At 60.4% G+C, this 115,343-nt stretch carries 89 protein-coding genes (1 of these 89 running past the window's edge); 32 read left to right on the top strand and 57 right to left on the bottom strand.

Translation table 11 applies throughout. From position 1 onward, the window contains the following. Positions 1-641 precede the first annotated feature (641 nt). From BLQ12_RS19860 to BLQ12_RS19880, 5 genes are all read right to left on the bottom strand, one after another. Entirely contained in the window at positions 642-3,050 is a 2,409-nt protein-coding gene (locus BLQ12_RS19860; protein ID WP_175469960.1) for a tetratricopeptide repeat protein, read from the bottom strand. Positions 3,051-3,398: 348 nt separating this feature from the next. Next, positions 3,399-4,757 (bottom strand): sigma-54 interaction domain-containing protein, encoded by a 1,359-nt coding sequence (locus tag BLQ12_RS19865; RefSeq protein ID WP_254782089.1) that lies wholly within the window; start codon positions 4,755-4,757, stop codon positions 3,399-3,401. Between the two features lie 92 nt (positions 4,758-4,849). Next, positions 4,850-5,224, bottom strand: a complete 375-nt coding sequence (locus BLQ12_RS19870; protein ID WP_092213365.1) for a chemotaxis response regulator CheY — start codon at positions 5,222-5,224, stop codon at positions 4,850-4,852. 227 nt (positions 5,225-5,451) lie between these two features. Then, positions 5,452-5,913 carry a chemotaxis protein CheX gene (locus BLQ12_RS19875; protein WP_092213367.1) on the bottom strand — a complete coding sequence of 154 codons (462 nt, stop codon included), beginning with the start codon at positions 5,911-5,913 and terminating at the stop codon, positions 5,452-5,454. An 83-nt stretch (positions 5,914-5,996) separates the two neighbouring features. Beyond that, the gene (locus tag BLQ12_RS19880) at positions 5,997-7,532 is read right to left on the bottom strand and encodes an HD domain-containing phosphohydrolase (RefSeq protein ID WP_092213369.1); all 1,536 of its coding nucleotides are present in this window, start codon (positions 7,530-7,532) and stop codon (positions 5,997-5,999) included. A gap of 322 nt (positions 7,533-7,854) precedes the next feature. Here BLQ12_RS19880 and BLQ12_RS19885 point away from each other — a divergent pair, with 322 nt between their 5' ends. From BLQ12_RS19885 to BLQ12_RS19895, 3 genes are all read left to right on the top strand, one after another. Beyond that, positions 7,855-9,258: a DEAD/DEAH box helicase gene (locus BLQ12_RS19885; protein ID WP_217640362.1), complete on the top strand. Its 1,404-nt coding sequence runs from the start codon at positions 7,855-7,857 to the stop codon at positions 9,256-9,258. 128 nt (positions 9,259-9,386) lie between these two features. Further along, on the top strand, positions 9,387-9,866 hold the full coding sequence (locus BLQ12_RS19890) for an Lrp/AsnC family transcriptional regulator (protein ID WP_092213372.1): 480 nt from the start codon (positions 9,387-9,389) through the stop codon (positions 9,864-9,866). Continuing rightward, positions 9,857-11,116 (top strand): diaminopimelate decarboxylase, encoded by a 1,260-nt coding sequence (locus BLQ12_RS19895; protein ID WP_092213374.1) that lies wholly within the window; start codon positions 9,857-9,859, stop codon positions 11,114-11,116. Before BLQ12_RS19890 ends, BLQ12_RS19895 begins: the two co-directional genes overlap by 10 nt. A gap of 308 nt (positions 11,117-11,424) precedes the next feature. Here the strand turns inward: BLQ12_RS19895 and BLQ12_RS19900 are convergent, their stop codons facing one another. From BLQ12_RS19900 to mnmG, 7 genes are all read right to left on the bottom strand, one after another. Next, positions 11,425-13,599 (bottom strand): acetyl-CoA hydrolase/transferase C-terminal domain-containing protein, encoded by a 2,175-nt coding sequence (locus tag BLQ12_RS19900; protein ID WP_092213376.1) that lies wholly within the window; start codon positions 13,597-13,599, stop codon positions 11,425-11,427. A gap of 335 nt (positions 13,600-13,934) precedes the next feature. Beyond that, positions 13,935-16,049, bottom strand: a complete 2,115-nt coding sequence (locus BLQ12_RS19905; RefSeq protein WP_092213378.1) for a zinc-ribbon domain-containing protein — start codon at positions 16,047-16,049, stop codon at positions 13,935-13,937. Positions 16,050-16,105: 56 nt separating this feature from the next. Next, positions 16,106-16,624 carry a hypoxanthine phosphoribosyltransferase gene (gene hpt / locus BLQ12_RS19910; RefSeq protein ID WP_092213380.1) on the bottom strand — a complete coding sequence of 173 codons (519 nt, stop codon included), beginning with the start codon at positions 16,622-16,624 and terminating at the stop codon, positions 16,106-16,108. A 165-nt stretch (positions 16,625-16,789) separates the two neighbouring features. Then, positions 16,790-17,686 (bottom strand): DnaJ C-terminal domain-containing protein, encoded by an 897-nt coding sequence (locus tag BLQ12_RS19915; RefSeq protein ID WP_092213382.1) that lies wholly within the window; start codon positions 17,684-17,686, stop codon positions 16,790-16,792. 178 nt (positions 17,687-17,864) lie between these two features. Continuing rightward, on the bottom strand, positions 17,865-18,680 hold the full coding sequence (locus BLQ12_RS19920; protein ID WP_092213383.1) for an ABC transporter permease: 816 nt from the start codon (positions 18,678-18,680) through the stop codon (positions 17,865-17,867). Next, positions 18,677-19,297 carry an ABC transporter ATP-binding protein gene (locus tag BLQ12_RS19925; protein ID WP_092213385.1) on the bottom strand — a complete coding sequence of 207 codons (621 nt, stop codon included), beginning with the start codon at positions 19,295-19,297 and terminating at the stop codon, positions 18,677-18,679. The genes BLQ12_RS19920 and BLQ12_RS19925 overlap by 4 nt, the downstream gene beginning before the upstream one ends. After that, positions 19,298-21,172, bottom strand: coding sequence for a tRNA uridine-5-carboxymethylaminomethyl(34) synthesis enzyme MnmG (gene mnmG, locus BLQ12_RS19930; protein WP_092213387.1), 1,875 nt, complete (start codon positions 21,170-21,172; stop codon positions 19,298-19,300). Between the two features lie 244 nt (positions 21,173-21,416). On the opposite strand from mnmG, the gene mnmL reads away from it, so the two are divergent. Next, positions 21,417-22,361 carry a tRNA modification radical SAM protein MnmL/YtqA gene (gene mnmL / locus BLQ12_RS19935; protein WP_092213389.1) on the top strand — a complete coding sequence of 315 codons (945 nt, stop codon included), beginning with the start codon at positions 21,417-21,419 and terminating at the stop codon, positions 22,359-22,361. Positions 22,362-22,625: 264 nt separating this feature from the next. On the opposite strand, the gene BLQ12_RS19940 is transcribed toward mnmL, so the two are convergent. After that, on the bottom strand, positions 22,626-23,642 hold the full coding sequence (locus BLQ12_RS19940; RefSeq protein ID WP_092213391.1) for a glycosyltransferase family 9 protein: 1,017 nt from the start codon (positions 23,640-23,642) through the stop codon (positions 22,626-22,628). A 689-nt stretch (positions 23,643-24,331) separates the two neighbouring features. Then, the gene (locus BLQ12_RS19945) at positions 24,332-25,966 is read right to left on the bottom strand and encodes an NAD+ synthase (protein ID WP_254782090.1); all 1,635 of its coding nucleotides are present in this window, start codon (positions 25,964-25,966) and stop codon (positions 24,332-24,334) included. Positions 25,967-26,259: 293 nt separating this feature from the next. Between BLQ12_RS19945 and BLQ12_RS19950 the strand changes: the two genes are divergently transcribed. Together BLQ12_RS19950 and BLQ12_RS19955 are read left to right on the top strand one after the other, a co-directional pair. Next, positions 26,260-26,490, top strand: coding sequence for a hypothetical protein (locus BLQ12_RS19950; RefSeq protein ID WP_092213393.1), 231 nt, complete (start codon positions 26,260-26,262; stop codon positions 26,488-26,490). A 2-nt stretch (positions 26,491-26,492) separates the two neighbouring features. Next, on the top strand, positions 26,493-26,675 hold the full coding sequence (locus tag BLQ12_RS19955) for a hypothetical protein (protein WP_092213395.1): 183 nt from the start codon (positions 26,493-26,495) through the stop codon (positions 26,673-26,675). Positions 26,676-26,939: 264 nt separating this feature from the next. Here BLQ12_RS19955 and BLQ12_RS19960 read toward each other — a convergent pair whose 3' ends face one another. Then, a complete protein-coding gene (locus BLQ12_RS19960) occupies positions 26,940-27,773 on the bottom strand; it encodes a lysophospholipid acyltransferase family protein (RefSeq protein WP_092213397.1) in 834 nt (277 codons plus the stop codon). A gap of 127 nt (positions 27,774-27,900) precedes the next feature. Continuing rightward, a complete protein-coding gene (locus tag BLQ12_RS19965; protein ID WP_092213399.1) occupies positions 27,901-28,389 on the bottom strand; it encodes an AF_0619 family ribbon-helix-helix protein in 489 nt (162 codons plus the stop codon). A 305-nt stretch (positions 28,390-28,694) separates the two neighbouring features. Here BLQ12_RS19965 and BLQ12_RS19970 point away from each other — a divergent pair, with 305 nt between their 5' ends. Then, positions 28,695-29,606 carry a hypothetical protein gene (locus tag BLQ12_RS19970; RefSeq protein WP_139164049.1) on the top strand — a complete coding sequence of 304 codons (912 nt, stop codon included), beginning with the start codon at positions 28,695-28,697 and terminating at the stop codon, positions 29,604-29,606. Here BLQ12_RS19970 and BLQ12_RS19975 read toward each other — a convergent pair. Next, positions 29,603-29,983, bottom strand: coding sequence for a nucleotide pyrophosphohydrolase (locus tag BLQ12_RS19975; protein ID WP_092213403.1), 381 nt, complete (start codon positions 29,981-29,983; stop codon positions 29,603-29,605). The genes BLQ12_RS19970 and BLQ12_RS19975 overlap by 4 nt on opposite strands. Before the next feature lie 482 nt (positions 29,984-30,465). On the opposite strand from BLQ12_RS19975, the gene BLQ12_RS19980 reads away from it, so the two are divergent. The 5 genes from BLQ12_RS19980 (at position 30,466) to BLQ12_RS20000 (ending at position 37,032) form a co-directional block, all read left to right on the top strand. After that, positions 30,466-31,740, top strand: coding sequence for a peptidase U32 family protein (locus BLQ12_RS19980; RefSeq protein ID WP_092213405.1), 1,275 nt, complete (start codon positions 30,466-30,468; stop codon positions 31,738-31,740). Positions 31,741-31,945: 205 nt separating this feature from the next. Continuing rightward, positions 31,946-32,521 (top strand): response regulator, encoded by a 576-nt coding sequence (locus BLQ12_RS19985; protein ID WP_092213407.1) that lies wholly within the window; start codon positions 31,946-31,948, stop codon positions 32,519-32,521. Between the two features lie 13 nt (positions 32,522-32,534). Further along, entirely contained in the window at positions 32,535-33,200 is a 666-nt protein-coding gene (locus BLQ12_RS19990; RefSeq protein ID WP_092213409.1) for a GTP-binding protein, read from the top strand. A gap of 26 nt (positions 33,201-33,226) precedes the next feature. After that, positions 33,227-34,639, top strand: a complete 1,413-nt coding sequence (locus BLQ12_RS19995) for an ATP-binding protein (RefSeq protein ID WP_092213411.1) — start codon at positions 33,227-33,229, stop codon at positions 34,637-34,639. Continuing rightward, positions 34,636-37,032: an ATPase, T2SS/T4P/T4SS family gene (locus tag BLQ12_RS20000; RefSeq protein ID WP_092213413.1), complete on the top strand. Its 2,397-nt coding sequence runs from the start codon at positions 34,636-34,638 to the stop codon at positions 37,030-37,032. Before BLQ12_RS19995 ends, BLQ12_RS20000 begins: the two co-directional genes overlap by 4 nt. A gap of 60 nt (positions 37,033-37,092) precedes the next feature. Here BLQ12_RS20000 and BLQ12_RS20005 read toward each other — a convergent pair whose 3' ends face one another. The 6 genes from BLQ12_RS20005 to BLQ12_RS20030 form a co-directional block, all read right to left on the bottom strand. Further along, positions 37,093-38,190, bottom strand: coding sequence for a GGDEF domain-containing protein (locus tag BLQ12_RS20005; RefSeq protein ID WP_175469961.1), 1,098 nt, complete (start codon positions 38,188-38,190; stop codon positions 37,093-37,095). A gap of 194 nt (positions 38,191-38,384) precedes the next feature. Next, on the bottom strand, positions 38,385-41,447 hold the full coding sequence (locus tag BLQ12_RS20010) for an efflux RND transporter permease subunit (protein WP_217640363.1): 3,063 nt from the start codon (positions 41,445-41,447) through the stop codon (positions 38,385-38,387). Continuing rightward, positions 41,444-42,550, bottom strand: coding sequence for an efflux RND transporter periplasmic adaptor subunit (locus tag BLQ12_RS20015; RefSeq protein ID WP_092213417.1), 1,107 nt, complete (start codon positions 42,548-42,550; stop codon positions 41,444-41,446). Before BLQ12_RS20015 ends, BLQ12_RS20010 begins: the two co-directional genes overlap by 4 nt. Before the next feature lie 67 nt (positions 42,551-42,617). Continuing rightward, complete coding sequence (locus tag BLQ12_RS20020) at positions 42,618-44,954, bottom strand: TolC family protein (protein WP_092213419.1); 2,337 nt, start codon at positions 44,952-44,954, stop codon at positions 42,618-42,620. Beyond that, a complete protein-coding gene (locus BLQ12_RS20025; protein WP_175469962.1) occupies positions 44,954-45,610 on the bottom strand; it encodes a TetR/AcrR family transcriptional regulator in 657 nt (218 codons plus the stop codon). Before BLQ12_RS20025 ends, BLQ12_RS20020 begins: the two co-directional genes overlap by 1 nt. 404 nt (positions 45,611-46,014) lie before the next feature. After that, positions 46,015-46,485 (bottom strand): HAD family hydrolase, encoded by a 471-nt coding sequence (locus BLQ12_RS20030; protein WP_092213423.1) that lies wholly within the window; start codon positions 46,483-46,485, stop codon positions 46,015-46,017. A 75-nt stretch (positions 46,486-46,560) separates the two neighbouring features. On the opposite strand from BLQ12_RS20030, the gene BLQ12_RS20035 reads away from it, so the two are divergent. Both BLQ12_RS20035 and BLQ12_RS20040 read left to right on the top strand, forming a co-directional pair. Beyond that, a complete protein-coding gene (locus BLQ12_RS20035; RefSeq protein WP_092213425.1) occupies positions 46,561-47,400 on the top strand; it encodes a glycosyltransferase family 2 protein in 840 nt (279 codons plus the stop codon). Between the two features lie 153 nt (positions 47,401-47,553). After that, positions 47,554-49,305, top strand: a complete 1,752-nt coding sequence (locus tag BLQ12_RS20040) for a CocE/NonD family hydrolase (RefSeq protein WP_092213427.1) — start codon at positions 47,554-47,556, stop codon at positions 49,303-49,305. A gap of 273 nt (positions 49,306-49,578) precedes the next feature. Here BLQ12_RS20040 and BLQ12_RS20045 read toward each other — a convergent pair whose 3' ends face one another. From BLQ12_RS20045 to BLQ12_RS20070, 6 genes are all read right to left on the bottom strand, one after another. Further along, a complete protein-coding gene (locus BLQ12_RS20045) occupies positions 49,579-50,391 on the bottom strand; it encodes a 2-amino-3,7-dideoxy-D-threo-hept-6-ulosonate synthase (RefSeq protein ID WP_092213429.1) in 813 nt (270 codons plus the stop codon). 311 nt (positions 50,392-50,702) lie between these two features. Continuing rightward, positions 50,703-51,521, bottom strand: coding sequence for a J domain-containing protein (locus tag BLQ12_RS20050; protein ID WP_092213431.1), 819 nt, complete (start codon positions 51,519-51,521; stop codon positions 50,703-50,705). 22 nt (positions 51,522-51,543) lie between these two features. Next, entirely contained in the window at positions 51,544-52,308 is a 765-nt protein-coding gene (locus BLQ12_RS20055; protein WP_092213433.1) for a hypothetical protein, read from the bottom strand. 788 nt (positions 52,309-53,096) lie between these two features. After that, a complete protein-coding gene (gene uvrA, locus BLQ12_RS20060) occupies positions 53,097-56,003 on the bottom strand; it encodes an excinuclease ABC subunit UvrA (protein WP_175469963.1) in 2,907 nt (968 codons plus the stop codon). A gap of 817 nt (positions 56,004-56,820) precedes the next feature. Further along, positions 56,821-60,390 carry a homocysteine S-methyltransferase family protein gene (locus BLQ12_RS20065; protein ID WP_092213435.1) on the bottom strand — a complete coding sequence of 1,190 codons (3,570 nt, stop codon included), beginning with the start codon at positions 60,388-60,390 and terminating at the stop codon, positions 56,821-56,823. Between the two features lie 384 nt (positions 60,391-60,774). Beyond that, positions 60,775-61,692 (bottom strand): metalloregulator ArsR/SmtB family transcription factor, encoded by a 918-nt coding sequence (locus tag BLQ12_RS20070; protein ID WP_092213437.1) that lies wholly within the window; start codon positions 61,690-61,692, stop codon positions 60,775-60,777. 374 nt (positions 61,693-62,066) lie between these two features. Here BLQ12_RS20070 and BLQ12_RS20075 point away from each other — a divergent pair, with 374 nt between their 5' ends. Then, positions 62,067-62,354, top strand: a complete 288-nt coding sequence (locus tag BLQ12_RS20075) for a DUF503 domain-containing protein (protein WP_092213439.1) — start codon at positions 62,067-62,069, stop codon at positions 62,352-62,354. A 29-nt stretch (positions 62,355-62,383) separates the two neighbouring features. Here the strand turns inward: BLQ12_RS20075 and BLQ12_RS20080 are convergent, their stop codons facing one another. From BLQ12_RS20080 to BLQ12_RS20090, 3 genes are all read right to left on the bottom strand, one after another. Continuing rightward, positions 62,384-64,069: an ArnT family glycosyltransferase gene (locus BLQ12_RS20080; protein ID WP_139164051.1), complete on the bottom strand. Its 1,686-nt coding sequence runs from the start codon at positions 64,067-64,069 to the stop codon at positions 62,384-62,386. 304 nt (positions 64,070-64,373) lie between these two features. Continuing rightward, positions 64,374-64,673 carry a hypothetical protein gene (locus BLQ12_RS20085; RefSeq protein WP_092213443.1) on the bottom strand — a complete coding sequence of 100 codons (300 nt, stop codon included), beginning with the start codon at positions 64,671-64,673 and terminating at the stop codon, positions 64,374-64,376. Positions 64,674-64,693: 20 nt separating this feature from the next. After that, positions 64,694-65,839 (bottom strand): DUF362 domain-containing protein, encoded by a 1,146-nt coding sequence (locus BLQ12_RS20090; RefSeq protein WP_092213445.1) that lies wholly within the window; start codon positions 65,837-65,839, stop codon positions 64,694-64,696. A gap of 173 nt (positions 65,840-66,012) precedes the next feature. On the opposite strand from BLQ12_RS20090, the gene BLQ12_RS20095 reads away from it, so the two are divergent. Together BLQ12_RS20095 and BLQ12_RS20100 are read left to right on the top strand one after the other, a co-directional pair. Next, complete coding sequence (locus BLQ12_RS20095; RefSeq protein WP_175469964.1) at positions 66,013-66,690, top strand: YkgJ family cysteine cluster protein; 678 nt, start codon at positions 66,013-66,015, stop codon at positions 66,688-66,690. 158 nt (positions 66,691-66,848) lie between these two features. Next, complete coding sequence (locus BLQ12_RS20100) at positions 66,849-67,526, top strand: zinc ribbon domain-containing protein (protein WP_092213449.1); 678 nt, start codon at positions 66,849-66,851, stop codon at positions 67,524-67,526. A gap of 296 nt (positions 67,527-67,822) precedes the next feature. Here the strand turns inward: BLQ12_RS20100 and BLQ12_RS20105 are convergent, their stop codons facing one another. The 15 genes from BLQ12_RS20105 to BLQ12_RS20175 form a co-directional block, all read right to left on the bottom strand. Continuing rightward, a complete protein-coding gene (locus tag BLQ12_RS20105; RefSeq protein WP_092213451.1) occupies positions 67,823-68,473 on the bottom strand; it encodes a hypothetical protein in 651 nt (216 codons plus the stop codon). Positions 68,474-68,653: 180 nt separating this feature from the next. Continuing rightward, positions 68,654-69,175: a type I restriction enzyme HsdR N-terminal domain-containing protein gene (locus BLQ12_RS20110; protein ID WP_092213453.1), complete on the bottom strand. Its 522-nt coding sequence runs from the start codon at positions 69,173-69,175 to the stop codon at positions 68,654-68,656. 291 nt (positions 69,176-69,466) lie between these two features. Continuing rightward, positions 69,467-70,996 (bottom strand): 2,3-bisphosphoglycerate-independent phosphoglycerate mutase, encoded by a 1,530-nt coding sequence (gene gpmI, locus BLQ12_RS20115; RefSeq protein ID WP_092213455.1) that lies wholly within the window; start codon positions 70,994-70,996, stop codon positions 69,467-69,469. A 410-nt stretch (positions 70,997-71,406) separates the two neighbouring features. Further along, positions 71,407-71,763 carry a ribosome silencing factor gene (rsfS, locus tag BLQ12_RS20120; RefSeq protein ID WP_092213457.1) on the bottom strand — a complete coding sequence of 119 codons (357 nt, stop codon included), beginning with the start codon at positions 71,761-71,763 and terminating at the stop codon, positions 71,407-71,409. Next, positions 71,760-72,449 (bottom strand): nicotinate (nicotinamide) nucleotide adenylyltransferase, encoded by a 690-nt coding sequence (gene nadD / locus BLQ12_RS20125; protein ID WP_175469965.1) that lies wholly within the window; start codon positions 72,447-72,449, stop codon positions 71,760-71,762. Before nadD ends, rsfS begins: the two co-directional genes overlap by 4 nt. 126 nt (positions 72,450-72,575) lie before the next feature. Further along, positions 72,576-73,832 (bottom strand): glutamate-5-semialdehyde dehydrogenase, encoded by a 1,257-nt coding sequence (locus BLQ12_RS20130; RefSeq protein ID WP_092213461.1) that lies wholly within the window; start codon positions 73,830-73,832, stop codon positions 72,576-72,578. A gap of 71 nt (positions 73,833-73,903) precedes the next feature. Further along, a complete protein-coding gene (gene proB / locus BLQ12_RS20135) occupies positions 73,904-75,043 on the bottom strand; it encodes a glutamate 5-kinase (protein ID WP_092213463.1) in 1,140 nt (379 codons plus the stop codon). Between the two features lie 225 nt (positions 75,044-75,268). Further along, on the bottom strand, positions 75,269-76,276 hold the full coding sequence (obgE, locus tag BLQ12_RS20140; RefSeq protein ID WP_092213465.1) for a GTPase ObgE: 1,008 nt from the start codon (positions 76,274-76,276) through the stop codon (positions 75,269-75,271). After that, a complete protein-coding gene (gene rpmA, locus BLQ12_RS20145; RefSeq protein WP_092213467.1) occupies positions 76,273-76,527 on the bottom strand; it encodes a 50S ribosomal protein L27 in 255 nt (84 codons plus the stop codon). Before rpmA ends, obgE begins: the two co-directional genes overlap by 4 nt. A gap of 152 nt (positions 76,528-76,679) precedes the next feature. Continuing rightward, positions 76,680-76,991 (bottom strand): 50S ribosomal protein L21, encoded by a 312-nt coding sequence (rplU, locus tag BLQ12_RS20150; protein ID WP_092213468.1) that lies wholly within the window; start codon positions 76,989-76,991, stop codon positions 76,680-76,682. A 283-nt stretch (positions 76,992-77,274) separates the two neighbouring features. Then, positions 77,275-78,216, bottom strand: a complete 942-nt coding sequence (locus BLQ12_RS20155; RefSeq protein ID WP_092213470.1) for a divergent polysaccharide deacetylase family protein — start codon at positions 78,214-78,216, stop codon at positions 77,275-77,277. 262 nt (positions 78,217-78,478) lie between these two features. Beyond that, entirely contained in the window at positions 78,479-79,723 is a 1,245-nt protein-coding gene (locus tag BLQ12_RS20160) for a S41 family peptidase (protein ID WP_092213472.1), read from the bottom strand. A gap of 183 nt (positions 79,724-79,906) precedes the next feature. Then, on the bottom strand, positions 79,907-81,268 hold the full coding sequence (locus BLQ12_RS20165) for a peptidoglycan DD-metalloendopeptidase family protein (protein WP_175469966.1): 1,362 nt from the start codon (positions 81,266-81,268) through the stop codon (positions 79,907-79,909). 8 nt (positions 81,269-81,276) lie between these two features. Then, the gene (locus BLQ12_RS20170) at positions 81,277-82,158 is read right to left on the bottom strand and encodes a cell division protein FtsX (RefSeq protein ID WP_092213476.1); all 882 of its coding nucleotides are present in this window, start codon (positions 82,156-82,158) and stop codon (positions 81,277-81,279) included. After that, a complete protein-coding gene (locus BLQ12_RS20175) occupies positions 82,155-82,862 on the bottom strand; it encodes a cell division ATP-binding protein FtsE (protein WP_092213478.1) in 708 nt (235 codons plus the stop codon). Before BLQ12_RS20175 ends, BLQ12_RS20170 begins: the two co-directional genes overlap by 4 nt. 295 nt (positions 82,863-83,157) lie before the next feature. On the opposite strand from BLQ12_RS20175, the gene pyrE reads away from it, so the two are divergent. The 6 genes from pyrE (at position 83,158) to BLQ12_RS20210 (ending at position 92,121) form a co-directional block, all read left to right on the top strand. Next, entirely contained in the window at positions 83,158-83,718 is a 561-nt protein-coding gene (gene pyrE, locus BLQ12_RS20180; RefSeq protein WP_092213480.1) for an orotate phosphoribosyltransferase, read from the top strand. Positions 83,719-84,127: 409 nt separating this feature from the next. After that, positions 84,128-85,321 carry an efflux RND transporter periplasmic adaptor subunit gene (locus BLQ12_RS20190; RefSeq protein ID WP_092213484.1) on the top strand — a complete coding sequence of 398 codons (1,194 nt, stop codon included), beginning with the start codon at positions 84,128-84,130 and terminating at the stop codon, positions 85,319-85,321. Continuing rightward, on the top strand, positions 85,318-88,509 hold the full coding sequence (locus BLQ12_RS20195) for an efflux RND transporter permease subunit (protein ID WP_092213486.1): 3,192 nt from the start codon (positions 85,318-85,320) through the stop codon (positions 88,507-88,509). Before BLQ12_RS20190 ends, BLQ12_RS20195 begins: the two co-directional genes overlap by 4 nt. A 67-nt stretch (positions 88,510-88,576) precedes the next feature. Next, the gene (locus BLQ12_RS20200; RefSeq protein WP_092213488.1) at positions 88,577-89,914 is read left to right on the top strand and encodes a TolC family protein; all 1,338 of its coding nucleotides are present in this window, start codon (positions 88,577-88,579) and stop codon (positions 89,912-89,914) included. 201 nt (positions 89,915-90,115) lie between these two features. Further along, a complete protein-coding gene (locus BLQ12_RS20205) occupies positions 90,116-90,805 on the top strand; it encodes a response regulator transcription factor (protein WP_302846796.1) in 690 nt (229 codons plus the stop codon). Next, entirely contained in the window at positions 90,802-92,121 is a 1,320-nt protein-coding gene (locus BLQ12_RS20210; protein ID WP_092213490.1) for a sensor histidine kinase, read from the top strand. Before BLQ12_RS20205 ends, BLQ12_RS20210 begins: the two co-directional genes overlap by 4 nt. A 7-nt stretch (positions 92,122-92,128) precedes the next feature. Here BLQ12_RS20210 and BLQ12_RS20215 read toward each other — a convergent pair whose 3' ends face one another. After that, a complete protein-coding gene (locus tag BLQ12_RS20215) occupies positions 92,129-93,472 on the bottom strand; it encodes an MATE family efflux transporter (protein WP_175469967.1) in 1,344 nt (447 codons plus the stop codon). A 555-nt stretch (positions 93,473-94,027) separates the two neighbouring features. Here BLQ12_RS20215 and BLQ12_RS20220 point away from each other — a divergent pair. Further along, on the top strand, positions 94,028-94,834 hold the full coding sequence (locus BLQ12_RS20220) for a MerR family transcriptional regulator (protein WP_092213494.1): 807 nt from the start codon (positions 94,028-94,030) through the stop codon (positions 94,832-94,834). A gap of 16 nt (positions 94,835-94,850) precedes the next feature. Here the strand turns inward: BLQ12_RS20220 and BLQ12_RS20225 are convergent, their stop codons facing one another. After that, a complete protein-coding gene (locus BLQ12_RS20225) occupies positions 94,851-95,450 on the bottom strand; it encodes a class I SAM-dependent methyltransferase (RefSeq protein ID WP_175469968.1) in 600 nt (199 codons plus the stop codon). Between the two features lie 733 nt (positions 95,451-96,183). Here BLQ12_RS20225 and BLQ12_RS20235 point away from each other — a divergent pair. The 3 genes from BLQ12_RS20235 (at position 96,184) to BLQ12_RS20245 (ending at position 101,006) form a co-directional block, all read left to right on the top strand. Beyond that, positions 96,184-97,881, top strand: a complete 1,698-nt coding sequence (locus BLQ12_RS20235; protein WP_175469969.1) for a sigma 54-interacting transcriptional regulator — start codon at positions 96,184-96,186, stop codon at positions 97,879-97,881. 258 nt (positions 97,882-98,139) lie between these two features. Next, positions 98,140-99,486: an acetyl-CoA hydrolase/transferase family protein gene (locus BLQ12_RS20240; protein ID WP_092213502.1), complete on the top strand. Its 1,347-nt coding sequence runs from the start codon at positions 98,140-98,142 to the stop codon at positions 99,484-99,486. Between the two features lie 305 nt (positions 99,487-99,791). Next, the gene (locus BLQ12_RS20245) at positions 99,792-101,006 is read left to right on the top strand and encodes an OmpP1/FadL family transporter (RefSeq protein WP_092213504.1); all 1,215 of its coding nucleotides are present in this window, start codon (positions 99,792-99,794) and stop codon (positions 101,004-101,006) included. Between the two features lie 297 nt (positions 101,007-101,303). On the opposite strand, the gene BLQ12_RS20250 is transcribed toward BLQ12_RS20245, so the two are convergent. The 6 genes from BLQ12_RS20250 to dgoD form a co-directional block, all read right to left on the bottom strand. Next, a complete protein-coding gene (locus tag BLQ12_RS20250) occupies positions 101,304-102,620 on the bottom strand; it encodes a TRAP transporter large permease (protein WP_092213506.1) in 1,317 nt (438 codons plus the stop codon). A 3-nt stretch (positions 102,621-102,623) separates the two neighbouring features. Continuing rightward, positions 102,624-103,196, bottom strand: coding sequence for a TRAP transporter small permease subunit (locus BLQ12_RS20255; protein ID WP_092213508.1), 573 nt, complete (start codon positions 103,194-103,196; stop codon positions 102,624-102,626). Positions 103,197-103,298: 102 nt separating this feature from the next. Then, positions 103,299-104,318: a TRAP transporter substrate-binding protein gene (locus tag BLQ12_RS20260; RefSeq protein ID WP_217640364.1), complete on the bottom strand. Its 1,020-nt coding sequence runs from the start codon at positions 104,316-104,318 to the stop codon at positions 103,299-103,301. A 136-nt stretch (positions 104,319-104,454) separates the two neighbouring features. Beyond that, a complete protein-coding gene (locus BLQ12_RS20265) occupies positions 104,455-105,252 on the bottom strand; it encodes a FadR/GntR family transcriptional regulator (protein ID WP_092213510.1) in 798 nt (265 codons plus the stop codon). Positions 105,253-105,394: 142 nt separating this feature from the next. Next, the gene (locus tag BLQ12_RS20270; RefSeq protein ID WP_092213512.1) at positions 105,395-107,569 is read right to left on the bottom strand and encodes a dihydroxy-acid dehydratase domain-containing protein; all 2,175 of its coding nucleotides are present in this window, start codon (positions 107,567-107,569) and stop codon (positions 105,395-105,397) included. A gap of 10 nt (positions 107,570-107,579) precedes the next feature. Then, positions 107,580-108,728 (bottom strand): galactonate dehydratase, encoded by a 1,149-nt coding sequence (dgoD, locus tag BLQ12_RS20275; RefSeq protein ID WP_092213514.1) that lies wholly within the window; start codon positions 108,726-108,728, stop codon positions 107,580-107,582. Between the two features lie 192 nt (positions 108,729-108,920). Between dgoD and BLQ12_RS20280 the strand changes: the two genes are divergently transcribed. The 5 genes from BLQ12_RS20280 to BLQ12_RS20300 all read left to right on the top strand — a co-directional run bounded on the left by BLQ12_RS20280 (position 108,921) and on the right by BLQ12_RS20300 (position 113,295). Next, the gene (locus BLQ12_RS20280) at positions 108,921-109,823 is read left to right on the top strand and encodes a 2-dehydro-3-deoxygalactonokinase (protein ID WP_092213516.1); all 903 of its coding nucleotides are present in this window, start codon (positions 108,921-108,923) and stop codon (positions 109,821-109,823) included. Continuing rightward, positions 109,820-110,446 carry a 2-dehydro-3-deoxy-6-phosphogalactonate aldolase gene (locus BLQ12_RS20285; RefSeq protein WP_092213518.1) on the top strand — a complete coding sequence of 209 codons (627 nt, stop codon included), beginning with the start codon at positions 109,820-109,822 and terminating at the stop codon, positions 110,444-110,446. The genes BLQ12_RS20280 and BLQ12_RS20285 overlap by 4 nt, the downstream gene beginning before the upstream one ends. Positions 110,447-110,449: 3 nt before the next feature. Next, positions 110,450-111,403: a sugar kinase gene (locus BLQ12_RS20290; protein WP_092213520.1), complete on the top strand. Its 954-nt coding sequence runs from the start codon at positions 110,450-110,452 to the stop codon at positions 111,401-111,403. Positions 111,404-111,731: 328 nt separating this feature from the next. Beyond that, positions 111,732-112,382, top strand: a complete 651-nt coding sequence (locus tag BLQ12_RS27545; protein WP_175469970.1) for a bifunctional 4-hydroxy-2-oxoglutarate aldolase/2-dehydro-3-deoxy-phosphogluconate aldolase — start codon at positions 111,732-111,734, stop codon at positions 112,380-112,382. 7 nt (positions 112,383-112,389) lie between these two features. Continuing rightward, positions 112,390-113,295: a hypothetical protein gene (locus BLQ12_RS20300; protein ID WP_175469971.1), complete on the top strand. Its 906-nt coding sequence runs from the start codon at positions 112,390-112,392 to the stop codon at positions 113,293-113,295. Positions 113,296-113,619: 324 nt separating this feature from the next. Here the strand turns inward: BLQ12_RS20300 and BLQ12_RS20305 are convergent, their stop codons facing one another. Together BLQ12_RS20305 and BLQ12_RS20310 are read right to left on the bottom strand one after the other, a co-directional pair. Then, positions 113,620-114,513: a lysophospholipid acyltransferase family protein gene (locus BLQ12_RS20305; RefSeq protein ID WP_092213526.1), complete on the bottom strand. Its 894-nt coding sequence runs from the start codon at positions 114,511-114,513 to the stop codon at positions 113,620-113,622. Positions 114,514-114,892: 379 nt separating this feature from the next. Further along, positions 114,893-115,343: the 3' portion of a hypothetical protein gene (locus BLQ12_RS20310; protein WP_092213528.1), read on the bottom strand. Its footprint extends 158 nt past the window's final position; 451 of the gene's 609 nt are visible here — the last part of the coding sequence; its start codon lies off the right edge, out of view — the gene reads right to left on this strand; its stop codon occupies positions 114,893-114,895.

The following is a 115,343-nucleotide window of genomic DNA, read 5'->3' on the forward strand; positions in this document are numbered from 1 at the left end:
TGGTTTCCCGCCGCAAGGCCCGCCACATCGGGCAACTCCGGCACGCGCTCCAGGACGTGTCCCTTTGTTTCCAGGACGGGGCCCCACTCCCGGCTTCGGGAGAGCCCCTGATCAACCAATAACACCCGGCACGCTGCCATGTCCTTCCCTTCGTCTCTTCGTCTTCTCAACAATTCTGCGCCTGTGGCCCTGTAAGGCCAACCGTTTAAAACAAGTGCCTTCTATGGTTAAAGTGGGCAGGGAAAACCTGCCTCCGGCGGCCAGGGAATGATCCCCTGGACCCCAGGTTGCGAAAGCCCTCCCCCTTCGTTCCTCAGGGTGAGGGCTTCCGCGAAGGTTTCTGTTAAATTAAGCAAAACCTGTTTGTCAAACTTTTCAAAAGCTTGGCCCCCGGCAGGGCCGCCGGAGGCGTCTTTAACCTGGCTGCCTCCGGCGGCAAGGTGTGCCACCTTGAAAGCAGGTTGCGGATGCGTTTTGCCCCTCGTTCCTCGGGTCAAATCACATCCGCCTTTAATGTGAAAATTCACTCAAAAAGATTTTTTAAAACCTGTTTGTTAAACTTTTTAAAAGTTTAGCCCCCGGCAGGGCCGCCGGAGGCATAAGCTAATCCGTTGCAAAACCGGAATCTTTTGCCGGGTGGATCAGCGCTCCCCGCCAAGGCGTTTTTTAAGCTCCATGGAGCGTATCCGCTCTGTTGCCATCCCGCTCCAGAACTCATCGTCCGAGGAGGAGACGGCCCGGTAAAGCACCATGGCCTTGTCGGCCTCTCCCCCCTTGGCCAGGGCGTCGGCCCGCAAAAAACGAAGCTCTTCGCCGGAGACCTCTTCACCGGCATATTTTTCCGCCCCGGCAAAGGCGTCAACCGCACCGTGGTATCGGCCCAGCTTCATGCTCAGGTCCCCCAGGCGGCGGTAGGCCGCATAAAGGGATGCCGTCGGTACGGGATCCTGGGCTTCGAGCAGGGGGATCGCCTCTTCCAGCCAGCTTGCGGACGCCGCATGGTCTCCCAGGTCCTCCCGGCATCGGGAGAGCCAGATCCGCGCCTCGGCGTCCCCGCCCAGGGCCAGGCTCTGTTTAAACAGGGACTCGGCCTGCTCCAGCTCCCCGGCGTCGTAGAGGATGCGACCCAGGCGAAGGGCCGCTTCCCCCTGCCCCGGGGCCTTGGGATAGCGCTCCAGGTACCGGGTAAAAATGGTTTGCGCCTCTTTTTTCCGCCCCCCTTCATCCAGGGCCTGCCCCAGCTGGAAGTAGAGCCCGGCCAGGCGCTCCTCCCCCGACCACTTGAGGCGCTTCATGGAGAGCACAATGGCGCGTTCCAGCTCCTTGGCGGCGCTGCCGTAAAGGTGGGCCGTCATAAAGGCCTCCCCGGCCAGAAGGAAGATATCGGGGTTTTCCAGTTTGTGCAGGAGACGCCGCTCCTTTTCAAAATAGGCGATAAGGTCCACGTACCGGCCATCGGCCATGAGCGCCTTAAAGTGGCCCAGCACCGCCTGCTCGGCCCGGGCGTACGCCTCGGCCCGCAAGCCGCCTGCCCCGATCTCCAGGAGTTTTTTCACCATCTCCACGCTCGCCTCATACTCTCCGGCCTCACCATACAGGGCGGCCATGCGCAGCATGGAGAGGCGTGCCAGGGGATGGTCCTTGAAATCGTCGATGACCTTGGTGTACAGGGCCTCTTTCTCTTCCCGGTCCGGGAGCTGTTCCGCCAGGCGCACCAGGGCAGTGACATACCCATCCCCTTCGGTGTAGCGTTCGATGACCATGCGGAAAAAGGCCTCGGCGCGGTCCCGGCGACCGTCATCCAGCCAGCTCTCCCCCACGCTCTCAAGGGCCATGTCCGCGCCCTCGGCCTCGGGGAACAGGTTGGCAAACTGCACCAGGTAGCGGCGAGCCGTTCCCCGGTTGCCGGCCCTCAGGGCCGCCTGGCCTCCGTAGAGCAGAAGGTCCGGGTCTTTCCACACCGCCTCTTCGCTCTCTGCCATGAGGGCTTCGAAGAGGGCCTGACTCCGTGAAAAATCCCCCACATCATAGAGAATCAGGGCCATCTCCTTTCGGGCTTCTGCCGCAAAGGAGAGGGACTCGCCCAGGGCCTCCACCGTCTCCAGCATGGGCAGGGCCTCAACGGCCCGATCGGTTTTCCGGAGGAGTTTGCCCAGCCGAAAGGCGGTGCCCGGTGCCCCCGTAAACCCGGTGTGGTCTTCCAGGACCACCCGGAAGTACCCCTCGGCCATGCCGTAATCCTCAAGGGCCGCATAGGTGCCCCCCAGCATGGTAAGGGCATAGGGCAGATACGGAGAATCCGGGTAGCGGCTGATAAAATCGTTGATCCGGGCGGGGAGCGCCACCAGCCCGTCCTTGTGCATGCTGCCCTCAGCCGACCGGAAGGCGCTGAGCACCTGGAGTATCTCCAGCCCCTCGGCGCAGCCCCGGGGCATCTCCGAAAGCTTCAGGCTCTTTGTCGCCTCCTGCTCCGCCCGCCGGTAGGCACCGCTCTGCATCAGGGTCAGGATGCGGTCCATGCCGTCCCCTTCCCTGCAAAGGGTGCTCTTGACCTCCAGCAACAAGTCGTCCACGGTACCGGAAAAACCCTCCCGGGCCACCAGGTGCGTTTCTTCGGCGGGGGATCCGGCCTTGGCAGGCACGCGGCCCAGGATGCGCTCCGGGGTAAGAACATCGGCCGGACGCTTGATGCTGCGGGGTGCCTTGCTGCGAATCACCCTCTCAAGGGAGAGGGAGATCACAAGCCGCCGCCCTGTCCACCCGTGTTCCATGGCCAGGATGGGCTGCTCCGTTCGCACCAGAAGGGTGGTAACCGACGGGGTCCGCCGACGAACCTGCACCGCAATGCCCCCGGCACGGGGAAGCAGACGATCTGAAACCGTGGCGTCCTTCAGGGCGATCAGCAGCTCATGGTCATCGATCTTCACCACCTTGGCCGGCACGGGTTCTGCGAGCTCCACCACCACGCGGGTCGGGGTGAGGGAGACCGTTACCCGGGTCACCTCAACCGCCCAGGCCCGACCCCACATCAAAAGCACGAAGGCTGCCATCGCCCATGGAATCCATCTGCCCTGCCGTTTTGGGAATGCCGTCATCATCAACTCCTTACTGGTCCCTTGTGATTCCCCGCCGGCTGCACGCCTGCAGCAGGTGGCCGGCGATGAACGTTGCAACCCCTGTGCCAGCAGGCAGAGGGCTCGGCGAGCCATTCTGTAACCCGCACGAAAAACGGACCAAAACCATGGAAATAAGATCAGATTCCCCTGTGGAAGAGGCGATGGAAGGGTTGGACAGGCGCCAAGAATTTGACGGGACAGGGCAAGGGGAATCGCACGGGCAAGGCCCGGTGCCGGACAGGCATCCGAGCCGCTGAAAAAAGCATGCCGACACGGTGCGGCCTACACAGCAGAGGAGGTTGAACTCTCTTCAAGCTTCATCTTTTTGATCTTCTCCACCAGGGTGGTGCGCTTCATGTTGAGAAGCTCGGCCGCCTTGGCCTTCACCCAGTTGGATTCGTTCAGGGCTTGAAGAATCAGGGATTTCTGATGCTGCTCCACGGATTCCTGAAAATTGACCCCATGGCGGACATCGCAATACAGGGGAACCCCCTGGGCGGTGTCCCCGGCCAGCTCCGACGAAAAGTGGTCGGGCAGATCCTCTTTTTCCACGGTGTTGCCGTCCACCAGAACGGAGAACCGTTCCACCAGGTTCTCAAGCTCACGGACGTTGCCGGGCCAGTCGTAGGCCGTCATGGTTGTCATGGCCTCCGGGGAGAACTGTTTTTTCTCCATGCCGGTGCGGCGGGCCAGTTTCTCCATGAAGTGCTCGGCAAGAAGGGGGATATCGCTGCGTCGCTCCCGCAAGGGGGGCATGATAACGGGGATCACGTTGAGGCGGTAGTAGAGGTCTTCCCGGAACCGTTTCTGTTCCACGGCCAGGGCGAGGTCTTTGTTTGTGGCGGATATGATGCGGATGTCCACGTGGATGGACCGCGTGGCCCCCACCCGTTCAAAGCACTTCTCCTGGATGGCCCGAAGGAGCTTCACCTGGAGGTCAGGACTCATGTCCCCGATTTCATCAAGAAAGATGGTGCCCCCGTCGGCCAGTTCAAACCGGCCCGGACGGGCTCTGTGGGCGCCGGTAAAGGCCCCTTTTTCATGGCCGAACAACTCGCTCTCCAGGAGTTCCCCGGGGATGGCCCCGCAGTTGATGACCACCAAAGGGGCGTTGCGCCGGGGGCTGTTCCGGTGGATGGCCCGGGCGATGAGCTCTTTGCCCGTCCCGCTCTCTCCGGTAATCAGCACGGTGCTGTCCGTTGAGGCCACCTTGTTGGCGACGTTCAGAACCCGCCGGATGCCCTCGCTTTGTCCCACAAGGCCACGGCTGTCAAAAACCCCGTCGGCTCCCGCGCCCGAGGCGGCAAGGGCCATGGAGCGGCAGGCGTCCACCAGCTCATCGGCGCTGATCCCCTCGTCCAGGTGCAGGGTGTCTGCGTAATCCGGGGCCGGGCCTTTGCCCACAAGGATCAGGGGAGGCTCACCGCAGCGTTTCAGGAAACCGGAAAGGGCCGAGGCATCGCCCTCGGAAAGGTGGGAAGCCACAACAGCTCCATAGCCGGAGTCGCCGGGCACCTCGGTGGCTGCGGTCATATCCGGAGCCGACTCGATCTTGAGGTCGCAATTGGAAAGCATCCCCATAAGCAGGGAACTCTCCAGCCCCCCTGAAATGAGCACTTTGATCATCCTGGTGTCCGCCATGATTGCTACGGTCCTATCTTACTGCGTTCGGTCGTGGAATGGGTTATTACGCAAAGCCAAGGGGGGAGATAACGAGGGGACACCCCGGTTGTCTATCCAATAATTTTGCCCAGCTTGTCTGCGATGGCTTCGGCCGTAAACGGCTTCACCACATAGTTCGATACACCCGCCTGCACCGCTTCGATCACGTTCTGCTTCTGGGCTTCGGCGGTCACCATAAGAAAAGGGATATCTTTGTAAACAGGGTCGGAGCGCACCAGTTTCAGCAGATCAAGACCCGTCATCTTGGGCATGTTCCAATCCGAAATAATCAGGTCAAAGCTGCCCCGCTTCAACTCCTCCAGCGCCGTGGTCCCATCATCGGCTTCCGTGATGTTGGTGTACCCCAGTTGCTTGAGGATGTTTTTCATGATTCGGCGCATGGTGGCAAAATCATCAACAACAAGGATCTTCAAGGATGTACTCATTTCCCGATCTCCATCGATCTCTAACGCGACCCCACCGTCCCTTCAAGGGGTATCATCATGACGGTACCCAAGGGTTCTCTAATCTCATGGCCCACAGGACGGTGTCCTGTTCGAGACACAACACCCAAAGATGGCGCCTCGTCGAGGCGGTTCCAATCTATCTCACACGGGCCTGCCTCACTCTAACAGATAGCACCTGCGACACAAATCCACAACAGGCGCTTTCGTTAACATTCAAGGCAAACTTCTATCGTAAATTCCCCTCCGTCGGTTGTAAAGGGGATAGCGATCTTCGGACCGTCGGAGTAATGGGTGATGGCATGGCCCCGCCCGCTCACCACCGAAGGGATGGAGGCATGAAACACCCGGCCGTGCTCTTCCATCTCACGACGTGCCTGGCCCGAGATCATGTTGATGATCTCACCGACGGCATCGGAGACCTCATGGGAAAGCTCGGTGATCTCTTCCCCAAACATGTTGGACACCACCCGAAGGATACTCCCTTCGTCAAAGGTCACGGCAATGGTACCGTTGGTCTCACCCGTCAATCCGATGATGCCGGTGACGTCCCCCGTGGCCCGGTCGTCCCGCTTCAGGTAGGGAGCCCCCGCCCTGCAGCTGACAAAGGCCATGGTCTCCAACACATTGGAGGTGGCGTGAATAAATGGGTTGATCACATTTGCATCCATAACGCACTCACTCGTCCGTCGGGCCTTTCGGCCTGGTTCCATCGTTCCTGTCTCTGCCTGCCACCGCGTGCATCACTCTTTTTTTACCGAGCCCGCAAGTCCTCAAGCCCTCCGGTGCGCACCACGTTCAGGTAGGCATCCACCACCCTGGGGTCAAACTGCTCCCCGGCCCCGTCCCGGATGATGGCCGTCACTTTGTCCAGGGGCATCTTCCGGCGGTAGGCCCTGTCCGAGGCCATGGCATCGAAGGCATCGGCCACAGAAAGGATCCGGGCCAGAAAAGGAATGGCCACACCGCGAAGCCCTTCAGGGTATCCCTGCCCGTCAAACCGTTCATGGTGATGACGGATAATCTGCGCTTCCCGGTCCCAGAGTCCGAGCTGGCCCACAATGTCGGCTCCGATGTCGGGGTGTTCTTTGATCTTTTCAAACTCTTCGTCCGTCAGGCGCCCGGGCTTTAGGAGTATTGCATCCCGGATCCCGATCTTTCCTATGTCATGGAGCCGTCCGGCAAAATTCAGGACATCGAGTTCCTCTTTGGTACACCCCAGCTCCGAGCCCAGGAGAATGGCCACTTCCGCCACCCGGTTGGAGTGTTGGTTGGTGTAGGAATCACGGGCCTCCACGGCCTTTACAAAGGCAGAAAGCGTCGAGAAAAGGTTGTCGTAAATGTTCTCGTAAAGGGCCACATTCTCCACGTTGCCCGCTGCCTTCTGGGTCATGAAACTCAGGTGGTAGACATCTTTTTCAGAAAAATGACGGCCTTCGTCCAGGTGGCAGGTCACCAGCACCCCCAGGCTCTTGGCCCGGATCTGCAGGGGAACCAGCACCACGGAGTTCATGGGGGTCGTCAGCTCCCGAAGCCGCGAGCTGTGCGAGATAAGGGTGGGGACCCCTTCCTGGGCCACCTCGCGGATCAGAGCCTCAAGCTCTCCGCCGTACCGGGAGAGGCCGTCCAGGGCAATGCCGGCGCCGTTGGCACCCGTGGCTGCCATCTCGAAAGGCGTGTCCACGGACTCGCTCACAATAAAAAAACGGGAAGACTCCGCACCGGTGATGTCCACGGCCGATTCCGTGGCTTTCTTGAAAAGCTCTTCGCTGGAGCTGATGGCGGAAAAGTCGTCCATGATGCGGTTCATGATGTTGAGCTCTTCCACCTTGCCCACCAACTCCGCGTTCAGGGACTCAAGCCGCTCTTTGCCCTCCACCTCCTTGGCCAGGAGAAGGTTTTTCAAAAAGAGCTCCCGCTCCCGGAAGACCCGGTTGACGCAGAGCTCCATCTGTTCGAGTTTCACCGGCTTGATGAGAAAATCCACGACCCCGTTTTTCAGGGTGGAGAGGGTATTTTCAAGGGACGGAAAGCCTGTCATGACCACCACGGGGATGGAGACATCCTGCTGCCGGATGTGCTCGGCAAGCTCCAGGCCGTCCATGCCCGGCATGTTGATATCGGTAAAGCAGCAGTCCACCTGATGGGTGGACAGCACCTCCAGAGCCTGGTGGCCGTTGCCCGCCGTCAACACCTGGTACCCCTTGTGCCTGAAGTATTCCCCGGTGATGTCGAGAATGCTCTCCTCGTCATCCACAAAAAGTATCGTTTCTTTTCCGCGTTCCGTCATGTGCTGCTTACCAATGGCATGGGATCATCGACGAATGGCATGGAGAGCCGTCGTGTGGCCGTGTGACAGGGGCCGCAAAAAAGCACCGCAGAACAGCCGGCGCTCTCGTAGGTCCCCTTCCGGAGATCCAAAGCCCCAAAACGAGGCAAGGCGCCTTCATTTTTGCAGGCTTCGGTCCTTTGTGGTACATCATCATAGATCATTTTATAGGCCTTTGCAAAAACTAACCCGATTTAATGCTGCCGGACAGGGCAGGTGCACCGATGCGAGCCCCTCCCCCGTCTGCGCCGCCCAACCCCCCAGGGAGCCAGCCAAAAAAGCCGTGGAAATTCGTTTAGACAACCGGGCCACCCTCATCCAGCCCCCTAAGGAACTGGCGGAAGCCGTCAAACAGAGCCTCACCCTTCCCAACCCCGCCTGGCAGGAGAACCAGCGCCGCGGCAGGTGGAACCGCGGAGTGGAAAAAGAGCTTCTCTTTTATGAGGAAGACCAAGCATCCCTCAGCGTCCCCCGGGGGTGCATGCGCCTTCTCATCACCGCCTGCCGCCGCCTCGGCGTCCCCTTTTCCCTCACCGATGAGCGCCGGAAATGCCCCGACGTCTCCTTTGATTTTGCAGGGGCCCTGCGCCCCTTTCAGGAAGAGGCCTGCCGTGCGGTGCTGAAAAAAGAGTTCGGGGTCCTCACGGCCCCCACCGGCGCCGGAAAAACCGTCATGGCCCTCTACCTCGTGGCCCAGCGGCGCCAGCCCACCCTCATCGTGGTCCACACCAAGGACCTGGCCCGCCAGTGGATCGCCCGCATCGAGACCTTCCTCGGCATCCCCGAAAAGGAGGTGGGCCTCATCGGCGGCGGTACCTTCCGCCTCGGCGACAAAGTCACCGTGGCCATGGTCCAGTCCCTCTACAAGCGCTCGGCCGAGGTGGCCCCCACCATCGGGCATCTCATTGTGGATGAGTGCCACCGGGCCCCCAGCCGCACCTTCACCGAAGCGGTGACCCGCTTCGACGCCCACTACATGACCGGCCTCTCCGCCACCCCCTGGCGGCGGGACAAACTCTCCCGCCTCATCTTCTTCCACCTGGGGGAGTCCGCCTGGACAATCGACAAGAGCCCCCTCATCGAAGAGGGCCATCTCCTCAAGGCCGAGGTTCGCTTCCGCCTCACCCCCTTCTATTCAGATATCGACGGAACCACCCATTATCCTAAGCTCATGGCGCAACTTACCGGAGACCCCATCCGTAACGCCTTGATCGTTAAGGATATTTCAGAGGAGCTCCCCAACACCCCGGGGACCCTGCTCGTCCTCTCGGACCGGAAAGCCCACTGCGAAAACATGAAAACCCTCCTCTTCTACAACCACGGCATCGAAGCCGATCTCATCACCGGGGACCTCTCGAAATCCGCACGGGTCGAGGTGCTGGACCGCCTGGACAAAGGGGAGACCCGGGTGCTCTTTGCCACCAGCCAGCTCCTGGGGGAAGGCTTTGACGCCAGCTGCCTGGCCACCCTCTTTCTCACTTACCCCATCCGCTTTTCCGGCAGGCTGCTGCAGTACCTGGGACGGGTCCTTCGCCCCGGAGCGGGCAAGGACAAGGCCCTCATCGTGGATTACGTGGACGCAGAGATCGGCGTGCTGGAGTCGGCGGCACGGGCCCGGCTCTCGGTGTACCGGTCCAACAACATCGAGATTGCCCCGGACGATCAGGCGCCCCCCACGGCCACATAACGGGGCTTATTCCAAACAGAGCAGGTTTTACAGAATTATATTCTGCAAGATCATATTTCAACAGAATTATATTCTTGACACCTCCCTTCCGGGCGAGGTATCTTTGCGTAAACCATGGAGAGTACCCAATGACCCTTGACTGCATCAGCCTGACCATCCTGAAAATTCTTCAGGAAAAAGCCCGGATTCCCAACGTGGAAGTGGCCCGCCGTGTCAACATGGCCCCGTCGGCCGTCCTGGAACGGATCCGCAAACTGGAGAACCAGGGCTACATCAACGGATACGAGGTCATCCTCAACCCCGAAAAGTTTGCCCGAAGCCTCATCGCCTTCGTGGACATGGCCCTTGACGATCCCTCGCGCCTTGACGACGCCGGGCAGCGCCTGGCAGCCATCGACGAGGTCCAGGAGGTCCATTTTCTCTCGGGCAACACCGGGTTCCGCATCAAGGTCCGGGTGGAAGACACGGCCTCCCTCACGGAGTTCCTTGCCCACACCCTCGGCTCTCTTAAGGGGCTGCGCCCCGTGGCCACCTCCGTGGCCCTGTCTACGTACAAAGAGACCTCCCAGATCCCCCTTTCCGCTAAGGAGTGTGACCCATGCCCATGAGCCCGGACTATACCGAACGCCTCGCCCCCGTTGTGCACCGCATCGCCGGCCATTACGGGACGCCCTTTCATATCTACGATGAGAAGGGCATCCGCGACACCTGCCAGGAGCTCAAAACGCTCTTTTCCGACCTTCCCGGGTTTTGCGAGTACTTTGCCGTCAAGGCCCTGCCCAACCCCGAAATTCTCAAGATTTTCAAGGACGAGGGCTTCGGGTTCGACTGCAGCTCCACCGCCGAGCTGGAGATGGCCCGCATGATCGGGGGCCGGGGTGACGAGCTGATGTTTACCTCCAACAACACCAGCGATGAGGAGTTCCGCGTGGCAGCGGCTGACGGAGGGTGCGTCCTGAACCTTGACGACATCAACCTCATCGACAAAGTGCCGGAGATGCCGGATCTGATCTGTTTTCGCTACAACCCGGGTAACCGGCGCACAGGCAACGACATCATCGGCAACCCCATGGAGGCCAAGTACGGGGTCAGCCACGACCAGCTCGAAGAGGCCTACCGGCAGGCCATGGCCAAAGGAGCCACCCGCTTCGGCCTCCACACCATGCTCGCCTCCAATGAGCTGAATTACAGCTACATGGTGGAGACCGCCGCCATGCTCCTGGACCGCGTGCGGGCCTTACGCAAAACCCTCGGCATCACCTTTGAGTTCATCAACATCGGCGGCGGCATGGGCATCCCCTACCAGCCGGACCAGGAGGCCCTCGACATCCGCGCCATGGCCAAGGAGATCACCGCCCTGTTTGCGGACTTCCAGGCCGAAGAGGGGTACATGCCCCGCTTTTTCATGGAGAGCGGCCGCTTCATGGCCGGCCCCCACGGCGCCCTGGTGACCCAGATGATCAACAAAAAAGAGACCTACCGCACCTACGTGGGCGTGGACGCCTGCATGTCCGCCCTCATGCGGCCCGGTATCTACGGCGCCTACCACCATATCACCGTCCCGGCCAAGGCGGACGCCCCTTGCGACACCGTGGTGGACGTGGTGGGATCCCTGTGCGAAAACAACGACAAATTCGCCATTCAGCGGGCCCTGCCCGCCCTTGACGAAGGGGACCTCCTGCTCATCCACGACACCGGTGCCCACGGCCACGCCATGGGCTTCAACTACAACGGCAAGATGCGCCCCAAAGAGCTCCTCCTGGAGACAGGCGGTACGGTCCGTCAGATCCGCCGGGAAGAGACCTTCGAGGACTACACCGCCACCCTGCGCTGCGACGCCGACCCGTACATCCCATAGCCTTCCATGGCACACCTGGAAAAAGCGCCTCCGGCGGCGAGGTGTGCCACCTCGAAAGCAGGTTGCGAATGCGCTTTCCCCTTCGTTCCTCAGGGAAAATTACATTCGCCTTTGATTCTGCTCGACCTGAATCTGTTTGTTAAACCCGCAGTGATAAAATCAGGCAAAAGTTTAGCCCCCGGCAGGGCCGCCGGAGGCTTTTTTCAGGCCGTTCACCAGCAGAAAATAAAAAGGGGAGAGACCGCCAGGCGGTCCCTCCCCTTTTTTTTATTGTTGCCTCAAATGCGAAGGCGTCGCAGGTTGCGTGATCAGATCGCCTTTGTCCCCTCCAGGGCCAGCAGAACGACCTTCTGCATCATCTTCTCTTTCATGGTTTTGGGGGCATCCAGATCAAGTCGCTTCAGGTAGGGCCGGGCCGCATCGGGAATCGGCTCCATCATCTTCTTGAAGATATCGCGCCCCAGGGCCACTTTTTTATTCGCCCGGGACTTGAACCCTTTCAGGGCCTTGCCGATGATGATCTCCTCATCGGTAAAGTCGGTGCCGAAGGGGAAGGCCGGGAACAGCCCGTTGCGTCGGTGCGGAACCAGAAGCTTTTCAAGGCGCTCGGGGGTGTTGTTCCTGAACTCTTCGGGAATCACGTAGTCCGCGGGCACCTTGCCCTTGGCCTTGGCCGTATCCAGGAGCTGCTGCTGGAAGCGGGAGTCCGCAATGCAGATCAGGCGGGTCATGACCACATGGTCCTGCTGGCCGCGCAGATCGGCGATGCCGTACTCCGTCACCACGATGTCCCTCAGGTGGCGGGGAACGGTGGTGTGGTTGTACTGCCACACAATGTTTGAGGTGGCCTTGGCGCCGGAGCCCCGGGTACTTCGGACCATGGTGACGGCACGCCCGTCGGGCAGGGCATGGGCCATGGAGATGAAGTTGTACTGCCCCCCGGGACCGCTGATGATACGGTGATCGTCCAGGCCGTCTGCCACGGTGGCGCCGTTGAGCATGGCCATGAGGGCCGCGTTGATGAAACGCCCGTGCTTGCGCTGGGCAACACGCAGCTGGTAGTCGTCCCCGTAGAGCTGGTTGATAAAGGCCACGCTGCGCATGTCGATGAGCTTGAGCTGATCTTCCGGCAAGGCCTTGAGGGTCTCGTAAAAGGCTTCCGGCCCCACGAAGAACCCGGCGTAAATCACCACGGCTTTGTCAAGAGAGTCGCCGAGGCAGGCCTTGATGACCGCCTCCCGGTTGGCTGCGTCGGAAAGGTCTGCGGAGAACCGCGCCTCGCCGTCCACCAGCTCGCCGCCTTCAAGGACAACCCCTTTTTTGAAGATGCCGAAGGCCGTCAGGAAGCTGACGTCCTTTTCACGAAGCTGGGGCCGGATCACCTCTCGGTCCAGCAGGACCTCAAGCATCTCGGGGGTCACCTGCTCGGTGATGGTCCCTTCGTTGAGGAGGGTCTGAAGGTCCAGGTTCTCGTAAACCTTGCGCTTGAGGACCCCGCACTTGAAGAGCTCGATGAGGGTGTCCACGAACATCTCCGTAGAACTCATGAGGCCTTCGTCAAAGACCTCAAGGCCGCCCCACTCCTCAATGAGCTTTCCGTACTTCTCCTGAATCCCCACCTCGCTCAGGACCGCTTGGTAGGCTTCATTTTCCGTGTGGCGCATCATGATGCCCGCCACAATGGCATCCCCCAGGGAGCCGATGCCCACCTGCAGGGTACCGCCGTCCTTGACCAGGGCACTGGCGTGGAGACCGATCATCCAGTCCGTGGTGCTCACAGACTCCTTGGGCGCACGGAAAATCTTGAACTCGTAGTCGGGGTTTTCGATGATCATGTCGTAGTGGCCGGGTTCCACCACGGCCTGCCCATACATAAAGGGCATGTCGCCGTTGACCTGGCCGATGATGGCACGGGGGATGCCGTCCCCTTCACTGGCCCGGATGTACTCGGCCCCGTCAAGGTGGGTGTCCGGGTTGCATCCCATGGAGAGAAAGGTCTTTCCGTCGATCTCTTTTTTGGCCACCAGCTGGGAGATGACGTTGGCCCCTTGAATCAAGCCGTCCCGGATGGCGTGGGTGTAGTTGGAACCCAAATAGTGTTGCTGGGCATGGGGGCAGTTCATGAACTGGGCGGTTTTGTTGTAGAACTCCACCAGCTCAAAGTTTTTCGGGATCTCGTTTTTGCGAAGGTCACCGATGTAATCGAAATCGGGGAAATCGCCCCAGATACGCTCCACCAGGGGCTGCATAAAGCGCCGCTCCAGATCGTTGCCCCAGGAGGGTTTCTCCAGGGTCACGGCGGTGATGAGGGTCAGGTGCATGGAGGGGTCGGTCTTGAGCCTCCGGTAAATGGCGTTGACCAGATGATTCGGTTTGCCCACGGCAAGCGGGACAGCCATGATGATCTTTTTGCCCACCTTGGCCACCAGATCATCCACACATCGCTCTACATCCTGATAATAGACAGGTTCTCTTGTTTCCATAACTCTCTCCTGCGTCCTTACCTTCAGCCCCTCCTGATTGGGCTGTCCCCTTCAGGGCTTCCCATCCCCTCCGGCGATATGATTCCTTGATTACATAAATAGAATTGAAATTCTATAATACAACCTGAGGAGCTTGTAAATCACAATTCCCATACAAAACGAGACAAGACGCCCCAGACAGCATTGTCCTTGCTATACAATTGGACTCTGATTGTATCTTTGTTCACAAACCGGCAAACAAAAAACCCCATGCCGCGTTCTGCCTTCGGCATGGGGTTTTAGTTCTTTGAAATCTATCAGGATGCACACCGGAAGGCCGGCGGTATCCGGGTCACCTATTTGATGGCGGCACCCTCCCGAGAGGCCCGGACCTCCACGGCAAACTCGGCCAGGTCGTCCGGCAACTTTTCAAAAACCACCATAAAGGGGACCAGCTGGCCGGGGCTGACCCTGGCGTTGATGTTGTCTTTGCCCAGGGTGGTTTTGATCTTCTGGTCAATCTCCTCCATGGTCATGGCAGCCAGCTCGGCATCGGCCATGGTGTTTCCGGCAAAAAACTCTTTGGACTGCACCTCAAGGTTCTCCTTGGTGTAAAGGCGACCGGTGAGGCTGATGGAATGTCGGGTGGTCCCGTAATTGTTTCTCACCTTCCCGGTGATGACGAACAGGTCCCCCAGGGAAGGGCTGACCACGAAGCGGCCCGTCACATCCTGGGTCACAAGGTGAAGCTTTCCGTCGGGGTCCTTGTCTGCGGGCTTCACCCAGCTGCTCACAAAGGGAATCCCCATGCCGGAGAGGGACTCACGGACCTTCTCCACCGCGTTGATGGTGGGAATGGCCACCCCTGTCCGGTCCTGGATCTCGTCCCGCATGGCGTAAACGCCCACGAGAATGGCAAAGAGAAGGACAACCACCAGAAGAATGGTGAGGAAAATGCGCATGCCGCTACCCCGCCTGCCCTGGCGTGCAAAGGAACGGGAAGCCTTGGGCTTGGACGCCGCCGCAGAGGCCGGTTCCGGCTCGTCGTCATCGATCTCGGCCACGTCGGTTACCAGCGATGCCTCAGGGGCCACAGCCGCAGCTACGGGAACGACGGCAACGGCCTCCTCCACCTCCGGCGCAAGGTCCAACTCAAGCTCCAGATCGACCTCTCCGTTCACATCGGCTTCGACATCCAGGGGCTTGTCGTCTTTTTCGAGCATGGCTTCGATGTCACTGAAATCCGAATCATCCAGGGTGTCTTTTTCAAGGGGTTCAAGCTCCTGGGTTTTCTCGTCGTCCTTGAAGTCAAAATCGAGTTCCAGCTCAATGTCGTCCTCTTCAGGGGCGGCATCTCCGGCTCCGGGCTCTTCCTGCAGGAGGCCTTCAAGTTCCGAGAGATCAAGCTCTTCATCCAGGGAGCTGTCCAAAGAGGCCTGAAGGGGCTCGTCGTCCCCCAGGTCGAGGTCCAGATCGAGCTCCATGAACCCTTCGTCCGAATCGGTCCCGGAGGTGGCCCCCGGTGCATCAACGGGCTCGTCGTCCAGGGAGAGGTCCAGTTCGCCCAGCCCTGCCATGCTCAAGGCTGCGGCGTCCCCGTCGGTTGAGGCAAGGGCAGAGGGATCGCCCCCCCCCACCATCTCCACATCACGCTCCTCCCCATCCAGGGAGAGGGCCAGGTCGGAGAAGTCAAACTCCTCTTCCGGGGCGGAGGCTTCCGCTGCAGGGGCCTCACCCGGAGCATCCAGGGCGGCTTCAAGATCGGAGAAATCAAGGTCGTCGTCAAAAACAGGAGGGGCCGCCGGGCCTTCGTCATCCAGAGAGAGGCTCACATCGGCAAATCCGAGATCGTCTTCCCCGCCGGGGGATGCGGCGTCCATCCCGGCAAGGGAGTCCTCCAGGCCGGAAAAATCCAGGGACTCCTCCGCTTCCGTCTTCTCGGACGGCGCCGCAGGTGACGGGGCATCGTCCAGGGAGAGATCCAGGTCCAGATCGGAGAGGTCGAAGTCGGAGAGATCCAGGTCCTCGGGCATGCCCATGTCCGGACTCGCCTGAAGGTCCAGATCCCCAAGGCCCAGGTCATCCAGATCGATGTCGTCGATGGACCCCAGGGGGGCCTCTTCCGCCGGCGCGGGGGCCGGTTCCGGAACGGGCGGAGGCGTCTGGGCTGCCGGTGTGGCCTGGTCACCAGGCTCATCCGGGGCGCCCTCGTCCAGCCCGAACAGGCGGTCGAGTTCACGGTTGAGCTCGCTCTGCAGGTCATCGCCTTCATCAAGGTTTCGAGGGGCAGGGGCCGCGGGAGCCGGGGCCGGAGTGACGTCCCGGGGCTCCTCGACAGACGGGGCCACCGTTTCCGGAAAGGCTTTGAACACGTGTTTGCAACTTGAGCAGCGCACTTTGCTGCCCGTGGGTTTGATCAGCTTATCATCCAGAACAAACCTGGAATCACACTCCTGACACGTGATAATCATGTTCGCGTCCCCTTTTTCATCATGCGAATGCAACCCATCCTGTTGATCGGCTCTGTTTACATTTCCAAATGGTAAATTCCGGGAAGGTTCCGATAGTCTTCGGCGTAATCCAGGCCATAGCCCACCAGAAACCCTTCAAGAATTTCGTGGCACGCATAATCCACCTGAACATCCATGGCGCGACGCTCCTTCTTGTCCAGGAACGCACACACCTTGACACTGCGGGCACCTTTGTCCTTAAGGTAGTTCACGATGAACTTAAGGGTCAGCCCTGTGTCCACAATATCTTCCACCACCAGAACGTCCATCCCGGTGACATCGAGGTCCAGCTCCTTGGTGACCGTAGTCGTCCCGGACGACTCGGCGCTTTTCCCGTAACTGGAGACACCGAGAAACCCGATTTGGACCGGGACCGTTATCTCACGAGCCAGGTCAGCCATAAAAATAAAGGCCCCTTTCAAGGCTCCTACCAGGGCCAGCTTCCCGCCCTTGTAGTCATGGGAGATAACCTCCCCCACTTCGGTGATACTTCTAGCGATCTCTTCTTTCGAAAGTACTTCAATAAGTTCGGACATTCTGATTACTTTATCATTACTTTATCGCTTGCGCTACACCTGTTTACAGATCGGCGTACGCAAGAGAGTGTGTGTTCACGCGTTATGAATCGGCGGTACCCAATGATAAACATCCGTCTCATGGCCGTATCGCAAAATCAACAGGATGTCAATCATTTTAAGCCATTACAGCCCGTTTTTCGCCAGATCCTCCACTGCCGCCCGCTGACCTTCCGTCAGGGTTTTCGGGAGGGAGACACCGATTCGAACAAACAGGTCTCCCCTGGCGCCCCCCTTCATTTCAGGCAATCCCTTGCCTGGAATTCGCATCTTGGTCTTGTGCTGGGTGCCGGCGGGCACCTTGAGATTGATCTCGCTCCCTTCCAGGGTGGGCACGGTGATGGTGGTCCCCAGAAGCGCTTCGGACACCCGGATGTCGGTGTCGTAAATCACGTTCTGACCGTCGGGAACAAATCCCCCGGACCCCGCCACACGAGACCGGATATACAGGTCCCCGGCGGGTCCGCCGTACCGGCTGGGTTCCCCCTTGCCGGTGAGTCGGAGTTTCTTGCCGTCCACAAGCCCTTTGGGAATGCGCACATTGATGGTGGACGCCCCCCGGCCCACGGAGAGGGAACGGGTGGTCCCGGTGAACACCTCTTCCACGGTCAACGTGATATCCAGGGTCTGGTCCTCGCCCTTTACCTGGCGCCGGCCCTGGCACCCCTGGCCGCCGCCCCGGCCGAACCCGCCGTTTCCAAAGCCACCGTTTCCGAAACCACCGCCGCCGCCACCGCCAAAGCCGAACTCCCGAAAGATATCCCCGAGATCAAAACCCCTGAAAATATCCTCTTGGCTGTAACGCTGCTGAAACCCTGAAGCCCCGTAGGTATCGTACTCCTTACGCTTGGACGAGTCGCTGAGCACGGCATAGGCCTCGCTGATCTGCTTGAACTTGTCCTCGGCGGCCTTGTCTCCCTTGGTCTTGTCGGGATGGTACTTCATCGCCAGCTTGCGGTACGTCTTTTTGATCTCGTCATCGGAGGCGCTTCGCTCAACGCCCAGTACTTTGTAGTAGTCCATATCGTTTGATCCAATCGCAAGAGCCCGGCACGGAAAGAAACCCTCTTCTCCCCAGGCGTCGGGCCATACGTTATTACCATGTTGTCACCCCGTTTGCTCACCTACCGGAGATCCAAACGCTTTCGATACAAGGAAAATAGGGCCAATGGCCCCGCGTGTCAAGGACGGCACCATATTCTTACTGCGCGCGCCCCTTGCGGCTGCTCAGGCGGTCCAGCCGAAGCCGCTGCCGGTCGTCAAACAGGCGCCTGGCCCCCACGGAGACGGCAAGGACCGCCCCGAAGCCCGTGCCCGCACTGATGATGAACATGATGAGAATCTGGTACTTCACGGCCTCCATGGGGGGACTGCCCGCCAGGATCTGGCCGGTCATCATCCCCGGCAGGCTCACAATACCTGCCACGGCCATGGCGTTCAAGGTGGGGATCATGGCGCTCCGAATGCTCTCGCGCCGGATCTGTCCCACGGCTTCCTCCCAGGTCTGCCCGAGGAGCAGGCGCCCCTCGATAACCGCACTGTCCCGCCACGCCGTTGACGTCAGGCGCTCCATGCCGATGGAGATACCTGTCATGGTGTTGCCCAGCATCATGCCCAGCAGGGGAATGGCATACTGAGGGGCGTACCAGGGATCGATGCGGATCACCGTGGAGAGCACCAGGCAGGTGATGGAAAACGAAGAGAGGGTCATGGCCGCCGTGCCCGTGGCAAACCCCCAGGGCCCTTTAAAGGAGCGGGTCTGGCGGCTCATCACCTCCCGGCCCGCCGTGGTCACCATCACCAGGGCGATGACGGCCAGAAGCAGGGGATGGGCGTGGTCAAAAAGGGTCTTGAGCACCATCCCCACCAAAAGGAGCTGACAGGTGGTACGCACCGCAGCCACGAGGATCTGGCGGGTCAGCCCCAGGTCCATGCGAAAGGAGAGCAGGGCCAGGGCCACCACCAGCAGGGCGGCAATGGACAGATCCACCGGAGAAAGAACGATGACCGGGTTCATCGGCACACCTCCCCGTCCGCGTCCCGCAGGACCCCGTCGGCGTCAAAGGAGACCACCCGCCCGGCCACCCGGTTGAGCTGGGCCATGGCATGGCCCACCCAGATCACCGGTGCCCGGCGCTTCCGGGCATAGGCAAGGATCAGCTCCTCCACCCGGCGGGTGCTCTCTTCATCCAGATTGGCCGTGGGTTCGTCCAGGAGCAGGGCCATGGGCTCCCGATCCAGAAGGCGCAAAAGGGACAGGCGCTGGCGCTCTCCGCTGGAGAGCCTCTTCACCGGCCAGGCGAGGACCTCCTCGCGCAGCCCCAGCACCTCAGGCCGCACCGTTTCCGGCGACAAAAAGTGTTCAGCCACCCCATCGGCCCACCAGGCACTCTCGCTGGGCAGCATGCCCACCGTCCGCCGCCACTCCGAAGCGGACAGCGCATCGCGGGCCGTGGCCCCCAGGGTCACCTGGCCGTCGTGGGGCTCCATGTCCGCCACGGCCCGCAGGAGCGAGCTCTTGCCGATGCCCGAGGGCCCTGAGATACCCACACAGGTCCCTGCAGGGACCGTGAGCCGCACCGGCCCAAGACCACGGATTGCCAGGTCGTCAATGATGAGGTCGCCGCTCTCCACTCACTGCCCTCCTTGCCTCTTGAGATGAATCATCAGAACCGACAAGGCCGCCGGCGTGATGCCGTCAATGCGGGAGGCCTGCCCCAGGGAGACGGGGCGCACCTCAATCAATTTGGCCCGGAGCTCGTTGGAGAGACCGTGCACGGCATCGAACGCGAAGTTCTCCGGGATGCGGATCTTCTCCAGGTGCTTGAATTTTTCTATCTCCGCAAGCTGGCGATCGATGTACCCCTCGTACTTCACCTCGATCTCCACCTGCTTTGCCACCCGGGGTTCCACCGGAGGATCGGCCGGGGCCACAGTGTTCACCACATCGTAGCCGACCTTGGCCCGCTTGAGGATCTGGTCAAGGGGCGCGCCGGTCTTAAGGGGCGCGGAGTCGCGTTCTCCCAGATAGGCGTTGATCTCAGCAGAGGGCTTGACCACCACCCGTCGGATTCGTCCCATCTCCCGGTCGATGGCCGCCTTACGCTCACGGACCTGCCGCACGGTGTCGTCACCGACCAGGCCCAACTCATGGGCCATCTCGGTGAGGCGGAAGTCGGCGTTGTCCTCGCGCATCATCAGCCGGTATTCCGCCCGGGAGGTAAAGATACGGTAGGGTTCCAGGGTCCCGCGGGTGATGAGGTCGTCCACCATCACCCCCATGTAACCCTGGGATCGGTCCAGCACAAAGGGGGACCGCCCCATCACCTTCAGGGCCGCGTTGACCCCGGCCCAGAGCCCCTGAGCGGCTGCTTCCTCGTAGCCTGAGGTGCCGTTGATCTGCCCGGCCAGAAAAAGACCGTCGACCTTTCGGGTCTCCAGGGAGGGGCGCAGCTGCACCGGGTTCACGTAATCGTACTCGATGGCGTAGCCGGGCCGGATGATCTCCGCCTCCTCGAACCCCGGGATGGATCGCACAAAGGGAATCTGGAGATCCACGGGGAGGCTGTTGCCCAGGCCGCTCACATACATTTCCCGGGTGTCGATCCCTTCGGGCTCCAGGATCACCTGATGGGAGACCCGGTCGGGGAATTTCACGGCCTTGTCTTCAAAGGAGGGACAATACCGGGCCGACACCCCCTTGATGGTGCCGCAGTACAGGGGAGACCGGGCAAGGTTCTCCATGACCACGTTGCGGGTGGCCTCGGTGGTGTGCCCGATGAAACTCGGCAGCTGCGGCAAAGGTGCGTGGGTGGAGGAAAAGGAAAAAAAGCAGGGGGTCTCGTCAGCCCGATGCTCCTCCAGCTGAGAGTAATCAATGGTATCCCGGTGAACCCTCGGAGGGGTCCCGGTTTTCATGCGCCCCATTTCAAGACCCAGGTCTTTCATGGATGCGGCCAGGCCGTACGCGGCAAATTCTCCGGCACGCCCCGCCTTGATGGCACACTGCCCCACATGGACCAGGCCGCTTAAAAAGGTACCGGCGGCGATGACCACGGCCCCGGCCTCGTACCCGAAACCGGTCTGGTCCACCACCCCTTTGACCGCGCCCCCTTCCACCACCAGGCGCTCCACCATCCCCTGCTTGAGGTGCAGGTTTGCCTGGCCTTCAAGGACCGCCTTCATGGTGCGATGGTAAATGTTCTTGTCGTTCTGGGTACGGGTGGAGTGGACCGCGGGCCCCTTCTTGGTGTTAAGGGTCTTGAACTGAATGGCCGAGGCGTCCGACGCCTTGCCCATCTCTCCGCCCATGGCGTCCACTTCCCGCACCAGGTGCCCCTTGGCCGTTCCGCCGATGGAGGGGCTGCACGGCATGGACGCCACCTTGTCCAGGTCTATGGCCAGAATCAGGGTGGAAAGCCCCATGCGGGCTGCGGCAAGCGCCGCTTCACACCCGGCGTGGCCACCCCCCACCACAATCACATCATATTTTCGTGTCGTTAATACCATCTCTTGCCTGCTTGTTTATCTGCCATAAGGATCAAGCGACCGGGAATCCATTTTCATTTCGACCTCTCCGGCCGTTCGATGTATGATGGCCTCTGCCGGGGGATACGCCCCAACACAAAAAGCCGGTTTTCACCGACTGTGCTCACCGGCAGCTCCGGGGCCCTGCATGGCGCAGGCGCCCGAAACGCCATCACATTTTACGCTCATCCCCTTAGTATATTATCGGGTTTCAAGCAAGGTCAATATGAACGCAACACAGGCAAAACGATACACCGATCTCAACAGCCACCTCAAGGAACGCTTCGGCAAACGGGTGCAGAAACTCACCGTGGACGCGGGCTTCACCTGCCCCAACCGGGACGGACACAACGGCACCGGCGGGTGCATTTTCTGCAACGAAAAAGGGTCCGGCACCGGAGCCCACCTGCTGGGCACCTCCGTCTCCGACCAGATCCGGCAGGGACGCATCGCCCTTTTCAAACGGTACAAGTCAAAGCTCTTCCTCGTCTACTTCCAGGCCTACAGCAACACCTACGCTCCGGTGAAACGACTGAAAGCCCTTTACGACGAAGCCCTGGCCTTTGACGACGTGGTGGGCCTGGCCATCGGCACCCGCCCCGACTGCGTGGACGAAGAGAAACTGGCCCTTCTGGATGCCTACTCCAAAGAGAAGCTGGTCTGGATCGAGTACGGTCTCCAGTCCGCCCACGACACCACCCTGGCCGCCATCAACCGAGGCCATGACGTGGCCTGTTTCAAAGAGGCCGTGGCCCTCACCCGAAAAATCGCACCGGAGGTCAAAATCTGCGCCCACATCATCCTGGGACTCCCCGGGGAGACACGGGACATGATGCTGGAAGGGGCCCGGCTCCTGGCGGACCTGGGGGTCGACGGGGTAAAGATTCACCTGCTGTATGTGGTGAAAGACACCCCCCTGGACAACCTCTACCTGAACGGGGGCTATACCTGCATGGAGGAGGACGACTATGTGGAGACGGTATGCGATTTCCTGGAGCTGCTTCCCCCGGAGATGGTAATCCAGCGCCTCACCGGCGACCCCCACCGCGACGAACTCCGCGCACCCCAGTGGCCCCTCAAAAAAGGAACAACCCTGGCGCGCATCCAGGCAACCCTGGAAGCCCGCGGCACGACCCAGGGGTCGCGGTACATGAAAAAGCCACAGGAATAACGGAAAAACTATTCAACTCTTAAACATCTGCCTCCGGCGGCAAGGTGTGCCACCTTGAAAGCAGGGTGCGAATGCGCTTTCCCCCTCGTGCCTCGGGGAAAATCACATTCGCATTTCATTCAGGGTATGTTGGAGAAATCTATGCAAGGCAGCTGTTTGTCAAACGTTTCAGATGCTTGCCCCCGGCAGGGCCGCCGGAGGAATAAGCGGAATACCTCTATCGATCCTGGCGGAGGGGGGGGAGCAACGTCACAGCCTGCCCCATCACAAGACGGTTTGGATTGCACCCACAATCTGATCCGTTGACGGTATCGCGCCATTTGCAGTCATCACAATGTGATGATGGCCGTCAAGGGGGGTGTAGCGATGCGGAACCGTGGAATAGAAGATGCCGACACTGGGCGTATGGGTTGAGACGGCCACGTTCCGAACCCCTGTATCCGGAGAAACCACAAGCCTGGCCCTGGCGATGAGATCGATGAGATCGTTCAGGGGCAAACAGGGCTGGACCGACACATTCCCTTTCCCGGTAAGATCGTCCAGAAAGTCACCTTTTTCATAGTCGTTTTGACCTTCCAGATAGATATGCCGGTAGTGGGGAAGCCTTTCGGAAGCGGTTTGAAGCACCTCTTTCATTTGTTGCTGAGGCAGTATCTTTGAGCGCATGGATGCCCCGTTAAAGTAGAGAATGGACGGGGCGGGATGGGAGGGGTCGAACAATGTCAGGTGGCTCGGATACCCGAAATCAAGGGGGCGCGAAGGATTGTGCCCCAATAACTTGAGCATATCCAGCATGCATTCCAGCTCGGGCTGAAAATCGGAACGAAACACCGCCATGTTGTAAAGGGCCCCGTAAAAATAGGATTTGTAGGGAAACCCGAACTTCAATGTTGCCTTGCTCAACAGCGTCATCCAGCGGGAACGGCTTGTTCCGGCAACATCAAAAATAATATCCTGGGGAGGCAGCTGCCCGAGGTCGCGAAAACGATCCTTCAGACTCATCTGCCTCTTCTGGTCCCTGGATGCCATGATGATCGTGGCGTCGGCAAGATCGGACGGTATGCCGTATCGATAATTTGCCACACCGACCAGGGTGATCTCGGCGTTGGGGAAAAATTTTCGCGCCTCGATCAGGAAGGGCCGGACAATGACCTGGTCCCCAAGGGCGGCGTGCCGAATAACGGCAATGTGCTTTATCTTTTCTGGCGAAAACCCATGCCTTATGAATAGGCGAGCTTTTTTTGACGCATACCCACCGCGCTGAAACCATAAATGATTCATGTCGAATTACCCAATGCACGTATCAATCACAACCGTTTAACACAACAGCTTCCGATATGGATACATCACACCAAACCAACTGCGGGCGGATTTCACCCGAACACCACACAAAACATTGATAACAGCGAAAAACACAAAGCGCAAGACATTCAACAAGCAGTGCTTGAAGGGAAAAGATGGTGCTGCGTATTGTCGGACTTTATGTCACCACACCCATAAAATCCGACAATACGTGCCAGAAGGGAATTCCTGAGAAGGGAAAAGAAAGGGTCAGGAGCTGCGTACCTGACAATTTTCCGTTGCGTGCCTTAAGCACCGGTCACGGGCAGCAGGTGGGCCATTTGTCGGCGGGTGCGCCAGGGCGACACCACAAAAGCAAAACTAAGTTCGCTTCAGGATACACCCCATCGCTTTGTTGGAGATTATAGGTAGGCGCCTTGGCTTTGTATATAGAGTAATGCATTCATTTACCTAGGGGATCCCCCCAGCCTGCCTCTTTGACTGCTGAGAGGCCTGAAAATAAAGCATACCAAACGCCCCAGAAACTTGAAATTCCCAGAGCCCCACCTTTACTACCCTTTGGTCAGCATAAAATCACCCACCACCAAACAGGCCGAACCGAACCCGAGACAAAAAGGAAAATCCCCCTGTCCCGGGCAAGTCATTGGCCCACCCCTTGTCGCCCGGGATCAAATCCGCTTGGCGATGGGGTAACGCCGCCCGCTTCCGAAGGCCTTGGCCGTGACGCGAAGCCCCGGGGCCGCCTGCTGGCGTTTGTATTCGTTGATCTCCACCCGCCTCACCACATCGGCCACCACGGCCGGGTCGTACCCCATGGCCTCGATTTCCGCGGGAGCCTTCACCTCCTCCACATAGGCGTGCAAAATGGCGTCCAGGACCTCATAGGGGGGCAGCTCATCCTGATCGGACTGGTCGGGCCTGAGCTCCGCCGAGGGCACCTTGTCGATGATCCGCTGGGGAATCACCTCCCCATGGCGGTTCACGTGCCGGGAAATGTCCCACACCAGTGTTTTGGGCACATCGGAGATGACCGCCAGGCCACCGTTCATGTCCCCGTAAAGGGTACAGTACCCCACGGCCAGCTCGGACTTGTTGCCGGTGGTGAGCACCAGGGCCCCGGTCTTGTTGGAGAGGGCCATGAGCAGGGTGCCCCGCACACGGGCCTGGATGTTCTGTTCGGTGACCCCGTGTTCCTCCCGGCAAAACACATCCGAAGCCCCGAGAAACGCATCAAACATGGGGGCGATGGGCACCACCTGGTATGCCATGCCGAGATTTTCCGCCAGGGCCCGGGTGTCTTCATCGTTGTCCGAGGAGGTGTACTCCGACGGCATGAAGATGGCCGAAACGTTTTCAGCCCCTAAGGCATCGGCAGCAACGGCTGCGGTCAGGGCTGAGTCAATCCCCCCGGAGAGCCCGATGACCACCTTTTTAAAACCGCACTTGGTCACATAGTCACGGGTCCCCATGACCAGGGCTCGGTACACCTCGTCCTCCACGCAGGAGGGGGCCTCGGCAATGCGCTGGGGGCTCTTCTCCATGGGCTCGAACACCAGGAGGTCCTCCTCGAACGAGGCGGCGCGGGCCGCCAGGGTGCCGTCGTTGTGGAACCCCAGGCTCGCCCCGTCAAACAGCAGGTGGTCGTTGCCCCCCACCTGGTTGACGTAACAGACAGGCACCTTGTACCGGCGGGCCACCGATGAGATGAGCGTCTCACGGAACGCAGGCTTGCCTGCGTTGAAAGGAGACGCCGAGATGTTGATCAGGAGCTCGGCCCCCTTTTCGCAGAGGTCGGCCACGGGATCCACGCGATACTTCCGGGAGGAAAACACCTCCTTGTCGTTCCACATGTCCTCACAGATGGTAATGCCCAGGCGGACCCCGTTCCACATGACGGGAAGGGATTCACTGCCCGGCTCAAAATACCGGCGCTCATCAAACACATCGTAGGTGGGCAGCAACCGCTTCCGGACCTTGTGGAGCACCCGCCCGTCCTCAAAGAGAAGGGCCGCGTTGTACAGGTTGTTCTCGCCGGGTTCGCCGTTTCTCTCCACGTACCCGAGAAGCACGGCAATGCCCTGAACCCGTTCCATGAGACGCTCCACGGCATCCAGATTGTCCGCAATAAAAGACCGCCGCTCCAGAAGGTCGCGCGGCGGGTACCCGCTCACGGCAAGCTCCGGAAAAACCACCAGTCGGCACCCGGCCTCACGGGCCTTGGCCGCAGCCGCTTCCATCTTGCGGCAATTGCCCTCAAAATCTCCGATGATCGGATTGATCTGCCCTGCTGCTATTCTCACCATATTCATGCATCCGTGCTTGTTCCGCTTTACCAGTCACACCCCGCCGTTGCAGAGCACCTATCCAACTGAATTTCCGACACATTTTTCAAGCGCCCTCGTTCATATCCCGGATAGTATCCCACCGCGTCATCGCGGTCAAACCCTATTCATACCAAGGGCTTGTTCCATGCACACCGGGGTATCTTTCCCAGGCGGGGTGTGCTATAGTCTCCAGCCGGTAATTCTTTCATGCAAGAGGCCGTATTTTATAAAAAAAGGAGCCCCAAGGGCTCCAAAACATCGACAGAGACTTCATGCACACCACAGCCCATCGTTTAAAATCAACAGCCATGGCCGTTACCGCCGGACTCCTTCTCCTTGCCGGGGCAAGCACCCTTATTCCCTGGACACAGGCCTCCGAGGCCAATGTCATCGGCTACCGATCCCTCTGCTCTTTTGCCCCCTTCTCCACCCTCATCTGCCTCATGGGAGCCAACGTCCTGCTGACCCTTCGAAAACGACTGACCCAGGTGCCAGAGGAGTAGGTGTGCAAAAAATCATCCGACTCTGCCTCATCGGGTCCCTCCACGCCACCTGCTACCTGTGGCTGATCCCCAGGGTGATCCTCCCCCGCTTCGGCTCCACCGGCTCCAAAGTCGCCGTGGCTTGCGTGGTGACCCTCTCGCTGATCCTGGTCACCCTCATGTTCCGGAAGAAAAAACAGCCGTAGAAAAAAACAAAAACATGCCTCCGGCGGCAAGGTGAGCCACCTTGAAAGCGGGTTGCCGCAGCGCTTTACCCCTCGTTCCTCGGGGTAAATCACAGCGGCATTCAGGGTTGGCCTGTGCATTTATTTTGGGGTAACGCCTTAGCTGTTCAGCTTACCTCCGCACGTCAGTTCTTTTAATCCTGTTTATCAAACTTTTCAAAAGCTTGGACACCGGCAGGGCCACCGGAGGCTTTTTCCTTGCCCTTTGGCAACAAAACACAGGCGTTAAAACTCTTCCAGCTCCGTGCGGATCGTATTGCGCACCCGGTTGACGATGGCCCCCAGCTCGCCCCTGCCGTAGGCCGTGACATCAACAGGGTCGTGGATGACAAGGGAAACACCCCCGGGCATCAGCTCCGTGCTCCCCTTGGGAAGAATCCTGCGGGTCCCTTTGATGGTCACCGGGAGGATGGGCAGGCCCAGGTCATGGGCAAACCGAAAGGCTCCTTTCTTAAAGGGTTTGAGACTTCCGTCATCGCTTCGGGTCCCCTCGGGAAAGAAGATGACGGAGGTGCCGCCCCGGACCTTTTCCCGGGCATGGTTGAGGGTGTCAACGGCCTTTGCGCTGTCCCCCCGATCAATAAAGATATGCCCCATGCTCTTGCAGACCCAGCCGATGAGGGGCACCTTCTCCAACTCTTTTTTCATCACCCACTTGATGTCCAGGCCCAGCCAGCCATAGAGCACATAGATGTCGTAGTGGCTCAGGTGATTGGCCACCACCACATAGGAGGACCCCTCCCGTATCTTCTCCCGTCCGCTGACGTCCACCCACATGGGGGTTACAAAGCTGTTGACCCGGGCCCAGAAGGCAGCAATGGTTTTCGACGCGACATTGGGGGAGACGGTGACAGAGAGAAGCACGGCCATCGGGGCCAGCACCAGGGTGGAGAGCCCCAGAAACGGTGCCACCACAAGCCAGCGATAGGGCCAGTACACGAAGCGCCCGAAGCGACCCCACACCCGGTCCCACGCGCACTCCACATTGCCGCCCAACTCCTCTGCGTATCGCCTGAGGTAGGCTTCCACACTGTTTTTTGTCCCGTTGCCAGATGCCATCGTTTCTCTCCCGACGGGGGGACCCGCCACAGAATAATCATTGGTAATAAGGAAACGGTATGCCCATTTCCGTAATCTTAGTTTTCTAAAAGCAAAAATATATTGGGAAAGGTGGCCGGGCTCCGCCTTACACCTTGTCCTTCACCTCATTCCAGAAGCTCTCCACCCCCTCTTTCCAGCCGGAAAGGTAGGTGTCGATAAATCCCTGAAACCGTTTCTGGGCCGTGCGCCCGGTGATGGCGAAACGATCGGACTGTTTTTTCAACACCTGTGAAAAGTAGTCCCCCAGGTGCTCGTCCTTGAACGGGTTGCTTCCCGGTGTCCATCCCAGGGCGTATTGCAGCTCCCTGTAATGGGCTGTGCGGGACCACTCCAGGCCCGCCCGTTTTCCCTCTTCAATGAAGTTGGCCTCAAACTCGGCCTTCTCCCGCTTCAGCCGCTCCACCACGCTGGACATGTCCAGTTCGTCGTGAATCTTCTGCCGAAGCGCCTCTTTCTTTCGGATCATGTTGGAGATCGAGCGCTGAAAAACCTGGGAAAAGTTCATGCTCGACCGCCACTCTTTCATGCGTTCGTACAGATCGTCCGGCACGCTGATCGTCACTTTTTTTGCCATGTGTACCCCCCAAATCGTCACATTTTATCCCCGTACAACCTGCCACACCCCCTCAATACGTGTCAATAAAACAATACGTACTGCCTGTGCAACTACGTACCGGCCCGACCCTGCCGTGGAAAACTGAAAAGGTGCCCTGACAAGCCGCAGCCACGGCAGTTCCCGTAACCGCCCCCTGCCCCAGGAAAATCCCCTGTGGCCCCGGCCCCGCTTCTGTGATAATGAATGATGCAGTTGTAAAATATTGATGTTACGACGCCTCCAGGCAGGCTTTCGGGGGCCGGTATGAATGTTTTTGGAGTGATATGATGAAACAATGGGTTTTTGTAGTGGTCCTTCTCGTTCTGGCAACCGCCTGTGCTCGCCCTCCCCAGTATGTTCCCAGCAAAAAACCGGCCCGGTTCAGCTATGAATCCGGCGTGGACGGCCAAATCAGCACCCTCTCCACCCAAGTGGCCAAGCAGCTCACCCGGCGACGCATCCGTCGCGTGGCCGTCAAGGAGTTTACCCGCATCGACGGCAAGCGCAAGCAGCTGGAAAAGTACCTGGAAATGGAAGTGTCGGACAAGTTGTTCAAAACCGGCTACTTCACGGTGGTACGCAGCGAAATGCTGGACGCCACCGGCGAGGACAGCATCCTGGGCCTCGTTGAGAGCGCGGTGACCAAAAACTCCGATATCAAGGAAGAGGATGCCCGCAAGGTGGGCCGCGCCCTGAACATCGACGCCATCGTGGTGGGACACACCGTGGTGCTGGGCAGCGCGGTGAAGCTCTCCATCCAGCTCATCTCCACCAGCACGGGCAGTGTCTTCGGGTCGGCCTCGGCCATGATCGCCAAAGACCGGAATATCCGGACCCTCCTCGATGAAAAAGCCGCCGGCAAGGCGGCCTCCCTGGGGCGAAACGGAGAGTACGGCGACTTCATCAACACCGGGGAAAACCAGTACCATGAGCTGGTCCCCGACCTCTACACCCTCTACGTCAAGCAGGTCAACGACCAGATGGACCTCTTTGCCGAGACCGGCCCCACGGTGGAGGTCTTCCTTAACGACGAGTACAAGGTGCTGGGCCTCGACGAGATGGTCACCTTCACCCTGGACGAAAAGACCTATGTCCTGACCCTGCGGAAAATCTCGGGTCGAAATGCGGTCTTCAGCTTTGCCAAGCTGCGAAACGCCTCCGACGACGAGGAGGCCCAGGCCCCGCCGGAGCCTTAATCTTCAGGGGACCCGGGTGCCGAGCCGGGGTCCCCGCCTGCAAAGAGCTTGGGGTTGTTCCAGTGGCGGGTTTTGTCCCTGGCACTTTTTTTGGCCAGGTTCTTCGCAAGGGCTTCGGGCAAATCCACCCCGGTCTGGTTGGCAATGCAGACCAGCACGAACATGAGATCGGCCAGCTCGTCCCCCAGGTCCGGGGCGGGCTCCTCCCGCTTAAAGCTCTGGTCGCCGTAGACCCGTGTCATGATCCGGGCCACCTCACCGGCCTCTTCCAAAAGGATGCCCAGGTTGGTGAGCTCGGAAAAATACCGCACCCCCACCTCCTTCACCCAGAGGTCCACCATGTTCTGATACTCGCGTATGCCTGTATCGTCTTTCATGCCATGCTCCCTTTCGCGTATCTGATTTGACACAGTAAAAAAACGGGGCCTCCAGCGGGTCGCTTTTTGAAAAAAGCTCCGCAAAAACGTTCCAGTTGTATCCCCTTCTGGCGCCCAGCCCCGCTGGGGCTGGGCGCCAGAAGGGGATACCTAATCGTTTCATAGAGAACCTTCAGGTTAACAGCTACTTACAAATATGCCGGAACCATCCTCAGAACCTGTTTGTCAAACTTTTCAAAAGTTTGGCCCCCGGCAGGGCCGCCGGAGGCATAAGCGGAATAGGTACCTTAAGTTTTTGTGCAAACCATCACCTGTTTCAGGACGGCTCCTCAATACCACGGTGCGTTGCAAAGGGGGAACCCTTTTGGTAGAGTCGGCATGACCGGGCGCCGCGCCCCACGGGGGGCCCGTCCCTTTATCAACCTTATTTATATTCCAGGCATCTACGGCCCGGAACCCCGTACCCAAGGGATACACGAACCATGAGCAACCGAGTTGAACTCCTCGCACCGGCGGGAAATCCGGAAAAACTGGAGATCGCCGTTCACTACGGCGCCGATGCCGTCTACCTGGCGGGCAAGGCCTTTTCCCTCAGGAACTTTTCAGGGAACTTCACCTTAGAGGAGATGGCGGCGGGTATCCGCCACGCCCACGCCCACGGCGTCAAGGTCTACGTGGCCTGCAACGTCTATGCACGCAACGACGAGCTCGGTGCCATGCGCGAGTACCTCACCGCCCTTGCCGAGGTGAAACCCGACGCCCTCATCGTGGCCGACCCGGCCATCTTTGCCGCGGCCCGGGAGCTCGCCCCCGGCATTGATCTCCACATCAGCACCCAGGCCAACACCACCAACCAGGACACGGCCCGCTTCTGGAAATCTTTGGGCGCCAGCCGCATCAACGTGGCCCGGGAGCTGCCCCTCACCGACATCAAGGGGGTGGCGGACAACGGCGGCCTGGAGGTGGAGGCCTTCGTCCACGGGGCCATGTGCATCTCCTATTCCGGCCGCTGCCTTCTCTCCAGTTACCTCACCAACCGGGACAGCAACCGGGGCCAGTGCAGCCATCCCTGCCGGTGGAAGTACTCCGTGGTGGAGGAGATGCGCCCCGGCCACTACCACCCGGTTCAGGAAGACGAGCGGGGCTCTTACATCTTCAACTCCAAAGATCTCTGCATGATCGATCACATCCCTGCCCTCATCGGCGCAGGCATCGATTCCCTGAAAATCGAAGGGCGCATGAAGGGCATCAACTACCTCGCCTCGGTGGTGAAGACCTACCGGGAGGCCATCGACGCCTACTACGAGGACCCGACGCACTACGAGACCCGGCCCGAGTGGCTCGAAGAGCTCTCCCGCATCAACAGCCGGGAGTACTCCACCGGTTTTTACTTCGGCTACGAAGGGGACGCCGCCCCCAACTACGAGGACTCCCGACCCGGGACCATCCACCGCTTTGCCGGTAAGATCACGGCCGTGGACGGCTCCCGCGTCACCCTCCACGTGCGGAACAAAATCACCGAAGGCCAGGTGGTTGAGGTCCTCACCCGGAAAGGCCCTGCCCGCCCCGACACCATCGCCGCCTTCACAGCCCTTGACGGGCAGCCCCAGGAGCTGGCCCAGCCCAACACCCGCGTCACCGTCACCCTGAGCGGTCACTACGCCCCCAACGACCTCATCCGCATCGCCGAAGAGAGCACCTACGGCCACGCACCCGGCGCCTCCCGCCTCCCGAAAAGCGGTATCGCCCCGGAATAACAAAAACAGCCTGTTTCAGGAGAGTTGCAACCTCCTGACAGGCTGTGATACTATGAAAACATAGATCCCGGTCCCCCACACCTATCCCGGCCATCCCCTTTTTTGCTGAGTCCGCCTTTTTCGCGAAATCCGCATCAGCGCCCCTTTCCGCCTTGCCCGGGACCCCCCGCCCGACCCTACCCGTTCGCCATGACAGAGGTGACCCATGAACAACAAAGTAGTCTTTGTGGATGACGAAAAACCCATTCTGGACTCCATCACCCGTGCCTTTCGAAACGAGCCCTACAAAATATATGCCTTTGACGATCCGTCCACGGCCCTCGAAGAGATCCACGTCATCAAACCGGCCGTGGTGATCTCCGACCGCATGATGCCCGCCATGGACGGATCGGAGTTCCTGGAAAAAATCCGCATCCGCTGGCCCTCGGTGGTGCGCATCATGCTCACCGGCCACTCCGATATCGACGCCACCATCACCGTCATCAACAAGGGGCACATCTTCCGGTTCATCAACAAGCCCTGGAGCAAGGCAGAACTCAAGATGTCGGTGAAAAACGGGGTCGACCACTTCAACCTGGCCATGGAAAACAAGCAGATGTCCCAGGTCATCAAGCAGAAAAACGAGGCCCTGCTGGCCCTCAACAACGAGATGGAGGGCCGCCTGAGATCCTGCCTCTCCGACGTGGAGGAGACCGGGAAACAGTACAGGGAACTCAACCGCCGCCTTCAGGAAACCCTTACGGCCATCATCACGGATATCGAACAGGCCAAGGGCAGCTGAAAAGGGGGAACCCATGGCTGAGATCCACGACGAAGAGAAAAAAATCGTCATCAAGATCGTCTACTACGGGCCGGCCCTCTCCGGGAAGACCACCAACCTCATCCAGCTCCACGAGCTCATCCGACCGGGCCAGTGCGGAGACCTCATGAGCCTGGAGACCCGGGGCGATCGCACCCTTTTTTTCGACATGCTCCCCATCCTCGCCCGCACCGACGGGGAATACCGGGTCAAGATCAAGCTCTTTACCGTGCCGGGGCAGGTGGCCCATGACGCCACGCGCAAAGCGGTCCTCTCCCGGGCCGACGGCGTGGTGTTCGTGGCCGACTCCCAGGTGGCGCAGTCCGTCAACAATTTTCAGAGCTTTGAAAACCTGGAAAAAAACGCCGGGCGCATCGGCCTGGACTTTGAGCGCCTTCCCCTGGTGATTCAGTTCAACAAGCGGGACCTGCCCGAGATCCTCGCCACGGAGGAGGTCCTCTCCCGATGGGGGCCGGCAGGGCTTCCCGTCACCTTTTCCACCGCCCTCACCGGAGAAGGCGTACGCACCACCTTTGAGACCATTCTCTCGGCCACCTACCGGAAGCTGGATGACGCACACGGCCTCGAAGGCCGTTACCGCATCATGGAGGAGAACCTGCTCTCGATCCTTCCGCCCTGCCCCGAGTCCATGAGCCATTGACCCCAAGCCAAGGAGCCTTCCCGCCCATGGAGAGTCCCCATGAGACCATCATCCCCTTTGACCGGGAATACACCCTGAAGGACCTGCTCCCCACGGAGCTGGTCCTCGGCTGGGCCCGTGCGGCCCCCCGCCTGGGGGTGGCCCACCTCTCCGTGGTCATGGCCGACGGCACCTCCCTGGCCCCCGAGCCCTCCGAAAAAGAGGTGACCCGGGCCATCGGCGACCTCCTGGCCGCCCACCGGCCGGAGACCCGCACCCTTGGCAAGACCCATAAAGGATGGGTGATCCTCACCCCCCTGGTGCACGAACTGGAAATCCTGGGTTCCCTGGCCCTGGGCTACAACCCCGACGGCAACGCCCCCACCGAGGCCCTGGACGCCGCAGGCACCCTCCTGGGCACAGCCATCACCCAGATCCTGAAAAGCGGCTGCGGCCTGGCCATGGCCTCCCAGGTCCACGGGGAGGTGGTGGAAGAGACCTTTGCCGTGTTAAAGGAAAAAGCCACCCAGCTTGCCAAATCCGAAAAAAAATACCGGCTCCTGGCCACCAGCCTGGACCGGGAGGTCAAGCGAAAGGCCGAGGAAATCCACCAGGCCCAGGAACGCCTCATGCAACAGGAAAAAATGGCCTCCATCGGCCAGCTCGCCGCAGGGGTGGCCCACGAAATCAACAACCCCATGGGGTTCATCACCAGCAACATCAACAGCCTCGAAGAGTATGCCGGGGAACTTATCCGGTTCGTCACCCTCCAGCGCGACCTCATCGGCGGGGCCCAGCGGGCGGGCCTTCTCGCCGGGGAAAACGAAGCCCGTCTCCTGAAAGAACTCCAACACGTTGACGAAGGCGCCGACATCGACTTCATCCTCAAGGACATCCCCCCGCTGCTCAGTGAATCCATCGACGGGGCGGAGCGCATCCGCAAAATCGTTCAGGACCTCAAAGATTTTGCCCACCCCGGCGAAGAGAAACTCTCCCTGGCCGACCTCAACGCCAACCTGGACAAAAGCATCAACATCGTGGGCAGCGAGCTCAAATACAAGGCCACCCTGAAAAAAAACTACCGGGACCTGCCCCCGGTACAGTGCTACCCCCGGCAGCTTGACCAGGTCTTTGTCAACCTTCTGGTCAACGCCGCCCAGGCCATCACGGACAAGGGTACCATCACCGTCTCCACCTGCCACGACAGCACCCATGCCATCGTGGCCATTGCCGACACCGGTACCGGCATCCCAAAAGGCATGCTGAAAAAAATCTTCGACCCCTTCTACACCACCAAGCCCGTGGGCAAAGGCACCGGCCTGGGCCTGAACGTGGTCTACAACATCGTCAAACGTCACCGGGGTTCCATCAGCGTCAAAAGCGAGGAGGGCAGGGGAACCACCTTTACCCTGCGCCTCCCCCTGCACCGAGCCCCCCCCGCCGAGGAGCAGGAGCCATGAGCCGACTCGCCTCCCTCTTCCTGGGCAAAGAGCCCCCGGCCCCGGAGGAGCCAACCCAGGAGTCCCGCCCCTACGCCATCCTCTTTGTGGATGACGAAGCCGGTGTGCTGTCGGCCATGCAGCGGATCTTCCGCAAAGAGAACTACCGGATCGTCACCGCCTCCTCCGGCGAGGAGGCCCTGGAGTGCCTCAGCCGGGAGGAAATACACGTCATCATCACCGATCACCGCATGCCCGGGATCACCGGGGCGGACCTGTTGCGCCGCATCAAACGGGAGCATCCCCAGACCATCCGCATCATGCTCACCGGCCATGCCGATGTGGGGGCCATCATGGGGGCGGTGAACGAAGGGGCCGTCTACAAGTTCATCACCAAGCCCTGGAACGACGAAGACCTGCGCATCACCGTGGGCCTGGCCCTGGAACAATACGACCTCATCCGGGAGAACCGGGCCCTGAAAAAAAGCCAGGTCTCCCAGACAAAAAAAATCAACCAGATGAGCCGCTTCATCAACACCCACCGCAGCCAGGTGGGCTCCATCCTGATGAAGCAGAACCTCCTTCGGAAAAACGACCTTGAAAAGGCCCGGGAAATCCAGGCAAAAAAAAACCAGCCCATGCCCCAGGTACTCATGGAGATGGAACTGGTGGACGAGGGCACTATCCTCAACGCCATCCAGCGGGAGATGGGCATCAACCGCGTCTACCCCGCGGAGTTCAGTACCCCGGAGGCCCTGGTGGCCCTGATCCCCCGGGAGATCTGCACAACCAACCTGCTGGTCCCCCTGAAACGGACGGAAACCGGGCTCATGATCGCCATGAACGACCCCAGCGAGTACCTGAAGATCGAGGATCTCCAGTTCATCACCGGCCTGCGTGTGGAGCCGGTCATCGCCACCCGCAAGGAGATCCTGAAGAAAATCGAAGAGCTGTACGGGGATGATGAGACAAGCCTGGACGAGCTCACCGTGCTGGAGCTGGAAGACCCCACCGAATCCATTGAGATCATCCTGGACGAAGAGGACGAGGAAGCCGACCTCAAAGAGCTCCTCATCGCCAAGGACCAGCCCCCGGCCATCCGCATCGTCAACGCCATCATCTCCGATGCCCTGCGCCACGCGGCCTCGGATGTGCACATCGAGCCGAAAACCAAGTACGTCATGGTGCGCTACCGGGTGGACGGCCTGCTCCACGACAAGATCCACGTGCCCATCACCATGCACCCGGCCATCGTCTCCCGCATCAAGGTGATGGCCGAGCTGGACATCTCCGAACGACGACGCCCCCAGGACGGCCGGATTACCGTGAAGACCCCCTCGAAAATGGTGGACATCCGGCTTTCCTGCCTGCCCACCATCAACGGGGAAAAGGTGGTCTTCCGCATCCTGGACCGCAACGCCTCCATCAAAAGCGTGAAGGACTTAGGGCTCACCAACGATGAAAAGGAGATGGTCACCCGCCTCATCAACCGCCCCCAGGGATGCATCCTCACCACGGGCCCCACGGGCAGCGGCAAGACCAGCACCCTCTACTCCCTCATGCAGGAAAACGCCTCCATCACCAAAAACTACACCACCATCGAAGACCCCGTGGAGTACTTCATGTCCATGGCCGAGCAGGTCATGGTCAAGGAGAAGATCGGCCTGAACTTTCCCATCGTCCTGCGGGCCATTTTAAGGCAGGACCCCAACGTCATCATGCTGGGAGAGATCCGGGACTTTGAAACCGCCGAGGTGGCCTTCCACGCCGCCCTCACCGGCCACACCGTCCTGAGCACCCTCCACACCAACGGCAGCATCCCCACCATCACCCGCCTGCGGGACATGGGCATCCAGCCCTACGTCATCGGCGAGGCCTTGAGCGGGATCATCGCCCAGAGGCTGGTGCGCCGCATCTGCGATAACTGCAAGGAAGACGAGACCCTCACCCCGGACGTCATCGATGCCCTGGGCATCAATCCCAACGGGGGAACGTTTCCCGCCTTCCGCGGCAAGGGGTGCGACCGGTGCAACAACACCGGGTACAGAGGGCGCACGGGCCTGTTTGAAATCCTCACCGTCACCCATGAGATCAAACAGCTCATCAACACCGCGGCCTCGGAGTCCGAACTCACCCGGGCCGCCCGCTGGGCCGGCATGAAACCCCTGGTCGAAGACGGGTGGACCAAAATCAACCAGGGAATCACCACCGCCGAGGAGGTGCTTCGGGTCCTGGGCCCCCAGAACACCCTGGAGGTCAAGTGCCCCCACTGCAGCGCCAACTTACGGGAGCGCCACCGCTACTGCCCCTTCTGCTCAGGCCGGATCCTTCTCCAGTGCATCAACTGCGGCTGCTACCTGGAGCCGGACTGGAACTCCTGCCCGGACTGCGCCACCCGTGTGGCCGACGTCTAAAGGCTCGACCAAAAAGTCATGACACCCCTGCAATATCAGTCGCCTGAGCGATGATGCCCCTCACCCATTGCCTGCCCCTTCCCTTCCCAGGCGCCCCGCCGGTTCGTACTCCACCCGATTGCGCCCATTCCGCTTGGCCCGATACAGAGCATCATCCGCCCGGGTGATGGAGGCCTTGATGTCCTCGGACGGGGTGTACTTGGTCACCCCCACGGAGATGGTCACCCGAAAATCCGCCGGGAGGCCCTCGTAGGAGAGCCCTTCGGTGAGGGCCCTCACCCGTTCGGCGCACTGCATGGCCTCGCTGACCCCGGAATTCGTAAGGATAAGGATAAACTCCTCCCCCCCGTACCGCGCGATGTGGTCGATGTCCCGCAGGTTTTTCTGGATGGCCTGGGCCACGGTCCGCAACACGGTGTTGCCCGCCTCATGGCCGAAGGTGTCGTTGACCCGCTTGAAATGGTCCAGATCAAAGATGCAGATGGAAAAGGGATGGACCCCGCGGTCGCCCAAGGCCTTCTCACGCTCCAGGATCTGGAACATCTGGCGGCGGTTGAACACCTGGGTGAGGTCGTCGTGGATGGCCAGCTTCTCAATGGTGGCCATGGCCCGGGCCACCTTCTCCCTCAGGCTGGTGATGTAGCCCCCCACCAGGGAAAACCAGGGCAGCACCACCATGAGGATGAGCAGGTTCATCACCTCCAACCGGGTGTTGAACCCCGACGGGTCCTGCCGGTGGAGGAAAAAAAGCACCGCCGCGTAGCTGCCGATGGCAAAGGCGGAAAGGAAGAGGAACTGCCGCACCTTGAGCCGGAACAGCCCGTAGACAAACACCACAAGGTAGAGAAGAAGCAACCCGCCCCGGGCCTCCCCCGAATAGTAGACTCCCACCATGACCCAGAAGGTCCCCATCCCCATTTGAAACAGGGTGAGGCTCGGGTCCTTGAACCACCGGTTCAAGCCGCTCAAAAACACCGCCAGCAAGGCGATGTTGCAGAGAGTCACCAGAAAAGCGCACCGCCACAAAACGGGCCAGGGTATCTCCGAGAGCCCCATGTAGCGAACATAGGCAAACAGCCCCAACCACATGAGGTACGTGGTTGCGGCCATGGCAAACCGCTTGATCCGAAGCCCCTGATTGAATGTCGTCCCGGACATACCTGTCACCCCACTCCTTGCGTTACCGGCCAGACGCATGGGAGGCTGATGCCGCCCTCACCGTGCGCACGTATCATTGCCACGGGCCCGGTCCTCTGTGGCCCGTGCTGTTTACCCCCACCGCCCTTACTGGCGCCTTACTCACCTTGCCGCCGGAGGCATCGCTTTTGAATGTTTTATTGGTGTGCCGTCCCTTAGATGCGAACCCTGAAAAAAAGGGCATAAAGGGCCGGCACCATGCCCAGGGTGATCACCGTGGCAAAAACCAACCCGAAGATAATGGAGACCGCCATGGGCTCAAAAAGGGGACCGCCCCCCACCCAGAGCGGAATGAGCCCGCCCACGGTGGTCAGGGTGGTGAGCAAAATGGGACGAAGCCGCCGCTGGGCAGCCACCACCACCGCGTCACCGGGCTCCAGCCCGTTTTCCTCGATCTCAATACGGATGCGATCAAGCAGCACGTTGGCGTTGTTGATCACAATGCCGGAGAGGGCCACCACCCCCAGAAGCGTCATGAACCCGAAATAGGACCGCGCCACCAAAAGGCCCACGGTGACCCCGATGAGCCCCAGCGGCACGATGCACAGAAGCAGGAGCGTCCGCCGCAGGGAGTTGAACTGGAGGACCAGCAGCAGCATGATCAGCATGCCGGCAAAGGGCAGTTCGTCGGCGATGGCCTGGTTGGCCTTGGCCGACTTTTCCGCCTCCCCGGCCACCTCGTAGCGATACCCCAGGCCCCAGTCCCCGCTCTGCTCCGCCAGCCAGGCCGAGACCTTTTCGTTGATGGCCAGGGCGTTGAACCCCTCGTACAGATCGGCGTACACCTCCACGGTCCTGAGGCGGTCCCTGCGGATGATCTTGCCGTTCTGCCAGTCCGTGTCCATGCTGGCCACCTGGCTCAAGGGAACCGACTGGCCCGTGGCCAGGCTGTAAATGCGCAGCCCCTCCAGTTTTTCGATATCGTTTCGATCCTCGGCCACGGAGCGCACCACAATGGGAATGAGGTCGTCCTCCTCCCGGTACTGCCCCACCTGGACCCCGCTTAAGGTCCCCTGAAGGGAGAGGGCGATGTCCCGGCTGGTGATGCCCGCACGCCGGGCCCGCTCCTGATCCACCCGCACCACCAGCTTGCGGGTGCGGCGCCCCCAGTCGTCCCCCACCTCCCGGACACCCGGCTCCTCGCGAAGGTGCTCTTTGAGCCCGTCCACCAGCTTGAACAACGCGCCATCCTTCTTGCCGGAGATCCGCACCGCCACCGGATGGTTCACCGGTGGCCCCACGGAGAGACGGGACACCTTGGCCCGCACCTCGGGGAGCTCGGCATCGCAGAAATCCTGGAGCCGGGTCACCACCTCGGCCACGGCCTCAAAGGAGGTGGTGTTGATCAGCAGGTAGGAAAAGCTGCTCTCCGGAGGATCCGGCCGGTAGGAGAGGATAAATCGCGGGGCCCCCTCGCCGACGAAACTCCCCCAGTTCACCACCCCTTCTCCCCCCTCTTCCGCCATGAGGTTCTCCCGGATAAAGCCTTCCACCCGTTTTACCATGGCCTCGGTGTGGGCGATGTCCGACCCCGGGGGCGTCTCCACGGTGGCGGTGATGATGCGGCGATCCGAATCGGGCATGAACCGCTTGGGCACGTACCGGAACCCCACCATGGCGATGACAAAGGCAAGACACATGGCCGCCACAAACAGCCGCCGATGGCGAAGCACCCCCATGAGGGCCCGTCGGTACCGCGTGTAAAACGGTGAATTGTACGCGGACTCCTTCTCCTGCCCCTTCACGCGCAGAAACCGGACACAAAACAGGGGGATCATGGTAAGGGCCAGCACCCAGGAGCTGAGCAGGGTCAGGGTCACCACCTTGAACAGGGGCGCGGTGTACTCCCCGGTGGACGATTTGGCCATGTAAATGGGCAGGAAGGCAAAGGAGGTGGTCAAGGAGGCCGTAAGCAGGGGGCGGGCAAGCTCCCTGGCGGAAGTGACCGCCGCTTCGGCGACGCTTTGCCCCTCACGCACCTGGGTCATGATGGACTCACTCATGACAATGGCGTTGTCCACCAGGATCCCCAGGGAGATCAGAAGGGCCGTCAGGGAGACCTGGTCGATGCCGATACCGAAAAAACCCATCAGCATAAAGGCCATCAGGATGGTCACGGGGATGAGGCTGGCCACGAGCAGGCCCGTCCGCAATCCCAGGCTCACCAGCATCACCAGACAAACAATGGCGATGCTCTGCATGAGGTTGGAGAGAAAATCACTGACGCTCCGGTGCACCCGCTCGGGCTGGCGGGCCAGGAAATGGAACGCCACGCCAATGGGGTAGAGGCCTTCCAGCCGTGTTTTAAAGGCTGTCACCTCCTTGCCCAGGGCGATGATATCCCCCCCTTCGGACATGGACACCGCAAGGGCCAGGGCCGGGGCCCCGTTAAAACGCATGAGGGTCGACGGCGGGTCCTGATAGCCCCGGGTCACGGCCACCAGGTCCTTTAAGTAGACCACCTCCTTGCGGCCCGGCACCGAGATCACCGTGTCCAGGATCTCGGCCACGGCCTCAAAATTCCCCGTGGGTTCCAGGTTGATGCGCTCCTGCCCCGACTCCAGGGCTCCCCCGGGGGTAATGATATTGCGCTGGGAGAGCACCTGCTGCAGCATGAGGGGGGAGATGCCGTACCGGGCCAGGCGCGCCGAGTTGAACTCCAGGAACACCTGCTCCTCCTGGACCCCGATAATCTCCACCTTGGCAACGTTGTCGATGCGAAGCAGCTCGTCTCGCACCTCGTCGGCCACCTCCTTGAGCTCCCGGTAGGTATACCCCTCCCCGGTGAGGGCAAGGACCTGGCCGAAGACATCCCCGAAGTCGTCGTTGACAAAGGGACCGATGACCCCTTCGGGGAGCCGGGGGGTTTCCCGGTCCACCTTGCGCCGAAGCTCGTCCCAGAGGGGGCGCATGTTTTTGTAGGACTCGTCGATGTTCACATAGATGATGGAGATCCCGGGCCGGGATTCGCTCTCCACATAGTCAAGCTCAGAGATCTCCTGGATGGCCTTCTCCAGACGATCGGTGACCAGCTGCTCCACCCGCTCCGGGCTGGCCCCGGGAAAGTAGGTAGTCACCATGGCCACTCGGATGATGTACCCGGGATCCTCGTCCTGGGGCAGGCGGTGCAGGGTCACCCAGCCCCCCAGGACCACCATGAGAATCATCACCAGAGTCACCCGGTTCATGCGAATCGCCGCTTCCGTGATGTGCATCATGGGGCCTCCTGGACTTTAAGCAGCACCCGCATCCCCTCACTCAGGCGGCTCATGCCGGCCGTCACCACCCACTCGTCCCCGGTGAGCCCGGAAAAAATCTCAAGGCCCCGCCCGGTGAGGGCCCCCACGGCCACGGGAAGGCGCCGGATGGTCGCGGTTCCCTCCCCGTCGGGCTCCGCAGCATAAAGAAAGGGCCCGGACGCGTCCTGCCCCACCACATGGGACGGCACAAGGAAGCGCTCCCCCCTGCGCCCCGGGAAACGAAAGGTCACCTCCGCGGCCATGCCGGGCAGCACCTGCCTGACCTCGTCCACAAGGCGCAGGGTCACGGGGTAGGTGGCGGCAAAGCCGGTGGCCGCCGTGCCCACCTCATACACCACGGCAGGAAACGGCCTCTCCCCCATGGCGGCAAACCGCACCGCCACCCGCTGGCCCCCCCGGATGCCCGAGATCATCACCTCGGGTATGTCCACATGGACCTCCACCCGGCGCCCCGACGCAAGGATGGCAACGGGCACCCCGGCCCCGGTGTTTTCGTTCTCATCGGCCAGGACCATGGTGACGGACCCGGCCACCGGAGAGACCAGGCGGGTGTACCCCAGCTGGCGATTTGCCAGGTCCCTTTTCTTCTCGATGGAGGTCACCTGGGCCGTGGACGACTCCCAGGCCGCACGGGCCCGATCCAGGTCGCTTTTGGAGATGTTGTCGTTTTCCCAGAGCCGCCGGGCCCGCTCATAGGACAAAGAGGCGTTTCTCGCCTGGGCCCTGGCCTGGTCCAGGCCCGCTTCGGCCTCCTGGACCCGCAACCGGTAGTCACGGTCGTCCAGGGCCGCCACAAGGGCCCCCTCATCCAGGAAATCCCCCACCTTCACCGGGATCTCTTTCAGGGTACCGGGCACCTTGAAACTGAGCCTGGACTCCACCGAGGCCAGGGCATACCCGGAAAACACCCGGGAGACCTCCGGGGCCACCCGCACAACCTTCTGCACGCGCACCGGCCTCAGGTGCACCTCCTCGCCCGCCCTGCCACCGGAACAACCAACGACTCCCAGTGCCAGGAGGCTTGCTCCCAGAATCACCCCTCCCCATACCCGACCGCCCATACCCTCTCCTTATGCGACTCCATGTCTGTTGATAGGAGTGCCCGTCATGCCGGGCACTGATCTGGTCTCACCGTTCCCCCCCGGCAAGCCGCGTCACCATCTCTTCTCCGGCCCGACCGGAAAAATCCAGCCGCCCCAGGAGACGCTGGAGGCGGAGCATGGCCGCCATGTGATCGTAGACGGCGTTGTCTGAGGCAATACGTGCAGACACCGTGGTGTTCTGTGCATCCAGCAGGGTGATCACCGCCACGGCCCCTTCGGCGTAGGCATCGGTGACCAGGGCCAGGTTTTTCTCGGCGGCATCCCGGGATGCGGCGGCCAGGCCGATGGTGGCCCCGGAGGCTTGGACGGCATCCACGGCGTCGGTGATCTGCTCGGCCAGGATCGTCATAATATGACGCCGTTTCAGGGACAGGGCCATGGTTTCCCCGGCCACCTGCCGTAAATCGGCCAGCCGCTCACCGCCCGTCACAAGGGGAAAGCTCGCCTGGATGGCCACATGCCACTCCCGCTCGTCATAGGAAGGAAAAACCCGGTCGTAGCCATGGCGGTCCAGGATCTCCGTCACACCGCCCTTCAGGGCCACCTCGGGCAGATAAAAAGCACGCCTGGCCCCCTTGACCCGACGGCGGCCGGAGGCAAGGGCGTGGTCCAGCTGACGCAGCTCCGGCGAGGCATCCCAGCCCAGGTCCACCAAGGTGGCCACCAGGGCATCAAACTCCGTGGGCCGGTCCAGCATCTCCCGAAAACCGGGGTGGGAGGTCAGAAGAACAGCCTGGTCCCCCTCTCCACCCCGTGTATCAACGGTTTCGGCAACGCGCATGCCGCACAGGCGCTTAAGGGCGTTCTCCGCGAACCGAACCTGGACCCTTGCGTTGAGAAGCTCCGTGCGGTTCCTCGCCACCTCGCTCTCCCACCGGAAGAGCTCCGACGGGTTGAGGGCCCCCACCTGTTTCCGGGCACGGGCCCGCTCCAGGTTCTCCTGGGTCAACCCCAGGTTTCCCTCCCGGACAGCAGCCAGGCTGCGCGCCTTGAGCAGGGTGAGGTACGCCTGGCCTGCGGAGAGGCCTTTGTCGAGTTCCCGGGCCTCCTGCTCGGCTTCCCGGGAGAGCTGAAATGTTTTGGACGCGCTGTAACCGCTCAGGGCCTCTTCGGAGTAGATCACCTGGGTCAGGGTCAGGCTGCCCTTGATGGTCTCCTCGGACTCCGTGCCCCGGCTCTTTTCCGCACTGTTCTCATCGATGCGGATCCCGGTCACCGACGCGTCGATGCGGGGAAGCAGGTTGGCCAGTACCTTCTTGGTCTCCTGGGCCCGGGCCTCCACCAGACGGGCCTCCGAGGCCAGGCCGGGGTTGTAAAGCCGGGCGCGCTCCATGGCCTCGCCCAGGGAAAGGGTCAACGGCTCAGGTGCCACCTCCCCCACCTTCTCCGCATACCTGAACAGCTCCCAGCGGGGTGAAAAACCGATGGCCTTTGCCGTGGCCACATTGATCACCGGGGTCCCCTCCACCGCCCACTCATCCCGGGCCGAACCCAGGGATTCCTCCCGGGCCATGCTGTAAAGGGTCAGGGCCGTTCGACGGGCCAGCCGCCTCAGCTCCCCCTTGGGCACGGAACCGAAGAGAAGCCCGGCTTCCACGTCTCCCCGTCCCCCCATGGCATACGACGGACGTTTCCGGGCCATGAGCCCCTCGGCCACCTCGGCCATGGACGCCTGTGGCAACCCCGGAAACGGAGAAAAAATAACGCCCCCCACCCCTTCACCGGCGGCCTCAAGCATGGCCTCCGGCCGGGCAGGCACCGTGCGCAGGGTCCACGGTTTTCTCTGCAGGGGCGGCACGGTGTCCAGAAATGCCTCGACCTGGGGAAGGATCAACCGGGCCTGTTCATCCACCACCACCGTCACCTCCGCCACCTCAACGGCCTCGAAAAACTGGGCCAGCCCCGTGCGGATCAGGGGCCCGACCACGATGGCATCAAACCCGGGTACGTCCGCAGAAGGCCGTGCCAGAAGATGGGTGGCCAGAACCGGTTTTTTCCACTGCCTCCGCTGAGAGGCCACGCCCGAGGCCACATACCCAAGCATCACCCCCAGGGAGACCTCGCCGTCGGCTTCAAAGGCTGCAAATGCCGCCTCCATCCCCTCAGGGGTCAACGCCCCTCGCCTCACCTTTCCTTCGGGGAGCACCAGTTCCAGCTCCGGCCCGGCAAGGGTGGCCAGCTCACGCTGCACACCCGTAAGAAACGCCTCCAGGGAAGGCGCCGATCCCCCGGTCACAACCCCCACCACCCTGCGCGCCGGTGCCGCCTGGGACACGGACACACCAAGCATGACAACGGATACCAGCCCCCACACCAGCCACGGGAGTCTTCGTGCTCCCCCCGTCCACCTGCCACCGCCCATCAAAGCCTCCTTGCCACTGCTCGGTGATCCGGAGCCGGCAGCCCCAGGATCTGTGTCATGCTCTCGGCCATGTAACAGGCCGTATCCGTCAAAAACGCCTCGTCGTACCGAGGCAGGTCAAAGGCGATGAGCACCGCCTCCCGCTCCATGATGTAGTACTGAACCTGGGCCATGACGTTGACGTACCAGTACTGCACAAAGGACTCACTCAGACCCGGGACGTGCTCCAGGACAAAGGATCGCAACTTCTGGGGCTCTTCCAGCCGCATGAGGGCCCGTGAGGATTTGGGATGCAGGTCCAGGCGCGAACGGACCATGAGGATGCCGTACCACTCAGGCACTCCGGGACCGAGCAGGGCCAGAAGGCACCTGTGGATCATGTACCCCATCATATCGGCCACCTGCTGTGTCGTGGCGTACACCCCCGTGTCCAGGGTCCCGAACAGGCCCGGCAAGTCGAGTTTCTCCTCCATGATGTGACGGATGCACGCCAGGTAGAGCCCCTTCTTGTTCGTGAAATGGTAGTTCACCGACGACAGGGAGGTCCCCGCCTCTTTGACGATTTCACGGATGCCTGTTCCGTCGAGGCCCTTCCGGGCAAACAACGAACCTGCGGCGTCGATGATGGCCTGACGGGTCGACTTAAAGGGCAACATATCGGGTACCTTTTCCGGCATGATGGCATGGCCCGCGCCACAGCGCAAAAAAGGCCTCACGCTGCAGATCTTCGATTTATATTGAAAACAATGTTATAGTGGATATACGAACGTTCGTTCGAATGTCAATATATATTCACAGGCAACACACAGGGGAAAGGGGGCGGTGGCGGGGTGCGAAAAACGCTCACAGACTGCAACCGGGCACGTCACAGCCGGTCGCGGCCGTACATGGCAGGCGAGAAAAAAAACTTGCGATTCAGGTGACTATTCAGCTCCTTAAAGGCTGCCTTCTATGATTAAAGTAGGCAAAAAAAGCATGTCTCCGGCGGCCAGGGGATAATCCCCTGGACCCCAGGTTGCGAATGCACTTTAACCATAGAAAGGGTTGAGGTCCGGTCACCTCAGCTACGAAGGGTTGCTTTCAGGCGATTGGGGTGCAGCAGAAGGTCCAAGGCCGTAAAAATATCCGGACAGGTGATATCCGCCGACAACAGGGCCGGTGATGCAGCCCCTTCCGGGCCGGTGACGGCCATGCCCACACAGGCCAGGCTCAGCATGCGGCAATCGTTACGGCCATTGCCCACGGCCACCGTGGCGTCGGACCCCAGGGTCTGCACATAGGTCGCCTTCTGGTCCGCCTCCTGGCCGGGGGTCAGGACAGTGAGAAAAACGGGCCATTCGGCAAGGGCTTCTGCGGCCCTGCCGAAGGTGTCGGCGGTGACCACGTGGACCGTCAGGTGCTCGCTCAAGGACTCGATGCGCTCCCTCACCCCCACCAGGGGCACCCCGTCCAGGGCAAGGGTCCCGTTGTAATCAAGGACCAGATGAGAAATGGCAATATCGGAAAAACCCGGAATGGATTCGGTAATCATGGAAACCCCCTCGCGTCGATTTTTTTGAAAAAGAATGCTATACCAGCTCCTACCATACACCACACTGGAGGAAGAATGAACAACCCGTTGATCAGCGTGATCATCCCGACATACAACCGGACCTGGGCCCTTGGTGAGGCCGTGGACTCGGTCCTGGCCCAAACCTACCCCGCGGTGGAGCTCATCGTGGTGGACGACGGCTCCACGGATGAGACACCGGACCTGCTGGCCCGGTATGGGGATGCCCTGCGGGTCCTCACCCTTGAAAATGGCGGGGTGAGCCGGGCGCGTAACCACGGGATTTCTGCATCCAAAGGGGAATTCATCGCCTTTCTCGACTCCGATGACCGGTGGCTGCCGGGCAAACTCTCGGAACAGGCCACCTTTTTCGAATCAAACCCCGAGGCGCTGATCTGCCAGACCGAAGAGATCTGGATCCGAAACGGAAAACGGGTAAACCCCTGCAAGCATCACAAAAAACCATCCGGAGACATTTTTGAGGCCTCCCTTCACCTCTGCCTGGTAAGCCCGTCGGCGGTGATGATGAGACGCACCCTCCTTGAGGATGTGGGCCTCTTCGACGAGGCCCTTCCCGCCTGCGAGGACTACGACCTCTGGCTCAGGATCGCCTGCCGTTACCCGGTCTACACCACCCCCTCGCCCCTGGTGGTCAAACACGGAGGCCACGACGACCAGCTCTCCAAAACTCCGCTCCTGGACCGATTCCGCATCCAGTCCCTGGTGCGGTTGCTGGAAGGCGGTACCCTGTCCGAGGCCCAGGCCGGTGCAGCGCGTGCGGTGCTTCAGAAAAAAGGACGCATCTACGCCGGAGGCTGCCGAAAGCACGGACGAGACGAAGAGGCTGAGGCCATCACCCGTCTGGTTAACCAGACGATCGCCCAGAATATCCGCTAAGCACCCTTCATCCTTACCTTTTTCACTTGATTTCCCCTGCAACCTGCCCTACCATAATACCTAATTCATTCATACAAACAGCGTTCCACATCATGACCTTCATCCCCCCCTGAATGTCACGGGAAAGGTCTCCAATGTAAGGAGGATCACCCAATGATTCGATGGATAGCTGCTTTTCTCCTGGCCCTTGCTCCCATGCAAGCGGCCCATGCCATGGGCACCCTGCCCAGCGAAACCTTCAACCTAAGCCCTTCCGACTACCGCTGGACCTACCAGGAAACACTGGACATCACCAACCCCGAAGACGGGGTCACCCTCTCCTGCAACCTGTTTCTCCCGGAGCCCAAGGTGTCCGGAGAAACCTTCCCCGCCCTGGTGATGCCCAACAGCTGGCTCATGGAGGAGCACGAGTACTGGGTTCAGGCCAAAACCTTCTGTGAAAAGGGGTACATCGTCCTCTCGTACAGCGCCAGGGGCTGGGGTCAGTCCGAGGGCGTGGTGAATGTGGGAGGTCGAAAGGACACGTCCGACATCACCGCCCTCATCGACTGGCTGACGGCCAACACCCCGGTCACCGGGGTTGTGAAGGCCCCGGACGGAAGCGTCACCGACGACTCCGGCGCCAAAATCGGCATGTGCGGCATCTCCCTGGGCGGCGGGCTCTCCCTCATGGGGGCCGCCTTCGACACCCGGGTCAAGGCAGTGATGGCCATGGTGCCCTGGGGAGACCTGGTGGACTCCCTCTACCTCAACCAGAGCCCGAAACCGGTCTGGGTCAAGGCAATCCTCGTGGGCATGGGTGATATCGCGGCCAACCTGGACCCCGAACTCAGCATCATCACCGATCAGCTCTTCAACCACGAGCACGAGGCCCACTTCGACACCCTGCTTCCCTGGGCCCTGGATCGATCCCCCATCAACTTCCTGGAAAAATACAACGCAGAGGACCGGGACCTGGCCGTCTGCATCAGCACCAACCTCCAGGACTTTCTCTTCACCCCCACCCAGATGCTCCGCTTCTATTACGGCCTGAACGTTGCGGCCAAGCGCATCGACTTCAACCGGGGAATCCACGCCTCATCCGAAGGGACAGGCCTTGTGGGCATTCCCAACACCGTCTGGAACCGTTCCTACGCCTGGTTTGACGAACACTTGAAGGGGGTGGACACAGGCATCATGGACAACCCGCCCATCTCCATCGACAACAAGAGCTCCTCGCAGCGCCACTACCTGGACCACCTCTACATGAAGGACATCAACGGCGCACACCTGGAAGGCATCCAGCGGCCCCCTATGGAAAACGACATCGTGCCTGAAAAACGCTACCTCACCCACCGCCCCTGGTACAGCTACAAAGGAGGGCTCTCATCCCACGCCGGGGACGGCTCCGACTCCATCTCTTCAGGCCTCATCTCGGGCCTGACCCTGGGGATTCCCCTGCTCAGCTCCCTGTTGGAGGCCCATACCCAGGCCCTCCACATCACGGCGAGCCTGCCCCTGGCCAGTCGAAGCAAGGCCATTGTCTTTGCCACCGAACGCGTGGGCAGCACCCGCACCATGGTGGGCACCCCCACCCTCAGCCTCACCCTCACGCCCTCTGCCGAGCGGGTTCAGCTCATCGCCCACCTCTACACCGTGGACGCCCTGGGCATCGGGACCCTTATCTCCCACGCTCCCCTCACCCTCCTGGAGTCGGACCGCCTCATGCCCAGCGCGGAACCGGGGGTGGCCAAAACGTACGAATTCAACTTCATCACCACCGCCGCCGATGTCCCCAAAGGCCACCGCCTCGCCGTGGCCATCGACACCTTCGACATCTCCTACAGCCGACCCTCCGAGGAGGGCTTTGACATCACCCTCCACTACGGGGAGGGCTGCTTTCTTGAAATTCCCTGGCTGCCGTAGGCAAAAAAACGCCTCCGGCGGCAAGGTGAGCCACCTTGAAAACAAATGGCGAATGCGCTTTCCCCTTCGTTCCTCAGGGAAAATCACATTCGCCATTGATTCGAAATTTTTAAGGTCTGTTTATCAAACGTTTTAAAAGTTTGGCCCCCGGCAGGGCCGCCGGAGGCATCAACTGAATCGTAACAAAAAAAGCGCCGCTGCAATCTGTCTGCAGCGGCGCTTATCGTTTGTGTGCCTGCCTCTCCCGTCCATCCTGCCCGGGCCTTTCCCCGGCTATGCCCCTTGAAGATGATCCTCCAGAAAAGCCATGGTCTCGTCCACGCCCTTGCCCTGGTGCACCACCCCGTTCAAGGCCTTGACGAGGAGGGCGGGGTTCTCGTCCTGGAAGACGTTGCGGCCGATGGAGAGACCGGCCCCACCGGCCTGATTCGCGTCGTAGACCATCTGCACGATATCCCGGTGACTGGACATCTTGGGACCTCCAGCGATGACCACGGGGATGCAGCATCCGTCCACCACCTGGGCAAAGGTTTCGGGAGACCCGGTGTAGGGTACCTTCACCACGTCGGCTCCCAGCTCTTCGGCCAGGCGCGCCGAGTGCTTCACCACCTCCACGTCGTACTCATCCCGGATCCCGGCTCCCCGTGCGTAGACCATGGCCAGAAGCGGCATGCCCCAGCTGGCGGCCTCGGTGCTGATGCGACCGAAGGACTCCAGCATCTCCATCTCCTTTTCATCCCCCAGGTTCACGTGGATGGAGATGGCGTCGGCCCCTAAACGAATGGCGTCTTCCACGGACCCCACCAGGGTTTTGGCGTTGGGGAAGGGAGACAGCACGGTGCTTGCCGAAAGGTGAATAATCAGGCCGATGTCGCTGCCGTGGCCCCGATGGGTCCGCCTGGGGAGCCCTTTGTGCATGATCACGGCGTTGGCGCCGCCTTCGGCGACTTTGTCCACGGTTCCTTTCAGGTCCACCACGCCGTAGATGGGCCCCACGGTGACACCGTGGTCCATGGGAACGATGATGGTTTTTCCGGTGTTGCGGTTGAAGACGCGTTCCAGTCTGATGGCTTTTCCAAGAAGCATGGCTCCTCCTTCATGGGCTCAGCAGGGTTGATCTTCGGCGGCGGCTGGTGGGAATGTGGTTTTTAAAAACAAAAAAAAGGCCGCCGGCTTGTTATCGCCTGCGGCCCTTTGCTTAGTCGTTTTGGTTGGTTCAATACGATCGGCAAACACCCCAGGCGCAGGTAAAAAACCAGAAAAACCAAAAAAATGCGCGTGCGTGGGTGAGTGATCGATTCATGAACAAACGTGTTACCAGAACACCTCCCCCCTTGTCAAGCAGGCGGCATCACTTTTAATCCGCCCGTGCAGGAAAGCGACCACCGGTTCCATCGCTATTTGTCGTTTCCGAAGCGCCCCACCGATCCCACAAGGTTGACGAGTCGCTCCCAGAGGCTTTTTTTATACGTCACTTTCAGATAGAGGTTCCCGGAGCCCCCGCTCCCTTTGCCCTCTTTCCCCATACCGGTGAGACGAATCCTCTGTCCTTCCCGAACGCCGGGGGGAATCTTCACCACCAGTTTCTTTCCCCGGGCCTTGTGAAAATAGGCAAAGGGTCCGCCGGACGCTGCCAGCGATTTTTCAATGGTGATGGTGTCCATGACATCCCCACCCTTTTTGGCGCCCTTTGAAAGAAGGGAACCCAACAAGGACGCGGCCTGTCCGCCTAAAAATCCGCCACCGGCCCCCTGATCCCCCACGCTCCGGCGGTCTCCCCCGCCCGATGACCTGAAGAATGAGCCCTTCATGAAAAAGCCGGGCCGCGACACATGGAAGGATTTCCAGCCGCTGCCGTAAAACTCCTTGAAGATGGCGTCACCCCCCCGGAATCCGAAATCCTTGGCCAGTTCCTCGAAAATGGCATGGATATCCGTCCCCTTGAAGATGTCCTGATCGGTGTAGTCCTGGCGGAAACGATGGGTGGCACCTGCGCCGAAGGAGTTCTTCATGGCGTCGTAGTTGCGCCTCTTATCCGGATCGGAGAGCACGGCGTAGGCTTCGTTGACAGCCTTCATCTTTTCCGCGGCCTCGGGGTTGTTCCGGTTGCGGTCGGGATGATGAATCAACGCGAGCTTTCGGTAGGCGTCGCGGATGGTGGTCGCGTCGGCGTCCTTGGAGACGTCGAGAGTGGCGTAGTAATCGGTCTGTTCCATGAACCTGCTTATGAAAATTGTCTTATTGGGAGATACGCTCTTCCACGTCCTTGAACTCCGGAAGCAGCTTCTCTTCGATGATATCGCCTTCAATCTGCTTGAGGCTCTCGTCGGTCACCAGCACCTTGCCCTCTTCGTTGATCACCGTGTTGTTGTCCAGGATAATCAGCCCGGTCTTCTCCATCACCCGGTTGCGGTAGTTCCATCGCTGCTCCATCTGGTACTTCTGGAGCTTGAATTTCCAGAAGAGCCAGAAGAGAAGAAAAATAAGGGTCCCCGCCACAAGGGCGCCCAGGCCGATGAAAAGGTAGTAAGCGGTGCGCTCCCCCACATGGCCGATGGTGGCCAGGATCACGTCAAGCTTGTAGAGCACCACCGACCCCAGCCCGAGGATGAAGATGCCCGCCAATGCAGGGAGTTGGTGAATCACGGAGATAAAGCTCTGGAAGGTTCGCCCCAGGTTCCCTCGCCCGCGGCCCTCCTCTTCGCCGTCCGCCCCCTCTTCCGGTTCGATGTCCGGGGCGTTACCGAAGAGATAAAAATTGAAGCCGATGACCACAAGACCGATGAGGAAAACCATCACAAGAGGGGCGATAAAGGAGACGAAGAAGTATTGTTTCCAGGGGAAGGGGCCGCTTTCCGGGCCGATGGAGCCGATGAAATGGGCCACAAAGATGACGAACTCAATACCCGAAAGAAGAATAAAAAAGGTATTGAAATACTCTTTTATTTCTTCCGCATCAAAGAGTGAGGCCACCCCGATGCGGTTTCTGTTTTCTGATTCCATGTCAACAACCCCGTGGTTCTAAGCGCCAATAATGATGCGTTTGTGATATGCCGACGTGAAATAGCGCCTCGCACCACCCTACGCCTTACCTGTTACAGCCCCTCTCGACGACAGAGGGGAAATGGCTTGATCCATGAGTCTGCGAGGCCATTAATAAAGGGCTCCCCAGTCAGTCCGGGAGCGGTGTTGCCATACCCTGGGCGGGTTGCTGCGCACTCGCGATGCATGATCCATGGCGGAGCGTTTTCTGCCTTTCTGCGTCCCTCCGCCCCCAATACCAAGCCGTTCATGATACTGAAACAGCCCTGACTTGTCAATCCGCAGAGGCCCTCGGCTGCGGGGATCCCCGCCCTGTTTCAGGAGGTTAGGGGAACCGCACGGGCCCCTCATTGGGAGCCATATGGTATAAAGTATACCACGGCCTGCCCTGCAAGGCCCGGTTTTTCATCCCCACCGACGGCACCCGGTCAAAGGTGCCTCCGGCGGCCCTGCCGGGGGCTAAACTTTTAAAAAGTTTAGTAAACAGGTTTTAAAAAACAGACTCAGGTCAACCTAAATCAAAGGCGAGTGTGATTTTCCCCGGGGAACGAGAGACAAAGCTTGTGACAACGCCTGTATAGTCAAAAGCTTTGGTGGTGGGCGTAGCCACGACGAATGCCCCTGCAATTTGGCCTGAGGAACGAAGGACAAATCGCAGGGGCTATATGCTTTCGAGGTGGCTCACCTCGCCGCCGGAGGCATGTTTTTGTTTTTTCATACACGTTGATCATGGAAGGCTGTATGACGCCTCAATTGGCCAACTTCTTCAGGCCGTCCACGTGGAGCATATCGGCCAGGAAAGGCGCGGTGTAGCCTTTGCCGGAGTCGGCCACCTGTTCGGGGGTACCGGCCACCACCACGCGTCCGCCGCCTTCGCCGCCGTCGGGTCCCATGTCCACGATCCAGTCGGCGCTCTTGATCACATCGAGGTTGTGCTCGATGACCAGCACGGTGTTGCCCCCCTCGGTGAGACGCTGGAGCACCTCCAGGAGTTTTCTCACATCCTCGAAATGAAGGCCGGTGGTGGGCTCGTCCAGGATGTAGAGGGTCCGGCCGGTGCTCCGCTTGGAGAGCTCACGGGCCAGCTTGATGCGCTGGGCCTCGCCGCCGGACAGGGTGGTGGCCGCCTGTCCCAGCTTGATGTAGCCGAGCCCCACGTCCAGGAGGGTGTCGAGGATGGCCGTGATCTTCGGGTGGTGCTGGAACAGCTCCCGGGCCTGACGCACGGACAGGTCCAGGACATCGCTGATGGAGTGACCGTTGTACTTGATCTCCAGGGTCGCTTCGTTGAAGCGCTTGCCCCGGCAGCTCTCGCAGGGGACGTAAACATCGGCCAGGAAATGCATCTCCACCTTGAGAAAACCGTCCCCGCAGCAGGTCTCGCAGCGCCCGCCCTTGACGTTGAAGGAGTAGCGCCCCTTTTTGTAGCCCCGGGCCTGGGACTCGGGGAGCATGGCAAAAAGGTCCCGGATGTGGTCGAACACCTTGGTGTAGGTGGCCGGGTTGCTGCGCGGGGTGCGGCCGATGGGACGCTGGTCGATGTTGATCACCTTGTCGAGGTGCTCCAGCCCCTGGATCCCTTTGTGGCGCCCCACCTGCATGGTGCCGCCGTTGAGACGGCGGGAGAGGGCCGGGTAGAGGATCTGGTTGATGAGGGTGGATTTCCCGGCGCCGGAGACCCCGGTCACGGCCACAAAGAGCCCCAAGGGAATGGCCACGTCGTCTCCCTTGAGGTTGTTCTCCACGGCCCCTTTCACCACCACCTTCGGGTGCCCCTTCTTCTTCACGGGACGCCTCTTCTCCGGCACCTCGATGGCGCGGCGACCCGACAGGTAATCCCCGGTGAGGGAGTGGGGCTGGTCCATAAGGGAATCCGGGGTGCCTTCGGCCACCACCTGCCCGCCGAGATGGCCGGCGCCGGGGCCCATGTCCACCACCCAGTCCGCGCACTCGATGGTCTCCTGGTCGTGCTCCACCACAATGAGGCTGTTGCCGATATCCCGCAGGTGACACAGGGTCTTGAGCAACTTGACGTTGTCACGCTGGTGCAGCCCGATGGAGGGCTCGTCCAGGATGTAAAGCACCCCGGTGAGCTCGGAGCCCACCTGCGAGGCGAGGCGAATCCGCTGGGACTCCCCGCCAGAAAGGGTGGGGCCGCTGCGGTCCAGGGTGAGGTAATCAAGGCCCACGTTCACCAGGAAGCCCAGGCGGTCACCGATCTCCTTGACGAGCTCTTCAGCGATGACCCGGCGGTTGCCGGAGAGATCCAGGGCATGGATAAAGCTGTGAGCCTGGGTGATGGTCATGGCCGTGACGTCGATGATGGAGACACCGTCGATGAGGATGTTCAGGACCTCGGGCTTCAGGCGCCTGCCCTCGCAGCTCCGACACTGCTTGGAGCTCATGAAGGAGGCGTACCATTTCTTGCGGCGCTCGGACTGGCTCTGGTGGTAGCGGCGCATCATCTCATGGACCAGCCCCTCAAAGGAGGTGGTCACCTCCCCCTTCACCGATTTGGAGTTCCAGTCCACCACCAGGGTCTTCCCGTTGGAGCCGAAGAGAATGATCTCCTTCATCCAGAGATCCATTTTCTCCCAGGGGGTGTCAAAATCGATGCCCCACTGCTCCTCCATGGCCACCAGCTGGCTCATGCCCCAGCCCCCGGAGCCCAGGTCCTCCTGCTTCAGGAAGTAGTTCTTCCAGGGCACCACTGCCCCCTGGCGGATGGTAAGGGTGGGATCGGGCACAATCTTATCCTCGTCCATGACAAGGTGGGTGCCGATGCCGTTGCACTCCGGGCACATGCCCAGGGGCGAGTTAAAGGAGAAGAGGGAGGGTTCGGGCTCGGGATAGGCGATGCCGCAGCAGGAACGCGCCTCGCTCATACGGATGTCTTCACGCCCCAGCACATGGAGGATGATCTCCCCGCTGCCGCTCTTAAGGGCCGTCTCCACCGAGTCGGTGAGTCGTTTGCGGAACGCTTCGCCCTTTTTAACGGCCAGGCGGTCCACCACCACCTCGATGTTGTGTTTCTTGTTCTTGGCAAGCCCCTGAACGTCTTCCAGTTCATGGACCACCCCGTCGATACGCACCCTTCCGAAACCGTCGTTGCGGAGCTGTTCGAACAGGTCCTTGTGCTCGCCTTTGCGGTTCTCCACCAGGGGAGCCAGGATCAAGATCTTGGTGGCAGGGGGCAGCTCCAGGATCTGCTTCACCATGGACTCGGCATCGCCCCGGCCCACCTTGTTCCCGCACTTGACGCAGTGCTGCTCGCCCACCCGGGCAAAGAGCACGCGCAGGTAGTCGTAAATCTCCGTGATGGTCCCCACCGTGGAGCGCGGGTTCTTGCTTGCCGCCTTCTGTTCGATGGAGATGGTGGGAGAAAGCCCTCGGATGGTCTCGTACTTGGGTTTCTCCATCTGCCCGATGAACTGACGGGCATAGGCGGAGAGGGACTCCACGTACCGCCGCTGTCCCTCGGCATAAATCGTATCAAAGGCCAGGCTCGACTTGCCCGACCCGGACACCCCGGTCACCACCACCAGCTTCTTCTTGGGGATGGCTATGTCTATATTTTTGAGGTTGTGCTCCCGGGCACCCTTCACAAGCACCGCGTCCAGCTCCACACCCTTGGTATCCATCTTCTCGTCCATCATCTGTCACCACCTTCCAACTGTAAAACAGCAAAAAACCAGCCTCCGGCGGCGAGGTGTGCCACCTCGAAAGCGGGTTACGAATGCTCCCGGCCTTCGTTCCTCAGGCCGATCACATTCGCTGACGGGCTATGCCCGTGGCATAGGCTTAAGGATATCTGTATCCTGTCTTTTCACTGGTGTTTTCAAACCAAAAACAAAGGGGTCTCACGATGCGCAACGCATCCTGAAACCCCTACAATGTGGTACCTGAACCGGCACTTGTCAAGGCGATTAGCCTGACAAACAACCGCTACGTTTTTCGTGCATTGCCAGCCCCTTGTGCACCAGGGCCCGAGGCTCATCGTTCACACTTCCCAAAAATAATCCTGCCGAAAACCGAAATCCGGCCTGCACGAAGGGTATTCCATCACGAATCCTCCCCATAACCGCTCAGCTCTTCACGGATCACCTCACGAAGCCGAGACTCCGTCAACGGGGCATCGGCGAGGGACAGCTCTCGTCTCAAGGCCTCGTTGATAAGGCTCTGATACCCCAGGTTCAGGAATGTTCCTGGGCCTTCGTTCCTCAGGCCCCCTCACATTCCCTGACGGGCTTCGCCCGTGAATAAGAAATTTTTCCCTTATTGAAGCGGATGATGGGCACTTTTTTTAAGGGTGATCAATGCTCATGCATAAAAAATCCTTCGTCATATGACGCCACACCGCTGATCACGGGCGTAGCCCGTCAGCAAAAGCACCGTCCCTGAGGTACGAAGGGACGGTGCTTTTGCGAACCTGGGGTGCAGGGGATTTATCCCCTGCCCGCCGGAGGCATGCTTTTAAAAATACTTCACCTCCGGGTGAAAGCAGACGATGGCCGCGGTGGAGCTGGTGGGGTAGAAGCCGCCGGCGTCGGTGAGAACGGCCCCCAGGCTTTCGCCACCCAGCAGGTCGAAGATCTGGCGGTTGGCTTCGATGTTCACCCCGGGGTAGCCGGGGCTGAAGCGCTTGCCGTTGCCGTTGGAAAAACCAGCCATCTTCTTGATCCGCTCGTTGAGCAGGGCAGCGAAGTCTTCGGCCACGCGGTCGGCCACCCCCTGGAGGAGGTGGGCGGAGGCGGACTCGTTGGCTTCCTGGAAAGCGTTCACCTGGGAGGCCGAGGCCTGTCCGGCGGTGGCCATCTGGAACCCCACCACATCGGTGACGCCATCCCCCACGGGACGGAAGTAGCGAGCCAGGCTCACCTGCTTGCCGTCAACCGCCATGGGAGGCATGGGGATACGGCAGAGCTCCACGTCGTGGGCATCGGGATCATAAACAATAAGGTCGTCCCCGTCGCTGTTGCAGGGGTAGAGGGCCACGCGTCCCCTGGGAACCACCCAGCCGTTCTCACCGGCGTCCTTGATCCAGATATCAATCTCGGCGTCGGCGGCCTCGTCTGTGAGTCCCCGCTCCAGACGCTTGCTTCGGCTCCCTTCGCGCCAGTTCAGGGCCAACAGGGATTTCCGGTTGAGGGGGATGTCCTCCACCCGAGGCGAAAAGGTGATGGTGCCGTGGCAGATGGAGTCGCTGAGCCCTTCAAAGGAGATACCGAGGGCGGGAAGCTCCTCGGGGGAGGCTTTGGGCTTGCCGCCCATGGCGGCTTTCAGGGCCTCGCCGTTGGCCTCGATAAAGGCATGGCGATCGTCGGAGCAGAGGTGCTCCATGACGTTGACGCAGGTCATGGAGGAGTCGCAGTAGAAGACGTCTTTCCTCATGGTCTCCGGGTTCTCGTCCCCTGCCATGGCCACGGAGGCCGCGTGCTTCATGTTCACGGGCGCGCCCCCGATGAGGAGGGGAAGATCCAGCCCCTCTTCCTTTGCCATGGCAGCCACGGTGATCATGTGGCCGGCGGTCTGGACCAGAAGGGAGCTCATGCCGATGGCGTCGGCGTTCTCCCGCCTGGCCGTCTCAATGAAGTCTGCCAGGGGCACCTGAACACCCAGGTCGATGACCCGGTAGCCATAGTTTTCCAGGAGAGTCCGGGTCAGGTCCTTGCCGATGCTGTGGACATCCTGGAACACCGTGCCCAGCACCAGGGTGCCCTTGTAAGACACAGCGCCCCCTTCGGAGGTACCGAGGACCGCTTCGATGTAGTTCATCACCTGCTTCATAACGTCGGCTGACTTGAGCAGGTGCGGCAGGGAGACCTCTCCACGGGCAAACCGCGCCCCCAGCTCCTCCATGGCCGCCATGAGGTGGCCGGAGATGAAATCGATGGGCTCGATGGTTTTCAAGGCTTCGGAGGCCTGGAGTACCACGGCGTCCTTGTAGGCAAACTCGGCTCCCCGAACCATGAGGGTTCCGGGGCGTGCTTCGCGAACCCCATCCTTGATGCGCTCGCACACCGCTTCATCGGCGGGCAGGTCGTCGTAGTTCTTCTTCTTCACCTTCCGCAGGCCGCTCTTGGCCTCGGCCACCTCTTCCAGGTCGGCATAGGCATCCATGTCCCGCTTGAGGATAATGGCAAGGGCCAGCTCGTAATCCTTGGCGTCGATGCTCTCCACGGGCACGTAGTGGTTGGGGTTGACGATGGCCGCATCCAGGCCGAGTTTTTTGCCTTCGTCCAGGAACACCGAGGTCAGCACCATACGCATGTAGGGCTTTTTCGCCAGGCCGTTGGTGAGGTTGCTCACCCCGATGGTGGTCTTGAGGCCAGGGGCCAGGGCCTTGATCTTGGGAATGGCGTTCAAAGACTCCATGGCAAAGTTGAGCCCCTCTTCGGACTCGGAGCCGATGGGAAAGGCGTTGATATCCACAAAAAGCTGGCGGGGGGCGATGCCGTATGTGCCGCAAACATCCGTCATGGCCTTGGCGATACGCACCTTCTCATCCGCCTTCTGGGCCGGGCCGGTGTCGTCGGCGCAGAGCCCGATGTACAGGGGCGAATGAAAGGCCGTGGTCTTCAAGATAACCTCGGCCTTGCTGATGCCGCCTTCCACGCTCTCCATGGAGATGGAGTTGATCAAGGGACGTCCCGGGTAGGCCTTTACCCCTTCTGCCAGGGCCTCGGGGTCAAAGGAATCGATGCTCATGACGCCACGGAAGTCGCCTGTCATGGCCTGAATCACCTCGGGCAGAACCTTGGGGGTGGACACCACGTTGGAGTCCATGCAAACGTCAAGAACCGAGGTGCCCAGGTCTTCGATCTGCTCGCGCACCACCTCGGCCAGGGCATCCACATCCATGGGCCCCTCGCTCTCCACGGCGTCCCGCACCTTCTTGGAACCGCGCACGTTGAGCCGTTCGCCGATGCGCAGAAAGGAGCCCTCCTCGATGACCACGCTGTCCTGGGGCCCGGAAAGACGCAAAAGCCCGTCGGGCTCTCGCCTGGCCGGGGCCACACCCTTAAGGCGCTGGGAGACCGCCCGGATATGATCCGGACCGGTGCCGCAGCATCCCCCCACCATGTTCACCCCGTACTGGGTAACGAATTTTTCCAGCTGGTCGGCAAAGAGATCGGGCCCCAGCTTGTAAACCGTACGGCCGAATTCGGACTCAGGCATGCCCGCGTTGGGAAGCACGGAGATGGGAATATCCTGGGTCTCGGACAGCTTCTTGATGGTGGGTTCCATGAGGTCCGGCCCGATGGAGCAGTTGATGCCGAACATATCCACACCGCAGGCGGCCAGGGTGGTGGAGGCCGCCACGATGTCCGTGTTGAAAATCTGCATGCGTGAATACTCGTTCACCGTGACCTGTGCCATGAGGGGCAGGCGAACGCCCTTGGCATCCATGGCCTTCTTCGCCCCGCTCACGGCGGCCTTCAGCTCCAGGATGTCCTGCTGGGTCTCCAGCAGGAGGATATCCACCCCGCCGTCCACGAGGGCCGTCACCTGATGAAAAAAGTTCTCTTCAATGAGCTCCCAGGTACCCCGCTTCAGATCGGCGTCCGTGGGAGAAAGCACGTAGTTGGAGGGTCCGATGGATCCCACCACATACAAGGGGCGGCCGTCGTAATCGGCATCTGCCTTGTGGGCGTCCACCGCCCGCCGCGCAATGGCAGTCGCCGCCAGGCTCATCTCCCGGGCCATCTCATGGGAGGAGAGGGAAGCAAGGTCCACGCCCTCGGGCACGCCCCGGAAGGCCGCGGTGTCAAGGTCCTTGAAGTCATACTCCTCAAGGCGCAGGGCGCTGGCCCCGAAGGTGTTGGTCTCGATGGCATGGGCCCCTGCCCGCAGGTACTGCAGGTGGATGTCCATTAAATCGTCGGGACGGGAAAAGCTGAGCAGGTCGCTCAGCATCAGGTAAGACTCCCCCCCGAAATCCGCAGGGGTCAGGCCCAGCTGCTGGATCATGGTCCCCATGGCCCCGTCCAGAAACACCACGTTGTCCTTCACATAACTCAGAAATTCTTCGCGCTTCGTCATCTTCAATCGCACCTTCATATATAATATCGTATCAATAAAAACCGAAAAAGCCTTTGCCTCCGGCGGCCAGGGGATGATCCCCTGGACCCCAGGTTGCGAATGCTCCGAGCCCTCGTTCCTCGGGCTTGTCGCATTCGCTAACGGGCTGCGCCCGTGGAAAAATTCAGGCCTCACAGGCGGTAAAACCCCATTCAATGCGATGAGCTCCGCATCGTGTTTTCTGTAGAATGAAACGGGCGTCTCCTGCAAAGACGGTTGCTGGATTTTACCCGTCGCGCGAATGCCTCGAAGACGCCTGAATAACGAAAGTCTCCATGCATTCGCCATAGGGTTTCAAGGTGCCCCCACCTTGCCGCCGGAGGTACGTCTTTTTCCCTTCCCCACTCACTCCCACACCGCGCAGGCTTGGACGGCTCGGAAGCGTTCGCCCCGTGAGGGGGGAAGGGTCTCCAGGGAGGTGATCCGGAAACCGGCCTGTTCCATCATGGACTCAAGGTCGGTGGCGGCGAATCCCAGGTGGAGGTGACCCAGCTTGTCTGTGACCCAGGCCTCGTCGTGGGGCAGAAGCTCCATGAGGATCAGGCGCCCCCCGGCCTTGAGGAGCCGTGCGGCCACCCGGAGGCCCACCATGGGGTCGGGCAGGTGATGGAGGGTCTGGGAAAGGACAGCCACGTCGCAGCAGCTGTCCGGCATGTCGAGGGTCGTCATGTCTCCTTCCACGAATCGCACATTGGTGAGCCCCACCCGCTCGGCGTGGGCGCGGGCCGCGGAGAGGGCCGGACCGCTGATATCCACCCCCACCACCTCATCACAGGCCCGGGCCAGCTCCGCGGTAAGAATCCCGCCGCCGCACCCCAGGTCCACGGCCCGTTTCATGGAAGGCAACAGGGTCATGATCATGCGGGACCAGGCGTGCCAGGACTCTCCGGGGGCCAGGAGCCGTTCGTGAAGTCCGGGGGTGTCGCCCTCCCGTGATTCCAGCACATCAGCAAGGCGCACCAGGTCGTGGCGATTGTCCTCGGTGCTGCGAACCCGGTCCATGAGCAGGACCCAGAGGGGGCGCCCCTCTTCCGGCACCTCAGCCTCTTCCGAAAGGCGGTAGAAAGTCTTCAGCCCTTCCCGGCGCTCCCGCACCAGCCCGGCTTTCTTGAGGGTCCCCACCTGCTTGGACACCCCGGACTGGGCCAGCCCGAGGATGGTGGTCAGCTCCGTCACGTTCAAAGGGGTCTCCGAAAGGAGACGCAGCACACGAAGCCGGGTCTCATCGGCCACAATCCGCAACAGGGAAGCCATCTCTTTCATCTGTTTCCTCCGTTGTCAGTTAATATCACCGCATTCGAATACAGTGATAAAACCTTTTTTGTCAATGATTTTCGTATCTATTCAGTTTATGCCTCCGGCGGCCCTGCCGGGGGCTAAACTTTTAAAAAGTTTAACAAATAGGTTTTAAAAACAGATTCACTCAAGCCTTGGTCAAAGGCGAATGTGATTTTACCCGAGGAACGAGGGGAAAAGCGCATCCGAACCCTGCTTTCAAGGTGGCACACCTTGCCGCCGGAGGCTGCTTTTTAGACGCTGAACAGCTACGATTTTTCTTGGGGAGAGGACTTCGGATATGGTACCCAATACGCTGAAAAGAAGAAGTAAAACGCAACGCACACCCAAGGGAGGCCGCCATGGTTGTCGGCGTACTGAAACTGCGTTTTCGCCTGTTCGGGGTTGCCAGCCTCAAGGAGAAACGAAAGGTCGTCAAGGGAATTATCGGCCGCATCCAGACCCACTTTCAGGCCGCCGCCGCAGAGACGGATTTAAACGATCTCCATCAGAGCGCCGAAGTGGGCGTCACCATCGTGGGCAATGACGCCCGCCTGATCAACTCGCGGCTGGACAAGATCGTGGATGCGGTGGAAGCCTGGGGGCTGGCCGTCATCACGGAGTCGGAGATGGAGATTATTCACCTGTAAAAGGTATCGTTCAGCTTGCCTCCGGCACACTATTTCAGGGCAAACACGTACACCCCCCGGCTCTGGAACAGCAGCCGGGTCCTGGTCCTCAGAAACCTGTCAAACCCTTCAGCTTCCCCGGGCCTTCCGTCTTCCGTCAGGTGGGGCCAGGCAAGGGACATGTTCACCACCAGATGGGTGATGCCCTTTTTCTTCAAATAGCCAGCCATCTCATCGGGGGTACAAAGCGCTGTGCCCCGGTTCAAGAGCCCCCGCAAATGCCCTCCGCTGTCCGGCACATAGGGGATATCGCAATAGTACCCCCGCTTCCCCAGGTAAATGAAGTAGAGACGGTCCGTTGGGGCCAGGTTCCTGTTGATGTACCGAAAGGCATCATGCTCCACGCGATACCGGGCAACATACCCGTCCCGGTCCACCTCCCCCGACAGATAGGCCAGGGGGTTCACGTAGCGATACAGGTTGGCGGCATAGGCCGTGTTCACCCAGAGGCCGTAGACGACAAACAGGGCCAGGCAGGTCGTCCCCACCGTTCTGCCCAAAGGCTGTGCCGTCTGCCGGAGGGTGTCTGCAGAGAGCTTCAGCCCGTACACGGCCAACAGCACTAGATGGGGCACCACAGGCACCAGATAGCGCACCCTCACCGACGTCAGGCAGATGGCCAGGCCGATATAGATCCAGGTGATAAACAAGAGGCAGCCCACGTCGCTTCGCCATGCGTCCGGCATGCGACGCCAAAGGATAAGCAGGGGCACAAAAAGAAAAAGAAGGGGAGAAAAACGCCCGTCAAAAAGCCGGGAATTGCCATCCTGCCCCTGGAAAAAGAGCCTCACGGGCAGCAGGGCCAAATCCAGGGACGATTCGTCATAGATAAGCCGCCGCATCTGGAGCGGATGCATGCGGCCGTGCCCCTTTGTCTTCGGGGCGGCGGGGGCTGAAACGGCCGTGGCCGGAGCCTTCGGGGCGGGATCCGTCAAGGCCTTCGTCACCTTCTGCACCGTGCCGTTGTACAGGGGATAAATGGGATTGCCCGTCCACACGGTATTGCGGATCCCCGTGGGCCCGTAAGCCAGCAGCGCCGCCACCACAAACAGGGCGGCAAAGCCGATGGCCTTGGCATCCCGATGCCTTTCCGCGGGCACCGTCCGGCTCACCATCAGAGGCACCAGGGCCGCGAGGATCAGGAGCACCAGCAACCCGTTGTACTTCACCCCCAGGCCGAGCCCGCAGAGCACCCCGGCCCAGGCCACGCCCTTCCACCCGGGAAAACCGTTTTCACGACACCGGAAAAGGGACAGGGTCGCAGCCAGGGAGAAAAATGCCAGCCCCAGGTCCACGTACACCGTTGTGGAGAGCTTCATGATGACAGGCGTGGTCAGAAACAAAAAAGCCCCCACCAGCCCCCATATGCCCCCCAGGGCCTTGCGCAGATACCGATACAAAAGCGCCGCCGTTCCCAGGCCAAAGGCAAAATGGATAAACTTGGGCAGGATGTCGCTGCCCAGGGCCAGGCTTGCCCAATAGAGCACATCCAGGTTCATGGGGTAGTACGCCCACTCCATGGTGGGAATCTCCACCATGCCCCCGGCCCTGAGATAGAGCTTGGGTACCGCCAGATGATGCACCAGGGCATCCCGGCTCACAGGGGGCACCAGGCACAGCAGCGCGATAAACCCCACCACAACCACCAACCCCGCCCACAATCCTCTGCTCAGCACCCTACGTCTCTGCAACGGTATATCCCTTGTATTGTAAAACGTTTAAAAAACGCCTTCTCTGGTTAAAGTTCTGATGACCCACAGGGTCAAGAGGGCTCAGAAAAACCAAAAGCGATGCCTCCGGCGGCGAGGTGTGCCACCTCGAAAGCTGGTTGCGAATGCGCTTTCCCCTTCGTTCCTCAGGGAAAATCACATTCGCCATTGGTTCAGATTAAACTGAGTCTGTTTTTAAAATCTGTTTCTCAAACTTTTCAAAAGTTTGGCCCCCGGCAGGGCCGCCGGAGGCATCTTTAACCGGACTGGCTCAGTCGGTGGCGTGGGCATCCGGCCCCTCGGTTTCAAGCAACACAATCTTATACCATTTATCCCCGATCTTGACGGGCGATCGTCTCTCTATCTCTTCCACGGAGCCCCAGGAGTCGGCCTGTTTTGCCCGGTATGCCTCATGCTGGTACCCGACATAAGCCGCCCCGCCGAGCAAAACAGCCCCGGAAAAGATCACCAGGGCGATGAACTTGAGCATCTTCCGGGGCGGGTCGCAGACAACGGCCACCACCCCGCCGAAAAAGAGAATCAGTCCGACGGCGGTCAGGAACATCACCATGATCTGTCCTCCTTGGGATCCTACCCTTTGAGCTTCAGTCCTTTGGACTCCAGCTTGACCAGTTCATAGTCCCGGGAGCCCAGGCCGAGTTCTTCGGCGTGGGCCAGCTGGAGGGGCCAGTCCACGTGGGGGTGGAGGCCCTTGAACTTGTCTTCGCCGGGGGCGGTATTGGTTTTCAGGCAGGAGCCCGGGTTGGCGGGCTGTGCGTTGACGAGGTCCACGCAGGCCTGGTCGATGGCCACGGGGTCTGTGGAGGCAAGGATGCCGATGTTGGGAACGATGGGCACATCGCTGTGGCCGATGCAGTCGCACAAGGGGGAGACATCGGTGATGAAGCTGACAAAGAGGGTTTTCCCCTCTTTGCCCGCAAGGGCGGCCTTGGCGTACTCCATCATGATTTCGAGGAATGAGGGGACCGACTGGTTCCACTGGATCTGGACGGCGCCCGTGGGGCAGACGACGATGCAGTCTCCACAGCCGATGCAGGTCTCGGGGTTGATGGAGGCTTTTTTCTTTCCGTCCGTTGCCTCCAGGGCAATGGCGTCAACCGGGCAATGGGTGGTGCACATGCCGCAGCCGATGCATTTCTTACGCTTGACCTTGGGGCTGACGGTGGAGTGCTGGGCCAGCTTCCCGCGCCGGGAGGCGCAACCCATGCCGAGGTTTTTCAAGGCCCCGCCGAACCCTGAGAGCTCATGTCCTTTGAAATGGGAGAGCACCACCAGGGCGTCGGCGTGGTGAATGTCCGCCCCCACGTAGGCGGTCTCCACATGTTTCCCGTTCACCGGCACCTCTTCGTCGCTGCGGCCCCTGAGCCCGTCGGCGATGATCACGGGAGCCCCCACCACAGAGTAGGCAAACCCGTTCTCCACGGCGGTGGTGAGATGGGACGGGGTGTCGCTTCGGGTGCCTGCGTAAAGGGTGTTGGTATCGGTAAGAAAGGGGGAGGCACCGGTCTCTTTGATCTTGTCGATGATTTTCCGGACGAACACGGGGTTGATAAAGGCGGTGTTGCCCTTTTCGCCAAAGTGAATTTTCACGGCGGTGAGCTCGCGGTCGGTACAAACGGTGTCAAGGCCTGCGGTTTCGACGAGGCGGCCGATTTTCTCGGGAAGGCTTTCCTGGAAGGTGGCGCGCAGGTCGATGTGGTAGACGGTGGAAGCCATGGGTCTCCTTTTTCGTTGCATCATCGGATAAGAACCTGTTAGGTCGAGTGTGGCATAAACCATCACTATGCCACATGCCATACACCGCTTCAAGTGAGAGAACAGGATGTTTCGACAAAGGAAAAGGCCTGTCCGGCCATGGCGAAACACCCTCGCAACAGAAGGAGATTTCCATGGACGCCCGGTTGAAGACCCTTGACATCATCTATTCGGTGCACGAGACCCAGGTGCCCGAAAAAAAACTGGCCTGCGCCAAAGGCTGCGCCACGTGCTGCACGCGAAACGTCACCCTCACCACCCTGGAGGGACGGCGCCTCTTCGACTGGATCGCAACGGAAGCCCCCCACCTCATGGACCTCGTCAGGCAGGAGTCCCAAAAACCCCGACAGATTCCCACGTACACCATCAACGGCCTCACCGATCTGTGCATGGCCGGGGACGAGGTCCCCGAAGAGCCCAGCGACCCCGGCTGGGGAGCCTGTCCCCTCCTCTCCGGAGAGGGCCTCTGCCAGGCTTACGAGGCGCGCCCCTTTGCCTGCCGCAGCATGGTCTCCCAGAGCCGCTGCGAAACCGGAGGTTTTGCCGAAATGGACGAGATTACCTTAACCGTCAACAACGTGCTCATGCAGTACATCGAGCACACCGACGACAAGGGCCTCACCGGCAACCTCACCGACATTCTCCTGCTTCTGGAAAACGAAGACAACCGCACGGCCCACGAGGTGGAAACCCTCACCCCGCCGAGCGATGCCTTCGTTGCCAACCGGCCGGCCCAGGTCCTTATGGTGCCGCCCCCCCACCGCGACGTCGTGGGAAAAATGATGCAGGAGATTCAGGCAAAAAAGGGATAAAACGATCCGGCCGCGCCAAAGATGCGCCCCCCTATTGACAAACAGCCATTGGGCGTTACTATTTAGGCTGATCGTATTCATCAAAAAAAATGATGCACCTGCCGGAATCAGCAGGACAGAAAGATACCTAAGCGAATAAGCGAGAAAGGGAGAATGTGATGAACATCGAAACCCGCGAAGAAGCTCTGGAAAGGGTCCTGGCACTGGAAAAACCCAACTGCCCTCACTGCAACCAGGAAATGCAGATCTGGGAAGTTCCCCAAATCACCTGCGGGGACGGCCTTGGTTGGGGCGAGCCCTTTCTCTTTATCTGTTTTAACGACGATTGCCCGCTCTTTAAAGGGGGCTGGGAAGAGCTCCTGGAGCAGGTGGGCCAGGTCTCATCCTACCGCTGCATGAACTACCCCGGCACAGACAACTACGAGCTTCTCCCCGTGTTCAGCCACATGGGAGGCGAAGGCCAGATCATCACCGACGAGACCATGGCCCAGCAGGCCGCCCAGGAAGAGGCTATCAAGTCCGGCTTCTCCATCCTTGCGGACTGCTATGTCAACCATGACCTCGTCCAACTCCTCAAAATGACCATGGACACTTCGGAGCCCGGACGAGTCCGCCTCAAGGCGGCGGAGATGCTCGGCGACTTAGCCGACACCGAAGCCATCGACCCCCTGCGCAACACCAGATTCGGCATGGCCAAGCTCCAGGATACCGTCAACGAAGCCATCAAGAAAATCCACACGCGCTGCTTTACTCGAGAATGCCCCTTCTGCGCCGAGATCATCAAAAAGCAGGCAAAGGTCTGCAAGCACTGCAACAAAGAGGTGGCGGGCCAGTAAGTCGCCCGATCCGGCTCAAACCATACGCCATTGCATCAACAAAAAAGCCCCTCTGCACAGACGATGTGCAGAGGGGCTTTTTGTTTTATAAAAGCAGCCTCCGGCGGCAAGGTGTGCCACCTTGAAAGCAGATTGCGGATGCGCTTTCCCCTTCGTTCCTCAGGGAAAATCACATTCGCCTTTGATTCAAATTAAACTAAATCTGTTTTTAAAACCTGTTTATCAAACTTTTCAAGAGTTTGCCCCCCGGCAGGGTCGCCGAAGGCATCTTTAACCGGGTTGGCACACCCTATTCCCTATTTTCCCGGCCAGCGAAAGAGCTCCGGCATGCTGTTCTCAGGCACGGGCCCGGGCAGGATGATGGTGCCCAGCCCGTCTCCACCCCCCACCTCGGCGCCGTGGCCGGAGGCAAATCGCCGAACGGATGCGGCCAAAAGGCAGGCGTCCAGCATGTCCTTGGGCCCTGGGGCAAATTGGGAAAAATCGAGGGTGAGGCGAATGTCGGTGTTGCCGTGAAGCAACGTGTAGATGGCCGAGGGAAAGGCTTCGTGGGTGACGGCAATCTCATCAAGGGATTTAAAAAGCGAAAAACCGATTTTCATCCACTCCGGCGCCGCATCAAGGGTGGGGGTCCACTGGGGCCTGGCCAGCCCCAGGGCGCTGATCACCACCTCGCAGTGGCGCCCATACCCTTTGTCCCGATGGGTCTTGGGCCGCCATCGCCCCTTGGAGCGATCCCAGTACCAGGGGCGGGACGTGGTCAGGGGCACCCTGCAGGCGTCGATGCCCACATGAAGGGCGTGCCCTGCAAAACGGCGCTCCAGCTCATCTCGAAACGACAGAACGTCCCGGAACCATCCTGACCCCACAATGACGCCGTCCTCATCGGAGACGGCGTAGCAGCAGGGTCGCTTCACCTGCACATCGATACCCACAAAACGCGCCATGGTGTGTTCTGCCTTTCATCGTTCCAACGAGGAACAATTCATGGGATTGGCGTCAAAGACGGGGAGATACAAACCGCACAAGTTGTATTGCGCATGCCACGTCACCGGCAGGGTCGCCGGAGGCATGCTTCAAATTTTTTCTCCGAGCCCTCTGCGACTCAGGGGCTCACAAGGCGGCATTTATCTGTTGATATTCATGGAGTCGTAGGATCGAAAGACAATACGGGCACGATCCAGCTCTTTGGGGGCAAGGGGCTCTGCGGGTGCCGCCGCAATCTCTGCGGCCCGGGCAGGGGTGGGGATGGCATTTAAGCCCTCGCCCACCTGCTTGCGGGTGAGGGTATTGAAGACCAGGGCTGTGTTTCCGTCGGAGACAACGGCCAGGGGAACCGGGGCGTCAAAGGCAATGCGGGCGGCGGAGACCGCCTCTTTTTCCCTGGAACCGAGGGACCCGGCGGCACACTTGATGACCATGACGGGAGTCTCCCCCGCACGGACCACGAGGTCAAGTCTGGTTTTCCAGGGTTCTCCGGCGGCGGTGAACTCAAGCTTTTTGTCCACCTCCACGGCGTCCTTCTCGTAGCCCAGCACCTCCACAAGATACTGCTCCACCTGCTGACGGTTGAGCTCGGCCCCCACAAGGGGCACCCTGTTGCCGGTGATGAAATCTTTCATGAACTCGAGATCTGTCAGAAACGCCATGGTCCTCTCCTTCCTGTTTTAATTTGCGAAACAAGGAATTTACCCCTGACGATGGAAAGCTGCAAGAAAAAACTGTGAAGCCACAAAGGACTCAGCAGAAAACAAAAGCGATGCCTCCGGCGGCGAGGTGTGCCACCTCGAAAGCAGTTGCGAATGCGCTTTCCCCTTCGTTCCTCAGGGAAAATCACATTCGCCTCTGATTCAGATCAAACTGAATTGTTTTTAAGACCTGTTTGGCAACCTTTTTAAAAGGTTGGCCGCCGGAGGCCGCTTTTTGGATTTTTCTACACCTTACCCGATCAACGACTCGCCGGTCATGGCTTCGGGCTTGGCCAGGCCCATAAGGTCCAGGAGGGTGGGGGCGACATCGGCGAGCTTGCCGGGTTTCAGGCTGGCGCCGTTCCGGCTTCCGTCCACGAGGATCAGGGGGACGGGATTGAGGGTGTGGGCGGTGTGGGCCCCGCCGTTGCCGTCGGTCATCTGCTCGGAGTTGCCGTGGTCTGCGGTGACCAGAAGGGCTCCGCCCTTGGCCTGGAAGGCTTTGACCACGCGGCCCACGCAGGCATCCACGGTCTCCACGGCTTTCACGGCGGCCTCCATGATGCCGGTGTGCCCCACCATGTCCATGTTGGCGAAATTCACGACGATGAGCTTGTGGTCTTTTTCTTCGATTTGGCGGACCAGCTCGTCGGCCACGGCCACGGCGCTCATCTCTGGGATGAGGTCGTAGGTGGGGAACTCCCGGGGCGATGGGATGAGGCAGCGCTCTTCCAGGTCAAAGGGGCTCTCTTCCCCACCGTTGAAAAAGTAGGTGACGTGGGCATACTTTTCGGTTTCGGCGATGCGCAGCTGAGGCAGCCCGGCCTTGCTCACCACCTCGCCCAGGATGCCGTCGTGGTGCTGGGGCCCGAAGGCCATGGGTAACTGGAAACTCTCTTCATAGAGGGACATGCAGACATAGGAGGCCAGGGCAGGCTTGCTTTCCCGGACAAAGCCATCAAATCCGTCCACGGTCATGGCCCGGGTAATCTGACGGGCACGATCGGCGCGGAAGTTAAAGAAGATCACAGCATCGCCGTCCGTGATGGCGCCGCCATCGGTGGCCAGGGTCACGGGCTTGACGAACTCATCGGTCTCCCCTCTGCCGTAAGCGCCTTCCACCGCAGCTGCGGCATCGGTCTCGGTAATGCCTTCGCTTTCGGTGTAGAGGCGGTACGCGGCTTCGGTGCGTTCCCAGCGGGTATCCCGGTCCATGGCGTAAAACCGGCCGCACAGGGTGGCGATGCGAGTGTTGGGAAAATCTGCCAGAAAGGCGCCCAGGTCCTCGATATAGCCCTTCCCGCTGTCCGGCGGGGTGTCCCGGCCGTCCAGGATGGCATGGATCCGCACCGTCTCCACCCCTTTCTGGTGGGCCATGCGCACCAGGGCCTTGAGGTGGGTCAGCTGGCTGTGGACGCCGCCGTCGGAGACGAGCCCCATAAGGTGAAGGGTGTTCCCCCCTTTCTTCACGGCTTCCATGGCCGATGCCAGGGCCTCGTTTTCAAAGAAATCCCCCTCTTCAATGGCACGATCAATGCGCAGGAGGGTCTGATAGACCACGCGCCCGGCCCCGAGGTTCAGGTGCCCCACCTCGGAGTTGCCCATGATCCCCTCGGGAAGCCCCACGGCTTTGCCGGAGCACGCCAGGGTGGTGGTGGGGCAGCTCGCGGCAAGGGCGTCAAGATTCGGGGTGGTCGCCCCCTTCACGGCATTGCCCTCGGCATCGGCCCGAAGGCCCCAGCCGTCCAGTATCATCAACATACAGGGTCGTACGGTTGTCATGGTCTCTCCTTTTTTGAATCGCAACACAGCAAAGCCCGAAAAGCATGCCTCCGGCGGCGAGGTGAGCCACCTCGAAAGCTGATTGCGAATGCGCTTTGCTCCTCGTTCCTCGGAGCCAAGTGCATCCGCCTCCGGATCGGGCTTCGCCCGACTCATAAGCTGTAGATTATTCAAGCGTTGTCAGGTCATGGATATAGCAGGGTCGCCCGACCCATTTCGGATTGGGTGATAAGGTTGCCGACGCGATCCCTCACACGCCGGTGGGATGGCACCCTCAACAAATATCGGCACAGCGTGCCCGACAGCAGGACAGCGGCCCCATGACCTGTAGGCCTGTTTTCTATAACCTGTTTCCCCAAAACGCAAAAAGGGTGCCCTCAGGCACCCTTCTTAACCGGTCGTTCCATGCTCTACTCGATGCCCTCGTGGTCGATAACCACGGCATCGGCCCAGAGCCCGTCGAGGTCATAGTAATCGCGGGTCTCATCGTAGAACACGTGGACGATAACGTCCCCGTAATCGAGGAGCACCCAGGAGCCTTCGCTGAGGCCGTCCACGGTAATGGGGCTGATCTCCTCTTTTTTCAGTTCAACTTTGATGTATTCACCGATGGCGGCCGCCTGCCGGGTGGAACGGGCGCTGGCCAGGATGAAGACGTCGGTGTAGGAGGTGAGCTCGCGCACGTCCAGCACCTTGATATTTTCTGCTTTTCGACCCTTCACCGCCTTGATGATGGAGACGAGTCGGGGATCCAGCTCTTGGGTCATCTGTACAATCCTTTATCTTCAATATATCGGAGAACCTCCGGGTGGAGCAGATCCGTCGGGCGGTCTCCCTGTTCAATGCATGTCCGGACATCCGTGGATGACAAAGGCGACACGGGGGTCACCGAGAGGGGAACAATCCCGCACAGGGACGGATGCACGAAGCGTTTCCGCTCCGGGTCCCAGGAGTATCCGGAGTCGATATGGTCGGTCAGGTAGCCCTGCAGCTCCTCCACGGGCAGATCGCCGTGGGGGGTTCCGGGGCGGTTCACCACAATGATCCCGGCCATGGAGAGAATCAGCTTCTCGTCCCGCCAGGTGTGAAAATCAAAAAAAGCATCCACCCCCATGGTGAGGTAGAGTTCCGCATCGCCTGCAACCTCCTTTCTGAGGGCCCGCAGGGTGTCCACGGTAAACGACTTGCCTTCCCGCTTCAGCTCCACGTCCGAGAGCACCACGGGCAGACCTTCCATGGCCCTTTCCAGCATGGCCACCCGATGCTCGGCCGAGACGATGTTCCGGCCCTGCTTGTGGGGCGGCACCGCCGCGGGAACCACATAGAGCCGGTCGGGCACAATGAGCCTCAGGATCTCTTTCACCACATGGGCATGGGCCAGGTGAACCGGGTTGAAGGTGCCACCGAAAATAACCACCTGGCCTGTCCGGCTCTGTTCTTTTGTCTCTTCCATTCCCATCAGGTAAAGGCTCTGTATGCCTCCGGCGGGTCGCTTTTTTTGAAAAAAGCTCCGCAAAAAACGTTTCGGTACGTGTTAGGCCAGCAGACAGCGTTCAGACACGGGCGAAGCCGGGACTGTTTAGCCCCTGATCTGTCCGTCTCCGTAGACCACGAACTTCCGGCTCGTGAGCTCTTCGAGGCCCATGGGGCCGAAGGCGTGGAGCTTGGAGGTGCTGATGCCGATTTCGGTGCCGAGGCCCAGCTCGCCGCCGTCGTTGAACCGTGTGGAGGCGTTGACCATGACCGCGGAGGAATCGGCACCCTGGACAAATCGTTTGGCCGTCTCCTCGTTGGTTGTCACGATGGATTCGGTGTGGCCGGAGTTGTAGGCCGCGATATGCTCCAAAGCCTCATCCACGCTGTCCACCACCTTCACCGCCAGGGTGAGGTCGAGGTACTCGGCGGGCCAGTCCGCTTCCACGGCCTCCTCGGCCCAGGCAAGGTGCTTCCGGGTCTCGGGGCATCCTTTCAGGGTCACGCCGGCCTCTTTGAAGGCAGCCCCCACCAGGGGCAGGTACGCTTGCGCCACGTCCCGGTGTACCAGCATGGTCTCCATGGCGTTGCAGACGCCGGGCCGCTGCACCTTGGAGTTGATGCAGATGGCCTTGGCCTTCTCCAAGTCGGCCTCTTTGTCCACGTAAACGTGGCAGACCCCCTTGTAGTGCTTGAGCACGGGGATCAGGGAGTTGGCCGTGACAAAACGAATCAGGCCTTCGCCGCCCCGGGGAATCATGACGTCGATGAAATCTTCCTGTTTGAGCAGGACATTCACCGCCTCACGGTCTCGCATGGGGATGAGCTGCACCACCTCTTTGGGCAGGCCGTTCTCTTCCAGGGCATCGGCAATGCAGCCGGCAAGGACCATGTTTGAGTAGAAGGCCTCGGAGCCCCCCCGCAGGATAATGGCGTTGCCCGCCTTCAGGCAGAGCCCGGCCGCATCAATGGTGACGTTGGGGCGGGACTCGTAGATCATGCCGATGACACCCAGGGGAATTCGGACCCGGGACACCGTGATGCCGCTGGGCCGCTCCTCGGTGGAGGTGACCTCACCCACGGGATCGGGAAGGGCCACCACATCGCGCAGCCCCCCCGCCATGGAGGCGATGGTGGCGTCCGTGATGGTGAGCCGATCGATCATGGCCGGGCTAAGGCCCATTTCACGGGCCCGTTCGATATCTTTCAAGTTTTCCGCCTGGATGGCGTCTGCCCGGTTTTCGATCGTCTCTGCAATGGAGGTGAGAACACGGTTTTTGCAATCCGTGGTGGCCGCAGCCACGTCTCGGGCCGCTTTTTTCGCCTGCCTGGCCATCTCAACAATAGTCGCTTCTACGCTCATGGGTCTATCACTCCCTGATCAGATGAAAATGGGATGAAATGGGTGCTTCCGGGTGCCCGGGCAACAAACGCCTAAGGGGCCGCCACCGTGACCACCAGGTTGTCCCGATGGATCACCTCATCGTACTCCTTGGATCCCAGGCAGTCTGCGATCTGGTCGGTCTTCAATCCTTTGATGGCCCGGATGTCCTCGGCCTTGAAATTGGTAAGCCCGCGCCCCAGTTCGTTTCCCCGGGCGTCGCATACGGCCACGGCCGCGCCCACGTCAAAGGCGCCGGAGACGTCGAGGATCCCGCTGGGCAACAGGCTTTTTCCGCGTTCCACAAGGGCTTTGACCGCCCCGTCGTCCACCGTGACCTCACCGAAGGTTTGCGAGGTGAAGCCGATCCATCGTTTCCGGCTCCCAAGCTTGTCCGCACGGGGCACGAAAAAGGTCCCCTGGGCGATGCCCTCGAACAGGTCGGTCAGCACCTTGGGCCGTGAACCACAGGCGATGACCATGGGGACACCGGAGGCCATGCTTTTTTTCGCCGCCTCGATCTTGGTCCACATGCCGCCGGTCCCCATGGCACCGGGGCGCCCCTTGGCGGAGGCTTCGATGGCCGGGGTGATCTTTTCCACAACCTCAAGACGCTTGGCGTCCGGGTTGGTCCGGGGGTCGCCGTCGTACAGGCCGTCGATATCGGTGAGGTTGATGAGCAGGTCCGCGTCCAAAAGCAGGGCTATCATGGCCGACAGGTTGTCGTTGTCACCGAAACGGATCTCATCGGTCACCACGGTGTCGTTTTCATTGATAATGGGAACCACCCCCCAGGCAAGAAGGGTGTTGAGGGTGTTGCGTGCATTTAAGTAGCGCCCCCGGTGGGAAAGGTCGTTGCGCGTGAGAAGGACCTGGGCCACCTTGAGCCCGGCCTCGGCAAAGCGCAATTCGTACTCCAGGATCAACCCCGCCTGGCCCACGGCGGCGGCGGCCTGTTTCTCGGGCATGCTGGCGGGCCTTCGCCCCAGGGCCACCTTGGCCACCCCTGCGGCCACGGCTCCGGAGGAGACGAGGATCATCTCACGGCCGCCCTGGGTCAGGGCTGCCATCTGGCGGCTGATGGATGCCACCACGTTGTGATTGATCCCCCCGTTAAAGGAGAGGACCCCGCTCCCCACTTTCACAACCACCCGTCGGGCGCTGTCAAAAAGTCGTTTCTGATCTTTATCCATAGATAGCCTCGCAAAACGTCAAACAGGCCATACCGCGTGGCGATATGCCATGATTCGGGTCCTCGTGACAACACAGGGCCATGTTGCGAGGCGCTTTCGCGCGGTGACGGATCACAAACGCATCATCCACGGGGATCTCGCAAAAGAATCGGAAAAACCAAGGGTACCGGGCCGAAGGAAACGACAAAAACGGCATGAGGGGCACGGCACGCTCAGTGCCCTTGCTTACTCATCCCGTTCGGTGCCGTTGACCGCCTGGTTCAACTTCTCTTTGAGGACGTCCACCCCATGGGTTGACGCCGCCGAAATCCGCAGGACCGGCGTGTCTCCCAGTGCCTTTTCAAAGGCATCGGCTTTTTCGTCCACCCCGGTAATGTCCAGCTTGTTGAGTACCACAAGCTGTGCCTTCTCCTTGAGCGTATCGCTGAAGAGAAAAAGCTCCCGGTTGATGGCATCAAACTGGGCCAGGGGGTTTTCCGGGTCGATGGCGGAGGCATCGATGAGGTGTACCAGCATGCGCGTGCGTTCAATGTGCTTGAGAAACGTCGTTCCCAGGCCAACGCCTTCATGGGCCCCTTCGATCAGGCCGGGAATATCGGCCACGGCAAAGGGTTCACCCCACTCATGCTGAACCATACCGATGCTGGGGGTCAGGGTGGTAAAGGGGTAATCGGCCGTTTTGGGGCGGGCCGATGAGATGACTCGAATGAGGGTCGACTTTCCGGCGTTGGGGAAACCGATAATCCCAACATCCGCCAGCAGCTTCAATTCGAGGTGGATGGTCAGGGCTTCGCCAGGCTCTCCGGTCTGGGCAAAACGGGGGGCTCGGTTGCGCGACGTGGTAAACCGTTTGTTTCCGCGCCCCCCCTGACCGCCCTTGGCGATTACAAAGCGTTCACCGGGGTTCACGAAGTCACGAATGATCTCCCCGGTTTCTGCATTGCTAACCACCGTGCCGGCAGGGAGATATACAACGATATCTTTACCGTTTTTGCCGTGTCTCTTGGCACCCATACCATACCCGCCGTTTTCGGCTTTGATCAGGCGGTTGTGCCTGAACTCGTACAGGGTGCGCGTGTCGGCCGTGGCTTCAAGAACCACGTCACCGCCACCGCCGCCATCGCCGCCGTCGGGGCCTCCGAATTCGATGAACTTCTCACGTCGAAAGCTGACGCAGCCCCTTCCTCCGTTACCGGATTGAACAGTGATGGTTGCTTCGTCTATGAATTTCACGCGGCATATACACTGACTTTTTTGCGGCTGCGACCCATGCGCTCATACTTGACCACACCGTCGATGGTGGCAAAGAGGGTGAAATCCTTGCCAAGGCCGACGTTATTTCCGGGGTGGATGGAGGTGCCAACCTGGCGAACAAGAATGTTGCCGGATTTTACCTCTTCGCCACCGAACTTCTTCACACCGCGTCGCTGCGCGTTACTGTCGCGACCGTTTTTGGTACTGCCGCCAGCTTTTTTATGTGCCATTTCGAATACTCCTTAAAGCCGTGTAGGTGTCTGTATGGAGGTGATGCCGCTAAAAAGCCTAATGCCCACCACAAGGGGAGGGCACCTGTCTATCGCTCTTTTTTCTTTAAGGCATCACGTCCCACGGATGCTCCGCACGCGGAGCGACCGACTTACGCCTTGATAGTGTTGATTTTAACGGCGGTATAGGGCTGACGATGGCCCTGCATCTTGCGAAACCGCTTGCGGCGCTTGTACTTGAACACAAGAACCTTTTTGGACTTATCCTGCTCGACGATGGTACCGGTCACTTCGGCGCCTTCGAGGAGGGGTGCTCCCAGGGCAACATCGGTGCCGTCGGAGGTCATCAGGACCTGATCGAAGGTCACGTCGGATCCGACGTCTCCGGCGAGCTTCTCAACTCGCAGGATCTCGCCTTCCTGAACCTTATATTGCTTGCCGCCCGTAGCAACTACAGCATACATAGTTTATTCTCCCAATTGTGCTTTCAAACTTGAGCCTCTGGATCAAAAAAACCCAACCATTTTAAAAACCTTAAGCGATTTGTCAAGAAATATTTTGCATTTTTCACGTAAGGGTAGCCCTCACCCGTGAAAATGCCGACAAATCCAGGGTTCCATTGTGGGTCTCACATGTCGCGGGTGAAAAAAAATTGCACCCTTAGGGACCACGATCACATCATGGTCAATCTCCTACAATACCATGACAAAAAAAAATTCAACCAAAAGCTTCTGCCCCTGGCCGGGATCAGGGACGCGCCACGAGGGTGGAGGGACGCACCAGGGTCACCCGCCGGTGGATCTCGGGCATCATCTCCGCAAGGACCGTGCAGGTAACCTTATGGGGATGACCGATCCCCACGGCACTGCCGTGCTTCTCGGCAATGGCCAGCATCTTTTTCACCTGGCGCACCACGGCCTCCCGGGACTGGACGTGGTCCAGGAACACATCCCGTTCGGCAAAGGGTACCTGCATGAGACGGGCCGCCGAACGGCTCACCGTCTTGGCCGAGGTCCGGCTGTCGATGAAATAAAGGCCCTTCTTTTTCAAAAGGGTCATCACCTGGTACATCTGTGGGGACAGGGAGGTGAGCTTTGAGCCCATGTGGTTGTTCACCCCCTTGACGCCGTCATAGGCCGTCAAGTTCGCCTCCAGGGTCCGGAGCAGCTGGTCCGGGTCCATGGTGGAAAAAATCGCCCCGGGGCCGGGGTCCACCTTCGGATACTCATTGGGTTCCATGGGCTGGTGGAGCATAAGCTCCAGCCCCTTTTTCCGGGCCACCCCTGCAATGGCTTTGCCGTGGGGGCTCCCGGGAAGAATGGACAGGGTGATGTTCGGGTCCAGGGCCATGAGATCAAAGGCCGCGGGCTCACTGTACCCGATGTCGTCAATAATCAGAACCAGCTTCGGTTTGTGGGACACCGGCGGTGCCACCGGGCGTTCCTCACGCTCCGGCACCGCATGCTTTTCAAATACCTCGTACTGGGGGGGAGTGGTGGCAAGATCGGACTTCTGAACCGACGCATGCTTCTTGGTCACCACCCGGGGGGGCAGGTACCGAATCAGCAGCAGCCCTGAGACCACCACAATGCACGCCACAAGCGACACCGCAAAGGCCACCCGGCCGAATGAACTGTGGGAAGGCGCCTTTGCGCTCCCCTTTTTTTTCTTTTTCTTGCCCCCTGCCATGGCCTCCCTTTCCCGGTTACGCTCGTGATCGCCACTCGATGGTGGCCTGTTATCGGCCCAACGGCCATTTTTTATGTTGCCCCTTCGCAACCATTCAGCTTGCCTCCGGCGGAGCCTGGAAAGGCTTGCTTAAGACCTGTTTGTCAAACGTTTTAAACATTTGGCCCCCGGCAGGGCCGCCGGAGGCATTTTGAACTGAACAGCGCCCCCCTTCATACCCCAAGGCGGGGGCGAGGTCATGGAAAAAGCGCCCCCTTCCCCATCAGCCGTTGCCGAAAATGGACCGGCTGAGCAGGAGTTCCAGGGCCCGCTGGACCTGGTTGTCCCGTTTCAGGCGTTCCGGTGCCTTGAGCAGGGGCTCTTCGTCTTCGCTCTGACTGGCCTCTATATGGTTGGGCAGGTCACGCTCGGCCATGGGCTTCTCCTCCGGGGTAAAGGCCATCTCCTGGTAGGGCAGTTCCACGTCCGGGACAATGCCCTTGGCCTGAATGGAGACCCCGGACGGGGTGTAATACAGGGCCACGGTGAGTTTCAGCCCGTACCCGTCGGAAAGGGGGACGATGTTCTGCACAGAGCCCTTGCCGAAACTGGTGGTGCCCAGGATAAGCCCCCGCTTGTGATCCTTCATGGCACCGGCCACGATCTCCGAGGCGCTGGCCGACCCGCCGTTGATGAGTACCACCACGGGGAAAGTGCGCACCGGCTTGTCGGTGGTGGCCCGCCACACCTGGCGCTGCTCTTTTGCGCGGCCCTTGATGGAGACGATAACCCCGTCTTCAATGAACAGGTCCACCATGTCCACCGCCTGCTGCAGGATCCCCCCGGGGTTGTCCCGGAGATCCAGGACCAGGCCCTTGACAGGCCCCCTGGCCTCATGGGCGAGAAGGGCCGCTTCAAAATCCCGGGCCGTGCTGTCGTTGAAGGAGGTGACGGCGATGAAGGGAAAGCCCCGCTTCAGTTCGTAATGGGCAACGGACTGCAAGGGGATCTCATCCCGACGCAGGGTAACCTGCATCTCCTTGCCCCCTTTTTTCTGCAGGACGGTGAGGGTCACCATGCTCCCCCTCGGCCCCCGCATGAGATTGATGGACTCCTCCATGGTCAGGGCGGCGGTCTTCTCACCGTCCACGGCGATGATGACATCCCCGTTCCGGATCCCCGCATCCTTGGCCGGGGACCCCTCGATGGGTGAGACCACCGTCAGCTTCTCGTTTCGGATGGCCAACACCAGGCCCACCCCGGAAAAGCGCCCCCGGGTGTCCTCCTGAAGTTCGCTGTGTGCCTGGGGCGGCAAGAGGGCCGAATGGGGATCCAGGCTGTTGACCATCCCCTTGATGGCCTCCTCGATGAGCTGCTCGGAATCGGGCTCGTCCACGTAACTCCGCTCGATCTCCTCAATGACGTCGGTGAAGATGCGAAGGTTTCGGTAGGTGCCGTTTTCAGCGGCCCCGGTGGTGAGGGGCACAAGCAGGCAGGCAAGGGTCACAATCAGATACACGCGCTTCATAATCAGGGGTCTCCATGAATTATGTAAAAACCGGCCGGGGTCAAAGCGGGGGTTGACCGCAGGGGCGCAGAGCGCCGGGGGACATGCCCGTCAGCGTCTCCGCCGGCGTGGGGCGAGCCACTTCGGAAGCAGACTGCAACCGGGTCAAAGGGGTCTTTACCGGGATGCCGGAGGGGGCTCCTTCTATTTTTTAAACCAGGGGCCGGGGTTGAGAGGTTTGCCGTGGTGTCGGATTTCGAAATGGAGATCGGGATACCCGGAAAGGCTGGAGTCCCCGACGGTGGCGATCACTTCCCGCGTATCCACGCGATCGCCTTTCTTTTTGAACATCTCGTCGGTGTGGGCGTAAAGGGTGTACCAGCTCTCACCATGGTTGACGATGATGAGGTTGCCGTACCCCTGCAGCCAGTCTGCGAAGAGCACTTCCCCAGAGGTGACGGCACGCACAGGCTCCCCTCGCTGGGTCCGGATGCTGATGCCGTTTTCAAAGGTGGTGACGTTCATCCGGGGGTCTTTGTGACGCCCGAATGTTTTTATAATTTTACCGGTTACCGGGTATTTCAACAAGCCTTTATACCGAACAAAACGATTTTTCGCCGCCAGGGCTTTCCGCGTGCGGGCCAGCTCCCTCACCTTGGCCTCCAGAACCCGCTCGGCCTGTTTCATCTCGGCAATGGCCGCCAGGCTGAGCACCTCCTTTTCCCGGACCTCTTTGAGCATGGCCGCCCGCTTGCGGTACCGGGCCTCCACATCGGCCAGGACTTTCCCGTGGGCGGTGGCCGCAGCGGCAAGGGCAGAGCGCTCGGCGGCCAGCCGGGATTCAGCGGCCTCCCGCTCCCTGAGCAGGACCGTGTACCGGGTAAGCAACACGGCATCGCTGCCCATGATGCGGGCCAGGGCCTTTTTTTTCACCACCATGTCGTGGAAGGAGCCCGAGGCGGCAAAGGTGTTCATCTCCCCGATCTGGTTCAACTTGTGGTAAGCGGCCAGGCGGGCCATGAGGTGTTTTCGGCCGGTGCGGATATCGGCCTCGACCCGGGCCTTGGCCTTCAGGGCCTCCCCCACCTTGGCCTCCACGGCGGAGAGCTTCCGGTTGAGCTCCCGCTCCTTTTTCCGGGCCTGGGCCAGGGAGGCGTTGAACCGGTCCAGCTCGCGGATGACAGCCCGCTCCTCTTTGCGCACGGCCAGGAGCTTTCTCTCCTCAGTGCGCACCGCCTCCCGGATGCCCACCAGGGAGGTTTTCGCTTTTTTCTCGGAAACAGGGGCCGCTTTTGACCCTTTTTTCTTCTCGGTGCGGGGGGCCTTTTCGGTATAGAGAACGGCCAGCCGCTCGGAGACGGCGATGTAGCCACGCCCCCGGTCCACACGCACCAGGGCCCAGCTCCCGGCACGTCGCTCCACCCGGGCCACGTCCCCCCGGGACAAGGTCCAGAGCACCTCGGCCGAGGCCTTGGGGTGGCGCCGCACATTCAGGGTGTCGGCCACCACCACGGCACGGTCCGGCTCCCCGGCCAGCGCCGCCACCGGCCCCCATAGAAGACACATCCCAAGGATCAGGAGGAGGCTTCTTTCATAAATTCTCGAAGAGACAAAAAACATCCGAACCACCCCACAAAAATTCCATACAGAAACACGCCTCCCATGGAGGCCAGGGAGAGAAACGATAATTCAAAGGCGTCGGCCCCGCCCCCGGTGCCCGAAGCAAAGAGCGCGTAGGCCCCGAACAGGGCCAGAAGGGCCAGAAGGGATCCCGCGGCCCCTTCCAGCACCCCGGCCAGGTAAAGGGGAATCTTGATAAAGGCCCCCGTGGCCCCCACCAGCTGCATGATCTCAATCTCATCACGCCGGGAGTACAGGGCCAGGCGAACCGTGTTGTACACAATAAACAGGGCCACAATAAAAAAGAGTCCGGCCAGGGCAATCCCCGCCACCTCCACCATGCCCAGCAGGTGCGAGACCCGGGCCAGCCAGGAGCGACCGTACTCCACCTCGTCCACGGCCGGAAGCCTCACCATGGCCGCTGCCATGGCCTTGACCCGCTCCCACTCCGCCGCCTCGGGGGTCACCTCCACCTCGTAGGCGTCGGGCAACGGGTTCTCCCCCAGCCCCTCGAAAAGGGAACTCTGCCCCTCCATGCTCTCCATCAAATCGGTGAGGGCCTCGTCCCGGGAGATAAAGGTGACCTTCGCAACGCCCCCCATGGTCTCCAGGGAGCGCCCCGTACCCTCCACATCCGCCGAGGCAGCCCCTCCTTTAAGATAGACCATGATCCGCACCCCGTTTTTCCACGAGGAGATCACCGACTCTCCGTTCTCCACCACCAGAAGCAGGGCCCCGGCAATCAGAATGGTCAGGGCAATGGTCACCACGGTGATGCCGTGGAGAAAGGCGTGGCTTGTAAAATCCTTGAGCGTTCGCTTCATGTGGCGTTTCATGGCTGCCCCCCTTCCACGGGCTCCGGCTCCACAAGACGCCCCTCTTCCAGGCGGATGATCCGCCCCTGTTTCCGGGCCAGAAGCTCCCGGTCGTGGGTGGCCACCATCACCGTGGCCCCCTTTTCATGGTAGGCGGCCAGGAGCCCGATGATGATCTCGGCGGACTTCGGATCCAGGCTGCCCGTGGGCTCGTCGGCAAGGATCACGTCCGGCTGCCCGGCGATGGCCCGGGCCACGGCCACCCGCTGCTGCTCTCCGCCGGAGAGGCTCGTGGGCATGGCATCCATGCGCTTGTCCATGCCGGCGTGGCGCAGGATGTTTCTGGTGCGCTTGTCGATCATGTTCCGGGGCTCTCCCCGGGCCTCCAGGACCAGGGCCACGTTTTCAAAAACGTTGCGGTTGGGGATGAGCTTGAAGTCCTGGAAAATGATGCCGAAGCGGCGGCGAAGAAAGGGCACCTCCTTGGCGGTCAACCGGTTCATGTTGGTGCCGAAGGCGAGGACCTGGCCGCTGGTGGTCTTCTCTCCCAGATAGAAGAGTTTCAGGAGGGTGGACTTGCCGGCGCCCGAGGGGCCGGTCACGTAAAGCCACTCCCCTTTACGGATATCCAGGGTAATATTTGAAAGGGCCAGCTTGGCGCCGAAACGCTTGCTGACATTGAAGAGACGGATGACGGCGTCGTCCGCAGGATCTGGCTGTGTCATAGGCTCCGGTCCGGGGGAAAGTGGCGGGACCCATTGGGGAAAAATCCATTTCCGCCGAAACGATTCCCGTTGATTTTTTACCCCATTTTCTGGTAATTGGACTTGCACGAGTCAAGGAGTGCCGCAAAACGGTTTTCCTTACGAGCGAGCCTCCACTGACTATCCCAAATGGCTTCTTCCATCAGTGGAGGTTTCCTGTATCTACAGGTCGGATCTTGTCCGTGACCTTTTTACATAGCCATCACCTAGCACAAAAGCAACCGATTTTTATTGAGAACTCTTAAGGGGACCTTCCATGAAAAACGAACTCTTAGATATTGTCTGCAAAACCTCCTTCAAATTTTCCGAAGAGCCCACCTTTAAGCTGGCCTCGGGCAAAATGAGCCACTTCTACGTGAACTGCAAGCCCACCACCCTCTCCCCCCGCGGGATGTACCTCGTGGGCAACCTCGTCTTCGACGCCGTCAAAGACCTGGACATCGCCGGCATCGGCGGCCTCACCTTCGGCGCCGACCCCATCGCCGTGGCCACCTCCTTCGCCTCCGAGCTGGGCGGCAAGCCCATAAAAGCCTTTTCCATCCGCAAAGAGCTCAAGGACCACGGCATCATCAACTGGGTGGAAGGGGACATGGCCAAGGGCGAAAAAGTGGTCATCATCGATGATGTCATCACCACCGGCGGCTCCACCATAAAAGCCATTGAAAGAGCCCGGGTCCAGGGCCTCGAAGTGGTCCGCGTCATCACCCTCATCGACCGCCAGGAAGGCGGCCTCGAAAACGTCCAGGAGTACGTCGACGACGTCCGCTCCATCATCACCCGGGACGACCTCATGAAGCACCTGGGGGTTTCCCTGTAAAACAGGAGCCTCCGGCGGACAGGGGATAAATCCCCTGCACCCCAGGTTCGCAAAAGAGCCATGGAGATATACATCTCCATGGCTCTTTTTTTTTGGGGGGGGGAGTACACCCCGGAAGCCGTGGCAAAGAAGGATTCATCGCCACCGTTCACCACGGCCAGCGCCCCTAAGCCCATGCGCCATGCCCTCGCCTTCAGAGATTTCACGAAAATTTCACACCGGTTTCACATCTGTTTCACGTCCCTTCTCGTACCCTGATGCCATCACAGAAACGATTCCCAAGGCAACCATTCAGCTCACACCAGCCTTCCGGACGCCGGGCCTTAACAAGCCGGAACGTTTTTCAAAAAGCGACCCGCCGGAGGCGAACTGAACCGTTACTTTTCAATGCATTCCAAGGAACAGAAACATGCCGGACACAACAACCCATCGAACCCCCTTAACCAGGGCAGTGCTGTGCGCCCTGGTCCTACTTGTCGGGCTTCTTGCCATGAAGGCACTGGCCAGCCTTAAAAAGCCACCCGGTACGCTTGATCTGCCGGAAATCCCCCTGACTGTGGAGGTGGCCGAAGCCCGTCCCCAGGAAGTCCAGACCGTGATATCGGGCTACGGCGAGGTAACGGCCCTGAACACCGTGGCCCTGAGCCCGGAAATCTCCGGTCGGGTGGTGGCGGTTCATCCGCGCCTGGAGGAAGGGGAGGTGATCGAGGCCGGTGAGATCCTCTTCCGGCTGGACACCGAAACCCTTGCCCTTGAAAAAGCGACGGCCACCCGCCGCCTTGTAACCCTCAAGCGCAACCGGGACCTCCTGAAAAAAGAGTACGAACGAACCCGGAAGCTCTTTGACACCATGAAAACCGGCAGCCTCTCCGACGTGGAAACCGCCGAGCAGGCCTACAACACGGCAAAAGACGCGGTGGATCAGCTGGCGCACTCCCTGGCCGACACGGAACTAAGCCTTGCAAAGTCAACGGTGAGGGCCCCCTTCAGGGCCCGGATCAAATCCGTTGCCATTGAGCAGAACCAGTATGTGACAACGGGCACCCAGGTGGTGACCCTTGCCGACGACGCCGTCCTGGAGGTATCTGTCCCCGTCAAGGGAGACGAAGCGGCGATGTTTCTGGAGTTTGCCCCGGGCAAAAGCACCGCCACCTGGTTTGGCCCCCTGACCCCGAAGGCGTGCACCGTCTCCTGGAACGACGGCACGGCAACGGCCACGGGCAGCCTGGACCGGGTCGTTCGCTACGATGCCGCCTCCCGCACCGTCTATGTAGCCGTTCGCATCGACCGACAGGACCGGAAGGGCTTTCCCGTCACCGAAGGGATGTTCTGCCGGGTGGCCATCCCGGGTAAAGCTCTGGAAAACGTCATCCCCATCCCTTCCCATGCCGTGACCTATGACGGCAAGGTGCGCATCGCCCACAAGGGCCGATTGAAAACCGTGCCGGTTGAAACGGCTTACACCCGGGACGGGTTCACCTATGTGTCTGACGGGCTTGCCACTGGCACCCCCGTGATCACCAGCCGTCTTTCAAGCCCCCTTGAAAACGCCCTGCTGACCATTACCGTCCCCAAAGAGCTGGCTTCGGGAGGCACCCGATGAAACAAATCGCCGAAGCCTTTGCACGCAACACGGTGTTTGCCAACATCCTGCTGGTGATCATTTTTCTTGCCGGCCTTGGGGCCGCCTGCCTCATGATTCGAGAAGACTTTCCGTCCATGACCCTGGACACCGTCACCGTCAACCTTGCCTGGGACGGTGCGGCCCCGGAAGACACCGAGGAAGGCATCTCACGTAAAGTGGAAGATGCCATCGATGCCGTGGAGGGCATCGACACCTACACCACCACCTCCACGGAGGGCAGCTCTGCAACGGTCATCACCGTCAAATACGGCTACGACACGGAAAAAGTCTACGACCGTGTCAAAAACGAAATCGACCAGATCTCCACCTTCCCCGACGAAGCGGAGAACCCCGTGGTCAATATCCCCACCGTCACCTTCCCCGTTATGACGTTAGGCGTCACAGGCGCCATGGGTGAAAAAGCCCTCAAAGAGTGGGCCGACACCATCGAGGATGAACTCAAGCGCATGCCGGAGATCTCCCAGGTGTCCGTCAACGGCACGCGGGATTACCAGGTGACGGTGGAACTCTCCGAAGAGTCCCTGCGCAAATACGGACTCACCCTCTCGGACGTGGCCACCGTCATCGCAAACTCCAGCATGAACCTCTCAGGCGGCAAGGTGAAAACCTCGGGTGAAGAGTTCAGCGTCCGAACCGTGGGCAAGCGATACTCCGGAGAAGAACTGGCCGATATTGTCGTGGTGGCGGGCACCGGGGGAGAGAGCATCACCCTGGGCCAGCTGGCCACCGTCAAGGACGACTTCGAGCAGGACAAACTCTCCATCCGGGCAAACGGCACCCCGGTGGCCCTGGTGGTGGTGTCAAAAACCGAGCAGGAAGACGCCATCACCATTGCCGACAAGGTGATGCGCTACGTGGAAAAAAAGAACCAAACCCTTCCTCCCGGTGCCAGGCTTTCCATCTTGTCCGACAACACAACAGAGATCCGGACCAACATCGGAATCCTTCAAAAAAACGGACTCATGGGCCTGGCCCTCGTTTTTGTCGTCCTCTGGCTCTTCCTCGACACCCGCCTGGCCTTCTGGGCCGGCATGGGCATCCCCATCTCCCTGGCCGGGGGCCTGGCCATCCTCTGGCTCACCGGATACACCATCAACACCGTCTCCCTTTTCGGGCTGATCATGGTCCTTGGCATCGTGGCCGACGACGCCATTGTGGTGGGAGAAGCCGTTTATGTGCAGAGAAAAAAGGGAGCCCCTCCCCTGGCCGCGGCCGTAAACGGCCTCATGGAAGTGGGGATGCCGGTCCTTGCCGCCGTGGCCACAACCGTGCTGGCCTTCGTCCCCCTCATGCACGTCAGCGGCACCATGGGAAAAGTCATTGTCTGCCTTGCCGTGGCCGTCATCGCCTGCCTCTTGATCTCACTGGTGGAGTGCCTGATCCTCCTGCCCGCACACCTGTCCAACCTGCCGGACCCCAACAGGCAAATCAGGTCACGGTTCCGCCTGTTGCGCGCCGTCGAAGCCTTTCACGCCCGAAGCGTGGCGAGCATGGAGCGTGTGGCCGAGACCGTCTACCGCCCCGTGCTGGTCACGGTGCTCACCCACCGCTACCTGGCCGTGTGCGTGGCCGTGGCCATAGCCCTAGCCACTGTGGGCCTTTTTCGGGGCGGGATCCTCAAATACAACATGTTCCCGGAACGTGACGGCTTTGAACTGGCCGCCCAGCTGACCTTCCCCGAAGGCACCCCCTACAGGGTAACCCAAGCCGCCGTGGAGCGCATCGAAGCTGGAATCCTCTCCCTGGCGGAAAAAACCGACACCGCATCGGGCGCCCCCCTGGTGGATCACATGCTCACCGTCACCGGCCAGGCCGTGAATGACCACATGGGAGCCATGGGCAGTGCCGGCGCCAACCTGGGCGGGGTGCAGGTGGCCCTGCTCAATGCCTCGGAACGGGGCATCCACACCCGGAATCTCTGCCTGGCCTGGGAACAGGAGGTGGGGAACATCCCCGGCGTGGAAAAACTCACCTACACCTCAGGGGGCGGGGGCCCTCCGGGGGGAGACATCGAGATCGCCCTTGAGGGGGACAACCTTGCAGCCCTCACCGAAGCGTCGGCCGAGGTCATGGAAAGGTTACGAGAGATAGACGGCGTGTTCCGCATCGAAAGCGACAGCGCCCCGGGAAAAAACGAGATCCGCTTTACCCTGAAACCGGAAGCCCGGAACCTCGGAATAACGGTCAAGGACCTGGCCAACCAGGCCTTTGCCGCCTACTTCGGCAAAGAGGCCGTCAAGATCCAGCGGGGAAACGATGAGGTGGACGTGAAAGTCACCTACACCGAGGAAGAACGAAGCACCCTGGAGAGCCTCAAGGACCTCATGGTCAGCACGCCCGACGGCACCATGGTACCGGTGAAGGCCGTTGCCAACATGGAGATCCGCCCCGGCTACTCGGCCATCACGCGCACCGACAACCGCCGCCAGGTCACGGTGAGCGCCGACGTGAACAGCACCAAACTCGTTGCAGGGGAGGTGCTGGAAGAGCTGGGCAGTGGCTTTTTCAGGGAGCTGGAGAAAAAATGGGACGTGGAGGTCCGCCTGAAGGGCAACGCGGAAAAGGACAAAGAAGCCTTTGGAAGCCTTGCCCTGTGGTACCCCCTGGCCGTGCTGAGCATCTACATGATCGTGGCCGCCATGTTCCGCTCCTACATCCAGCCCCTGATCATTCTCCTCACCGTGCCCTTCGGACTCATCGGCGCGGCCCTCGGCCACGTCATCCTGGGGTTGAACCTCTCGTTGTTCAGCGTCTTCGGCATGGTGGCCCTCTCCGGGGTGGTGGTCAACGACGCCATCGTCCTCATCGACCGCATCAACGGAAACATGAAAGAGGGAATGCCCATGATGGAGGCCATTGTCTCCGGGGGCGTCCGGCGCTTCCGCTCGGTGATGCTCACCAGCGTCACCACCGTGGGCGGGCTCCTCCCGCTGATCCTGGAGACCGACCCGGCCGCCGCCACCATGGTCCCCATGGGTGTCTCCCTGGCGGCAGGGGTCACCTTCGCAACGGTCCTCACCCTCCTGCTGGTCCCCGCCCTCATGGTGGTCATCCATGACGGCCGGCGTGCCCTGGCCCCGGTAATTAAAGACGGCCCCCAGGACTGCCGGGCCGACGAATCGGCCTGGACAGGCAGTGACACATAACGCGTCGCCCCCGGCAGCCCTGCCGGGGGCCACCCCTTTGAATCCTTCGACACACAGGTAACAAGACATGCCTTTAAAAACACACGTGCTTTTTTTTCTCAGCCTGGTGGGTCTCGCAGCCTCCCTGCCGGCTGCCGCAGCCCAGCAGGCGGCCACAACCCCTGGGGCCTCCCTCCAGGTCCTCGACCTTGCCACGGCAAAAGAAATCGCCGTCGCAGGCAGCCCCTCCCTTCGCGCGGTGCAGGACCGCATTGAGCAGGCCCGGCAGCAGGTAAGGCAAAAACAGGCGGCCTGGCTCCCGAGCCTCGACGCCACCACCTCCCTCACCCACACGGAGGACGCCGCCAATGCCACACTCTCTGACGACGGAGACACCTACGACGCTGCCCTTACGGCAACCCTGACCCTGTTTGACGGATTCAGCAGATCGTATAACCTGAAATCGGCCAGGTACGGCGAGACGGCCTCGGTGGAGGCGGAAAAGGACGCACGCCGCCTCCTGATCTTCAGCGTGGCCCAGAGCTATTACGCCCTTCAAAGCGCGACGGAAAACATCGCCATCGCCCAGTCGGACAAAGACTACAACGCCGGGCAGCTCCTGGAGGCCGAGGCCCGCCATAACGTGGGGGCAGGCTCATTGAGTGATGTCCTCAACTTCAAAATCAAGGTCAACACGGCCGCCTCGTCCCTGATAAACGCCGAAAAAACCTACGCCGTGACCCTCACCGGCCTGGCAGCCCTCATGGGTGTTGACGAAAAAGACTTTCCGGAGGATTTCACCCTGGCCCCGCTGGAGACAACCGGTCCATGGGACTCCGCCCCCCTTGTCACCGAAGACCTGGTCACAGAGGCCCTGGCCCTTCGCCCCGACCTTGGGCAAAATGATGCCGCCCTGAAGCAGGCAGACACCGCCATCGGCATCGCCCGCTCCGGGTACTACCCCACCGTAAACCTCAAAGGGGCCTTTTCCGGATCCCGGGAAGACAATGCCCGTTACGAAGGGGATGATTTCGGCAGCAGCATCGGGGTCACCGTTCAGATGAACCTCTTTGCCGGCGGCGATACCCGGGCAAAAGTAACGGAGGCCGAAGCGGCCCGGCGGGAAGCCCTCCACAGCCTTGAAGACTTAAAACTTACCGTGAGAAAAGAGGTGAGGGAGGCGGTGGAAGAGATTGACACGGCCCACAGGCAGGTTAAGCTTCAGGAGGAGACCGTGGCCCTGACCCGCCGTAGCCGGGAGCTGGTGGAAGAGGAGTACCGTGCGGGAAAAACCAGCGTGGTGAAACTCAACGAAGCCCAGAACAACCTGGTCAGCGCCGAAGGCGACCTCGTGGACGCCCGGGTGAGCCTCTTCACCGCCTGGGAAAAGATCCGATCGGTCACCGGAACAAACCTGAACAGGTGAGACAGCAAAGCAAAAGAAAAAAAACGCCTCCGGCGGCCCTGCCGGGGGCTAAACTTTTGAAAAGTTTAACAAACAAATTTTAAAAATCTTCTTGAATGAATTTTACGTTAAAGGCGGATGTGATTTGACCCGAGGAACGAGGGGCAAAACGCATTCGTGACCTGCTTTCGAGGTGGCTCACCTCGCTGAAAGGGCACGGACATGACACAAAACGCGTTGCGCATCCTGATCATTGAGGACAACCGGGACATTGCCGAAAATATCGGCGACTACTTCGACGCCCGCGGCCACGTCACCGACTTTGCCATGGACGGCATCACCGGCCTGCACCTGGCCCTCACCGGAACCTACGACGTGATCATCCTGGACCTGATGCTCCCCGGCATGGACGGCCTGACCCTCTGCGCCAAACTCCGGCAGGAAGGGGGGAAAACAACCCCTGTCCTCATGCTTACCGCCCGGGACACCCTGGACGACAAGCTGATCGGATTTGACACCGGGGCCGACGACTACCTGGTCAAACCCTTTGCCCTGGAAGAGCTGGCTGCACGGGTGCTGGCCCTTTCCCGGCGAAACAGCAAGCCCTCAACCGCCCTGCTCCAGGTCGGAGACCTCACCCTGGACACGGCCACCCTGAAGGCGCACCGGCAGGGCCGCGAAATCGAGCTGAACCACACCTGCCTCACCATTTTGAAGCACCTCATGGAGGCCTCCCCCCATGTGGTCACCCGCAGGGAGCTGGAGCATGCCCTCTGGGGGGACACCCCGCCGGGAAGCGATGCCCTGAGGTCCCACCTCTACACCCTGCGCACCAAAATCGACAAACCCTTCAACGCTCCGCTGCTCCATACCCTCCACGGTATCGGGTACCGGGTGGAGGCAACCTCATGACGCGCCATCGACACCCGCCCATGGAACTCAAACCAAGGTTTTTCAAAACCCATGCGTTTCGGGTCTTTCTCTCCTTTGTGCTCTTCGGCTCCCTGCTCACCCTGGGGTACGGCCTGGCCGTCTCCCACCAGATGCGCCGCATCCATTCCAAAATGGAAAACTTCCGTGTCCAGGAGGAGATCAAAAACTACCTGGACAACTACGCCCGCCAAAAGGCCCCCTTTCTCACCAGAAGCCTGTTCATCAATATTTATGATGATATCGAAGACGTCCCCCCCAACGTTCGGGACCTGCTCCGGGGGCTTCCGGACGGGACTTACTTTTCCAACGGTTCGGACGGGCTCGGGGGCCCGGCCTTCCACAGGTACCTCATCCGCAGCCTGCCGGAACAAGAGAAAAAACTCTACTTCATCGTGGATGACGGGGGATTTGAGGCACGGTTCGGCCTCCATGAACAGATAGATCGTGTGTTTCGATACGGCTTTTTCGTGGCGGCGGCCCTGAGCATTATCGTGGGCTTTGCCAACGCCCACCTGCTGATCCACCCCCTGTTCAGACTCATAGAGCGGACCAGCCGTTCCAGGCCCGAGGACCTGCCCGTGGGGTTTGCCGAAGAATACGCCCACGACGAAGTAGGGGCCCTGGCCCGGGCCATGGACAGCACCAACAAGCGCATCCGGGCCTTCATCGAACGGGAGCAGCAGTTCACCCGGGATGCCAGCCATGAACTCCGGACCCCTGTCACCGTTATCAAAGGGGCAGTGGAGCTCATGGACCAGCTCACAGAAAAAGACAAAAAAAACATCCGGCGCCCGCTGAAACGCATCGAACGCTCCGTCTCCGAAATGGAAGCCCTCATCGAAAGCCTGCTGCTGAAGGCTCGGGAGGAGACCGCCATGGGTGCCGAATCCTTTGCGGCTCGCCCCCTGGTGGAACAGGCCATCCAGGAGAGCAGCTATCTCGTGGAGGGAAAAGGCGTCATCCTCTCCTTCCAATGCACCGGTGATCCGGCCCTTGATGTGTCGGGACCCGATTTCAAGATGGCCGTCTCCAACCTCATCCGCAACGCCTGCACCTACACACGGGAGGGCACCGTCACCGCACGGCTTGAACCTGCATGGTTTGAGGTGGAAGATACGGGACCGGGCATTGACCCCACCATCATCGACCAGATCACCGACCCCTTCGTCAAATGCGAGGCAAGCCAGGGCCACGGTATCGGCCTGTCCATCGTCAAACGGGTCTGCGACCAGGCAGGCTGGGACCTCGCCATCTCCTCCCGGGCCGGTGGGACCCGGATTCGCATCACCTTCTGAGCCCGGGTCACGCCTTGGAGACACCTACCGTAACCGCCTCGCGGCCACATCCCGGGGAGAGGTAGACCCCTCGATAGGCTCGGGCAAACCAAAGGCTTACAGCAAGGGTGGCCAGCTCCGCTGCGGGCACCGAGAGCCAGATCCCGGAAATCCCCAGCATGGGGGGAAGCAGCCAGACAAACCCCAGGGTAAAGACGAAGGTCCGTAAAAAGGTGAGGAGCGCGGAAATCTTTCCGTTGTTCACCGAGGTAAAAAAAGCCGAACAAAAAATGGAAATCCCGTTTAACAAAAACGTGAAGGCAACGATCCTAAGGCCCCCTTGGGCAAGGGCCGTCACCTCGGGCTGTCCCTCGGCAAACAGGCGGATCACCTGCCCGCCCCACACCCAGGTGAACACAAAGGTGGCCAGGGAGGTCACCCCGATGACCCGGCAGGAGTGGGCAATGAGCCCCTTGAGCTTCTCAACGTTCCGGGCACCGTAGTTAAAGCTGAGAACCGGAGCCACCCCCATGCTGAGCCCGATGTACAGGGAGGAGAGCAGAAAGTAGAGGTACATGATGATGGAAAGGGCCGCCACGCCCTTCTCTCCGGCATACGTGATGATCACCAGGTTGAAGACCAGGGTTTTTACCCCGCTGGCGATCTCGGAGACCATCTCCGAAGAACCATTCAGGACGGTGTTCCGGAGAAACAGGACATCAAGCTTCGGACGGGTGAAGGTAAGGGAAACAGACCGCTTCAAGAAATAGAAGGCCCCGATCACCCCGGAGAGCCCGATGCCGGTGGCCGAGGCCACGCCCGCACCGTGGAGCCCCATGTCCAGGCGCACGATCAAAAGATAATCGAGAAGGATGTTGGTGAACCCGCCGGCCAGGGTGATGTAAAAGGCCCACACAGGCTTTCCGTCCAGTCGGATAAAAAACTCGAAAAAAATCTGAAGCACCACGGCAGCAAGCCCCGCCCCAAAGGCCTTGAGGTAGACGCTGCAGTAAGGAAGCAGGGTATCCGTGGCCCCAAGGAGCCGGGAGATCCGCTCCACCCCCACCCCCTTCAGCAACACGAGAATCGCCACAGCCACCACCACAAGACTCACGAACGCCAGGGAAAAATGCCGGTTGGCCCGATCCCGGTGTCCCTCCCCCAGCTCAATGCCGATGATGGCGCTGGACCCGGCAGCCACCATGATGCCGATGCCGAAGCAGAAACTGAACAAGGGCATGATGATGTTCATGGCAGCCAGGGCAAGGGACCCGATGTAACGGGAGACAAACAGCCCATCCACCACCATGTACAGGGAAATGGTGATAATGCTCAATATAGACGGGGTGACAAACCGGAGGAAATCACCCATGCTCCACTCTCTTTTAAAATGCTCTTCCATCTCGCTCTTCGCTCTCATGAATGTATGTCGAGTAACGCGCCATCTGCTAAAAGGCTGCCTTCTATGGTCACAGAGAAAAAAAACCAAAAAAGCCTCCGGCGGCAAGGTGTGCCACCTTGAAAGCAGGTTGCGAATGCCCTTTCCCCTTCGTTCCTCAGGGAAAATCACATTCGCCTTTCATTCAGATTTAACTGAATCTGTTTTTTAAAACCTGTTTATCAAACTTTTCAAAAGCTTGCCCCCCGTCAGGGCCGCCGGAGGCATCTTTAACCGGGTTCAAAAAGGTGTGCCACCTTGAGAGCACAGTCGCCTTTCATTCAAATTAAACTGAACCTGTTTTTCAAAACCTGTTTGTTAAACTTTTCAAAAGTTTAGCCCCCGGCAGGGCCGCCGGAGGCATTTTTAACCGAACTGCCTCCGGGGGCAAGGGCAGCGAAGGCATTAAGCTGAAAAATTACGATGTGAAAATGGTCATCTCTTAAGGTATATAGTAACTATAGGGTCAAGAAAAAAAAGGGAGGCGTCATGAAGGTAAGATTTATGGCCGGAGAGATGGCGAGGCTGCACAACATATCGAAGCAAAGCCTCCTGCACTACGACAAGATCGGCCTCTTTAAGCCCAGCAAAGTCCACAGCAGGACGGGCTACCGGTACTACACCCTGGACCAGTTTGAAGATCTGGACGTGATTCTCTGCTTAAAAAGCCTGGGGATGAAACTTGGGGAGATCAAAACCTACCTGACCAAAGGATCCATTGACGAACGCATCGACATCCTGGAAGGCCAGGAGGCGGTGATCCAGGAAAAAATCCTTGAAATCAAGCGGACCCAGGGCCGCCTGACCTCCATCATCACCGCCCTGAAAAGCCAGCGAACCATCGTTCCCATGGACATGGGCATCCGGTGGTTCGACACCATGCATGTTGTCCGGAAACCAGTGGAGACCCCCCATGACCTTTACGCCCTGGAGCTTGCCATCAAGGAGCTTTTCCAAGCCACCCGTGGCGACGACCAGACAGAATTCCACCAGTTGCTGACCTGCGTTGAGGTCTCCCCGGACACACAAGAGCGCTTTCAAAGCGTCGCCCTCCACGTTCCCGCCACCACCGGGACCAGCATTCCGGCGGGAGAGTATGCCTATTTCTACCACAAGGGCCGCTTTGATGAACTCCCCCAGTCCAGGGCAAAGCTGTGGGCGTATATCGCCCGGCAAGGGTACACAACCGGCGACACAGCCATTGAAAAGGTCCTCCTGGACTCCCTGGCCGTCCCCAGTGAGGACGATTACCTCATTGAGATCCGCATGCCGGTGACCAAAATGCCTTCCCCGTAAGTCATCAGAACGCCTCTTATGGCTTTCCCCCTTTCGCATCCAACAGATACCCCAGCCAGATATCCGCGTTGCCCCGTGCCGACGCGGACCGGGACATGGAGAGAACCGTAAGGCCGGCCCCTTGGGCAACCCGCCTGAAGTCGTCATCCTGCCAGTAATAAAAGGAGCGATGGTCGGCATCGGCACCGGCCCCTTCGCCCTCCTTCAGCGAAACATACAGGCGACCGTCGTTGGCCAGGGCCCTTGCCAGGCGGGCAAGATGAGCGGGAACCGCTTCGTGGGGAAGGTGGACCAGAACCCCTGAGACGAGGATACCGTCCCAGGATCTGTCCAGGAGATCGGTGGTGGTGAGCTCCCCGACGGTGACAGGACAGCCCGAATGGGTTTCTGCCAGGGCGGCCAGGGCGGGGGAGGGCTCCAGACCGTGGGGGAAAAAACCACGATTTTTCAACCAGAGGAGATCCCGGCCGGAGCCGCAGCCGATATCAAGGATCCTGGCGCCGGGGGAAAGGGCCTCGGCCAGGGGGTTGAGAATGGGGGTGGGGTCGATGTTCACGGTGGCGTCGAAGAACCGGCGCGCCTCCTGCTCGTAATAGTCCCGTGTGCTGTCGTCCATGGCAAAGGCTCCCAACATGCTTGTTTCTTGTCTTTTTAAGCAAACGAACATTTATTTATTAAATCAGTTCCTGATAAGGCATCCCTGCCTCACACATAAAGGGCCGGTCGTCGCCCCGAAGGGGCCACCTTCTTCTATAGCTTCCAGAGGATTAAAGGCAAGGGTTGCCTGCCTGAGTTAAAAAAGAAGTTATCATCCGAAGCGGCCAAACGAGCATTCATTTATCCGTGAAATTGCCCAAAACGTTCTGGCCGTTTTTTCCTCGCACCGGATTCCCCCTTGGCATCCACGGCACCCCATGAAAATAAACGGTGCCCACCCGTCCCTTTCTCCTCCCCCCAAAGCCGGCACCCCAACCCTTCTGGCAAGGACACCAGGCCCCTCCCAAGCCCTTTGAATATTTCAGGCAACCTCTTTTAAACGAATGTTCGCTTATTTTAATAAACCGGGCATTATCTGTGGATGAGAGCTCTTGACCGGTTTTCCCAAAGCCATCTTCCATGGGGCAAAATCACCGAAAGACAAGCGTCTTAATCCCCACTGTTTCATCCCATAAAATTGGATCAGATATCCACACAGACGAAAAACCGAACGATCGTTTATCTTCATTTTTCCGGCAAAAACTGTACATTTCAGATCCCCTTTCAAGAACACCCTTTCCTTATGACCCGCCATTTAGTAGGTCTCGGGGGTACCCCTTTCCACGTGGATGACCAGCAGACGGAGCAGTGCCATGGGCTTTGAGACGGACAACCTTCCCCTTTTCGAAAACTCGAGCGACGCCATCATCGTGCTTCAGGACGGCATCATTCGAAACGTCAACGCAAATGCCGTCAAGGTCCTGCGGTACGCAGCACAGGAACTGGTTGACCGTCCCTACGGGGACTTTGTCCACCCGGATGACGTGGCCCTGGTGGACAGTCGCTACCGAAAGCGGATGAACCACGAGCCCGTGCCCCAGGTCTACCCGTTTCGCCTCATCACCAAAGACGGAGACATCGTCTGGTTCGAAATCCACGCCATCGAGATCCTCTGGGGCGGGCGCCCCGCAAGCCTTACCTTCTTTAACAACATCACCGAACGGGTGCGGGCCCAGGAGGCCCTCCAGGAGAGCGAAAAAGTGACCCGGGGCATCTTAAACGCCATCCCCGACACCATCATCCGCATCATGGAAAGCGGTCGCATCACCACCTACAAGGGCCCGGAGGGCACCATGGTCAAGGGAAAAGCCCCTTACGCCGGCAGCCACCTCTCCGACTTTCTCCCCCGGGAGAAGTTCGAAGAGGCCATGGCCGCCATCGGCCAGGCCCTGGCCCACCACACGGTCCAGCGTTTTGAGTTCAAATGGGCGGAGGTGCGTGGCACCCAATGGTACGAGGCTCGGATCATCGCCCTTGCAGGCAGCGAGGTGCTGGGGATCCTTCGCAACATCACGGAACGAAAACGCCAGGAGCGCGCCCTCACCGAGCGCCTCCAGCACCTGGAGACCCGGGTCAAGCAGTCCCACGCCATGGGGACCATCATCGGCCGGAGCAAACCCATGCAGGAGGTCCTGGAGACCATCCTCAAGGCCTCCCGCACCTCGGCCCATGTCATTGTCTACGGGGAATCCGGCACGGGAAAGGAGCTGGTCTCCAAGGCGATCCACGACCTGAGCGATCGAGCCGGGGGAAAATTCGTGCCCGTAAACTGCGCGGCCATTCCCGAAAAGCTCATGGAGAGCGAATTCTTCGGCTACAAAAAGGGGGCCTTTTCAGGGGCGGACCGGGACAAGAAAGGGCTCCTGGAGCTGGCCGACCGCGGTACCCTGTTCATGGACGAGCTGGGAGAGATCGATCTCAACATGCAGGCCAAACTCCTGCGCGCCATCGAAGGGGGCGGCTTCCTCCCTGTGGGGGGCCGCGAACCTGTTTACCCGGACATCCGCATCATCGCCGCCACCAACAAAAACCCGGAAGAGCTCGTCAAGCGCGGCCGCATGCGCGAGGATTTCTTCTACCGCATCAGCGTCATTCCCGTCACCCTGCCCCCCTTGCGGGACCGCCTCGAAGACCTCCCCTTTCTCATCCACCACTTCCTTGAAAAACTGGGCACCGGGGATCAGCTGCCCGTGATCCCCTCCCATGTCATGAGCCGGCTCCAGGCCCACCACTGGCCGGGAAACATCCGGGAACTCCAGAACGTGGTCCATCGGTACATCACCATGAACCGCATCGACCTGCCGGCTCCGGCAACACATGCAGACCTGCCCCCGGAGCCCCGGGAGAAGGGAACCCCCAGGCCCCTCAGCGAGGTCCTTGCCGAGGCTGAAAAAGCGCATATCCTGCGAACCCTGGAGGCAACACGCTGGAAAAAGGCCCGGGCCGCAGAGCTCCTCGGCCTGCACCGGAAGACCTTGTTCCGTAAACTCAAAGGGTACGGAATCGAATAGCCCCTCGACGTGGCATTTTTGCCACGCACGCTCCAACTCCTCACAATTTCAAACAGTTGGACCCTATCCACCGATCTAACGTGGCACCGATGCCACGTTTGTCACTCCCAGGCCGACTCGGCCCCGCAAGGGCATATCCCTTTGTTTTGCTGAGTGATACGTATCGTTCTCCAAATTGGCACCTCTCTTGCTCATAAAAACATGATTCACAGTTGAGAAAATATGGTGTTTCAGGTTTTGACGGTGCAAAGGAGGAGTATGAGCCGGTTCAGCAGAGAGTACAGCCAAAAATGTGTGCCCGCCGAGGAGGCGGTGAAGGTCATCAAATCAGGTGACGTGGTGGATTACGGATTCTTCAACGGCAAGCCCGTTGTGTGTGACATCGCCCTTGCGGCACGCCATGAAGAACTCCGTGACGTGGAGATCCATGTGGCCGTTACCCTGCCCCCGGTGCCCGAGGTGGTCAAGCACCCCGAAAGCTTTGTCTACCACGACCTCCAGTTCAGCAAGATCTCCCGGGTGCTTCAGCGGGACTTCAACGTGGGATTCTACTACCCCATCATGTATCACCAGGCCCCCTCCTGGTTCCGGGAGGGCGTGGCCCCCCACCGCAACGTCGTGATCTGCACGGTCTGCCCCATGGACGCCCACGGCTACTTCAACCTGGGCCTCCACAACTCCGCCACCCTGGCGGCCATGGAAGAGTCGGACTGCGTCATCGTGGAGGTCAACCCCAACCTGCCCGTCTGCCCGGGCGGTGCCGAAGAGGCGGTCCACATCTCCGCCGTGAATTATGTGGTGGAAGCCCCCGCCGATCTCGCCCTGGCCGATCTGCCCAGCCCCGAGCCCAACGAGCAGGAACGCACCATCGCCGAGCTCATCGTGGACCACATCAAAGACGGCTCGTGCATCCAGCTCGGCATCGGCGGGATGCCCAACGCCGTGGGCAAGATCATCGCCCAGTCCGACCTGAAAAACTTAGGCGGACACACCGAGATGCTCTCCGACGCCTACGTGGACATGATCGAATCCGGGCGCATGAACGGCTCCAAGAAAAGCCTGGACCGATACCGGGTTCCCTACACCTTTGCCATGGGCTCCAAGCGCCTCTACGACTTCGTGGACAACAACCCGGCCGCGGCCTCCTACCCGGCAGACTACACCAATGATCCCCGGGTCATCGCCCAGCTCGACAACTTCATCTCCATCAACAACGCCCTGCAGGTGGACCTCTACACCCAGGTGAACGCCGAAAGCCTGGGCACCAATCAGGTCTCGGGTAATGGAGGCATGTGGGACTTTGTCATCGGCTCCCAGTGGTCCAAAGGGGGCAAAAGCTTTATCTGCCTCACCTCCACCTTCACCAATTCCAAAGGAGAGCTCCAGTCCCGCATCCTGCCCACCTTCGCCCCGGGCTCCATCACCACCATCCCCCGGCATATGACCGACTACGTGGTCACGGAATACGGGGCCGTGCAGGTACGGGCACAGTCCACCTGGAAACGGGCCGAGCTGATGATCAGCATTGCCCACCCCGATTTCCGGGAAAATCTCATCAAAGAGGCGGAAGCCATGAAGATCTGGCGGAACTCCAACAAAAAATAACAAAAAAGCAGTTTGCCTCTGGCGGCCCTGCCGGGGGCCAAACTTTTGAAAAGTTTGACAAACAGGTTTTAAGGTATTCTTCGTTCCATCCAAAGGTGCCTGTTTTCCGACTGTATTCACTTTATCGAACAAGCAATCGGAACGTTTTTACGGCTGGTCGCGCCGTAGCCTTCCTGCCGATGCGAGATTTATGACAGCTGGATAAGGGAAACCAGGCCCATTATCCGGTAGATCGCGCTTAGGCGTAAGGTTTTCAAGAAGCGACCCGCCGGAGGCATCATTTTGCACAAATTAAGGAGCACCACATGACATACCGCATGAAAGCCCTTCTGGCCTTCCTCACGGGAATGGCTCTCTCGTCAACGGCCGGGGCGACCCTCATTGAGAACAACACGAACCTGAGTGCGGACTGGACCCGCATGCCCGCCCGGGTGGCTGCCACCGACTCCGTGGACGCGGTCCTCTACAACCCGGCCGGCACCATCCGGCTGGGCGAGGGCACCTTTATCATGGCAGGCAACCAGTTCCTGCCCAAGGAGTACAGCCACACCAAGGACGGGGTGAGGCACGAGACCACCACCCTCACCACGGTGGTTCCGAATCTCTTTGCCGTGAAAAACAGCAAAAAATGGAGCGGGTTTGCAGGCTTCGGGGTCATCGGCGGGGGAGGTGCCCTGGAGTATGAAAACGGCATGATACTGGACAAGGCATCCGGCCTCACCGTCACCCAGCTGGCGGGCCTCAAGGCCATGGGAAAACCCGGTCCCATCCTGACAGAGGAGGTGGCCTCGGCCTGGGTCGGGGCCTACGTGGGCGGGGCCTGTGCCGTGAGCGACACCCTCTCCCTGTCCCTGACCGGCCGCCTGGTCTACGGAACCAACACCTATGAAATCGACGAGGGCCGGGTCTTGGACTATGAGAAGACCGGCACGGGGGTTGCCCCCATCATCGGTCTGAACTACACCCCCAGCCCCACCGTCAACATTGGATTTCGCCACGAGTTCCGCACCCGGGTGGAGTGGGAGGTGGACAAAATCGACGGCAGCGCTGCAGAGGCCATGGCCCCTACCCTGGGCCAAAAGGGCCACACAACCCGGAAGGACTTCCCCGCCATGACCGCCCTGGGCGTCTCCTGGAAGGCCACCGAGGCCCTCACCCTGGCCACGGACGTAAGCTACGCATGGCATGACGACATCGACTGGGAAGGGGCCGAAGAGGGCCTGGACAACGGGGTGGAGGTTGCCTGTGCCTTCGAATACGCCGTTACCCCCGGTTTTGCGGTGAGCGCGGGCTACTCCTACTCCAATGCCGGCGTGGACCCCGAAAACTACAGCACGGCCCTCTCCAAAAACGTCTACCACGGTATCTCCGCAGGGTTCATGGCCGAACCCGTTGAAGGACTCCGGTTCAACGTGGGGGCCACCAAGCTCTTTTACGAGGACGACACCGACAGCCGCGGCATCACCTATGAAAAGGATCTCTGGATCATCGGTATAGGCGTCCAGTACGCCTTCAGATAAGGGCTATGCCCTAAAATAATAATACATAACGACACTTCGCCTCAAATTCGTTATGTGTCGAAGCAACGATCAAAAAATCATGCTGAGGATTTATGGGATGATCCCGTCATGTGTAATTTATTCTTGGCATGGCCCTAAGACAAAGCCACACCGTCCACCCTCATACCTGGCCCTCGGTCTCACCAGCCGACAGGTATAAAAAAACGCCTTCGGAATATACTCCGAAGGCGTTTTTTGATTCTCAGTCACCCGCAGCCGGGGATAGAAAAAGGGCGGTCTGGGAGCCCTTTTTGCGGGCTACAGGTTGGGCAGCCAGAGGGCAAGCTGGGGGAAGGCAATGAGAAGGCCCAGGGCCAGGAGCTGCATGAGAATAAAGGGCCAGACAGACTTGAAGATATCCACCAGGGTGACCTCCGGTGGGGCCACGCTCTTGAGATAGAAGGCGGCCGGTCCGAAGGGGGGGCTTAAAAAGGAGACCTGCATGTTCATGCAGAAGAGTACCCCGAACCACACCGGGTCGTAACCCAGGCCGGTGATGATGGGCACAAAAATGGGCATGGTCAGAAGGGCCACCCCGATCCAGTCCATGAACATCCCCAGAAAAATCAGGATCAGCATCATCACGAAGATGATCACCACCGGAGCCACGTCCAGGCCCAGGATGGCGGACTTTACGAACCGGTTGCCGCCCATGAGGTTGTAGATACCGATGAGGGCGCTGGCCGAGATCCCGATCCAGATGATCATGCCGCAGGTGCGCATGGTCTGCCGGAGGCTCTGCTGAATGACGCCGAGGTTCAGCTCCCGACGGAAGGCCGAGAGGATCATCACCGAGGCAACTCCCACGCTGGCCGCTTCGGTTACCGAAGCAATCCCGCCGTAGATACTTCCCAGAACGCAGAGAACGATGAGGCCCGGCGCCAGGATATCCAGGAGCATCTTCTTTTTCGGTTTTCCGGTGTCCGCGGGCATGCCGCTGGGCCCCAGGTTGGGGTTGAGGTGGCACCGGATGAGGATGTAGGCCATGTAAAACCCGGCCAGCATCAGGGCAGGAACCACGGCCCCGGCAAAAAGGTCGCCGATGGAGACGCTTGCCGTGAGGCCATAAATGATCAATACGATGCTGGGGGGCACCATGGTGCCCAGGCTGCCCCCGGCGCACACCGTGCCGATGGCCAGCTTCTTGTCATAGCCCAAACGCAGCATCTGGGGCAGGGCCAGCATGCCCAGAAGCACGGTCTCCCCGCCGATGATCCCGCTCATGGCAGCCAGAAACACGGCCACGATGAGGGTCTGCACAGCCACACCGCCCTTGAGGCGGCCGCCAAAGGCCTGCATGGCGTTGTACAGGTCCTTGGCGATGTTTGTGCTGTCCAGCAGGCTTGCCATAAAGACAAACATGGGCACCGCAATGAGGGTGTACTCCCCCACGAAGCTGTAGATGCGGCTGGTGAGAAGGGGAAGGACATTGGGCCCGAACCAGCCAATGGCGAAAAACATGGCCACAAGGCCGGTGAGATAGGCCAGGGGCTGCCCCATCAGGAGCAGGACAATCATGGATCCGAAGAGAAGGAAGGTGCCTCCCTCGACCCCGAGAGACGAAAGATGAAACATACCCTAGTTCTCCTCTTGGCTTGGATCTGACTCGGATCCTTCGGTTAACGCCTTGATCCGGGCGATGAGCTGGAAAATCGACTGCAGGGTCATCAACACGACCACGACAAACAGCATGGTCTTGACCACGGCCGGGGCCGGTGAGTTCAAGGCCGAACCGGACCGCAGCACCCTGAAATTACCGGCAGGATCGAAGAAGGCCTTCTCCACCATGATGTAGCCGGCATAGGCAAGCCCGCCACAGAAAAACAGGGTGAGGACGCCCACCAAGACATCGAACACCTTGCCCACACGATCCGGCAGGAGATCACGCACCACCGAGACCCGGATATGGCGGTCTTCGGCCATGCAGTAAGTGCCGCCCCAGAGCATGCAGAGCCCCACCACCATGAGGGTGGTCTCATGCACCCACGCCGTGGGGCTGTTGAAGATGTAGCGCATGACGACCTCGATTACGGAGATCACCACGGCAAAAAAGTAGAGCCAGGAAAGCCTGTCTCCGATCTTGACGATCAACCGGTCCAGGGCCGTTTTCGGCGCATGGTCCGGGTCTGGGGTCGTGTTGGGATGGGTCATGACGATCACTCACGCTTGGGGTTTGATTAGTGGGGTCCCGCAAGAAAGGGGGCTGAAACAAAAACGGGGGTCGGACCTTGCGGCCCGGCCCCCGATATGGACTTACATCAACCCCTGGGAGGAGAGGTACGTGACGACAGCTGCGATGTACTTCTTGGCCACGGGGGACTTGCCGGTCACCTTGTCCCACTGCTCGCGAGCGATGTTGCGGAATTTGGCGCGCTCGGCATCGGGCCAGTTGATCACTTCGATACCCTGGCTCCTGGCTTCCTTTACGGCGGCGAGGTCCTGCATTTCATACTGCCAGGCCACCTCGGTGGCAAGGCGCCACACAGCGGTCTCCAGAATGGTCTGCTGGTTTTTCGTCAGGGAGTTCCAGATGTCCTTGTTCAGGGTCACCACCTGAAGGGGCATGGAGTGAAAACCGGGGAAAAGAGGATACCGGGCGACATCGTTCATGCCCTGCTTCTGGTTGACGCTGAAAAGGGAGAAATCCGCTGCGTCGATGACCCCTTTTTCAAGGGAGGTGTACACCTCGGAACCGGGCAGGTTCACGGGGGCGGCACCGGCTGCGGCAAAGACGTTCTGGACCATCCCTTCGGGGGCGCGCATCTTCAGGCCCTTGAGGTCGGCCACACCGCGCAGGGGTTTTTTGGAGACAAAGGCTTCCACGCCGGTGACCACCACGCCCACCAGATGGACGTTGTAGCGGTCGTACAGCTCCTGGAAGATCTCCATGCCACCGCCGTAGCGCATGAACTTCAGAGCCTCGGAGGGATGCCCCCACGCCCCCACGGTGTTGCCGATGACGCCGAAGGCCAGGTCCTGACCGGCAAAGTAGCTGGGGTCGGTAAACTCTCCCTGAAGGATGCCGGCACCAACCGCTTCCATGGTCTCGTTGTACTGAACCACGGAACCCGTGGGTGCGACGTTGATCTTGATCTCTCCCTTGGACATCTCGTTGACCCATCCGGAGAACTCCTCGGCCATCTGGTACATAAAAATACCGGGGCGGTCCGAGCTCTGAAAGGTCCAATCCAACTTGGCAGCGGCAGATGGCATGGCAAAGCCAACTGCGACAGCGGCGGTGATCATCATGGTAGCCAGTTTCTTAAACATCATGATTCCTCCTACGGTGTTACCTGAGTCCGAAGAGTCCGAAAGGCGCCGATGCCTGAAGAGGACCTGCGGAGTCCATAATTTGAGGTCTATCTCACATCCCGGCGCCATGGGGCGCCAAGGGAACTGTGTCTTGGAATCATCCCTTGGTATCCCCTTTGGTCAGGATATAAAGGGAGTCGGGACGTACGGGGATGTTGAGCTCCCGCAGGTCCCTGACGGCAAAATACACCACGCGTGCCGCCGCGCTGCGCGCCTTCTCGGGGTTCCGGGAACGGATCGCATCCAGAATATTCCGGTGGCCGTCCAGGCTCTCTTTGATGCTGGGCACCCGGGTAAAGGTCAGGCGCACGGAGAGCTCGATGGACATGCCGATAAGGGCCCGCATCCGGGCCAGGATGATGTTGCCCGAGGCGTCCAGGATGCGGGTGTGAAAATCGATGTCGCCCTGGGTGCTTTCGGGACCGCGATGGGTCTCCCCGGTCTCCATCTCCTTCAAGGCGTCTTCAATGGCCCGGATCTGCTCGGTGGTGGCACGCACCGAGGCCAGGGCCGCGGCCTCGGGTTCCAGGATCATGCGCACTTCCAGCATGTGCTCCAGAAGCTCCACGCTCATGCGGCTGTCCCGGAGCCAGGAGATCACCTCGGTATCGAGGAGGCTCCACTCGGCAAGGGGGCGAACCCGCGTGCCGCTTCCGGCCTTGGCTGTAAGGAGCCCCTTGGCCGAAAGAAACCCCACGGCCTCCCTCACCGCGGTGCGGCTCACCTGGAGCCGTTCGCAGATATCGTTGACATGGGGAAGGGCTTCCCCGGTTTTGATGTTCCCCGAGAGAATCTGGTGGAGAAAATGCTCAATGACGATCCAGCGTACCTTGGGGTGACTGGCTGAATCGGCATGGGCAAGCAGAGTGGCTCCATCTGAGAAGTACTCTTCCATAGGGTCTTGTGTCCTTTGGGTTGCGGGTTAAGGCATCGCGTCCTGCGATGCGCAAGGGGGAATCCATGATGTCAGCGGCTGGCTGTCCGCTCAGATCACTGACCTCTTTTACCAGAAAACCCCCGGATCACCCATCCCTCATTCATCCCTGGCCGGGCAGCCGTCGCGTTGCCCGCCGGTCCACGGCCTCGGGAACCACCCCTTTTTCGGCGGTGGAGGTCCGCTCCATCAGGCTTGTGGCGGCGATCTCCAGCTGCCTTGTCTCCATGCGCTGCCTGCGCGCCGTGACCATGTCCTCCCGCAGGGCCGCAATCTCCCGGTCCTCCCGCACGGCCTCTCCTTTTATAAAGGCCTCCCCGTCCATGAGGTCGAGGCGTCCCGTATCCAGGTCCAGGCAGAGGATGTCCCCGTCCTGAAGCGCCCCGATGCCGCCGCCGTCGAAGGCCTCGGGCGATACGTGACCGATGCAGGGCCCCTTGGTTACCCCGGAGTAGCGGCCGTCGGTGATCAAAATGGCGCTGCGTTCCAGGGTGGCGTGGTGACGCATGTTCTGGGAGGGGGCGAACATCTCGGGCATGCCGTAGGCTTTGGGCCCCTGGCCGGCGATGACCAGGGCAAAAAAGAGCCCGCTCTCAAGGGCGCCTCCGGGAGAGGGGGTCCCGTTGGCATCGGCAAGACGACGCACAAAGGCGTCCGTCATCACCGGCATGGCGTCCAACAGAGCGGGCAAATCGGGGTTGGCGATGTCCGCGTTGCAGAGGTGCTCGTTCTCGTAGAACCGCACCACAAAATACTTCTTGTTGAAGCGTGCCCGCTGGTCGTCGGTGAGGCCCGCCACCTTCACCACGGCAGAACTCATGAAGTTGCCGCGAAGGACCAGGGTGCCGGACATGTCCCGTACCGGGGTCTCCCGGATGATGGCCTTCTCCCCCAGGTCCTCGGAGACAGGGGCTTCCATATCGGCCATGCGCTGGCCCCAGGTCATCCCGGCCATGGTGGGGGCATCAAGGTCCATGGGCACCTGAAGGGCCCCTAAGGCCTTGAAGAGGCTCTCCATGCCCCGATGGGCACCTTTGTGAAACTGCAAGGCCAGCTCCCAGGTGTCCCGCCCTTCGGTGAGGCTGTGGGCAAAGAGCTCGGGCACCGGGGTCTCTTTCTGGATGCGTTCGTAATCAAAAATGGTGGCGTCGTACCCGGCGTGGCGCATCACCGCGGGCAGGTGAAGCAGGATGTTGGTGGAGCTGCCCGTGGTGTTGTGGATGCGCACGGCGTTGGCAAAGTTTCGGCCCAGCACCTCGGTGACCCGGTACTCCGGCTTGTTAAAGCACCGGAAAAATCCGTCCATGGCGCCGTCGATGACCTCCTGCGCCGGGGCGTCTGTCAGCAACTCCAGCTCCCGTGGGGTAAACCCTAAGGCACAGACCAGGGTACGGGATGAATTGCCGGTTCCGTTGAACGCACAGACGCCCCCCTTTTCATGGCAGGTGGCGCAGGCAAGCCGGTTGGACAGATCACGGGCCTCGGCCTCGGTGGTGAGGCCAAAGGCAACGGCCCGCCGGAGATGCCCGAAAAAGGCCTCGTCCGAGGAGCATTGAAGGATGTAGCGCATGTTCTCTTTGATATCGCGGCCCAGCTCGGCGTGGCCTTCCCGTATCGCCTTGTCGGCCAGGGCCGCCAGGCGGGAAGAGGCCTCCCGGGGAATGGAGCCGCCCCGCAGCACATGGCTGGGGGCCATGAGGGCCCACACCGGGGCCGCACCCCGGCCTTCGGCCTTTCTGGCCACGTCTGCCGCGGCAAGGCCCGAAAGGATCCCCGAGGGGGTCTTGTCGCAGCCGGAGATCACCCAGGCCGCATGGTACGAATGCCCTTCAAAATTCACGTTCACCATGGCTGCGGTCTGGTTCCGTGAGGCCAAAGAGTAGCTCTGCCCGATGTTGTTCTGGGCGGTGCCGTCACAGATCACAGGAATGCCGAAAAGAAAGGGAACCCCGCCGTTTTCCCAGATACGCACCGCCGCCCTCAGGGCGTGCTCGCGATCCAGCAGATGGGCCGGATGATCCATGGAACCTGCAATAATGGCCACACGGGGACGGTTCTCCACAAGGCGCAGCACGATCTCATCCAGGGTCACCAGAGAGAGGGTACGTTCCTGTCGATCGGCAGCCAGGAGCTCCGCCGCCTCCTTTAAGAGGGCCAGGACACAGATGGGCTCGTTGGCCAGCCCCTGGATGCAGTCCCGGTAGGGGTTCTTCTCCTCGGCGATGACCAGATGGGCAAACTCGTCACGAATGGCACGGGTACGTTCTGAAGGTGTCATATCTCTTGTCCTACCACTCGGAGACCGAGCCGTCGGTGTGGCGCCACACCGGGTTCCGCCAGCGATGACCGGTCTCGGCCTGCTTGCGCACCACGGCCTCGTTGATCTCGATGCCCAGGCCGGGGCCTTTGGGAATGGCCACGTACCCCTCGTTGTAGTCGAAGACACCGGGATCCGTGAGGTAATCGAGGATGTCGCTGCCCTGGTTGTAATGGATGCCCAGGCTCTGCTCCTGGATGAAGGCGTTGTAGCTCACCGCATCCAGCTGCAGGCAGGCAGCAAGGGCGATGGGGCCCAGGGGACAGTGGGGTGCCATGGCCACGTCAAAGGCTTCGGCCATGGCCGCGATCTTGCGCCCCTCGGTGATGCCCCCGCAGTGGGAAAGATCGGGCTGGATGATGTCGGCGGCCCGAGCCTCCAGGAGGCGACGGAAATCGTAGGTGCTGTAAAGACGCTCCCCCGTGGCGATGGGTGTGGTGGTGCTTTTGCGGAGCTCGGCCATGACGTCCATGTGCTCGCAGAGAACCGGCTCTTCGATGAACATCAGGCGCTGGGGCTCCAGCTCCTTGGCCAGGATCCGCGCCATGGGCCGATGCACCCGGCCGTGAAAATCCACCCCGATGCCGAAGTAGGGGCCGCAGGCCTCGCGGATGGCGGCAACCCGCGCCACCACCTCATCAATTTTTTTGTAACTGTCCACCATCTGGAGTTCGGCCGTGGCGTTCATCTTGATGGCCTCGAACCCCCGATCCTGGGCCGCTTTGGCCTGGGCGGCGGTGTCTGCGGGGCGGTCACCGCCAATCCAGGAATAGACGCGCATCTTGTCCCTGCAGGGCCCACCCAGCATCTCGTGGACGGGCACTCCCAGGGCCTTGCCCTTGATATCCCAGAGGGCCTGATCGATCCCTGCGATGGCGCTCATGAGGATGGGGCCGCCCCGGTAAAAGCCGGTACGGTAAAGTGTCTGCCAAATATCTTCCACATGTCCGGGATCCCTGCCCACCACGTAATCCATCAGTTCATGGACGGCGGCTTCCACTGTGTGAGCCCGGCCTTCAAGCACCGGCTCACCCCAGCCGACCACGCCCTCATCGGTCTCGATTTTCAGGAACATCCAGCGAGGTGGCACAATAAACGTCTCGAATCCCGTAACTTTCATCTCAACTCCTTGGAACAATTCTGGTCAGCCAGCCGTGTGCCGTGGGGGAAACCGCACGGTTGATTAATATGAAAATTAGCTTGACAAAAATCATACTTTTAGACAAGTCTTTTCGTACTTGCTCCTGAAAAAATCATACTTATCCACCGCAAAAGTATTCACAGCAGCACCATCGCAATATAAGGACAGGCCATGACCCACATCATCGCCCTGGATTGGGGCACCACCTCCCTTCGGGCCTGGCGCCTGGATCGGGAAGGCCACATCACCGAGACACGCAACCAGGGGCGGGGCATCACCGCCGTCCCCAACGGCCGGTTTGACGAAGAACTCCACAGGATGGTGGGGGACTGGATGGCGGCATACCCCGAGGCGCGCCTCATCGCCTGCGGCATGATCGGCAGCAAAAACGGCTGGCGGGAAGTGCCCTACGCCCCCTGCCCAGCCCATGCAGAAGCCCTGGCAGCAGGCATCACCTCCCTTGAGACATCAGGCGAAAGAGAACTTCTCCTCGTCCCCGGGGTGCGCTTTGAATCCCAGGCCCGCACCGACGTCATGCGCGGGGAAGAGACCCAGGTCCTGGGTGCCCTGGCCGACAACGCGTCGGGCCTTGTGGTGCTTCCCGGCACCCACGCCAAATGGGCCCATGTCAAAAACGGCTCCGTCACCGATTTTTCCACGTACCTCACCGGCGAGCTCTTCTCCGCCGTCAAAACAGCCACCCTCATCGGCACCATGGTGGGCGCCCCCGTCTCCGAGGCCCTCTTTTCCCGGGCCGTTGGCGAGGCCCTCACCGGCGAATCCGGGATGCTGAACCCTTTGTTCGCCCTGCGGTCCGACGTACTCAACGGCCGCTACCCCGAGTCCGAAGTGGCCGACCGCCTCTCCGGCCTTCTCATCGGCGCGGAGCTTAAGGAAGCCTTCCAGCGCTACGGAACCCCATCTGCCCTCACCCTGGTGGGGGGAGATTCCCTGTGCCGCCTGTACGAACTCGCCTTTGAAACCGCCGGCATCCAGGTCACCCGCTGCGGCGAAGAGGCCGCCGCCCGGGGTCTCTACCGCCTTGCCACCCTCCGGGAAAGGAGCAGATCATGATCACCCGACACCTCACCGAATTCCCTTTCATCGCCATCCTCCGCGGCATCCGTCCCGACGAGGCCGTGGCCGCCGGCCGGGCCCTCAAGATCGCCGGGTTCCGTGCCATCGAGGTCCCCTTGAACTCCCCGGACCCCTTCACCAGCATCCGCCTCCTGGCCGATGACCTGGGGGAGACCTGCACCATCGGCGCCGGCACGGTGCGCACCCCCAAAGAGGTGGACGCCGTGGCCGAGGCAGGGGGACGCCTCATCGTCATGCCCCACACAGACACGACCGTGATCCGTCGCGCCTCAGAGCTGTCCATGGCCTGCACCCCGGGGGTGGGCACCGTCACCGAGGCCTTCACCGCGCTGGACGCCGGAGCCACGGGATTAAAACTCTTCCCCGCAGAGATGATTCCCCCCAAGGCCGTCACGGCCATGGGCGCGGTACTCCCCAAAGAGACCCTCCTCATCCCCGTGGGCGGCATCGCCCCGGACACCTGGCAGCCCTACCACGCGGCAGGGGCCCGGGCCTTCGGCACCGGCTCCTCCCTGTACAAGGCAGGCATGGGCATTGATGAGCTGACGCTCAGGGCCCGGGCCTTTGCCGAAAGCCTTGCCCCCCTCAAAGGAGCCTGATCCATGACCGCCATCCTCGCCATCGGAGAGCCCATGCTGGAGTTCAACGCCACAGCCAGGGGTCCCATCCACTCCGTGAACCACTTTGCCCCCGGCTTCGGGGGAGACACCTCCAACACCCTGGTGGCCGCCGCCCGATTAGGCGCCTCCGCCGCCATAATCACCCGCATCGGGGACGACCCCTTTGGCGACGCCCTCATGACCATGTGGGAAGAGGCCGGGGTGGCCACCCACCTCGTGAGCCGCACCCCCGACGCCCCCACCGGCATCTACTTCATCCACCGGGACGACAGGGACCACCACTTCACCTACTACCGAAAGGGCTCCGCCGCCTCGGCCATGGCTCCCGGTGACCTGGCCCCAAAGGCTATTGCTGAAGCAAAAATTCTCCACGCCTCGGGCATCAGCCAGGCCATCAGCGAAAGCGCCTGCGACACGGTATTTGCAGCCATGGAAACGGCCCGGGACGCCGGTGTCACCGTCAGCTACGACCCCAACCTTCGCCTCAAACTCTGGCCCCTGCCCAGGGCCCGGGCCGTGATCCACCAGGCCGCGTCCATGAGCGACATCTTCCTGCCCAGCTTAGAAGACGCGGAACTCCTCACCGGCCTCAGCGACACCACCGCCATCGTCACCACCTACCTCGCCATGGGCCCCTCCATCGTGGTGCTGAAACTGGGACGCAAAGGCGCTCTCATCGCACGGCGTGGCGAGATACCCGCAGACTTCCGCAAAATCGACATCTTTCCCGTGGAGACCGTGGACATGGCAGGGGCCGGAGACACCTTTGACGGCGCCTTCCTCACCGCCTACAGCGAAGGCAGGTCCCTGACCCAATGCGGCCAGTTCGCCGCGGCAGCCGCCGCCCTCACCACCACAGGCCTGGGCGCCGTGGGCCCCATCCCCACCCGGGAGCAGGTGGAAGAGCTCCTTGCAGGGGACACAAAAAAAACCTGACAGCAAAAACGCCTCCGGCGGCCCTGCCGGGGGCCAAACTTTTGAAAAGTTTGACAAACAGGTCTTAAAAAAAATCTGTTCGAACGAATTTCGCTTTAATGGCGGATGTACTTTGGCCCGAGGGACGAGGGGCAAAGTGCATCCGCGACCAGCTTTCAAGGTGGCACACCTTGCCGCCGGAGGCTGCTTTTTAGCAGCTGAATCGTTACCGCTCATTTTGTTAAAAAACCCCGCGCCAGGTCTCACCCCGAGGAACGAGGAAGGAGACCTGGCGCAACCTGGGATCCAGGGGATCATCCCCTGGCCGTCGGAGACGAAAGGAAAAAAAGTGACTGGAAAAAAAGAAGAGATAATAAAAAAGGTGGAGGCCATCGGCCTGGTGCCGGTGATTCGAACCCGAACCCAGGAGGATGCCGTTGAGGCGGTGGGAGCCCTCGTAGAGGCCGGGGTACCCGTGGCCGAGGTGACCTTCAGCGTCCCCGACGCCCCCGGTGTCATCAAAAGGCTGAAGGAGATACATGGAAAGGATTGCCTTGTGGGGGCGGGCACCGTCACCACCTGCGAGGAGTGCAGAAAGGCCCTTGAGGCAGGAAGTGATTTTATCGTGACCCCCATCACCGTGCCGGAGATCATCGAGCTCTGCAAGGCCCGAGGGGTAGCCATGGTCTGCGGCGCCCTCACCCCCACCGAGGTTTTCAACGCCTGGAGCGCAGGGGCCGATGTGGTGAAAATATTCCCGGCCACGGCCATGGGCGGGCCCACTTATATCAAAAACCTCTCCGGCCCCCTCTCCCAGGTTCCCGTGGCCCCCACCGGCGGCGTCACCCCGGACAACACCGAGGCCTACCTGAGAAACGGGGCCCGCTTTGTGGGCGCAGGCTCCGACCTGGTCCCCGCCGTCGTGGATGGCGCGACCAAGACTCAAATCGCGGCCCAGGCCCGGCGCTACCTTGACGCCATCAAGACTGCACGGATATAACCACCCCATGACACGAAACGACTGGATCATGGTAACGGCCTGCCTCGGCGCCCTGGCGGCAGGCCTGCTCTTCCCCGGGCAGACCGCCATTTTTGCGCCCTTTCCCAAGGCATGCATGATGGGAGTGCTCTTCTTCAACTTCCTGGACATTCGCCCCTCCGAGGTGGTGGGCTCGATCCGGGGAAAGGGCCCCCGCACCTGCGGGTTCCTCCTCTTCAAGATGCTCCTCCTGCCTGCCCTGGCCTGGGGGCTCTGCCGCCTGGTCCTGCCCGGGTACGCCCTCTCCGCCCTGCTCTTAGGGGGCATGAGCTGCGGGGTGGCAGGACCCGTCTTTGCCGCCATGTACGGGGTGAGCGCCGCCTTTGCAACGGCCCTGGTCCTCTTCACCTCCCTGCTGGTGCCGTTGACCCTGCCCCTCCTCGTCAAAACCCTGGCCGGGCTCTCCCTCAACGTCTCCCTCTGGGAGATGATCCGCCTCCTGGCCGAGGTGGTCCTCATCCCCTTTACCGCAGCAGAAACGGCCCGGCGGTTTCTCCCCATTCTCATCGAGCCCTGCCGGAAATACCGGTTCTCGGCCGTGGTCCTGCTCTTTGTCATCACAAACATGGGGATCTTCTCCGGCTACGGCGAAACCGTAGCCAACCACCCGGAGATCCTCACCGGCACCGTGGGCGCCGCCAGCCTTCTCGCCCTGCTCTTCTTCTTCCTGCCCCTGTTTCTCTACCGGAAGGACCCGGACACGGCGCTCAACACCGCCCTGGGCTGCGGCATCATGAACAACGCCATCGCCGTGATCTTTGCCGCCGAACAACTGGGCCCCACCGAAGCCCTCACCGCCGCCCTCTACGCCGTCCCCTATTTTCTCTGCCTCATTCCCCTGCGCTTTGCCGCCCGAACACTCACCCACAGCTGAAAAACAAAAAGGCCCAGGCAAATCTCGAAAGATCTGCCTGGGCCTTTTGTATGAAATCTATGACGACAAACTATAAAAAAACGCCTTCTATGGTTAAAGTCAGATGAACCATAGGGTCAAAAGGGATCAGGAAAAAACAAAAGCGATGCCTCCGGCGGCGAGGTGTGCCACCTCGAAAGCACGTTGCGAATGCGCTTTCCCCTTCGTTCCTCAGGGAAAATCACATTCGCCTTTGATTCTGATCGGCCTGAATCTGTTTTTTTAAGCCTGTTTGTTAAACTTTTTTAAAAGTTTAGCCCCCGGCAGGGCCGCCGGAGGCATCTCTTACCCCTGTGCTTCATCCTTGGGCCGGGTCTTCCAGCGGTTGTGGACCCAGAACCACTGCTCCGGGAATTTCCGGACCATCTTTTCCATGGCGTAGCTGAAGTTCTGGGTATTGGTGCGGACATCGGCCTCGAAATCACCGGTATTCACCAGGGGAATCTCCGGGCCGAACTCGCCCCGGACGAACCGGCCGTCCCGGGCCACGAAGTAGGGGATCACCGGGGCACCGGTGGTGAGGGCCAGCTGGGCGATGCCGTTGTTGGCGCTGGCTGTCTTGCCGAACATGTCCACAAACACGCTCTGATGGGGCTTGGGGGCGTTCTGGTCGCTCAACAGCCCCACGGCGTTGCCCTCCTCAAGCTCCTTGAAAATCCCCTTTACCGCCTTTTTGGTGGGGTACATACGGCAGCCGAAGCGCTCCCGCATCTCCAGGATAAACCGGTCCATGGGCTTGAAGTCCAGGGGACGGTACACCGCCGAGATCTGATACCCCGTGGCCCCCATGGAGACGGGAAGAAATTCCCAGTTCCCCATGTGGCAGGTGAGCACCAGAACGCCCTTGCCCTTTGCGTGGGCCGCCTTCAGGTGAAAAATCCCGTAAATCCGAAACCGGGCCCTGAGCTCCGGCCAGTTCCAGCGGAGGCTTCGGCCCATCTCAAAAGGAACCAGGGCAACGTGGTTAAACGCCCTTCGGCTCAGGGCCAGGATCTCCTCTTTCGACATCTCCCTGCCGAAGGCGGTGGTCATGTTCTTGATCGCCACCTCACGGTGACGCTTGTCCCGACGGTACCAGACGCCGCCGATGCCGTTGGCCATTTTCTCGGCCACGGTCTCAGGGATAAGCCCCAACAGGAGAAAAAACAGTCGAATCACTTTATAAACCAGAAATTCCATACGTCACGTCCACACCCTGATGTCGTCATACATGGCACCATACAGCCCAACCCATTGTCATCTCGGCAAAAAAACGGGCCAGACGTCTCAACGCCGTCACACTCCAATCGACTTTTCTAAGAATATGGAACTATACGGTGGGGTCCATGGTTTTGCAATGGGAAACAGCGTCTTGACGTGTTCGATGAAGGCGGACAGAAGCCGGCCCAAGGATCAGGCTCAAACCGATGGAAGGGTAAAGGGGGTGGGTCTATACACATGACGCCTGCCGGGAGCAGGCCGCGATGGTTCGTACGGAGTCTCCCCAATAGGGAAGCCCCATGGAAGCCATGACGCCCGGGCCCGGGAAGTATCCCGAACCCAGGCGTCATGGGGTTTATCATCTCAGGCCCACGGGCCGATCGAGAATTTCTTTCCAGATAACCGCCTCTTTCAGGCGCATCCGGTGTTTTCGACGGGAGTCACAGGGTTGAATGGCAGCCGTCCGAGCCTCTGGTGATACCCTTTTGGCTTTATGCCCCCCCTCCGGGCTGTCCCACAGGGAAGCTGAGTCGTCCGTCGCCTCCCAGCGTTCGTGGAGGTCCGGCCTCTCATCCTCGGCGTTCCATCGTTCATGGAGGGCGGGGCTGTCATCCCCTTCCTCCCACCGTTCGTGGAGTGAGGGCCTTTCATCGTCGGCCTCCCATCGCTCCTGGGAGATCACGCTGTCCTCCTCCAGGATCTCCTCCCGGTAGGACTCCGATCCCCCTCTGAGCTCCTCCCAGGGGTCATCGTCCATGAAGTCCTCGTCGTCTTCACCCGCCGCTTCCCGTTCCGCCTCGAGCCGGGCC

It is taken from the genome of Desulfoluna spongiiphila (genome assembly GCF_900101345.1).
Lineage (GTDB): Bacteria > Desulfobacterota > Desulfobacteria > Desulfobacterales > Desulfolunaceae > Desulfoluna > Desulfoluna spongiiphila.

Coding starts and splice junctions, on each gene's coding strand:
- BLQ12_RS19860 (WP_175469960.1), bottom strand. CDS start 3,050: ATGGCAGCCTTCGTGCTTTTGATGTGGGGTCGGGCCTGGGCGGTTGAG.
- BLQ12_RS19865 (WP_254782089.1), bottom strand. CDS start 4,757: ATGGCGGACACCAGGATGATCAAAGTGCTCATTTCAGGGGGGCTGGAG.
- BLQ12_RS19870 (WP_092213365.1), bottom strand. CDS start 5,224: ATGAGTACATCCTTGAAGATCCTTGTTGTTGATGATTTTGCCACCATG.
- BLQ12_RS19875 (WP_092213367.1), bottom strand. CDS start 5,913: ATGGATGCAAATGTGATCAACCCATTTATTCACGCCACCTCCAATGTG.
- BLQ12_RS19880 (WP_092213369.1), bottom strand. CDS start 7,532: ATGACGGAACGCGGAAAAGAAACGATACTTTTTGTGGATGACGAGGAG.
- BLQ12_RS19890 (WP_092213372.1), top strand. CDS start 9,387: ATGACCCTTGACTGCATCAGCCTGACCATCCTGAAAATTCTTCAGGAA.
- BLQ12_RS19895 (WP_092213374.1), top strand. CDS start 9,857: ATGCCCATGAGCCCGGACTATACCGAACGCCTCGCCCCCGTTGTGCAC.
- BLQ12_RS19900 (WP_092213376.1), bottom strand. CDS start 13,599: ATGGAAACAAGAGAACCTGTCTATTATCAGGATGTAGAGCGATGTGTG.
- BLQ12_RS19905 (WP_092213378.1), bottom strand. CDS start 16,049: ATGATTATCACGTGTCAGGAGTGTGATTCCAGGTTTGTTCTGGATGAT.
- hpt (WP_092213380.1), bottom strand. CDS start 16,624: ATGTCCGAACTTATTGAAGTACTTTCGAAAGAAGAGATCGCTAGAAGT.
- BLQ12_RS19915 (WP_092213382.1), bottom strand. CDS start 17,686: ATGGACTACTACAAAGTACTGGGCGTTGAGCGAAGCGCCTCCGATGAC.
- BLQ12_RS19920 (WP_092213383.1), bottom strand. CDS start 18,680: ATGAACCCGGTCATCGTTCTTTCTCCGGTGGATCTGTCCATTGCCGCC.
- mnmG (WP_092213387.1), bottom strand. CDS start 21,172: ATGGTATTAACGACACGAAAATATGATGTGATTGTGGTGGGGGGTGGC.
- mnmL (WP_092213389.1), top strand. CDS start 21,417: ATGAACGCAACACAGGCAAAACGATACACCGATCTCAACAGCCACCTC.
- BLQ12_RS19940 (WP_092213391.1), bottom strand. CDS start 23,642: ATGAATCATTTATGGTTTCAGCGCGGTGGGTATGCGTCAAAAAAAGCT.
- BLQ12_RS19945 (WP_254782090.1), bottom strand. CDS start 25,966: ATGGTGAGAATAGCAGCAGGGCAGATCAATCCGATCATCGGAGATTTT.
- BLQ12_RS19950 (WP_092213393.1), top strand. CDS start 26,260: ATGCACACCACAGCCCATCGTTTAAAATCAACAGCCATGGCCGTTACC.
- BLQ12_RS19960 (WP_092213397.1), bottom strand. CDS start 27,773: ATGGCATCTGGCAACGGGACAAAAAACAGTGTGGAAGCCTACCTCAGG.
- BLQ12_RS19965 (WP_092213399.1), bottom strand. CDS start 28,389: ATGGCAAAAAAAGTGACGATCAGCGTGCCGGACGATCTGTACGAACGC.
- BLQ12_RS19970 (WP_139164049.1), top strand. CDS start 28,695: ATGATGAAACAATGGGTTTTTGTAGTGGTCCTTCTCGTTCTGGCAACC.
- BLQ12_RS19975 (WP_092213403.1), bottom strand. CDS start 29,983: ATGAAAGACGATACAGGCATACGCGAGTATCAGAACATGGTGGACCTC.
- BLQ12_RS19980 (WP_092213405.1), top strand. CDS start 30,466: ATGAGCAACCGAGTTGAACTCCTCGCACCGGCGGGAAATCCGGAAAAA.
- BLQ12_RS19985 (WP_092213407.1), top strand. CDS start 31,946: ATGAACAACAAAGTAGTCTTTGTGGATGACGAAAAACCCATTCTGGAC.
- BLQ12_RS19990 (WP_092213409.1), top strand. CDS start 32,535: ATGGCTGAGATCCACGACGAAGAGAAAAAAATCGTCATCAAGATCGTC.
- BLQ12_RS19995 (WP_092213411.1), top strand. CDS start 33,227: ATGGAGAGTCCCCATGAGACCATCATCCCCTTTGACCGGGAATACACC.
- BLQ12_RS20000 (WP_092213413.1), top strand. CDS start 34,636: ATGAGCCGACTCGCCTCCCTCTTCCTGGGCAAAGAGCCCCCGGCCCCG.
- BLQ12_RS20005 (WP_175469961.1), bottom strand. CDS start 38,190: ATGTCCGGGACGACATTCAATCAGGGGCTTCGGATCAAGCGGTTTGCC.
- BLQ12_RS20010 (WP_217640363.1), bottom strand. CDS start 41,447: ATGATGCACATCACGGAAGCGGCGATTCGCATGAACCGGGTGACTCTG.
- BLQ12_RS20015 (WP_092213417.1), bottom strand. CDS start 42,550: ATGGGCGGTCGGGTATGGGGAGGGGTGATTCTGGGAGCAAGCCTCCTG.
- BLQ12_RS20020 (WP_092213419.1), bottom strand. CDS start 44,954: ATGGGCGGTGGCAGGTGGACGGGGGGAGCACGAAGACTCCCGTGGCTG.
- BLQ12_RS20025 (WP_175469962.1), bottom strand. CDS start 45,610: ATGTTGCCCTTTAAGTCGACCCGTCAGGCCATCATCGACGCCGCAGGT.
- BLQ12_RS20030 (WP_092213423.1), bottom strand. CDS start 46,485: ATGATTACCGAATCCATTCCGGGTTTTTCCGATATTGCCATTTCTCAT.
- BLQ12_RS20035 (WP_092213425.1), top strand. CDS start 46,561: ATGAACAACCCGTTGATCAGCGTGATCATCCCGACATACAACCGGACC.
- BLQ12_RS20040 (WP_092213427.1), top strand. CDS start 47,554: ATGATTCGATGGATAGCTGCTTTTCTCCTGGCCCTTGCTCCCATGCAA.
- BLQ12_RS20045 (WP_092213429.1), bottom strand. CDS start 50,391: ATGCTTCTTGGAAAAGCCATCAGACTGGAACGCGTCTTCAACCGCAAC.
- BLQ12_RS20050 (WP_092213431.1), bottom strand. CDS start 51,521: ATGGAACAGACCGATTACTACGCCACTCTCGACGTCTCCAAGGACGCC.
- BLQ12_RS20055 (WP_092213433.1), bottom strand. CDS start 52,308: ATGGAATCAGAAAACAGAAACCGCATCGGGGTGGCCTCACTCTTTGAT.
- uvrA (WP_175469963.1), bottom strand. CDS start 56,003: ATGATGGACGAGAAGATGGATACCAAGGGTGTGGAGCTGGACGCGGTG.
- BLQ12_RS20065 (WP_092213435.1), bottom strand. CDS start 60,390: ATGACGAAGCGCGAAGAATTTCTGAGTTATGTGAAGGACAACGTGGTG.
- BLQ12_RS20070 (WP_092213437.1), bottom strand. CDS start 61,692: ATGAAAGAGATGGCTTCCCTGTTGCGGATTGTGGCCGATGAGACCCGG.
- BLQ12_RS20075 (WP_092213439.1), top strand. CDS start 62,067: ATGGTTGTCGGCGTACTGAAACTGCGTTTTCGCCTGTTCGGGGTTGCC.
- BLQ12_RS20085 (WP_092213443.1), bottom strand. CDS start 64,673: ATGGTGATGTTCCTGACCGCCGTCGGACTGATTCTCTTTTTCGGCGGG.
- BLQ12_RS20090 (WP_092213445.1), bottom strand. CDS start 65,839: ATGGCTTCCACCGTCTACCACATCGACCTGCGCGCCACCTTCCAGGAA.
- BLQ12_RS20095 (WP_175469964.1), top strand. CDS start 66,013: ATGGACGCCCGGTTGAAGACCCTTGACATCATCTATTCGGTGCACGAG.
- BLQ12_RS20100 (WP_092213449.1), top strand. CDS start 66,849: ATGAACATCGAAACCCGCGAAGAAGCTCTGGAAAGGGTCCTGGCACTG.
- BLQ12_RS20105 (WP_092213451.1), bottom strand. CDS start 68,473: ATGGCGCGTTTTGTGGGTATCGATGTGCAGGTGAAGCGACCCTGCTGC.
- BLQ12_RS20110 (WP_092213453.1), bottom strand. CDS start 69,175: ATGGCGTTTCTGACAGATCTCGAGTTCATGAAAGATTTCATCACCGGC.
- gpmI (WP_092213455.1), bottom strand. CDS start 70,996: ATGACAACCGTACGACCCTGTATGTTGATGATACTGGACGGCTGGGGC.
- rsfS (WP_092213457.1), bottom strand. CDS start 71,763: ATGACCCAAGAGCTGGATCCCCGACTCGTCTCCATCATCAAGGCGGTG.
- nadD (WP_175469965.1), bottom strand. CDS start 72,449: ATGGAAGAGACAAAAGAACAGAGCCGGACAGGCCAGGTGGTTATTTTC.
- BLQ12_RS20130 (WP_092213461.1), bottom strand. CDS start 73,832: ATGAGCGTAGAAGCGACTATTGTTGAGATGGCCAGGCAGGCGAAAAAA.
- proB (WP_092213463.1), bottom strand. CDS start 75,043: ATGGATAAAGATCAGAAACGACTTTTTGACAGCGCCCGACGGGTGGTT.
- rpmA (WP_092213467.1), bottom strand. CDS start 76,527: ATGGCACATAAAAAAGCTGGCGGCAGTACCAAAAACGGTCGCGACAGT.
- rplU (WP_092213468.1), bottom strand. CDS start 76,991: ATGTATGCTGTAGTTGCTACGGGCGGCAAGCAATATAAGGTTCAGGAA.
- BLQ12_RS20155 (WP_092213470.1), bottom strand. CDS start 78,216: ATGGCAGGGGGCAAGAAAAAGAAAAAAAAGGGGAGCGCAAAGGCGCCT.
- BLQ12_RS20160 (WP_092213472.1), bottom strand. CDS start 79,723: ATGAAGCGCGTGTATCTGATTGTGACCCTTGCCTGCCTGCTTGTGCCC.
- BLQ12_RS20165 (WP_175469966.1), bottom strand. CDS start 81,268: ATGTGTCTTCTATGGGGGCCGGTGGCGGCGCTGGCCGGGGAGCCGGAC.
- BLQ12_RS20170 (WP_092213476.1), bottom strand. CDS start 82,158: ATGAAACGCCACATGAAGCGAACGCTCAAGGATTTTACAAGCCACGCC.
- BLQ12_RS20175 (WP_092213478.1), bottom strand. CDS start 82,862: ATGACACAGCCAGATCCTGCGGACGACGCCGTCATCCGTCTCTTCAAT.
- pyrE (WP_092213480.1), top strand. CDS start 83,158: ATGAAAAACGAACTCTTAGATATTGTCTGCAAAACCTCCTTCAAATTT.
- BLQ12_RS20190 (WP_092213484.1), top strand. CDS start 84,128: ATGCCGGACACAACAACCCATCGAACCCCCTTAACCAGGGCAGTGCTG.
- BLQ12_RS20195 (WP_092213486.1), top strand. CDS start 85,318: ATGAAACAAATCGCCGAAGCCTTTGCACGCAACACGGTGTTTGCCAAC.
- BLQ12_RS20200 (WP_092213488.1), top strand. CDS start 88,577: ATGCCTTTAAAAACACACGTGCTTTTTTTTCTCAGCCTGGTGGGTCTC.
- BLQ12_RS20205 (WP_302846796.1), top strand. CDS start 90,116: ATGACACAAAACGCGTTGCGCATCCTGATCATTGAGGACAACCGGGAC.
- BLQ12_RS20210 (WP_092213490.1), top strand. CDS start 90,802: ATGACGCGCCATCGACACCCGCCCATGGAACTCAAACCAAGGTTTTTC.
- BLQ12_RS20215 (WP_175469967.1), bottom strand. CDS start 93,472: ATGGGTGATTTCCTCCGGTTTGTCACCCCGTCTATATTGAGCATTATC.
- BLQ12_RS20220 (WP_092213494.1), top strand. CDS start 94,028: ATGAAGGTAAGATTTATGGCCGGAGAGATGGCGAGGCTGCACAACATA.
- BLQ12_RS20225 (WP_175469968.1), bottom strand. CDS start 95,450: ATGGACGACAGCACACGGGACTATTACGAGCAGGAGGCGCGCCGGTTC.
- BLQ12_RS20235 (WP_175469969.1), top strand. CDS start 96,184: ATGGGCTTTGAGACGGACAACCTTCCCCTTTTCGAAAACTCGAGCGAC.
- BLQ12_RS20240 (WP_092213502.1), top strand. CDS start 98,140: ATGAGCCGGTTCAGCAGAGAGTACAGCCAAAAATGTGTGCCCGCCGAG.
- BLQ12_RS20245 (WP_092213504.1), top strand. CDS start 99,792: ATGACATACCGCATGAAAGCCCTTCTGGCCTTCCTCACGGGAATGGCT.
- BLQ12_RS20250 (WP_092213506.1), bottom strand. CDS start 102,620: ATGTTTCATCTTTCGTCTCTCGGGGTCGAGGGAGGCACCTTCCTTCTC.
- BLQ12_RS20255 (WP_092213508.1), bottom strand. CDS start 103,196: ATGACCCATCCCAACACGACCCCAGACCCGGACCATGCGCCGAAAACG.
- BLQ12_RS20260 (WP_217640364.1), bottom strand. CDS start 104,318: ATGATGTTTAAGAAACTGGCTACCATGATGATCACCGCCGCTGTCGCA.
- BLQ12_RS20265 (WP_092213510.1), bottom strand. CDS start 105,252: ATGGAAGAGTACTTCTCAGATGGAGCCACTCTGCTTGCCCATGCCGAT.
- BLQ12_RS20270 (WP_092213512.1), bottom strand. CDS start 107,569: ATGACACCTTCAGAACGTACCCGTGCCATTCGTGACGAGTTTGCCCAT.
- dgoD (WP_092213514.1), bottom strand. CDS start 108,728: ATGAAAGTTACGGGATTCGAGACGTTTATTGTGCCACCTCGCTGGATG.
- BLQ12_RS20280 (WP_092213516.1), top strand. CDS start 108,921: ATGACCCACATCATCGCCCTGGATTGGGGCACCACCTCCCTTCGGGCC.
- BLQ12_RS20285 (WP_092213518.1), top strand. CDS start 109,820: ATGATCACCCGACACCTCACCGAATTCCCTTTCATCGCCATCCTCCGC.
- BLQ12_RS20290 (WP_092213520.1), top strand. CDS start 110,450: ATGACCGCCATCCTCGCCATCGGAGAGCCCATGCTGGAGTTCAACGCC.
- BLQ12_RS20300 (WP_175469971.1), top strand. CDS start 112,390: ATGACACGAAACGACTGGATCATGGTAACGGCCTGCCTCGGCGCCCTG.
- BLQ12_RS20305 (WP_092213526.1), bottom strand. CDS start 114,513: ATGGAATTTCTGGTTTATAAAGTGATTCGACTGTTTTTTCTCCTGTTG.